The 115343-nt window shown below is 63.0% G+C and carries 99 protein-coding genes, 2 tRNA genes and 2 pseudogenes (1 of these 103 only partly in view); 44 read left to right on the forward strand and 59 right to left on the reverse strand.

Features of this window, described 5'->3' with window-relative positions; all coding sequences use genetic code 11:
* The 10 genes from rsmB to BX591_RS18655 all read left to right on the forward strand — a co-directional run.
* On the forward strand, nucleotides 1–314 hold the 3' portion of the coding sequence (gene rsmB, locus BX591_RS18610; protein WP_111932840.1) for a 16S rRNA (cytosine(967)-C(5))-methyltransferase RsmB. 1126 nt of this gene lie to the left of the window's left edge; only the last 314 of its 1440 coding nucleotides appear in the window; its start codon lies off the left edge, out of view; its stop codon occupies nucleotides 312–314.
* Nucleotides 311–910 (forward strand): DUF4390 domain-containing protein, encoded by a 600-nt coding sequence (locus BX591_RS18615; RefSeq protein ID WP_111932841.1) that lies wholly within the window; start codon nucleotides 311–313, stop codon nucleotides 908–910. The genes rsmB and BX591_RS18615 overlap by 4 nt, the downstream gene beginning before the upstream one ends.
* Complete coding sequence (locus BX591_RS18620) at nucleotides 900–3314, forward strand: sensor histidine kinase (RefSeq protein WP_111932842.1); 2415 nt, start codon at nucleotides 900–902, stop codon at nucleotides 3312–3314. The genes BX591_RS18615 and BX591_RS18620 overlap by 11 nt, the downstream gene beginning before the upstream one ends.
* Entirely contained in the window at nucleotides 3315–4004 is a 690-nt protein-coding gene (gene esaR, locus BX591_RS18625; protein WP_111932843.1) for a response regulator transcription factor EsaR, read from the forward strand.
* A gap of 96 nt (nucleotides 4005–4100) precedes the next feature.
* Nucleotides 4101–4176: transfer RNA gene (locus BX591_RS18630), tRNA-Phe, on the forward strand.
* Nucleotides 4177–4569: 393 nt separating this feature from the next.
* Entirely contained in the window at nucleotides 4570–5304 is a 735-nt protein-coding gene (gene queC / locus BX591_RS18635; RefSeq protein WP_111932844.1) for a 7-cyano-7-deazaguanine synthase QueC, read from the forward strand.
* Between the two features lie 122 nt (nucleotides 5305–5426).
* Entirely contained in the window at nucleotides 5427–6059 is a 633-nt protein-coding gene (gene queE, locus BX591_RS18640; RefSeq protein ID WP_111932845.1) for a 7-carboxy-7-deazaguanine synthase, read from the forward strand.
* Nucleotides 6060–6068: 9 nt separating this feature from the next.
* Nucleotides 6069–6512 carry a 6-carboxytetrahydropterin synthase QueD gene (gene queD / locus BX591_RS18645; RefSeq protein WP_111932928.1) on the forward strand — a complete coding sequence of 148 codons (444 nt, stop codon included), beginning with the start codon at nucleotides 6069–6071 and terminating at the stop codon, nucleotides 6510–6512.
* Nucleotides 6513–6766: 254 nt separating this feature from the next.
* Nucleotides 6767–7549, forward strand: a complete 783-nt coding sequence (locus tag BX591_RS18650) for an HpcH/HpaI aldolase family protein (protein ID WP_111932846.1) — start codon at nucleotides 6767–6769, stop codon at nucleotides 7547–7549.
* A complete protein-coding gene (locus tag BX591_RS18655) occupies nucleotides 7546–8259 on the forward strand; it encodes a tetratricopeptide repeat protein (protein ID WP_111932847.1) in 714 nt (237 codons plus the stop codon). Before BX591_RS18650 ends, BX591_RS18655 begins: the two co-directional genes overlap by 4 nt.
* A gap of 69 nt (nucleotides 8260–8328) precedes the next feature.
* Here BX591_RS18655 and rodA read toward each other — a convergent pair whose 3' ends face one another.
* From rodA to BX591_RS36535, 6 genes are all read right to left on the reverse strand, one after another.
* Nucleotides 8329–9477, reverse strand: a complete 1149-nt coding sequence (rodA, locus tag BX591_RS18660; RefSeq protein WP_111932848.1) for a rod shape-determining protein RodA — start codon at nucleotides 9475–9477, stop codon at nucleotides 8329–8331.
* Nucleotides 9478–9487: 10 nt separating this feature from the next.
* Entirely contained in the window at nucleotides 9488–11815 is a 2328-nt protein-coding gene (gene mrdA / locus BX591_RS18665) for a penicillin-binding protein 2 (RefSeq protein WP_111932849.1), read from the reverse strand.
* A 144-nt stretch (nucleotides 11816–11959) separates the two neighbouring features.
* Nucleotides 11960–12472: a rod shape-determining protein MreD gene (gene mreD, locus BX591_RS18670; protein WP_111932850.1), complete on the reverse strand. Its 513-nt coding sequence runs from the start codon at nucleotides 12470–12472 to the stop codon at nucleotides 11960–11962.
* The gene (gene mreC / locus BX591_RS18675) at nucleotides 12469–13584 is read right to left on the reverse strand and encodes a rod shape-determining protein MreC (RefSeq protein ID WP_111932851.1); all 1116 of its coding nucleotides are present in this window, start codon (nucleotides 13582–13584) and stop codon (nucleotides 12469–12471) included. The genes mreD and mreC overlap by 4 nt, the downstream gene beginning before the upstream one ends.
* 153 nt (nucleotides 13585–13737) lie before the next feature.
* Nucleotides 13738–14781, reverse strand: coding sequence for a rod shape-determining protein (locus tag BX591_RS18680; protein ID WP_004189550.1), 1044 nt, complete (start codon nucleotides 14779–14781; stop codon nucleotides 13738–13740).
* A gap of 230 nt (nucleotides 14782–15011) precedes the next feature.
* Complete coding sequence (locus BX591_RS36535) at nucleotides 15012–15161, reverse strand: hypothetical protein (protein WP_167444582.1); 150 nt, start codon at nucleotides 15159–15161, stop codon at nucleotides 15012–15014.
* Here BX591_RS36535 and gatC point away from each other — a divergent pair.
* The 5 genes from gatC (at nucleotide 15160) to BX591_RS18705 (ending at nucleotide 20343) form a co-directional block, all read left to right on the forward strand.
* On the forward strand, nucleotides 15160–15459 hold the full coding sequence (gatC, locus tag BX591_RS18685; protein ID WP_105511670.1) for an Asp-tRNA(Asn)/Glu-tRNA(Gln) amidotransferase subunit GatC: 300 nt from the start codon (nucleotides 15160–15162) through the stop codon (nucleotides 15457–15459). The two genes, BX591_RS36535 and gatC, sit on opposite strands and share 2 nt — an antisense overlap.
* Nucleotides 15460–15531: 72 nt before the next feature.
* Nucleotides 15532–17019, forward strand: a complete 1488-nt coding sequence (gene gatA / locus BX591_RS18690; protein WP_111932852.1) for an Asp-tRNA(Asn)/Glu-tRNA(Gln) amidotransferase subunit GatA — start codon at nucleotides 15532–15534, stop codon at nucleotides 17017–17019.
* 5 nt (nucleotides 17020–17024) lie between these two features.
* Complete coding sequence (gene gatB, locus BX591_RS18695; RefSeq protein ID WP_111932853.1) at nucleotides 17025–18500, forward strand: Asp-tRNA(Asn)/Glu-tRNA(Gln) amidotransferase subunit GatB; 1476 nt, start codon at nucleotides 17025–17027, stop codon at nucleotides 18498–18500.
* Nucleotides 18501–18648: 148 nt separating this feature from the next.
* Nucleotides 18649–19488 carry a PPK2 family polyphosphate kinase gene (locus BX591_RS18700; protein ID WP_111932854.1) on the forward strand — a complete coding sequence of 280 codons (840 nt, stop codon included), beginning with the start codon at nucleotides 18649–18651 and terminating at the stop codon, nucleotides 19486–19488.
* A gap of 75 nt (nucleotides 19489–19563) precedes the next feature.
* Entirely contained in the window at nucleotides 19564–20343 is a 780-nt protein-coding gene (locus BX591_RS18705) for an exodeoxyribonuclease III (RefSeq protein ID WP_111932855.1), read from the forward strand.
* Nucleotides 20344–20370: 27 nt separating this feature from the next.
* Here the strand turns inward: BX591_RS18705 and BX591_RS36540 are convergent, their stop codons facing one another.
* From BX591_RS36540 to argB, 7 genes are all read right to left on the reverse strand, one after another.
* Nucleotides 20371–21690 (reverse strand): M48 family metallopeptidase, encoded by a 1320-nt coding sequence (locus BX591_RS36540; protein ID WP_167444583.1) that lies wholly within the window; start codon nucleotides 21688–21690, stop codon nucleotides 20371–20373.
* The gene (locus tag BX591_RS18720; RefSeq protein WP_111932857.1) at nucleotides 21672–23066 is read right to left on the reverse strand and encodes an AmpG family muropeptide MFS transporter; all 1395 of its coding nucleotides are present in this window, start codon (nucleotides 23064–23066) and stop codon (nucleotides 21672–21674) included. The genes BX591_RS36540 and BX591_RS18720 overlap by 19 nt, the downstream gene beginning before the upstream one ends.
* 15 nt (nucleotides 23067–23081) lie before the next feature.
* The gene (gene metW / locus BX591_RS18725; RefSeq protein WP_105511663.1) at nucleotides 23082–23690 is read right to left on the reverse strand and encodes a methionine biosynthesis protein MetW; all 609 of its coding nucleotides are present in this window, start codon (nucleotides 23688–23690) and stop codon (nucleotides 23082–23084) included.
* A complete protein-coding gene (gene metX, locus BX591_RS18730) occupies nucleotides 23687–24832 on the reverse strand; it encodes a homoserine O-succinyltransferase MetX (RefSeq protein WP_111932858.1) in 1146 nt (381 codons plus the stop codon). Before metX ends, metW begins: the two co-directional genes overlap by 4 nt.
* A gap of 319 nt (nucleotides 24833–25151) precedes the next feature.
* On the reverse strand, nucleotides 25152–25886 hold the full coding sequence (gene slmA / locus BX591_RS18735; RefSeq protein WP_111932859.1) for a nucleoid occlusion factor SlmA: 735 nt from the start codon (nucleotides 25884–25886) through the stop codon (nucleotides 25152–25154).
* On the reverse strand, nucleotides 25853–26656 hold the full coding sequence (locus BX591_RS18740; protein ID WP_111932860.1) for an HAD-IA family hydrolase: 804 nt from the start codon (nucleotides 26654–26656) through the stop codon (nucleotides 25853–25855). The genes slmA and BX591_RS18740 overlap by 34 nt, the downstream gene beginning before the upstream one ends.
* 259 nt (nucleotides 26657–26915) lie before the next feature.
* Entirely contained in the window at nucleotides 26916–27815 is a 900-nt protein-coding gene (gene argB, locus BX591_RS18745) for an acetylglutamate kinase (RefSeq protein ID WP_035554096.1), read from the reverse strand.
* Between the two features lie 270 nt (nucleotides 27816–28085).
* On the opposite strand from argB, the gene BX591_RS18750 reads away from it, so the two are divergent.
* Nucleotides 28086–28313, forward strand: coding sequence for a cysteine-rich CWC family protein (locus BX591_RS18750; RefSeq protein ID WP_111932861.1), 228 nt, complete (start codon nucleotides 28086–28088; stop codon nucleotides 28311–28313).
* A 102-nt stretch (nucleotides 28314–28415) separates the two neighbouring features.
* Here the strand turns inward: BX591_RS18750 and BX591_RS18755 are convergent, their stop codons facing one another.
* Nucleotides 28416–30053 carry a tetratricopeptide repeat protein gene (locus tag BX591_RS18755; protein ID WP_111932862.1) on the reverse strand — a complete coding sequence of 546 codons (1638 nt, stop codon included), beginning with the start codon at nucleotides 30051–30053 and terminating at the stop codon, nucleotides 28416–28418.
* Between the two features lie 128 nt (nucleotides 30054–30181).
* Here BX591_RS18755 and BX591_RS18760 point away from each other — a divergent pair, with 128 nt between their 5' ends.
* Nucleotides 30182–31492, forward strand: coding sequence for an ATP-binding protein (locus BX591_RS18760; protein WP_111932863.1), 1311 nt, complete (start codon nucleotides 30182–30184; stop codon nucleotides 31490–31492).
* Entirely contained in the window at nucleotides 31489–32031 is a 543-nt protein-coding gene (locus BX591_RS18765) for a response regulator transcription factor (protein WP_007179684.1), read from the forward strand. Before BX591_RS18760 ends, BX591_RS18765 begins: the two co-directional genes overlap by 4 nt.
* Before the next feature lie 155 nt (nucleotides 32032–32186).
* Here the strand turns inward: BX591_RS18765 and hslU are convergent, their stop codons facing one another.
* The 9 genes from hslU to BX591_RS18810 all read right to left on the reverse strand — a co-directional run bounded on the left by hslU (nucleotide 32187) and on the right by BX591_RS18810 (nucleotide 41762).
* A complete protein-coding gene (gene hslU / locus BX591_RS18770; protein ID WP_111932864.1) occupies nucleotides 32187–33533 on the reverse strand; it encodes an ATP-dependent protease ATPase subunit HslU in 1347 nt (448 codons plus the stop codon).
* Between the two features lie 9 nt (nucleotides 33534–33542).
* On the reverse strand, nucleotides 33543–34079 hold the full coding sequence (hslV, locus tag BX591_RS18775; protein WP_105511655.1) for an ATP-dependent protease subunit HslV: 537 nt from the start codon (nucleotides 34077–34079) through the stop codon (nucleotides 33543–33545).
* Between the two features lie 323 nt (nucleotides 34080–34402).
* Entirely contained in the window at nucleotides 34403–34822 is a 420-nt protein-coding gene (gene dksA / locus BX591_RS18780) for an RNA polymerase-binding protein DksA (protein WP_012431412.1), read from the reverse strand.
* Between the two features lie 695 nt (nucleotides 34823–35517).
* Nucleotides 35518–36618 (reverse strand): CobW family GTP-binding protein, encoded by a 1101-nt coding sequence (locus BX591_RS18785; RefSeq protein ID WP_111932865.1) that lies wholly within the window; start codon nucleotides 36616–36618, stop codon nucleotides 35518–35520.
* 225 nt (nucleotides 36619–36843) lie between these two features.
* Nucleotides 36844–38046, reverse strand: a complete 1203-nt coding sequence (locus BX591_RS18790; RefSeq protein ID WP_111932866.1) for a class I SAM-dependent rRNA methyltransferase — start codon at nucleotides 38044–38046, stop codon at nucleotides 36844–36846.
* Nucleotides 38047–38137: 91 nt separating this feature from the next.
* Nucleotides 38138–39061 (reverse strand): tyrosine recombinase XerC, encoded by a 924-nt coding sequence (xerC, locus tag BX591_RS18795; protein ID WP_111932867.1) that lies wholly within the window; start codon nucleotides 39059–39061, stop codon nucleotides 38138–38140.
* 94 nt (nucleotides 39062–39155) lie between these two features.
* Entirely contained in the window at nucleotides 39156–39887 is a 732-nt protein-coding gene (locus tag BX591_RS18800) for a DUF484 family protein (RefSeq protein WP_111932868.1), read from the reverse strand.
* 59 nt (nucleotides 39888–39946) lie between these two features.
* Nucleotides 39947–40843 carry a diaminopimelate epimerase gene (dapF, locus tag BX591_RS18805; RefSeq protein ID WP_111932869.1) on the reverse strand — a complete coding sequence of 299 codons (897 nt, stop codon included), beginning with the start codon at nucleotides 40841–40843 and terminating at the stop codon, nucleotides 39947–39949.
* A 34-nt stretch (nucleotides 40844–40877) separates the two neighbouring features.
* Nucleotides 40878–41762, reverse strand: coding sequence for a lipid A biosynthesis lauroyl acyltransferase (locus tag BX591_RS18810; protein ID WP_111932870.1), 885 nt, complete (start codon nucleotides 41760–41762; stop codon nucleotides 40878–40880).
* 277 nt (nucleotides 41763–42039) lie between these two features.
* Here BX591_RS18810 and metK point away from each other — a divergent pair, with 277 nt between their 5' ends.
* Entirely contained in the window at nucleotides 42040–43230 is a 1191-nt protein-coding gene (gene metK / locus BX591_RS18815) for a methionine adenosyltransferase (protein ID WP_111932871.1), read from the forward strand.
* A gap of 114 nt (nucleotides 43231–43344) precedes the next feature.
* Here the strand turns inward: metK and BX591_RS18820 are convergent, their stop codons facing one another.
* Complete coding sequence (locus BX591_RS18820; protein ID WP_111932872.1) at nucleotides 43345–43713, reverse strand: hypothetical protein; 369 nt, start codon at nucleotides 43711–43713, stop codon at nucleotides 43345–43347.
* A 655-nt stretch (nucleotides 43714–44368) separates the two neighbouring features.
* Between BX591_RS18820 and BX591_RS18825 the strand changes: the two genes are divergently transcribed.
* A complete protein-coding gene (locus BX591_RS18825) occupies nucleotides 44369–45130 on the forward strand; it encodes a phytanoyl-CoA dioxygenase family protein (RefSeq protein ID WP_111932873.1) in 762 nt (253 codons plus the stop codon).
* A gap of 2 nt (nucleotides 45131–45132) precedes the next feature.
* On the opposite strand, the gene BX591_RS18830 is transcribed toward BX591_RS18825, so the two are convergent.
* Nucleotides 45133–45339 (reverse strand): DUF3185 family protein, encoded by a 207-nt coding sequence (locus BX591_RS18830; RefSeq protein ID WP_111932874.1) that lies wholly within the window; start codon nucleotides 45337–45339, stop codon nucleotides 45133–45135.
* A gap of 235 nt (nucleotides 45340–45574) precedes the next feature.
* Here BX591_RS18830 and mgrA point away from each other — a divergent pair, with 235 nt between their 5' ends.
* Nucleotides 45575–46618: an L-glyceraldehyde 3-phosphate reductase gene (gene mgrA, locus BX591_RS18835; protein WP_111932875.1), complete on the forward strand. Its 1044-nt coding sequence runs from the start codon at nucleotides 45575–45577 to the stop codon at nucleotides 46616–46618.
* Nucleotides 46619–46693: 75 nt separating this feature from the next.
* Here the strand turns inward: mgrA and BX591_RS18840 are convergent, their stop codons facing one another.
* The 5 genes from BX591_RS18840 to BX591_RS18860 form a co-directional block, all read right to left on the reverse strand.
* Nucleotides 46694–46879 carry a hypothetical protein gene (locus tag BX591_RS18840; protein ID WP_073430315.1) on the reverse strand — a complete coding sequence of 62 codons (186 nt, stop codon included), beginning with the start codon at nucleotides 46877–46879 and terminating at the stop codon, nucleotides 46694–46696.
* A 276-nt stretch (nucleotides 46880–47155) separates the two neighbouring features.
* Nucleotides 47156–48451, reverse strand: coding sequence for an MFS transporter (locus tag BX591_RS18845; protein WP_111932876.1), 1296 nt, complete (start codon nucleotides 48449–48451; stop codon nucleotides 47156–47158).
* Nucleotides 48452–48555: 104 nt separating this feature from the next.
* Nucleotides 48556–50058, reverse strand: coding sequence for an efflux transporter outer membrane subunit (locus tag BX591_RS18850; protein ID WP_244147055.1), 1503 nt, complete (start codon nucleotides 50056–50058; stop codon nucleotides 48556–48558).
* A gap of 32 nt (nucleotides 50059–50090) precedes the next feature.
* Complete coding sequence (locus BX591_RS18855; RefSeq protein ID WP_111932878.1) at nucleotides 50091–51407, reverse strand: efflux RND transporter periplasmic adaptor subunit; 1317 nt, start codon at nucleotides 51405–51407, stop codon at nucleotides 50091–50093.
* An 82-nt stretch (nucleotides 51408–51489) separates the two neighbouring features.
* Nucleotides 51490–54672, reverse strand: coding sequence for an efflux RND transporter permease subunit (locus tag BX591_RS18860; RefSeq protein ID WP_111932879.1), 3183 nt, complete (start codon nucleotides 54670–54672; stop codon nucleotides 51490–51492).
* 433 nt (nucleotides 54673–55105) lie between these two features.
* Here BX591_RS18860 and BX591_RS18865 point away from each other — a divergent pair, with 433 nt between their 5' ends.
* Both BX591_RS18865 and BX591_RS18870 read left to right on the forward strand, forming a co-directional pair.
* Nucleotides 55106–55318, forward strand: coding sequence for a hypothetical protein (locus BX591_RS18865; protein ID WP_074762717.1), 213 nt, complete (start codon nucleotides 55106–55108; stop codon nucleotides 55316–55318).
* 153 nt (nucleotides 55319–55471) lie between these two features.
* Entirely contained in the window at nucleotides 55472–56500 is a 1029-nt protein-coding gene (locus BX591_RS18870) for a serine/threonine protein kinase (RefSeq protein ID WP_111932880.1), read from the forward strand.
* Nucleotides 56501–56533: 33 nt separating this feature from the next.
* Here BX591_RS18870 and BX591_RS18875 read toward each other — a convergent pair whose 3' ends face one another.
* Complete coding sequence (locus BX591_RS18875; RefSeq protein ID WP_111932881.1) at nucleotides 56534–58441, reverse strand: DUF3857 domain-containing transglutaminase family protein; 1908 nt, start codon at nucleotides 58439–58441, stop codon at nucleotides 56534–56536.
* A 339-nt stretch (nucleotides 58442–58780) separates the two neighbouring features.
* Between BX591_RS18875 and BX591_RS18880 the strand changes: the two genes are divergently transcribed.
* On the forward strand, nucleotides 58781–59521 hold the full coding sequence (locus BX591_RS18880) for a PepSY-associated TM helix domain-containing protein (RefSeq protein ID WP_111932882.1): 741 nt from the start codon (nucleotides 58781–58783) through the stop codon (nucleotides 59519–59521).
* A 110-nt stretch (nucleotides 59522–59631) separates the two neighbouring features.
* On the opposite strand, the gene BX591_RS18885 is transcribed toward BX591_RS18880, so the two are convergent.
* The 16 genes from BX591_RS18885 to BX591_RS18965 all read right to left on the reverse strand — a co-directional run bounded on the left by BX591_RS18885 (nucleotide 59632) and on the right by BX591_RS18965 (nucleotide 78879).
* Complete coding sequence (locus BX591_RS18885; protein WP_111932883.1) at nucleotides 59632–60654, reverse strand: XdhC family protein; 1023 nt, start codon at nucleotides 60652–60654, stop codon at nucleotides 59632–59634.
* Nucleotides 60627–61247, reverse strand: a complete 621-nt coding sequence (locus BX591_RS18890; RefSeq protein WP_111932884.1) for an SRPBCC family protein — start codon at nucleotides 61245–61247, stop codon at nucleotides 60627–60629. Before BX591_RS18890 ends, BX591_RS18885 begins: the two co-directional genes overlap by 28 nt.
* Complete coding sequence (locus tag BX591_RS18895) at nucleotides 61238–62470, reverse strand: vWA domain-containing protein (RefSeq protein WP_111932885.1); 1233 nt, start codon at nucleotides 62468–62470, stop codon at nucleotides 61238–61240. Before BX591_RS18895 ends, BX591_RS18890 begins: the two co-directional genes overlap by 10 nt.
* Nucleotides 62471–62475: 5 nt before the next feature.
* Entirely contained in the window at nucleotides 62476–63363 is an 888-nt protein-coding gene (locus BX591_RS18900) for an AAA family ATPase (RefSeq protein ID WP_111932886.1), read from the reverse strand.
* Nucleotides 63364–63450: 87 nt separating this feature from the next.
* A complete protein-coding gene (locus BX591_RS18905) occupies nucleotides 63451–64248 on the reverse strand; it encodes an FAD binding domain-containing protein (RefSeq protein WP_111932887.1) in 798 nt (265 codons plus the stop codon).
* Nucleotides 64249–64262: 14 nt separating this feature from the next.
* Nucleotides 64263–66665, reverse strand: coding sequence for a xanthine dehydrogenase family protein molybdopterin-binding subunit (locus BX591_RS18910; protein WP_111932888.1), 2403 nt, complete (start codon nucleotides 66663–66665; stop codon nucleotides 64263–64265).
* A gap of 10 nt (nucleotides 66666–66675) precedes the next feature.
* A complete protein-coding gene (locus BX591_RS18915; protein WP_111932889.1) occupies nucleotides 66676–67200 on the reverse strand; it encodes a (2Fe-2S)-binding protein in 525 nt (174 codons plus the stop codon).
* A gap of 487 nt (nucleotides 67201–67687) precedes the next feature.
* Nucleotides 67688–69079, reverse strand: a complete 1392-nt coding sequence (locus BX591_RS18920) for a branched-chain amino acid transporter BcaP (RefSeq protein ID WP_111932890.1) — start codon at nucleotides 69077–69079, stop codon at nucleotides 67688–67690.
* Between the two features lie 310 nt (nucleotides 69080–69389).
* Nucleotides 69390–70046 carry a response regulator transcription factor RqpR gene (gene rqpR / locus BX591_RS18925; RefSeq protein WP_111932891.1) on the reverse strand — a complete coding sequence of 219 codons (657 nt, stop codon included), beginning with the start codon at nucleotides 70044–70046 and terminating at the stop codon, nucleotides 69390–69392.
* A gap of 10 nt (nucleotides 70047–70056) precedes the next feature.
* The gene (locus BX591_RS18930; RefSeq protein ID WP_111932892.1) at nucleotides 70057–70938 is read right to left on the reverse strand and encodes a sensor histidine kinase; all 882 of its coding nucleotides are present in this window, start codon (nucleotides 70936–70938) and stop codon (nucleotides 70057–70059) included.
* A gap of 458 nt (nucleotides 70939–71396) precedes the next feature.
* A complete protein-coding gene (locus BX591_RS18935) occupies nucleotides 71397–72167 on the reverse strand; it encodes a ferredoxin--NADP reductase (RefSeq protein WP_111932893.1) in 771 nt (256 codons plus the stop codon).
* 573 nt (nucleotides 72168–72740) lie between these two features.
* Nucleotides 72741–73709: an ABC transporter permease gene (locus BX591_RS18945; protein ID WP_111932894.1), complete on the reverse strand. Its 969-nt coding sequence runs from the start codon at nucleotides 73707–73709 to the stop codon at nucleotides 72741–72743.
* Nucleotides 73710–73748: 39 nt separating this feature from the next.
* A complete protein-coding gene (locus BX591_RS18950; protein WP_373565327.1) occupies nucleotides 73749–74660 on the reverse strand; it encodes an ABC transporter permease in 912 nt (303 codons plus the stop codon).
* Between the two features lie 115 nt (nucleotides 74661–74775).
* Nucleotides 74776–76350 (reverse strand): sugar ABC transporter ATP-binding protein, encoded by a 1575-nt coding sequence (locus tag BX591_RS18955; protein WP_167444584.1) that lies wholly within the window; start codon nucleotides 76348–76350, stop codon nucleotides 74776–74778.
* A 339-nt stretch (nucleotides 76351–76689) separates the two neighbouring features.
* Nucleotides 76690–77709 carry an ABC transporter substrate-binding protein gene (locus BX591_RS18960; protein WP_035553996.1) on the reverse strand — a complete coding sequence of 340 codons (1020 nt, stop codon included), beginning with the start codon at nucleotides 77707–77709 and terminating at the stop codon, nucleotides 76690–76692.
* A 117-nt stretch (nucleotides 77710–77826) separates the two neighbouring features.
* The gene (locus BX591_RS18965) at nucleotides 77827–78879 is read right to left on the reverse strand and encodes a LacI family DNA-binding transcriptional regulator (protein WP_111932896.1); all 1053 of its coding nucleotides are present in this window, start codon (nucleotides 78877–78879) and stop codon (nucleotides 77827–77829) included.
* 339 nt (nucleotides 78880–79218) lie between these two features.
* Here BX591_RS18965 and BX591_RS18970 point away from each other — a divergent pair, with 339 nt between their 5' ends.
* On the forward strand, nucleotides 79219–80214 hold the full coding sequence (locus BX591_RS18970; protein ID WP_111932897.1) for an aldose 1-epimerase: 996 nt from the start codon (nucleotides 79219–79221) through the stop codon (nucleotides 80212–80214).
* A gap of 7 nt (nucleotides 80215–80221) precedes the next feature.
* Here BX591_RS18970 and BX591_RS18975 read toward each other — a convergent pair whose 3' ends face one another.
* Nucleotides 80222–81019 carry an endonuclease/exonuclease/phosphatase family protein gene (locus tag BX591_RS18975; RefSeq protein WP_035553991.1) on the reverse strand — a complete coding sequence of 266 codons (798 nt, stop codon included), beginning with the start codon at nucleotides 81017–81019 and terminating at the stop codon, nucleotides 80222–80224.
* Between the two features lie 136 nt (nucleotides 81020–81155).
* The gene (locus BX591_RS18980; RefSeq protein WP_035553987.1) at nucleotides 81156–81659 is read right to left on the reverse strand and encodes a hypothetical protein; all 504 of its coding nucleotides are present in this window, start codon (nucleotides 81657–81659) and stop codon (nucleotides 81156–81158) included.
* Between the two features lie 268 nt (nucleotides 81660–81927).
* Here BX591_RS18980 and BX591_RS18985 point away from each other — a divergent pair, with 268 nt between their 5' ends.
* The 5 genes and pseudogenes from BX591_RS18985 to BX591_RS19005 form a co-directional block, all read left to right on the forward strand.
* On the forward strand, nucleotides 81928–82905 hold the full coding sequence (locus tag BX591_RS18985; protein WP_111932898.1) for an AAA family ATPase: 978 nt from the start codon (nucleotides 81928–81930) through the stop codon (nucleotides 82903–82905).
* Nucleotides 82906–83162: 257 nt separating this feature from the next.
* Nucleotides 83163–83588 carry a DUF4148 domain-containing protein gene (locus BX591_RS18990; protein WP_244147056.1) on the forward strand — a complete coding sequence of 142 codons (426 nt, stop codon included), beginning with the start codon at nucleotides 83163–83165 and terminating at the stop codon, nucleotides 83586–83588.
* A 351-nt stretch (nucleotides 83589–83939) separates the two neighbouring features.
* Nucleotides 83940–85046, forward strand: a complete 1107-nt coding sequence (locus tag BX591_RS18995; protein WP_111932899.1) for an NAD(P)/FAD-dependent oxidoreductase — start codon at nucleotides 83940–83942, stop codon at nucleotides 85044–85046.
* Nucleotides 85047–85288: 242 nt separating this feature from the next.
* Nucleotides 85289–85600, forward strand: a complete 312-nt coding sequence (locus BX591_RS19000) for a high-potential iron-sulfur protein (protein WP_035553981.1) — start codon at nucleotides 85289–85291, stop codon at nucleotides 85598–85600.
* Nucleotides 85601–85728: 128 nt separating this feature from the next.
* A pseudogene (locus BX591_RS19005) lies at nucleotides 85729–86079 on the forward strand (MFS transporter); the annotation flags it as partial.
* A gap of 54 nt (nucleotides 86080–86133) precedes the next feature.
* On the opposite strand, the gene BX591_RS19010 reads toward BX591_RS19005, so the two are convergent.
* On the reverse strand, nucleotides 86134–87651 hold the full coding sequence (locus BX591_RS19010) for an amidase (protein WP_111932900.1): 1518 nt from the start codon (nucleotides 87649–87651) through the stop codon (nucleotides 86134–86136).
* 239 nt (nucleotides 87652–87890) lie between these two features.
* The gene (locus BX591_RS19015; RefSeq protein ID WP_111932901.1) at nucleotides 87891–88589 is read right to left on the reverse strand and encodes a dienelactone hydrolase family protein; all 699 of its coding nucleotides are present in this window, start codon (nucleotides 88587–88589) and stop codon (nucleotides 87891–87893) included.
* Here BX591_RS19015 and BX591_RS36145 point away from each other — a divergent pair.
* The 4 genes from BX591_RS36145 to BX591_RS19030 all read left to right on the forward strand — a co-directional run bounded on the left by BX591_RS36145 (nucleotide 88588) and on the right by BX591_RS19030 (nucleotide 92700).
* The gene (locus tag BX591_RS36145; protein ID WP_146749786.1) at nucleotides 88588–88779 is read left to right on the forward strand and encodes a hypothetical protein; all 192 of its coding nucleotides are present in this window, start codon (nucleotides 88588–88590) and stop codon (nucleotides 88777–88779) included. The two genes, BX591_RS19015 and BX591_RS36145, sit on opposite strands and share 2 nt — an antisense overlap.
* 118 nt (nucleotides 88780–88897) lie before the next feature.
* Complete coding sequence (locus BX591_RS19020; RefSeq protein WP_111932902.1) at nucleotides 88898–90001, forward strand: NAD(P)H-dependent flavin oxidoreductase; 1104 nt, start codon at nucleotides 88898–88900, stop codon at nucleotides 89999–90001.
* A 434-nt stretch (nucleotides 90002–90435) separates the two neighbouring features.
* On the forward strand, nucleotides 90436–91581 hold the full coding sequence (locus BX591_RS19025) for a branched-chain amino acid ABC transporter substrate-binding protein (RefSeq protein ID WP_111932903.1): 1146 nt from the start codon (nucleotides 90436–90438) through the stop codon (nucleotides 91579–91581).
* Nucleotides 91582–91683: 102 nt separating this feature from the next.
* Nucleotides 91684–92700, forward strand: a complete 1017-nt coding sequence (locus BX591_RS19030; protein WP_244147057.1) for a cupin-like domain-containing protein — start codon at nucleotides 91684–91686, stop codon at nucleotides 92698–92700.
* A 174-nt stretch (nucleotides 92701–92874) separates the two neighbouring features.
* Here BX591_RS19030 and BX591_RS19035 read toward each other — a convergent pair.
* Both BX591_RS19035 and BX591_RS19040 read right to left on the reverse strand, forming a co-directional pair.
* Nucleotides 92875–94152: pseudogene (locus BX591_RS19035) on the reverse strand (collagen-like triple helix repeat-containing protein); the annotation flags it as partial.
* Nucleotides 94153–94841: 689 nt separating this feature from the next.
* Nucleotides 94842–96053, reverse strand: a complete 1212-nt coding sequence (locus tag BX591_RS19040; RefSeq protein ID WP_111932933.1) for an MFS transporter — start codon at nucleotides 96051–96053, stop codon at nucleotides 94842–94844.
* A 233-nt stretch (nucleotides 96054–96286) separates the two neighbouring features.
* On the opposite strand from BX591_RS19040, the gene BX591_RS19045 reads away from it, so the two are divergent.
* The 3 genes from BX591_RS19045 (at nucleotide 96287) to BX591_RS19055 (ending at nucleotide 99164) form a co-directional block, all read left to right on the forward strand.
* Nucleotides 96287–96949 (forward strand): HugZ family pyridoxamine 5'-phosphate oxidase, encoded by a 663-nt coding sequence (locus BX591_RS19045; RefSeq protein WP_111932905.1) that lies wholly within the window; start codon nucleotides 96287–96289, stop codon nucleotides 96947–96949.
* A 395-nt stretch (nucleotides 96950–97344) separates the two neighbouring features.
* On the forward strand, nucleotides 97345–97647 hold the full coding sequence (locus BX591_RS19050) for an H-NS histone family protein (RefSeq protein WP_035553963.1): 303 nt from the start codon (nucleotides 97345–97347) through the stop codon (nucleotides 97645–97647).
* A 299-nt stretch (nucleotides 97648–97946) separates the two neighbouring features.
* Nucleotides 97947–99164 (forward strand): cation diffusion facilitator family transporter, encoded by a 1218-nt coding sequence (locus tag BX591_RS19055; protein WP_111932906.1) that lies wholly within the window; start codon nucleotides 97947–97949, stop codon nucleotides 99162–99164.
* A gap of 47 nt (nucleotides 99165–99211) precedes the next feature.
* Here the strand turns inward: BX591_RS19055 and BX591_RS19060 are convergent, their stop codons facing one another.
* From BX591_RS19060 to BX591_RS19070, 3 genes are all read right to left on the reverse strand, one after another.
* Nucleotides 99212–99670, reverse strand: a complete 459-nt coding sequence (locus BX591_RS19060) for an Lrp/AsnC family transcriptional regulator (RefSeq protein ID WP_012431468.1) — start codon at nucleotides 99668–99670, stop codon at nucleotides 99212–99214.
* A gap of 89 nt (nucleotides 99671–99759) precedes the next feature.
* A complete protein-coding gene (locus BX591_RS19065; protein WP_111932907.1) occupies nucleotides 99760–100389 on the reverse strand; it encodes a 3'-5' exonuclease family protein in 630 nt (209 codons plus the stop codon).
* On the reverse strand, nucleotides 100386–101030 hold the full coding sequence (locus BX591_RS19070; RefSeq protein WP_111932908.1) for an MBL fold metallo-hydrolase: 645 nt from the start codon (nucleotides 101028–101030) through the stop codon (nucleotides 100386–100388). The genes BX591_RS19065 and BX591_RS19070 overlap by 4 nt, the downstream gene beginning before the upstream one ends.
* 636 nt (nucleotides 101031–101666) lie before the next feature.
* Between BX591_RS19070 and BX591_RS19080 the strand changes: the two genes are divergently transcribed.
* Nucleotides 101667–102269 (forward strand): septal ring lytic transglycosylase RlpA family protein, encoded by a 603-nt coding sequence (locus tag BX591_RS19080; protein WP_420849395.1) that lies wholly within the window; start codon nucleotides 101667–101669, stop codon nucleotides 102267–102269.
* A gap of 131 nt (nucleotides 102270–102400) precedes the next feature.
* On the opposite strand, the gene rsmI is transcribed toward BX591_RS19080, so the two are convergent.
* On the reverse strand, nucleotides 102401–103306 hold the full coding sequence (gene rsmI, locus BX591_RS19085) for a 16S rRNA (cytidine(1402)-2'-O)-methyltransferase (RefSeq protein ID WP_111932910.1): 906 nt from the start codon (nucleotides 103304–103306) through the stop codon (nucleotides 102401–102403).
* On the opposite strand from rsmI, the gene BX591_RS19090 reads away from it, so the two are divergent.
* From BX591_RS19090 to BX591_RS19115, 6 genes are all read left to right on the forward strand, one after another.
* Nucleotides 103305–103808, forward strand: a complete 504-nt coding sequence (locus BX591_RS19090) for a YraN family protein (protein WP_111932911.1) — start codon at nucleotides 103305–103307, stop codon at nucleotides 103806–103808. The genes rsmI and BX591_RS19090 overlap by 2 nt on opposite strands.
* Before the next feature lie 216 nt (nucleotides 103809–104024).
* The gene (locus BX591_RS19095) at nucleotides 104025–104612 is read left to right on the forward strand and encodes a phosphoheptose isomerase (protein WP_111932912.1); all 588 of its coding nucleotides are present in this window, start codon (nucleotides 104025–104027) and stop codon (nucleotides 104610–104612) included.
* Nucleotides 104613–104638: 26 nt separating this feature from the next.
* The gene (locus BX591_RS19100) at nucleotides 104639–105436 is read left to right on the forward strand and encodes a BON domain-containing protein (RefSeq protein ID WP_111932913.1); all 798 of its coding nucleotides are present in this window, start codon (nucleotides 104639–104641) and stop codon (nucleotides 105434–105436) included.
* Nucleotides 105433–105780 carry a c-type cytochrome gene (locus BX591_RS19105; protein WP_035553943.1) on the forward strand — a complete coding sequence of 116 codons (348 nt, stop codon included), beginning with the start codon at nucleotides 105433–105435 and terminating at the stop codon, nucleotides 105778–105780. The genes BX591_RS19100 and BX591_RS19105 overlap by 4 nt, the downstream gene beginning before the upstream one ends.
* 64 nt (nucleotides 105781–105844) lie before the next feature.
* Nucleotides 105845–105920: transfer RNA gene (locus tag BX591_RS19110), tRNA-Ala, on the forward strand.
* 334 nt (nucleotides 105921–106254) lie between these two features.
* Nucleotides 106255–111225, forward strand: a complete 4971-nt coding sequence (locus tag BX591_RS19115) for a DEAD/DEAH box helicase (RefSeq protein WP_111932914.1) — start codon at nucleotides 106255–106257, stop codon at nucleotides 111223–111225.
* A 174-nt stretch (nucleotides 111226–111399) separates the two neighbouring features.
* Here BX591_RS19115 and BX591_RS19120 read toward each other — a convergent pair whose 3' ends face one another.
* Together BX591_RS19120 and BX591_RS19125 are read right to left on the reverse strand one after the other, a co-directional pair.
* Complete coding sequence (locus BX591_RS19120; RefSeq protein ID WP_111932915.1) at nucleotides 111400–112113, reverse strand: hypothetical protein; 714 nt, start codon at nucleotides 112111–112113, stop codon at nucleotides 111400–111402.
* Nucleotides 112110–113039 carry a hypothetical protein gene (locus tag BX591_RS19125; RefSeq protein WP_111932916.1) on the reverse strand — a complete coding sequence of 310 codons (930 nt, stop codon included), beginning with the start codon at nucleotides 113037–113039 and terminating at the stop codon, nucleotides 112110–112112. Before BX591_RS19125 ends, BX591_RS19120 begins: the two co-directional genes overlap by 4 nt.
* Between the last annotated feature and the right edge of the window lie 2304 nt (nucleotides 113040–115343).

Genomic DNA, 115343 nt, shown 5'->3' on the forward strand with positions numbered 1-115343 from the left:
CGGATATTCCCGCGCTGGTCGCCGAACAACGTCGTATTCTCGACGCGTTGTGGCCGCTCGTGAAAGCTGGCGGCGAGTTGCTCTACGTTACGTGTTCGATCTTCCCCGAAGAAGGCGAGTTACAGGCGCAGTGGTTTGGAGACAAGTACCAGGATGCGGTACGATTGGACGCGCCGGGGCAACTGCTGCCTTCAGTCGCCCGCGCGCCCGCCGACACCTCGGCCGGTTCCCTTGCCGGACAACTCGTTGAAGAGCGCGCCGGTGCGAACTCAGACCACGACGGATTTTTCTACGCGCGCTTTCAGAAACGGTGACCATCAAACGCTTCTTCCCGCTTCGGCTCGCTGCCGTGTTCTGGATCGCGCTGGCCGTCTGGCTCGCCGCACCGGGCATGGTGCACGCCGACCCGATCGCGGTGCAGCGCGCATCGCTGCAATCGGACAATACCGGCTGGAATCTCGACGCGCGTTTCGACTTCGACCTGAACAGCAACCTCGAAGACGCGATCAATAAAGGCATTCCGCTTTACTTCACGACGGATTTCGAATTGAGCCGGCCGCGCTGGTACTGGTTCGACGAGCAACCGGTCAGCGTGTCGCAAAGCATTCGCCTGTCGTTCCAGCCGCTCACGCGCGAATACCGGGTGTCGAGCGTGTCGTCCGGCGGCCTGCAACTCGGCTTCCAGACGTTGAAAGACGCGCTTGCGGTGATCAAACACGTCACGTCGTGGCATGTGATCGACCGTAACGACGTGCATGCCGGCGAGACGTACAACGCGTCGGTGCGCATGCAGCTCGACATCGCGCTGATGCCCAAGCCGTTCCAGATCGACGCGGTGAATAACCGCGACTGGAGCCTGTCGTCCGAGTGGAAGCGTTTTACCTTCACGGTGACCGAACGTGCTAAATAAAGTGCGCCAAACCACCAGTGTCAGCAGCATCGTCGTGCGCGTGCTGGTGTCGACGGTCGCCGTCACGGCCGTGCTGCTGCTCGTGCTGCTCGCGGCCGCCAGCGCGAATACCGAATTCTTCGACCGCTATTACCAGTGGTTGTACGCGGCCAACCTCGTGGTCGCGATGATCTTTCTGCTGGTGGTGACGACGCTCGTCATCATCATCATCGCGCGGCTCAGAAAGGGTAAGTTCGGCACCCGGCTGCTGGCCAAACTCGCGTTCTTCATGGCGCTGGTCGGCGTGGTGCCGGGCGGGATCATTTACGTCGTCTCGTATCAATTCGTGTCGCGCAGTATCGAATCGTGGTTCGACGTGAATGTCGAAACCGCGCTCACGTCGGGCCTGAATCTCGGGCGCGGCATGCTCGACGCGTCGCTGTCCGATCTGCAGACCAAGGGTCGGCTAATGTCCGAGCAGATCGCGAGCGCGGATGCCGCCGGCACCACGCTGACGCTGCTGCGCCTGCGCGATCAGTTCGGCGTGCAGGACGCGACGATCGTCGAGCCCACGCGCAGCATGTCGGGCGCGACGCCGGACATGCACGTCGTCGCGCAAGCCTCGAGCAACTACGCGACGCTGGTGCCGAACGATCTGCCCACGCCGCTGATGATCGATCAGGCGCGCGGCCGCGGTTATGCGGCGATCGAAGGCGAAGTCGACGGCGATCCGAATGAACATGGCAGCAAGGGTGCTTTGCGGCTGCGCATCGTGCAGCGCATTCCCGATTCGAGTGCCGCGCTGCTGCAACCTACCGAACGTTTCCTGCAACTCACGCAGCCAGTGTCGCCTTCGCTCGCGCGTAATGCGGATGCGGTGCAGCGCGCCTATCGCGAATATCAGGAGAAGGCGCTGGGCCGCACCGGTCTGCGCAAGATGTATATCGGCACGCTGACACTCGCACTGTTCCTCGCCACCTTCATCGCGATGATGCTGGCGCTGGCGCTCGGCAACCAGTTGGCGCGGCCGTTGTTCCTGCTCGCGCAGGGCACCAAGGAAGTGACCGAGGGCGACTACACGCCGAAGCGCGAAATCAAATCGCGCGACGAACTGGGCTTCCTCACGCAGTCGTTCAACGCGATGACGCGGCAGTTGTCGGAAGCGCGCGCGGCGGTCGAGAACAATCGCATCGCGCTCGAACATTCCAAGGCGTATCTGGAGAGCATTCTTGCGAACCTGACCGCCGGCGTGTTCGTGTTCGACCGGCAGTTCAGGCTCACCACCGCGAATCGCGGCGCCGAGCGGATTTTCCGTCAGCCGTTCCAGCCCACCATGGGTTCCGCGCTCGATCAGATCGGCGTGTTGAGCGAATTCGGCGGCATGGTACGCAAGGCGTTCGCCGATCGGGAAGCGGCCAGCGGCGACGGTCACGACGACCGCGGCCATTGGCAGCAGCAGTTCTCGATTCAGGTGCCGGGCGAAACCGAACCGTTGACTTTGCTGGTGCGCGGCGCGCGTCTCGTCTCCGCCACCGACCGCGATGCCGAAGACATGCAGACCTCCGGCTACGTGGTCGTGTTCGACGATATTTCCGACGTGATCTCCGCCCAGCGTTCGATCGCATGGGGCGAAGTCGCGCGGCGCCTCGCGCACGAGATCAAGAATCCGCTCACGCCGATCCAGCTCTCCGCCGAGCGCTTGCAAATGAAGCTCGCGGACAAGCTGTCGCCGTCGGATGCGGATGTGTTGAAGCGCGGCGCGACCACGATCGTCAATCAGGTCGCCGCGATGAAGCAGATGGTCGACAATTTCCGTGACTATGCGCGCACGCCCCCGGCGGTGCTTGCGCATTTGCAGTTGAACGAACTGGTCAGCGAAGTGCTGACGCTGTACGGTATCGAAGAAGGCAAGGGCGCGATTCAGGTGGAATTGGCCGCGTTGCCGGCCATCCGCGGCGACGCGACGCAATTGCGCCAGGTGATTCACAACCTGCTGCAGAACGCGCAGGATGCGGTAGCCGAGCTCGAGCATCCGCGTGTCCTGCTCGAAACGAGGACAGTAGAATACGGAGACCCCGACGCGGAAGGCAAGGTCCATGTCGCGGTGCGTCTGACCGTGTCGGATAACGGACCGGGCTTCTCCGCGCGTATCCTCACACGGGCATTCGAACCTTACGTGACGACCAAGGCCAAAGGTACGGGTCTGGGTCTTGCGATGGTCAAGAAGATCGTCGACGAACACGGCGCGCGCATCGACATTCGCAATCGCATGAAAGCGGGCGACGTGATCGAAGGCGCGCAGATATCGATTCTCTTCCTTCAGTTGGCAGACGATGCCGCGGCGCCCGGAGCCGGGCCGCGTCCGGCGCACGGTGGTGCGTCGCAGGGAAAGACAAAAGCAACAGTGCAGACAAGGGCAGCGTAAATGGCAACCATCCTGGTGGTAGATGATGAAATGGGCATCCGGGAATTGCTCTCGGAGATCCTGAGCGACGAAGGGCATGTCGTGGAGGCCGCGGAAAACGCGCAGGAAGCGCGCGAATTCCGTTTGCGTCAGGCGCCGGATCTGGTGCTGCTCGACATCTGGATGCCCGACACCGACGGCGTGACCTTGCTCAAGGAATGGGCCGCGCAAGGTCAGTTGACCATGCCGGTGATCATGATGTCCGGCCACGCCACGATCGATACCGCAGTCGAAGCGACCAAGATCGGCGCACTCAATTTTCTCGAGAAGCCGATCGCGTTGCAGAAGCTGCTCAAGGCGGTCGAGCAGGGCCTCGCGCGCGGCAATGCGGCGGGTGCGCCGGGCGGCGCGGCGGCCAAGCCGGCGCTGCCGGTGAGTACGTCGGCGGTGGCCTCGGCGGCCGCGTTGCCGATGCTCTCCACCGACGGCATGGGCAGCGGCGCGCTGGCTGCGCAAACCGCCTCGATCTCGTTCGACATTCCGCTGCGCGACGCACGCGACGCGTTCGAGCGCGCGTACTTCGAGTATCACCTCGCGCGCGAGAACGGCAGCATGACGCGCGTCGCGGAGAAGACCGGGCTCGAGCGTACGCACCTGTATCGCAAGCTCAAGCAGCTCGGCGTCGATCTCGGCAAGAACAAAGGCGAGTGAATCTCGTGCGCGGCGCGATGAATGCGATTCGCGTAGATTTTTTCGAGAAGGGGCTTGCCCTGCTGCTGACCCTTTGATATTATTTCGTTCTTCGTTGGCCCGGTAGCTCAGTTGGTAGAGCAGCGGATTGAAAATCCGCGTGTCGATGGTTCGATTCCGTCCCAGGCCACCAGGATTCAGCCCCAGGAAATCGCAAGATTCCTGGGGCTTTTCCTTTTCTGACGGGCACTCGTTGCTTCGGCTTGCCGCTCCGATGCACCGGCAGGTGCGCGGCGAGGTTTGGCATCGCGTGATAAAATCGCGCCAGTTCAAGGACTTGCACGATCATTGTGTCGCGTGTACCGCGGCCTGACTGCCACGCGGCCGAGCCGCCAACGCAAGGCCGACACCCGCCGAATCCTTCGCCCGACGATTAACGGTATAAGCGCCCAGCGACGCTGCATGCGGAAGGCGCCGCCTATACTGCTTTGGGCCGGCAGCAGTGCCGGCACGCGTCGCGCCGCGTTGCTTGCATGGCGCACCTCGCGCAGCGCGACGTGGCACTCATCATTCACGGAGTTTCACGGTGATCCGCAAAGACGCTAAACGTAGCGCTCTGGTGCTGTTTTCCGGCGGCCAGGATTCCGCCACGTGCCTCGCCTGGGCACTCGAACGCTACGACACGGTCGAGACGCTTGGCTTCGATTATGGCCAGCGGCATCGCGTCGAGCTCGAATGCCGGGAAGGATTTCGCGGCGCTGTCACACGCGCATTTCCGGCATGGGCCGACCGCCTCGGCGACGATCACATGATCGACCTGTCGGTGCTCGGTTCGATCAGCGATACCGCCATGACGCGCGAGATCGAGATCGAAGCCACGGCCAACGGTTTGCCGAACACGTTCGTGCCGGGCCGCAATCTGATGTTCATGACGATCGCCGCGGCCATTGCTTATCGGCGCGGTTTGCAGGTGCTGGTGGGCGGTATGTGCGAGACGGATTTCTCGGGCTACCCCGATTGCCGCGACGACACGATGAAGGCCTTGCAGGTCGCGTTGAACCTCGGCATGGACACGCGCTTCCTGCTCGAAACGCCGTTGATGTGGCTCGACAAGGCCGACACCTGGCGCCTTGCGCATGAGCTGGGCGGCGACGAACTGGTCGAGCTGGTACGCGTCGAAACGCATACTTGCTACGTCGGCGAACGCTCCGAATTGCATGCGTGGGGATTCGGCTGTGGCGAGTGTCCGGCGTGCCGTCTGCGCAAGCGCGGGTATGAAGCGTATCTGTCCGGCGAGAAGGTCACCGAGCCGCCGGTTTGATACGTCGATGTCGATGGTTCAATGGTTGGGGCGTCGGCGGCACGGCGCGCCAACGCAGCACCCAGCATCGCAGTAACGCAATTCAGGCAACTATTTTCAGGAACACAAAGGCAGAAAGCAGCATGACGTACGCGGTCAAGGAAATCTTCTACACGTTGCAAGGCGAGGGCGCGAATGCCGGGCGTCCGGCCGTGTTCTGCCGGTTCGCCGGTTGCAATCTGTGGTCGGGCCGCGAAGAAGATCGCGCTGACGCGGTGTGCCGCTTCTGCGATACGGATTTCGTCGGCACCGATGGCGAGAACGGCGGCAAGTACCGCACGCCTGAAGAGCTCGTGCAGATGATCGCGTCGCAATGGCCGGAAGGTGAGGGCGAACGTTTCGTGGTGTGCACGGGCGGCGAGCCGATGCTGCAGATCGATTCGCCGCTGGTCGACGCGCTGCATGCCGCCGGCTTCGAAATTGCCATCGAAACCAACGGCTCGCTGCCGGTGCTCGAGACGATCGACTGGATCTGCGTGAGCCCGAAGGCCGACGCGCCGCTCGTCGTGACCAAAGGCAACGAACTGAAGGTCGTGATTCCGCAGGACAACCAGCGCTTGTCCGAGTATGCGAAGCTCGACTTCGAGTATTTCCTCGTCCAGCCGATGGACGGTCCGTCGCGCGATCTCAACACGAAGCTCGCGATCGACTGGTGTAAACGCCATCCGCAATGGCGCCTGTCGATGCAGACCCACAAGTATCTGAACATTCCCTGATTTGCCGTGCTGACGATTACACGAAAACTCGAATTCGACGCGGGTCACCGCATCCCCGATCACCGCAGCCAGTGCCGTAATCTGCACGGCCATCGCTATGTGCTCGAAATCACGCTGCAAGGCGATCTGGTCGACACCGAAGGCGCGCCCGATCGCGGCATGGTGATGGACTTCGCCGACGTGAAGTCGCTTGCCAACGAGCATCTGGTCGACAAATGGGATCACGCTTTTCTGGTCTTCGAAGGCGATACGCAAGTGCGCGGCTTTCTGGAAACCATGGCCGGTCATAAGACGGTGGTGCTCGACCGCATTCCCACGGTGGAAAATCTGGCCGCCGTCGCGTTCGATATCCTTGCGAACGTCTACGATGCGCACTACGGCGTGAACCTGCGCCTGCACAAGCTGCGGCTGTACGAGACGCCGAATTGCTGGGCCGACGTGGTCCGCGACTGATCGCGCCGGGCGCGTGCGGCGCCGTAGCCTGGCTGCCGGAGACACGCGCCAACCCTCCCGTTATTGTCACGGTATGATCGCTCCGATAACCACACGGAGCGAGACATGCCGGTCACCGCATTGCGTCGCAACAGGCTCGCAGGCCATCCGCGCCTGAACGCAAACCCTGGTCTTTCTCTGGCCCACACGGCCAGCATGCCGTCCCGCGTTTCAGGCGAGGTGTCTGGTCACCGCCATCGCCATGGAGCATGGCGATGAGCACCTTCACCAATCCTCTCAAGCAACGTCTGAAGGAAACCGATCCGCTGTTCGGTCTATGGCTGTCGCTCGGTAGCGACGCTGCGGCCGAAGCGCTCGCGCACGCCGGTTACGACTGGCTCCTGATCGACATGGAGCATTCGCCGAACGACAGTGGCGACGTCGCGTCGCAATTGCGCGCGATCGCCGCCGCGCATCTGCCGAGCGAGCCGGTGGTGCGGGTGCCCGCCAGCGAGGCGTGGCTCGTCAAACGCGTGCTGGATGCCGGCGCGCGCACGCTGATGTTCCCGAATATCGAATCTGCCGAAGAGGCCGCGCACGCCGTGCGTCTCACCCAATATCCGACCGCCGACGCGCTCGACGGCCAGCGCGGCGTCGCCGGCGTGGTGCGCGCGGCGGGCTACGGCATGCGGCGCGATTACGTGCAGACGGCCAACGCTCAGATCGCGACCATCGTGCAGATCGAATCGGCGCGCGGCCTGGCGGAAGTGGAAAAGATCGCGGCAACGCCGGGCGTCGATTGCCTGTTCGTCGGGCCGGCCGATCTGGCCGCGAGCCTCGGACATCTCGGCGATTCGAAGCACGCCGACGTGCAGGCGGCGATGGCGCGCATCGTCAGCGCCGCCGACAAAGCCGGCATTGCGACCGGTATTTTCTCCATGGACGTCGCGAGTGCGAAGCAGCATCGCGATGCGGGTTTTCGATTTATCGCTCTGGCCGCCGACGTCATCTGGATGTTGCGCGCGACTCGCCAGGCGCTGCAGGAGGTGAGGTTATGAAGGGGAAGGTGCAGGGCGTCGTCGTGAAATGGGCAGTAAGCGCGGCGTTGATCATGAGTGGCGCGGTGAGCGTGACGGCCCATGCGGCGGACGGGGCCGTGAAGTCGAGCGATCCGGAGACGCAGACTGCGGTTGCCGACTACAACGCCGGCAATCTGGGCGCGGCGCTGACCGAGTTCCGCAAGGCGGCGGAGCGCGGCAGCCGGCTCGCCGAGTTCAACTACGCCATGATGCTGCTCAACGGCGAAGGCACCACGGCCAATGTCGATGAAGGCAAGAAATGGCTGCGCAAAGCCGCCGACGCCAACATGTCGCATGCGCAATACGTGTACGGCAAAATGTACGACGATGGCGAGTTCGTCGGACGCGATCCGGTCGAAGCGCACCGCTGGTTTCTGAAAGCGGCGCAGCAGGGACATGTGCAGGCGGAGTTGGCGCTGGCTAACCAGTTCCTCGACGGTCGCGGCACCGAGCGCGACAACAGACAGGCGTTCGTCTGGTACAAGAAGGCGGCGCAAGGCGGCGACATGACTGCGCAATACGTGGCCGGCTCGTTCTACGAGCGTGGCGGCGACGGTGTGGAGAAGAATCTGAACGTGGCGCGCGCGTATTACGCAGCGGCGGCGGCGCAGGGCGATCCGGCGGCGCGGCTCAAGTATCAGCAGCTCAGCGCGCAGTTGCGGGATCAGAAGGAAGTGAAGCCGCAGTAAAACTGCGGGCGTTAAAAACAGAAGGGGCGCACCGATGATGCGCCCCTTCTGTTTTCTCGATCCGAGTCGCTAACTCTGCATCAGGCGTTTTTGCCGCGCGATGCTCATGATGAGGCCGATCGCGACCCCCAGCGTAGTCAACGCGGTGCCGCCGTAACTCATGAACGGCAACGGCACGCCGACCACCGGCAAGATACCGCTCACCATACCGATATTGACGAACGCATAGGTGAAGAACGCCATGGTCAACGAGCCTGCGAGCAAGCGCCCGAACAGCGTCGCGCCATTGGCCGCGATATACAGCCCGCGTGCGATCAGCAGCATGTAAAGCGTGAGCAGTACGACGCCGCCCGCCAAGCCAAACTCCTCCGAAAATACCGCGAAGATAAAGTCGGTGTGCTTCTCGGGGATGAACTCCAGATGCGCTTGCGTACCCTTCAACCAGCCTTTGCCGAGCGGCCCGCCGGAGCCGATCGCGATCACGGCCTGGATCGTGTGGAAGCCCTTGCCGAGTGGATCGGACGTCGGATCGAGCAGCGTACAGATGCGGTGTTTCTGATAATCGTGCATCAGCGGCCATTGCACTTCGGGCTGACAGATCTTGTCCTGGAACGTCGCGATCGCGGCGACCGCGATCACGCCCGCCACCAGCACCGGCACGATCAGCTTGAAACTCAGGCCCGCGAAGTAAATCACGAAGAAACCGGCCGCGAACACCAGCACGGCGGTGCCGAGGTCGGGCTGCTTGGCGATCAGACCGACCGGCACCAGCAGGATCACGAAGCCGACCAGGTAGTCGTACCAGCGCATCACGCCTTCGCGGCGTTGGTAGTACCAGGCGAGCATGAGCGGTGTCGCGATCTTGAGGATTTCCGATGGCTGGATGACCACGCCGACGTTGATCCAGCGCTTCGCGCCCTTGCGCGTGAGACCGAACATCGCGACTGCAACGAGTAACGCGATCCCGAACGTATAGAGCGGAACCGCGAAGCGCAGCAGCGTGGTGGGTGGCACATTGGCGAGCCCCCACATCAGCACGAACGTCAGCAGGATGTTGCGCAACTGGTCTTCCACGCGACCGGGGACGTCCAGGCTCGCGCTGTACAGCGTCACGATGCCGACGCACAGCAGCAGGAACACGATCAGCGCGAGCGGGCGGTCGAAGCCCGCGAACATCCGCTTGATGCGGTCGAGCCAGGCGCGCTTGTCGAATTGCATGCCTTTCTCCTTACTCGTCGATGCCGCCGGCAACCGGCTGGCGTGGCGACGTGGCTTCAATGCCGTCATCCCGCGACGGCGCGGCGGCGGTCGGCGCCGGCTCGCTGGCGGGGCGGGGCTTATGCGGGGCGCCAGGCTTGCGCGGCGCCGGATTTTTTGTGGCGGTGGAGGTGGACGTAGAGGTTGAAGCCCCCTTCGCGGCCGCAGCCGCAGCCGAAGCACCAACGGCCGGCGCCGACGCCGACGCCGCAGCGGACGCCGCCTCTGCCGCGGAAGCCGCAGCCGCCGCGGAAGCCGCACCGGGAATCGGCAGCGCCGTAAACCCAGCGGCGATCTTGACCGGCTGCACGGCGGTTTCGTCCGAAGCCGGTGCGCCGCCCACTACCGGTGCGGACGCGTCCTGGGTCGCCGACGCCGCCGCGGCGATCGCCGCCGCCTGAGCGCCCGGCTTGTTCTTGCCGACGAGGTAGTAATCGAGCACCTTGCGCGCGATCGGACCGGCCGATTCCGCGCCCCAGCCACCGTTTTCGACGATCAGCGCGAGCGCGATCTTGGGGTTGTCGACCGGCGCGAAAGCGATGAACAGTGCGTGATCGCGCAGATGCTCGGCGATCGCGTGACCCTTGTAGTTCGCGCCTTGCAGCGAGTACACCTGGGCCGTACCGGTCTTGCCGGCCGCTTGATACGGAGCGCCGATAAACAGTTTCGACGCCGTCCCGTTGGTGACCACCTCGGCCATGGCGTGCTTAATGAAGTCGATGTCCGCCTGCTTGACGGCGATCTTGTCGCTCGGATCGCGCACCACCGGGCGGGTCTCTTTGGTGATCGGATTCTCGATGTCGCGCACGAGGTGCGGCTTCATCACGACGCCGTTGTTCGCGAGCGTCGCCGTGGCATGCGCGAGTTGCAGAATGGTGAACGAGTTGTAGCCTTGGCCGATGCCGAGACTGATCGTTTCGCCTTCATACCAACGCTGTTGTTCGGGCTTGCGGTACGCCTTGCGCTTCCAGTCCGTGGAAGGCAGGATGCCGCGCGCTTCGCCGGAAATGTCGATGCCGGTGATTTGACCGAAGCCCCACGGCTTCATGAAGTTGGCGATGTTGTTGACGCCGAGGTCATGCGCGAGCATGTAGAAATACGTGTCGTTCGACACGACGATCGCGCGGTTCATGTCGACCCAGCCCTGGCCCGAGCGCACGTCGTTGCGGAACGTATGGCCGCCGAACGTGTATGAACCCGGATCCTGGAAGCCCCAGCCCGTCGTGCGCTTATGCAGCGTCAGCGCCGCGAGCGCCATGAACGGTTTATACGTCGATCCCGGCGGATAGGTGCCGTGCAGCGGACGGTTCAGCAACGGGTGATCCGGCGAGTTGTTCAGGTCGTCCCAGGTCTGCTGGTCGATACCGTCGACGAACGAATTGGGATCGAAGCTCGGCGCCGAGACGAACGCGAGCACGTCGCCGGTAGCCGGTTCGATTGCGACCAGCGCGCCACGGCGACCCGCGAAGGCCTGTTCGGCAACCTGCTGCAAGCCGATATCCAGCGACAGTTCGAGGTTGTTGCCGGGCGTGGCCTGGGTGCGCGACAAGGTGCGCACCGGCCGGCCGCCGGCGGTCACTTCCACTTCTTCGAAACCGGTCTGACCGTGCAGTTCGGTTTCATAGCTCTGCTCGACGCCGATCTTGCCGATGTAGTCGGTGCCCTTGTAGTTGTTCGCGTCGAGACGCGGATCGTAGTGGTCCGGATCGCTGTCGTTCTGGTCGCTGGCGTCGTCGATACGATCCTGGTCGCGCTGCGAAATCCGCCCAATGTAGCCGATCACGTGTGCCGCGGTCGGCCCGAGCGGATATTGGCGGAACAGCCGCGCGCGCACTTCCACGCCTGGGAAGCGGAAACGCTGTGCGGTGAAGCGCGCGACTTCGTCGTCGGTCAGGCGGGTGCGGATCGGCAGGCTCTCGAAGTTTTTCGAGTCTTCCTGAAGCTTCTTGAAGCGGCGACGGTCGCGCGCGTCGATCGAGACGACCGTCGCCAGGCTGTCGATCACGTTTTCGATCGAGTCGTTGAGTTTCGACGGCGTCAGTTCAAGCGTGTAGGCGGAGTAGTTCTTGGCCAGCACCACGCCGTTACGGTCGGTGATGATGCCGCGGTTCGGCACGATAGGCGCGACGGAAATGCGGTTCTCATCGGCCTGCAGCGAGTATTTGCTGTAGTGCCAGACCTGCAGGAACAGGAAGCGGAAGCCGATCAGCCCGAAGCAGACGAACACGAACAGACCCGCCGCCGCGACGCGCAGGCGGAACTTCGAGAGCTGTTGCTGAGTGTCCTTGAATTCGGTCATGCGATTCTGCAAAAGGCCGGCTGACGGCCATCATGAGTGTGCGCCTATCCGGCCGGAACCGGGAGGCATGAACAGCGATGCGCGTCGAGCGGGCCGGCAGCGAGGGTCCATTCCCGTGGAACCGCCGGCAGGCTCGAAGCAGGGTCAAATTGGCCGGGTATCGTCCGGATCGGCCGGGCGACGCTGCGGCATCAGCAGCAGCATGCTGGCGATCGGCCACAGCGCGGCTTCGACGAAACCGTCGATCAGATAACCCCAGCCCGGAAACGCCGCGCCCGTCAGCAGACGGATCACGAACGGCACCAGTTGCGCGACCACCAGCAGTGGCATGACCGCGAAGGTCTGCACGCCGAGCGACATCCACAGCACGCGGCGGTGGATGGTAATCGCGCCATACGACAACAAGGTATACGCCAGCGCGTGCTCGCCGAGCAGGCTGGCGTTATGCACGTCCATCAGCAAACCGAGGAAAAACGCGATGCCCATGCCGACCTTGCGCGGCTGGTGCACGTTCCAGAACAGCAGCACGAGCGCGACGAAATCCGGCACGCCGACGAGGCGCCCCCACGGCATCAGGTTCAGCAGGAACGCCGCGGCGAGGCTGAAGGAGATGAAGTACGGATTGACCGGCTGCAGAATGTATTGCGGACGGTTCATGGCTGCGCCCCCGGAGTGGCTTGCGGCTTCGCGTTCCTGTCAGCGGCCGGCTTCTTTTCGGTGGCGGATTTTTTCTCCGCGGCGGTGGGCTTGGCCGGCGTTTTCTCGGACGACCTGGCCGGAGCGGGTTTGTCGGCGGCAGGCTTTTCGCCGGGTTTCGCCGCTGCCGCCGATTTATCCGCGGCGGCCTTGCTGTCCGCCGGTTTGTTGCCCTTCTTCGCCTTCGCGTCTTTGGCGACGGTGGCCGCATCGGGTTCTTCAGCCGGACGCGGCGGCACGTTGTTCAGGTAGTGCAGCACCAGCAGTTGCCGTGCGCCACGCACCGGCGCGATCGGCAGGCAGATCACGCGGGCGAACGCCGTATCGGCCTGCTTGTCGACGCGGACCACCTTGGCAACCGGTAGACCCGGCGGATACGTGCCGTCGAGTCCGCTGGTGACGAGTTCGTCGCCGGTTTGCACGTCGGCGCTGATCGGCACGAAGCGCAGGTCGAGCGTGTCGCCCTTCGGCGTACCGTAGATCACGCTACGCAAACCCGTGCGCACGATCTGCACGGGCACGGCCTGATCCTTGTCGGTGAGCAGCGTCACTTCGGCTTGCAGCGGGAAGACGCGTGTCACCTGACCGATCACGCCGTCTTCATTGACGACCGGCGAGCCGTTCTGAATGCCTTGCTGCGCGCCACGGCCGATCACCACTTTCTGCGTGAACGGGTCGCGCGTGTCGTACTGGATTTCGGCGGGCAACGATTCGGTGGCCGAGCGCTGCGACAGCTGCAGCAGCGCGCGCAAATGGGCGTTTTCGGCAGCCAGTTCGGCCGCCGTGTTGGCTTGTTGCGAGAGTTGCAGGTCTTTGGTGCGCAGCTTGTCGTTCTCGCTGCGCAATGTGGCGCTGGTCACGGCCAGGTCGGCGGCGCCCATGAAGACGTCGCGCGGCACGAGCGCCGCGCGTTGCAACGGATAAAGACCCGCGCCGAGCACGCCGCGAACGATTTCGAGCGTTTTGAAGCGTGCGTCGGAGATCAGCAGGGCCAGCGCCAGCACGACGAAAAACACCAGTCGGGCGAGGGCGGAGGGGCCTTGCTTGAACAGGGGCGGCGGACTGTATTCCATGGTCGGCGCCGGGGGCGTGAGCGGTTGGGTGAGACGGCGGCGCGCGAGGAACGCGCGTTCAGCGCGCGGAGGCTGGGTGGCCCAGCCGATGGCAAACCGGCCCGCAAGGGGCCGTGTGCCAGATCCGCGCTACTGACATGGAGACGGGCTCGCTTACTCGTACGAGAAGATGCTGCCCAGCTTGTCCATGCGTTCGAGCGCCATGCCCGAGCCGCGCACAACGCAGGTCAGCGGGTCTTCGGCGACGAGCACCGGCAGGCCGGTTTCTTCGGCGAGCAGGCGGTCCAGGTCGCGCAACAGTGCGCCGCCGCCCGTGAGCATCATGCCGCGTTCGGCGATGTCCGCGCCCAGTTCCGGCGGCGTTTGTTCCAGCGCGATCTTGACCGACGACACGATCTGGTTCAGCGGATCGGTGAGGGCTTCGAGAATTTCGTTACTGGAGATGGTGAAGCTGCGCGGAATGCCTTCCGACAGATTGCGGCCCTTCACTTCCATTTCCTTGACTTCGGAACCCGGGAAGGCCGAGCCGATTTCCTTCTTGATCGCTTCAGCGGTTTGCTCGCCGATCAGCATGCCGTAGTTGCGGCGGATGTAGTTGACGATCGCCTCGTCGAACTTGTCGCCACCGACGCGCACCGAGCCTTTGTACACGATGCCGCCCAGCGAGATCACGCCGACTTCGGTCGTGCCGCCGCCAATGTCGACGACCATCGAGCCGGTCGCTTCCGACACCGGCAGTCCGGCGCCGATCGCGGCAGCCATGGGTTCTTCGATCAGATAAACCTGCGAAGCGCCCGCACCGTGCGCCGCTTCTTTAATCGCGCGACGCTCGACCTGGGTCGAACCGCACGGCACGCAAATGATGATGCGCGGCGACGGCGAGAACATACGCGATTCGTGAGCGGTCTTGATGAACTGCTTGATCATCTGCTCGGTGACCGTGAAATCGGCGATCACGCCGTCTTTCATGGGGCGGATTGCCTCGATGTTGCCCGGCACCTTGCCAAGCATCTGCTTGGCTTCCTTGCCGACTGCCTGAATGGTTTTCTTACCGTTGGGACCGCCTTCCTGGCGGATCGAAACCACCGACGGTTCGTCGAGAACGATACCCTTGCCACGCATGTAGATGAGCGTGTTGGCAGTGCCAAGGTCAATCGCCAGATCGTTGGAGAAGTAGCTGCGCAGAAAACCGAACATTCAAAATCCTGTCTCGCTTGGGGCCGGGCCTCGCAACGTATGCGTAGGGCGGCAGCGGAAAAAATAACAGCTTCAACCGGGCGGAAGCGGCGCCACAGGAACTTGAAGCTGCGAGGGAGTCTACCGGAGGCCGTTGCAAAGCCAGGTTGGAAATCCGAACGATCTTGTGGGAATTGTTCGAAAGGCCTTGGTAAGTCGGTCCGGGTTTGGGTCGAACGCGTAATGATACCTTATAATTTTGGATGTTTTGAAGGAAACGGACGGCACTTTTTGCCGCCGCTGACCCCTTTTTCGAGGTCTTCCTCCAGCGTCGTAACCCGCTGTCGCAGCATTGTTTTTTCCTTGCGGCGGCGTTCCACCACATTTTCCGGTGACTGCATGGCTCTGACCCTGACCGATGTTAAACGCATCGCGCACCTCGCGCGGCTCGAACTGGCTGATGCCGACGCCGAGCACACGCTCGTCCAGCTCAATGATTTTTTCGGCCTCGTCGAGCAGATGCAGGCGGTCGATACCACCGGCATCGCGCCGCTGGCCCATCCGATCGAGCAGATCGAAGACGTCGCGCTGCGTCTGCGCAACGACGCGGTGACCGAAACGGTCGAGCGCGAAGCTTTTCAGCGCCCGGCGCCGGCGGTGCAAGACGGCTTGTACCTCGTGCCGAAGGTGATCGAGTAAGACCCGCGTAGCGGGCTCGAATGCCTACACGGCAGCGTGACCTGCGCTGCCGCGCTCTCCAGGATAAACGCAATGCATGAAAAAAGTCTGACCGAACTGCGCGCCGCACTGGCGGCCAGGGAATGCTCCGCAGTCGAACTGGCGCAGCTGTATCTGAAGCGGATCGACGCGGCCACTAGCCTGAACGCGTTCATCCAGGTCGATCCCGATCTGACGCTCGCGCAGGCGAAAGCCGCCGACGCGCTGCTGCACTCCGGCCACGCCGGCCCGCTGGTCGGCCTGCCGATCGCGCATAAAGACGTGTTCGTGACCAAGGGCTGGCGCTCCACGGCCGGCTCGAAAATGCTGTCGAACTACGAAAGCCCGTTCGACGCCACCGTGGTCGCGCGTCTGCAGAACGCCGGCATGGTGTGCGTGGGCAAGACCAACATGGACGAGTTCGCGATGGGCTCGTCCAACGAGAATTCGTACTTTGGTCCCGTGCAGAATCCGTGGGATGTCAAGGCCGTGCCCGGCGGTTCGTCGGGCGGTTCGGCGGCGGCCGTAGCCGCGCGTCTCGCGCCCGCCGCAACCGGCACGGACACAGGCGGCTCGATCCGTCAGCCGGCGTCGTTCTCCGGCATTACCGGCATCAAGCCGACGTACGGCCGCGTGTCGCGCTACGGCATGATCGCGTTCGCCTCGTCGCTGGATCAGGGCGGCCCGATGGCGCGTAGCGCCGCGGATTGCGCGACGCTGCTCAACGCCATGGCTGGCTTCGACGAACGCGATTCGACCAGCCTCGTGCGCGACGACGAAGACTACACGCGCTACCTCGGCCAGCCGTGGCAAGAAGACGGCGCGGCCAAGCCGCTCGCCGGCTTGCGCATCGGCCTGCCGAAGGAATACTTCGGCGCCGGTCTGGCCGACGACGTCCGTGCCTCGATCGACGCCGCGTTGAAGCAATACGAAGCGCTCGGCGCCACGCTGGTGGAAGTGTCGCTGCCGAAAACCGAGCTGTCGATCCCGGTCTACTACGTGATCGCGCCGGCGGAAGCCTCGTCGAATCTGTCGCGTTTCGACGGTGTGCGCTTCGGCCATCGCGCCGCGGAGTATCGCGATCTGCTCGACATGTACAAGAAGTCGCGTGCCGAAGGGTTTGGCCCGGAAGTGAAGCGTCGCATTCTGGTCGGCGCGTACGTGCTGTCGCACGGTTACTACGACGCGTACTACCTGCAGGCGCAAAAGATTCGCCGCATCATCGCGCAAGACTTCGAGGAAGCGTTCAGGCAATGCGACGTGATCATGGGACCGGTCGCGCCGTCGGTGGCATGGGACCTTGGCGCGAAGGGCGACGATCCGGTGCAGATGTATCTGGCCGACATCTACACGTTGTCGGTGAGCCTCGCCGGTTTGCCGGGCATGAGCGTGCCGTGCGGTTTCGGCGCGGGCGCGAATGCGCAGCGTCCGGTGGGTCTGCAGATCATCGGCAACTATTTCAATGAAGCCCGGATGCTGCAGGTGGCCGACGCGTTCCAACGCGCGACCGACTGGCATCGTCAAGCACCGGCAGGAGTGTGAGCACCATGACCAAGCAATGGGAAGTCGTGATCGGTCTGGAGACCCACACGCAACTGTCGACGCAATCGAAGATTTTCTCGGGCTCGCCCACGCAGTTCGGCGCCGAGCCGAACACGCAAGCCAGCCCCGTCGATCTGGCGTTGCCGGGCACCTTGCCGGTGATGAACCGCGGCGCGGTGGAGCGCGCAATTCAATTCGGCCTCGCGATCGGCGCGACGGTCGCGCCGCGCAGCATCTTCGCGCGTAAGAATTATTTCTACCCCGATCTGCCGAAGGGCTATCAGATCAGCCAGTACGAAATCCCCGTCGTCCAGGGCGGCCAGGTGACGATTCAGGTGCCGGCCAATGAAAAGACCGGCAAGGAAGCGTACGAGAAGGTCGTCAACCTGACGCGCGCTCACCTCGAGGAAGACGCGGGCAAGTCGCTGCACGAAGATTTCGCGGGCATGACCGGCATCGACCTGAATCGCGCGGGCACGCCGCTGCTCGAAATCGTCACCGAGCCGGAAATGCGCAGCGCGGCTGAAGCGGTTGCGTACGCCAAGACGCTGCACACGCTCGTCACGTGGCTCGGTATCTGCGACGGCAACATGCAGGAAGGCTCGTTCCGCTGCGACGCGAACGTGTCGGTGCGCCCGGTCGGCCAGGCGGAATTCGGCACGCGTGCCGAGATCAAGAATCTGAACTCGTTCCGCTTCCTCGAAGAAGCGATCCAGTACGAAGTGCGCCGTCAGATCGAACTGATCGAAGACGGCGGCACGGTGGTGCAGGAAACGCGTCTGTACGATCCGGACAAGCGCGAAACGCGCTCCATGCGCAGCAAGGAAGACGCGCACGATTACCGCTATTTCCCCGATCCCGATCTGATGCCGCTCGTGATCGACGCCGCATGGATCGAGCGCGTGAAGAGCGAGATGACCGAGCTGCCGGAGGCGATTCAGCAGCGCTTCGTGTCGCAATACGGTCTGACGCCGTACGACGCGAACGTGCTGACGTCGAGCAAGGCAATGGCCGCGTATTACGAGGCGGTGGTCGTCAAGGTCGGCCCGGCGCACGCGAAGGTCGCGGCGAACTGGCTGATGGGCGAAGTGTCGTCGCAACTGAATCGCGAAGGCCTGGACATCGCGTCGAGCCCGGTGTCGGCCGCGCAACTCGCGCTGCTGTTGCAACGCATTGCCGACGGCACGATCTCGAACAAGATCGCCAAGGAAATTTTCGTCGCGATCTGGGACGAGAAGGCGACCGACGAAGCCGCCGCCGACCGCATCATCGAGTCGAAAGGCCTGAAGCAGATTTCGGACACCGGCGCGCTGGAAGCGATCCTCGACGACGTGCTCGCCGCGAATCCGAAGTCGGTCGAAGAATTCCGCGCCGGCAAGGAAAAGGCCTTCAACGCGTTGATCGGCCAGGCGATGAAAGCGACCAAGGGCAAGGCCAATCCGGCGCAGGTGAATGAACTGCTGAAGAAGAAGCTGTCCTGAGTTGAATTTTAGTTGACCAGAACCGGCTCGGGCTTCGCGCTCGGGCCACCGCGGGCTGTTGCCGGAAACGAAAGTAAGGCAGCGGCCCGTTTTATTTTGCGGGCTCTGGTTTTGCCTGCCCGTTGAACGCAGATCACGGAGTGTGTGGATGGCGAAGCAACCCGAACTCGACGATTTCCGCGTGCCGTTTTTCGAAGACGGCAAAAAAAACAGCAAGTTCTCGCTCGACGCTTTCGACCCGGCGTCCAAGCCATTTTCGACCGGATCGAAAGACGCCGACAAGGCACGTTTGTCGGAGATCGGTGAGAAGCTCGATCAGCAACAGGAGCGCCTGCATTCGCAGCAGAAGCGCCGCGTGCTGCTGGTGTTGCAAGGCATGGACACGAGCGGCAAGGACGGCACGATCCGCGCGGTGTTTCACGAAGTCGATCCGCTCGGGCTGCGCATCGTGCCGTTCAAGGCGCCCACGCCTGTCGAACTCGCGCACGACTTTCTGTGGCGCGTGCACTCGCAAGCACCTGCCGCCGGCGAGCTGACCATCTTCAACCGCAGCCACTACGAAGACCTGCTGGTGCCGACCGTGCTCGGCACGCTGGACGCGAAAGCGTTCGAGGCGCGTTGTCGTCACATTCGCCAGTTCGAAGCGTTGCTGGCCGATAGCGGCACGACGATCATCAAGTGCATGCTGCACATTTCGAAAGACGAGCAGCGCGCGCGGCTGCAGGCGCGTATCGACGATCCGAGCAAGCACTGGAAGTTCGACGTGTCCGATCTGGAAGCGCGCAAGCAGTGGGACGCCTATCAATCCGCGTATCGCGACGCGCTGGCGGCGACCTCGACGGATTACGCGCCGTGGTACGTGATTCCGGCCGACTCGAAGACGCATCGCAACGTGATGGTCGCGGAGTTGCTGCTGCGCACCTTCGAAACGTTGCAGCTCGACTATCCGCCGGCCAAGGAATCGCTGAAGGGCGTCAAGGTCGAGTGACCCTGCGCTTTTACGCCTGAAGCGCCTTAAACGCCTGAAGGCACCTCAAACGAATCGAACACAAAAAGGAACGACATGTTGCGTGTGATTACCGCCAACCTGAACGGCATCCGCTCAGCGGCGAAGAAGGGTTTTTTCGACTGGTTCGGCGAACAGAAAGCCGACGTGCTGTGCGTGCAGGAAATCAAATGCTCGCAAGACGACATGACGCCGGAATTCATGGCTCCGCACAACTTCACCGGCTATTTCCAGCATGCGGTGAAAAAGGGCTACAGCGGCGCGGGCGTGTACACCCGGCATGAACCGGATGAGGTGATCATCGGTTTCGGTAGCAAGGAATTCGATCCGGAAGGGCGCTATGTCGAACTGCGTTTCGGCAAGCTCTCGGTGATTTCGGTCTACGTGCCGTCCGGTTCGAGCGGTGAGGAGCGCCAGCAGGCCAAGTTCCGCTTCATGGACGAGTTCATGCCGCATCTCGCGGAACTGGCCAGGGAGCGCGAGGTGATCGTGTGCGGCGACGTGAATATCGTCCACAAGGAAATCGACATCAAGAACTGGAAGAGCAACCAGAAGAACTCGGGTTGCCTGCCAGAAGAGCGCGCGTGGCTCGACACGCTGTTCGATGAATTGGGTTACGTCGACGTGTTCCGTACGCTCGATCAGCGGCCGGAACAGTACACGTGGTGGAGCAATCGCGGTCAGGCGTACGCGAAGAACGTGGGGTGGCGGATCGACTATCAGATCGCGACGCCGGGCATTGCGAGCAAGGCGAAGCGTACCGACGTGTTCCGCGATATCAAGTTCAGCGACCACGCGCCGCTGACCGTCGACTACGACCATAAGGTCAAGAAGTAACGCAGCGAGTGGCTCGCTCGGGTTAATTCAGTCGCGCGGTACTTTGCGCCGCGGACGACCCATGCCGGCGTAGTCCGGCAGCGCATCGACACTCTTGCCGATGGCTTTCGCATACAGCGGTAGCATATCCGGCAAGCGCTTGATGATGTCCTGGCGGCGCGCCGGCGTGTACGGATGCACGTAGATAAAGCCTTGATTGCGGTTGCTTTGCGTCGCCGCCGCCAGCTTGTCCCACAGCGTGACGGCCGCGCGCGGATCGTAACCGGCGCGCGAGGCGATATCGCTGCCGATCACGTCGGCTTCGGTTTCGTCGGTGTTCGCGTACTTCATTTCCAGCAGGCGCGAGCCGATGCCGAGCGGCGCGGCGCCGAGATCGGCAAGGCCGAATAGCTGCGGAATCGTGCCCGACGAATCGAGCTGGCTGGCCTGTAACTGGCCGAGACGCTCGCGGGCATGTTCGCGCAACGCATGCGCGATCTCATGGCCGATCAGCATGCCGAGTTCGTTGTCGTTCAGGCGAGCGCGGTCGAGCAGGCCGCCGTACACGACGATCTTGCCGCCCGGCAGACAGTACATGCGGATATCGGGCGAACGCACCACCGCCACTTCCCATTTCCAGTTCTTCGCCCGCTCGTTCCATTTGAGCGAGTAGGGAATCAATTTGTCGACGATCGAGCGCACGCGCGTGACGTGCGCGTCGGTGTCGCCGTACAGGCGGTTCGCGTGCTCCGCGCCGTAGGCGATCTGGCTGAACTCTTCGGCGGCTTGCGCCTCGAGTACCGGCGACGGGATCAGGTTGCGGAACACCATGTAGCCGCCGTACCGCAACTGCGGACTCGAACTGTACGAGCCGGCGGCGTTGGTGGCCGGCATCGTGTTGACAGCGGGCGCTTTTGCGGCGGCTGCGGCGGCTGCCGGGGTCGAGGTGGCGGCGGGTGTGCGCGCGGTGACCGGCGGCGCGGATTGTGCCGATGACTGCGTCGACGAGTTCGGTGCGGCGGTGGCGGGTGCGCTGCCGGCGGTGGCAGCGCTAGTCGCGCCTGGCGCTGCGGATGTCACGCTCTCGGGACTGGTCGCACCGGCGGCGGACTTGCCCGCCGGCGCGGCAGCGGTGGCGGCTGTGGCCGGCGTTGGCGACGTTGCCGTTGCGCCGGGCGCGCTGTTGGCGACCGCCGGCATGGCTGTCGCGTAGGCACTTAGCGGCGTCGCCGCTGTCGCCAGGCTGGCACAGATGAACGTCAACGATGCGCGCAACGCTGTGCTGCGGGTTTTGCGGGAAGAAGCGCGAGCGCTCGCGCTATCGGCCGCCTGCGTGGAAAAACGCGCCCTCACGACCGGGTTCTCCACGGCGCGATGCGCAACAGCAGCACCATGCCGGGCAGTGCGAGCGCGGTGCAGACGAGGAAATAATCGAACCATCCGATTTTCGCGACCACATAACCGCTCGCTGCCGACGCCAGCGTGCGCGGCACCGAAGCGAGACTCGTGAACAGCGCGAACTGCGTGGCGGTGTAGCGCGGGTCGGTGGTGCTGGCGATATAGGCGGTGAAGGCTGCCATGGTCAGCCCGGTGGCGAAGGTTTCGAGGCCGTAGACGAGCGCCAGCGCGACCGAGCGCGGTTCGAGCTGCACGGTCCAGTCGATGCCCACCAGCGCCAGCAGCTTCGTCGTCCCTTGGCTCACCCACACGGCGATGTCGTAAATCGCGGCGAGGCCGGGCGAAGCCGGCCCGAGATGCGCAAGCCATGCAAAGCCGAGCGTCGACACCATCTGCAGAATGCCGAAGATCCACAGGCCGCGGCCAATGCCGATCTTCATCAGCCAGATGCCGCCGACGATCCCACCCGCGAGACTCGCGCCGAACGCAGTGGTCTTCGCGACCACGCCGATCTGCGTGCGCGAAAAGCCGATATCGAGAAAGAACGACGTGGACAGCGTGGTCGCCATCGTGTCGCCGAGCTTGTACAGAAAGATGAAGCCGAGCACGAACAGCGCGCCGCGCCAGCCGTCGCGCTGAATAAATTCACGAAACGGCTGCACGATCGCCTCGCGCAGATTCCTGGGTGGCGTGCCGTGCACTTCAGGCTCGCGCACCACCAGCGTCATGACCATGCCCGGCAGCATGAACGCCGCGGTCACCATGAACACGGTGGTCCACGGCAGATGGTCCGACAGGATCAGCGCTAGCGAACCCGGCACCAGCGCCGCGATCTTGTACGCGTTCACATGCACCGCGTTGCCGAGACCTTGTTGCGTATCGCTTAGCAATTCACGCCGGTAGGCGTCGATCACGATGTCCTGGCTCGCGCCGAAAAACGCGACCAGCGCCGTCAGTGCAGCCACCGTCCAGATCGAATCGCGCGGCGACACGAACCCCAGACACGCGATCGCGCCGGCGACCAGAATCTGCGTGACCAGCATCCAGCCGCGCCGTCTGCCTGGCTGCCAGCCGGGAAAACGCGGCACGTAGCGGTCCATCAGCGGCGCCCAGACGAATTTCCAGGTGTAGGGGAACTGGATCAGCGCGAACAGGCCGATTTCCTTCAGATTGACGCCTTCGGAGCGTAGCCACGCCTGCACCAGATAGACGAGCGTGAACAGCGGCAATCCCGACGTAAAGCCGAGAAAGACGCAGATCAGCATGCGGGTATTCAGAAACGCGCGCCAGCCGGGATGTTCTTCGTGAGCGGTAAGTGCAGGCGCCTCGTGCGGCGGGTTCGACATGTGGATAACTTGGTGTTAGCTTTTCTTGACGCGATAGACCGCAAGACTACCACGCCAGTTCACGCCCCAACGCACCACCTGGCCGTCGTGCAGCACGACCCGATCCAGAATCTCGATGCCCACTTCCGGCGCCAGCGCCTCGAAGTCCTCGATGGTCAGCACCCGCACGTTCGGCGTGTTGTGCCACTGATAAGGCAGCGACTTCGACACCGGCATACGCCCCTTCAACACCGACAACCGGTGCGCCCAGTAACCGAAATTCGGAAACGACACGATGCATTCCTTGCCGACCCGCACGGTCTCGCGCAGGATCGCCGCGGTCTGATGGATGGTCTGCAGCGTCTGCGACAGAATCGCGAAATCGAAGCTGCGGTCTTCGAACAGGCGCAGGCCGTCTTCCAGATTCTGCTGGATCACGTTGACGCCGTTTTGCGTCGACGCCAGCACGCCGGCGTCGTTGATCTCGATGCCGTAGCCCTGCACGTCCAGTTCCTCGGTCAGCAGCGACAGCAGCGAGCCGTCGCCGCAGCCGAGGTCCAGCACCGTGGCACGCGGCTCGACCCAGCGGGCGATCGCGCGGAAGTCCGGGCGCAACGCCAGATAATCTAGTGCTCGCTGGTTCATGCGTTCACCTCGTTCGCGATACGTTCGTAATAGGCGCGCATCACGTTGTGATAGCGCGCGTCGTCGAGCAGGAAGGCGTCGTGGCCGTGCGGTGCGTCGATTTCCGCGTAGGTGACGGTGCGCTTGTGGTCGAGCAGCGCCTTCACCAGTTCGCGCGAGCGAGCCGGCGCGAAACGCCAGTCGGTCTTGAAACTGGCAATCAGGTATTTGGCGGTGGTGTGTGCGACCGCCTTCGTCAGATCGCCGTCGAAGGCCTTGGCCGGATCGAAATAGTCGAGCGCGCGCGTGATCAGCAGATACGTGTTGGCGTCGAAATAGTCGGCGAATTTGTCGCCCTGATAGCGCAGGTACGACTCCACTTCGAACTCCACGTCGAAGTTGAAGTTGTACGCATCCACCGCGCCTTCCGCACGACGCAACGAGCGGCCGAATTTTTCGGCCATGTCGTCGTCGGAGAGATACGTGATGTGGCCGATCATGCGCGCGACGCGCAAGCCGCGCTTCGGCTTCACGTTGTGCGCGTAGTAGTTGCCGCCGTGGAAGTCGGGGTCCGACAGGATCGCCGAGCGCGCCACCTCGTTGAACGCGATGTTCTGCGCCGACAGCTTCGGCGTGGACGCAACCACGATGCAATGTGCCACGCGCTCCGGATACATCACGCTCCACGCCAGTGCCTGCATGCCGCCGAGGCTGCCGCCCATGACCGCGGCGAAACGCGTAATGCCGAACTGATCGGCGACGCGCGCCTGGGCGTTGACCCAGTCTTCCACCGTCACGACCGGGAATGCCGCGCCGTACGGATGCCCGGTGGAGGGATCGATGCTCATCGGTCCGGTCGAGCCGAAGCACGACCCGAGATTATTCACGCCGATCACGAAGAACCTGTCGGTGTCGAGCGGTTTGCCCGGGCCGACCATGTTGTCCCACCAGCCGACGTCTTTCGGATTGTCCTCGTACACGCCTGCCACGTGGTGCGACGCGTTGAGCGCGTGACACACGAGCACAGCATTGCTGCGCGCGGCGTTGAGCGTGCCGTAGGTCTCGACCATCAGGTCGTAATCGGCCAGCGACGTGCCGTTCTGCAACTGCAGAGGCTCGCTGAAATGCATTTTTTGGGGAGCGACGATACCGATCGATTCCATTCATTCCGCCGTTTAACAGATACAGGGCGGCTAGATGGCGTCGGCGAGGCACGGAGGAGACGGCTGTGTGCGCGGCTGACGACCTCTTTAGCCGCATTTATAGTGAACCGTGGGAGAAACTCCCGGCAGTTCGCGCGCCCGCAATCGAGTCAGCAAATCGGCGCGTGATAGGTATTCAAGGTGTTCAGGGTGCTGCGGAAAGCGGCTTGGGAGGCGCCTGAAAGGCATCCGGCGGCCGCAGTCAGGCGCAAAGTATAGCGGAAAATCCGGAGCGACAGCGTCGCCGGCGCGGCCCGCTCAACGCCACGCGCCGCGTGGACTACTGAAGAATCAGCAGGATTTGCGCATCGGCGTGTTCGGCGGGCAGGCGCACAAAACCGCTGCGCACATACCGATGCCAGCGTCCGATGATGTAGCTCAGCAGCAGGCTCGCGCGAATCGTGGGATCGTAGCCGGCGGGTAGCGCGGCGGAGGTGTGTGCCGGCGCTTGCGGGTGGTTTTCGGCCGCGTCTATGACTGCAGTTGCGCTCTCGTTGCCGGTCGCCTCCATTTGGGCGAGCCGCAGACATTGTTTCAGCGACGCCTCCACCCGCTCCAGCATCTGGTTGACGCGCTCGGTCAGCCGTTCATGCTCGCCGACCAGCGCCTCGCAGGTGAGCACGCGTGTCATGCCGGGATTCTTCGCGGGAAAATTGAGCAGCATCAACGCGATCGCGCGGGCCTGCAGCACGCCATTGCTTTCCTTGCCGACGATCTGGTTGATCAGCCCAAAGACAGTCTGTTCGATGAACTCGATCAGCCCTTCGAACATTTGCGCCTTGCTGGCGAAATGACGATACAACGCGGCTTCGGATACGCCCAGCCGGGCGGCGAGCGCCGCCGTGGTGATTTTTTCGCTTTTCGGCGCTTCCAGCATGGCGGCGAGCGTCTGCAGGATATGCACGCGGCGCTCGCCCGGCTTCAGGCGCTGCGCGCGCGAAGCGGCCGCCGCCACGGGTTCGTGCTCCGGTTCGTGTTCGGCTAAGGCTTCGTCAGGCTTGTCGATCGGCTGCATGGCTGTCGTCCCGTCTGCTGTCCCTTCAATCGAACCGAGCGGGTGCCCAGTCGTAGCGATTTTAACGAACGAATGGACTGATCGACATAGTGCGGCCGACCCGTGCCCGGCAGACGCGTCGGCACGCCGTCCACATGCGGCTTGCGCGGCAGATGGCCGGTGATCCACACGGTGCGAATGCCCAGACGCCGGTAGTGCTTCAGATGCGAGCGCGTGTCTTCCACGAGTATTACGTCTTTCAAGGCAACGTGGGCGTCGCGCATGGTCTTGCGCAGCATGGCGTGGTCGGGCTTGGCGCGCCAGCGGCGGCGATCGGCCATGTGCTCGATCGCGATCACCTGTTCGAACAGGCGCTCGATGCGCAGTTCCGCCAGCACCGCGCGCGCATACGCTTCGGGCGCGTTGGTCAGCACGATCTTGCGGCCCGGCAGCGCCGCGACCAGACGCGCCACGCCGCGTTCGTAGCGGATCATCGAGCCGAGATCCGGGAACGTGTGCACGAACTTCAGGAAATCGTGCGGATCGAGTGGATGGTGCCGCGTGAGGCCGAGCAGTGCCGCGCCGTAGCGCTGCGTATAGACGCGGCGCATGCGGTTCGCTTCGTCGACATCCACGTTCAGCGTGTCGATGATGTACCGATTCATGCCCTGATTGATCGCCGGAAAGATGGCGTGCGAGGCGTGGTGCAGGGTGTTGTCGAGATCGAACAACCAGACCGGTTTGCCACCGGCGATATGCGGACGGCGGCGCCGCGAAGTGGGAGTGCGCATGAGGTGCGGCGCCGTTCAGGCGCGAAGTGTCGCGTCAGGCAGCGAACGTTTGCGGTTCGCGCCACTGGCGGCGAGATGAGAGGGGGATGTGCTGGAGCGTCTTGCTGGCGCGTTGCGAGCCGCCGTGACGTAGGGTCGTGAAGCGCGGCCTTGAGCTGTTTTGAGTTCTGCTCTGAACCTCGCGGTCGCGGAACACAACTGCACGGCACATAGTGCACGCCGTTACGACATGCGCTATGTACCGGGATTGAGGCAGGATTCAATGCGAGCGGATCATCGTGCCGAACGGCTGTTCGGTGAGAATTTCCAGCAGCACCGAGTGCTCGATGCGACCGTCGATGATGTGTACCGAGCGCACGCCGCTCTTGGCCGCGTCCAGCGCCGACGAAATTTTCGGCAACATGCCGCCTGAGATCGTGCCGTCGGCGAACAGACCGTCGATTTCGCGCGCGGACAGGTCGGTCAGCAAATTGCCTTCTTTGTCCATCACGCCCGGAATGTTGGTCATCATCACGAGCTTTTCGGCGTTCAGTACAACCGCCAGTTTGCCCGCGACCAGATCCGCGTTGATGTTGTACGACAGGCCGTCTTCGCCGAAGCCGATCGGCGAGATGACGGGAATGAACGCGTCGTCTTGCAGCGCTTTCACCACCGCCGGGTTGATCGCCTCGACCTCGCCGACCTGGCCGATGTCGACGTACTGGCCCGGGTTGTCGCGGTCCGGCATCAGCATCTTGCGCGCGTGGATCAGGCCGCCGTCTTTGCCGGTGAGACCGACCGCGTGGCCGCCGAAATGGTTGATCAGCGTGACGATGTCTTGTTGCACCTCGCCGCCGAGCACCCATTCGACGACTTCCATGGTCTCTTCGTCGGTGACGCGCATGCCCTGGATGAACGTGCCCTGTTTGCCGATCTTCTTCAGCGCCGTGTCGATCTGCGGGCCGCCGCCGTGGACGATGACCGGATTGATGCCGACCAGCTTCAGCAGAATCACGTCGCGCGCGAAGCCCTGCTTGAGACGCTCCTCGGTCATGGCGTTGCCGCCGTATTTGATCACCACGGTCTTACCGTGATATTGACGAATGTAAGGCAGCGCCTCGGCCAGGATTTCAGCCTTCAGGGTGGGCGCGATCTGCGAAAGGTCGGGAAGCTCGGACATGGCGGCAGGCTCAGGCACGGACAGTTAAAACACGGCGAATTGTACAGGACTGGCGCGCTGCAACAGGGTTTTCGACAGCGGCGCCGGTGGCGGGCGGCGCGGCTTTTTGCGCACCGCGCCATGACGGCCCGCGAATGCCGGCCGACCATCAAGCCTAACGCGGTTCGAAGGCGTTTGTGTATTAGCCGAATGGACGACTAACGGCGCTTCGCCGGTAGTGGCATCATCTGCGGATCGATGCCTGATTCAGCGCGTTTATCCGGGCCTGCCATGAAACTTTCCGCCTCCCGCCACGAAAGCAGCGCGCGCTGTCCGCGCTGCGGTAACGCGTTCGATTGCTCGATGCATGCGCAGCCGTTCGACTGCTGGTGCCGAGAAATGCCGTCGTTGCCGGCGGAGCGGCTGGATCCGGCCGGCGGATGCTTGTGTCCGGAGTGCCTCGCGGCAGAGATTGCGCGAGCGACTCATGGGCGGCCCTCCGGCGGTGCTTTGCCGTGAGGTTGCAGGACGGCGACGGGCTGACGGCGGCGCCCAGGACTTGCGGACGATCCGTCGGTAGCCGACTGACGAGTCGCCCGTAGCCCGCCCGTAGTAACGTGCTTACGACGCAGAATGCCCGGCCGCGAGCGCGCTCAGGTCACGGGCCACGGCTTCCAGTGGCGGTTCCCACTGGCCGAACCGCGGTTGCCGGTACAACGTGGCGCTCGGATACCACGGGCTGTCGCGGCGATCGAGCAGCCAGACCCAGTGCGGATTGACGTCGAGCAGCACCCAGGTGCGCTGCCCGAGCGCACCGCTTAAATGCGCCGCCGACGTGCATGCCGTGATAACGAGGTCGAGCGCGCTCACGAAGGCGGCGGTGTTGTCGAAGGTGGCGAATTCTGCCGTGTAGTCCGTCATGGCCAAACCGGCGTTTCGAGCTGCCGCCACGTCGGCCTCAGCACCCGGCTGCAGCGAATAGAACGCCACGTTTTGCATTCCGCCGAAATGCGCCGCGTAGCGCTCCCAGCCGACTCGCCGGAATGGATTGCGCTGATGGCCGAGGCTGCCGGTCCACGTCAGTCCGACTTTCAGCCGTGTTTCGCCGGCTAGCCTCCGACGCCACGATTGACTGGCCGTGTCGTCAGCATGCAGATAGGGCGCGCCGGCGGGAATCGTGGCAATGCGCGTGCCGAAGATCAACGGCAGGCTGAGTAGTGGAATCTCATAGTCGAACGGCCGCAGCGATTCCAGATCGACGCCGGTCGAGTAACCGTCCACGTACTGACCGAGACTACGCACGAGCAGGGCGCCCATCTGCGGAAACGAATTCCAGATCACGCGGCCGCCCTCGCGATGCACGCGGTCGGCCAGCATCGGGATATAGCGGCTGAACTGTAGCACGTCGCCCATGCCTTGTTCGCCCCAGACCAGCAGCGTTTTGCCGGCGAGCGGTTCGCCGTGCCACGTCGGTGCGGGTATCGCGGGCCGGTTGCCGCCGAGTTCCGACGAACCGTCCCAGCGTGCCTCGTGTGACTGCCAGCCGTTTGGGCAATCGCCGCGCATCAATTGCAGCATGGCGAGATTCGAGCGCATCGTCGCATTTGAAGGCGCGATCGCGCAGGCGGTTTGGGTGGCCTGTTCGGCCTCTGCCCAGCGTTGCGCTTCGCGTAGCGCCAGCGCATAGTTGTTGTGCGCCAGTGGGCTGAGCGGCGCACATTGCACGGCTTTCGCGCCGGCTTCGAGCGCACGCGGCAGGTCCATGCCGGTGCGACACGCATGCGTGAGATTGGTCCATGCATCGCCCTCGCCGGGTTCGTCCCGCACCGCGCTTTCCAGCAGCGCGAGCTGTTCGCTCGGGTCGCCACCGGTCAGCATTAATGCCCCGGCGAGATTGCTGCGCAGCCGTGGCAAAGTCGGTTCGATGGCAAGTGCGCGGCGGTAAGCGGCAATGGCCTCGCCATGCCGGTTTGCCATTTGCAGAACGTAGCCGAGACGGAAATGCGTCAAAGCGCGACGTGAATCGAGTTGGGCAATAATGGCGGCGAGTTCGATCGCCTCGCCGTGGCGAGCCTGCTCAAGCAACGTGGCGCAGAGCGTTTCAAGCGACCCGTCGTCGAGCGGATGCAACTGGCCTGCGGCGTCGAGCCATCGGGCTTCGGTGTTGGCCGTGTTGTCGTGGCGGGCTGCGGCGGCATGCCGCAGAAAAGTCAGGAAAGCTGATGAGACATCAGCCTCGCAGTCGGAGGTAGGTAGCATGGAAGAGTGGTGCGCCGTTAGAGCCGATGCCGAAGGATTGGCCCGGGCGTCGCTATCGCAAAAAATCCATGGTACCGACGCGAGGCTGCGCAGTAAGTCGGACTAGTCTGAACAGGTACACTCAAGTCATGCATCGAATAACCAACACCGGTCGCGTCAATCTGGGTCATCTGTTCTGGCTGCGTAGTCTGGCCATCATCGGGCAACTGGTGACCATCGCGGTCGTGCAGATCTTTATCGGCGTGCATCTGCCGTTGCCCGCCATGCTGCTCGTGATCGCGCTCGAAGTGATCTTCAACGGACTCACGTGGTGGCGCGTCTCGCAGCAGCGGCCCGAATCCAACATGGAGCTGTTTGGCCAGATCTGGGTCGATCTGGGTGCGTTGTCCGCGCTGCTGTTCCTCTCGGGGGGCACCACCAATCCGTTCGTCTCGCTCTATCTGCCTTCGCTGGCCATTGCCGCAGCCGTGTTGCCATGGCATCTGATGGCGTGGCTCGCGGCGTTCGCCGTGGCCTGCTACGCGGTGCTCGGTTTCGATTCCGTGCCGCTCAATCTCGACAACCCTGCCAACCTGTTCGACTACTATCGCGCCGGCATGTGGGTGAACTTCATGGTCAGCGTGGGACTGATCGCGTGGTTCGTTGCACGTATGTCGCGCGCGCTGCGACTACGTGACGCAGCACTCGGAGATGCGCAGCAGCGCTTGCTTCACGACGAGCGCGCGGTCGCATTGGGTGTGCAGGCGGCCACCGTCGCGCACGAAATCGGCACGCCACTGTCTACAATTGCAATGTTGTCCGAAGAATTGCGCGACGCGGCACGCACCGACAAAGGGCTCGCAGCCTACAGCGCCGATATCGAACTGCTCGAGCAGCAGATGTCGCTGTGCACGTCGGCGCTGGCCAGATTGCGCAGCCGTGCCTCGACGACCACGAGTCGACAGCCCGTCGGCGAATGGCTCGAATCGTTCGGCGAGCAGTGGCGCTTGCGTCATCCGCATGTGAAATTCGAGCGGATCGGTGTGCCGCCGCCCGAGGTCAGTCTTGACGATACCGTGGCCGTCAGTCAGATTCTCACGATTCTGCTCGACAACGCCGCGCGAGCTAGCCGCGATCACGTGACGCTGGCCTGCACGCTGGCGGCGCGAGGCGACCAGATCGTTTTCGAAGTCTGCGACGCGGGGCCCGGCATTCCCGCGACGCTGCGTGGCTCGCTCGGCGCGATGCCGGTGGAGAGCACGCAAGGCGGACATGGCGTGGGTCTCTATCTGGCCTTTTCGGCGGCGGCGCGTTTGAGAGGGTCGATCGATCTGACCGACGTCAGCCCGATCAAGCCGCGTGGCACGCGAGCGCTCCTGAAGCTGCCGCTCGCCGGGCGCAAATTATCAGGCGTGGGCCGTCAAGGCAGCGCGCCATCCAACACGGAGAAACAGGCATGAGCGAAATGAATTTTCTGGTGATCGACGACGATGAGGTGTTCTCCGGCATTCTCGCTCGCGGTCTGACGCGGCGCGGCTATACGGTGAGCGAAGCGCACAACGCGGACGAGGCGATCAAGCTGGCGAATCAGCAGAAATTCAGCCAGATCACGGTAGATCTGCATCTCGGCAACGACTCCGGTCTGACGCTCGTCGCGCCGTTGCGCGATCTGCAACCCGACGCGCGCATGCTGGTGCTGACCGGCTACGCCAGTATCGCCACGGCGGTGCAGGCGGTGAAAGACGGCGCGGACAACTACCTGGCGAAGCCCGCCAACGTCGAGACGATACTGTCGGCGCTGCAAAGCGAGGCGAGCGCGCTGCAGGCGGAAGAGGCGATCGAGCATCCCACGCCGCTGTCGGTGGCGCGTCTGGAGTGGGAGCACATTCAGCGCGTGCTGGCCGAGCACGGCGGCAATATTTCGGCAACGGCGCGCGCGTTGAACATGCATCGCCGGACGTTGCAGCGCAAGCTGGCCAAGCGGCCGGTCAAACAATAAGCAGTAGCGGTAGGCGGGAACAGCTTCGCTCCCGTTTCGACGGGGCAAAAAAGAACGGGCTGCCTGATTAAGGGCAGCCCATTTTTTTGCGATTCACGCCTGATCTACATCAAGCAATCAGCGCGCGAATTGGCCATGCGATATCGGCACAAGTATCACAGCACGTAACGCGACAGATCTTCGTCTTCCGCCACTTCGTTCAGCGCGCGATCCACATACGCCGCGTCGATCTGCACCGTCTTGCCCGAGTGGTTGCCGGCCGCGAACGAGACCTCTTCCAGCAGTTTTTCGATCACCGTGTACAAGCGGCGTGCGCCGATGTTCTCGGTCTTCTCGTTCACCGAGTACGCGATTTCGGCGAGACGGCGAATGCCGTCGTCGGCGAATTCGAGGTGCACGTCTTCCGTGGCGAGCAGCGCCTGGTATTGCTTGACGAGGCTCGCGTCCGTGGACACCAGGATCGATTCGAAGTCGTTCACCGACAGCGAGTCCAGTTCGACGCGGATCGGGAAACGGCCCTGCAGTTCCGGAATCAGATCGCTCGGCTTGGCCAGATGAAACGCACCGTTCGCGATGAACAGAATGTGGTCGGTCTTCACCATGCCGTACTTGGTGTTGATCGTGGTGCCTTCCACCAGCGGCAGCAGATCGCGCTGCACGCCCTGACGCGACACCTCACCGCCGCCGGCTTCGGCGCGCGACGCGATCTTGTCGATCTCGTCGAGGAACACAATGCCGTTCTGCTCGACGTTCTGCACCGCCTTGGTTTTCACCTCTTCGTCGTTCAGCATCTTGCCGGCTTCTTCGTCCGTGAGGACCTTCAGCGCTTCCTTCACCTTCAGCTTGCGACGCGTTTTCTTGCCGCCGCCAATGTTCGCGAACATGGAACGGATCTGCTCGGTCATGTCTTCCATGCCCGGCGGCCCCATGATGTCCATGGCACCTTGCGGCTGTTCGACGTCGAGCTCGATTTCCTTGTCGTCGAGCAGGCCTTCGCGCAGGCGCTTGCGGAAGGTGTGGCGCGTGGTGCTGCCTTCGTCCGCGGTGTCGACGGCGCTCGAACTCGCGCCGAAGCCCACCGGGCGCGCGCTCGGCAAGAGAATATCGAGGATGCGGTCTTCGGCCTGATCTTCGGCCTTGGTGCGCACTTTGCGCATTTCCGTTTCGCGCGTTTGCTTGACGGAGATTTCGATCAGATCGCGCACGATGCTGTCGACGTCGCGGCCCACGTAACCGACTTCGGTGAACTTGGTCGCTTCGATCTTGATGAACGGCGCGTCGGCCAGCTTCGCCAGACGCCGCGCGATTTCGGTTTTGCCGACGCCGGTCGGTCCGATCATCAGAATGTTTTTGGGCGTGATTTCCTGGCGCAGCGGTTCTTCAACCTGCTGACGCCGCCAGCGATTACGCAGCGCCACGGCCACCGCTTTTTTCGCGCGGCCTTGACCGATGATGTGTTTGTCGAGTTCCGAGACGATCTCGGCAGGGGTCATGGTGCTCATCGTAGGTCCTTACTCGATCGTCTCGATGACGCGGTTATGGTTCGTGTAGATGCACATGTCGCCGGCAATTTCCAACGACTTCTCCACGATTTCGCGGGGTGACATCTCGGTGTTCTGAGCCAGCGCGATCGCGGCGGCTTGTGCGTACGAGCCGCCCGAACCGATCGCGCAGATGCCGCCTTCCGGATCGAGCACGTCGCCGTTACCGGTGATGACGAGCGTGGTGGTTGCGTCCGCAGTAATCAGCATGGCTTCGAGCCGGCGCAGCATGCGGTCGGTGCGCCAGTCTTTCGCGAGTTCGACGGCCGCGCGGGTGAGATTGCCCTGATGTTTTTCCAGCTTCGCTTCGAAGCGGTCGAGCAGCGAGAACGCGTCTGCCGTGCCGCCGGCGAAGCCGACCAGCACCTTGCCGTTGTAGATGCGCCGGACCTTCTTCGCACCGCCTTTCATGACGATGTTGCCCAGTGTCACCTGGCCGTCGCCGCCGAGCGCGACCTTGTCGCCGCGCCGCACGGAGACGATCGTCGTGCCGTGAAATTGCTCCATATGCGTTCCTCTTTGCAAAACGGGTAGGACGCGGCAGCACGATGCACCACCGCATGAATCCTGAAAGCGGACGGCGCGCGGCGCTCGGATCAACCGGCCTGGCGCGCGCTCGTGCAGCGCATGTTTAGTTTATTTTAGGGCGTACGCGGTCATATCAAGAGCCGGCAAAAGGCATAGGACAAAAAACGGTGTGTCGGCGCAAGGCCGGGCTGACAGTGAACGCATGAAAGCGTCGCACAAAAGAAAAAAGGCGCACGGATCACCGTGCGCCTCTCGACGAAGCAGCGTTTGAGGGCGCGGAGCCGAAGCCGCGCCGCAGGCGTTCAGTCGCCGAACAGCTTCTGGCGCAGTTCGCGGCGTTCCTGCGCTTCGAGCGACAGGGTGGCCGTGGGCCGTGCGAGCAGACGCGGAATGCCGATCGGCTCGCCGGTTTCTTCGCACCAGCCGTAGTCGCCCGAATCGATACGCGCGATCGATTGCTGCACCTTCTTCAGCAGCTTGCGTTCGCGGTCGCGCGTGCGCAGTTCGAGCGCATGCTCTTCCTCGATCGTGGCGCGGTCGGCCGGGTCCGGCACGATTACCGTTTCGCGCAGGTTCTCGGTCGTCTGGCCGGCATTGCGGAGAATGTCCGCTTGCAACTGTTCGAGCTTGTTCTTGAAGAAAGCGAGCTGATCCTCGTTCATGTAATCCTTGTCGCTCATCTTCAGGATTTCGGCTTCGGTCAAGAGTCGTTTCGTCGTCATCTGGCTTACTTCTTCAATGTGAGGCAAAACTCTTACATAGTGCCCGCACTTTCGTATTGCCCGCAAAGGCGCCTTGAAGACGCTGAGCGCAGGGCAGGCACGGACGATGGACTGTCGTGACGCCGAAGCGCCTGGCGCCCACACGCCGGGCGTCGCAGCGCCTATGCGGGGCCGAACTCCTCTGGAAACCGATTCTCAAATGCTCCTGAGGTATTGCTTGCCGGCAGCGCGCCTGTTCAGGCGCTGCCAGCCGGCATTGTCGGCGTGATTCCGGACAAGATTTTCCGGCGCCGTTTCAGGCCCGGCGCGGGATACGCGCTGACCGGGCAATTCGTTGTCATTCTCCAGTGGGCACGTATTGTAACTGAATCACAATCCGGCACCGCATCTCGCGAAAATCCCCGGCGGCGCGCCGATATCCCGAAAATATAACGCGCGCCAGACCAAAAAGCGATGGTCGTGCACGCTTTAATACAGCAGGGTTTTCACGCGCTTTTCACACGCGCGACATTTCAGCGGGCTTTCGGTCGCCATCTGCTCGTATTCAGCAGAGGATTGCCGCGCCGGGCGTCATGCAGCACGCGTATTTAGGAGCCCAATAGCACGGCGCGTGCCGCGTCCACGGTGTCGTGCGCGCCATAGCGCACCGCAGCGTCGCCGAGGCGCGGGCGTTACCCGGTGCCCTCGGCAGGGCGTTACACGAGGCAGGCGTCCAGTCCGTCGGTGATCAGGTCTTGCGGCAGTTCGATGCCGATAAACACCATCTTGTTGGTCTTTTTCTCGATCGGCTGCCATTTCGCGGCCAGATCGCTGCCCATCATCTGATGCACGCCCTGGAACACGACTTTACGGTCGACGCCCTTCATATACAGCACGCCCTTGTAGCGCAGCAGGCGTTCGCCATAGATCTGCAGGATGCCGCCGAGGAAGTCTTCCAGCTTGTTCGGATCGAACGGGCGATCGTTGCGGTAGACGAACGACTTGATCTTGTCGTCGTGGTGCGCATGGTGGTGATGCGCGTGATCGTGGCCTTCGTGATCGCACTTGCCGTGGTCGTGATCGCAGTCGGCATGATCGTGATCGTCGTGGGCGTGCGTGTGACCGTGCTCGTCGTGCGCGTGAGCGTGGCTGTGCGCGTGTTCGTCTTCGGCGAGGAAGTCCGGGTCGATTTCGAGCTTCGAATTCAGGTTGAAGCCGCGCAGGTCGAAGATTTCCTTGATGTCCGCTTCGCCGAAATTGACGACCTTGATGGCTGCTTTCGGGTTCATGTGCAGCAGACGGTGGCGCAGCGCGTCCACGTGCTGTTCGTCGACGAGGTCGGCCTTGGTGATGAACAGGCGATCGGCGAAACCGACCTGGCGCTGCACCACTTCGTGCTCGTCCAGCTGGTGGTTCGCGTGCTTGGCGTCGACCAGCGTGATGATCGCGTCGAGCAGGAATTCGTCGGCGATCTGGTTGTCCATGAAGAAGGTTTGCGCGACCGGGCCCGGATTCGCGAGACCGGTGGTTTCAATCACCACGCGGTCGAAGTCGAACTCGCCCGCCTGCTTCTTCGCGGCCAGATCGCCCAGCACGCGCGCGAGGTCGCCGCGGATCGTGCAGCAGATGCAGCCGTTGCTCATCTGGATGATCTGCTCGGTCGTGTCCTGCACGAGAATTTCGTTGTCGATGTTCTCTTCGCCGAACTCGTTCTCGATCACGGCGATCTTCATGCCGTGCTTTTCGTTCAGGATGCGCTTGAGCAGGGTGGTTTTGCCGCTGCCGAGAAAGCCGGTGAGGATAGTGACTGGGATCATGAGGGTCGCCTGTATCTGGTTGTGCGTGAAACTTGCGGAATCTGAGCGTGGGCCGGGAACTGTGGTCCGTGAACTATGAAGCGGGGCGCGCAAGCCGGTGGCGCGCAGCCCTGCCTGACCGGTTATTGAAACATATCTGTCAAGCCGGCGCAGGCAGGCGCTTTCGGGCTCGTTCCTCGAACGCCGCGCTGCCGACGCGCGAAATAACCCTGAAGCTATGGGCGATCAGGCGATTTGCAACAGCAGGCCCTTCAGGTATTCACCTTCCGGGAACGCGGTGAGCAGCGGATGATCCACGCCGGCGCCGAGCCGCTTGAGAATCCGTGCGTCGACCCGCGCGTCGGCGGCCGCACTGGAGACGATCTTCTGGAACAGCTCCGAGTCGATCGCGCCGGAGCACGAGTAGGTGAACAGCAGGCCGCCCGGCCGCAGCAGTTTCAAGCCGGTCAGATTGATGTCCTTGTAAGCGCGCGACGCGCGGTCCACGTGTTCTTTCGACGGCGCGAACTTCGGCGGATCGAGCACGACCAGGTCGAAGCGCTCGCCTTCGTCGTACAGACGACGCAGCGTCTTGAAGGCGTCGGCGTCGAGCCACGTTGCGCGTTCGGCGTCGAAGCCGTTGGCCGCGACGTTCTGCTGCGCGATCGCCAGCGCGTCGCCGGACGAATCGATCGACACCACTCGTTTGGCGCCGCCCTTCAGCGCCGCCAGCGAGAAACCGCCGGTGTAGCAGAAGCAGTTCAGCACCTCGCGATCCTGCGCGAGGTGCTGCACCAGCAGGCGATTGTCGCGCTGATCGACATAGAAGCCGGTCTTGTGGCCGTTGCGCACGTCGACGTGATAGCGCACGCCGTTTTCGCTCGCGATCAACGCGTCCGACGGTGCTTCGCCCGCCAGCACGCCGGTGATCTGTTCGAGTCCTTCTTTCTGGCGGATCGACACGTCCGAGCGTTCGTAGACGTTCGGGCAGCCGGTCGCCTCAGCCAGCGCGGCGACGATCGCGTCCTTCCACGCCTCGACGCCCGCGGCCATGAACTGGCAGACCAACTGGCTGCGCTGGCCTTCGTCCTCGGCGACGTAGTGGTCGACGATCAGGCCGGGCAGGCCGTCCGCTTCGCCGAAAATCAGCCGCACCGCGCCGGTGTCGTGCACCATGGTTTGCCGATGCGCGAGCGCGCGCTGCACGCGGCGCTTGAAGAACGCGTGATCGATCGGCTCGCTTTCGTCGAAGCTCCACACCCGCGCGCGGATCTGCGAATGCGGGCTGTAGGCGGCGCGTGCGAGGAAGCGGCCGTCGTGCGCGCGCACCAGCACGGTGACGCCGGGCGCGGGATTGCCGTCGACGCGATCGATCGCGTTGGCATAAACCCACGGATGGCGGCGCAGCAGCGACTTTTCTTTCGACGGTTTGAGCGTAACGATATTCATCAGGGTGTCAGCAGTGCATTAAGCCGCGCGGCAAAACGCACGCGGCGAGTGAAGCGAAACCGGAGACTGTCAACCGCTACGGCGAGCGGAATCAGTCGCGTTTTTTGGCGCGCGGATGCGCCTTGTCGTAGACGTGCGCGAGATGCTGGAAATCGAGCGCGGTATAGACCTGTGTGGCGGTGATGCTGGCATGGCCGAGCAGTTCCTGCACCGCGCGCAGATCGCCGCTCGACTGCAACACATGCGTGGCGAACGAATGCCGCAACACGTGCGGATGCACGTTGGCGGGAATGCCGGCGGCGAGCGCCGCGCGTTTCACGCGCTCGCGCGTCACGTTCGGCGACAGCCGGTTGCCGCGCGCCGACAGAAACAGCGGATGCGGGTCGTGCTTCACCATCTGGTCGCGCACGGCTAGCCACGCGTTCAACGCCGCCAGCGCCTTGCTGCCGACCGGCACGATGCGGCGCCGGTTGCCCTTGCCGAGCACTTCGACTTCGGCGGCATCCAGCTTGAGCCAGCCGGCGGAGCGGTAACCGTCGGCATCGGCGAAGCGGGCGTCGAGGCCCACCAGTTCCGACAGCCGCAGACCCGACGAGTAGAACAGTTCGAGCATCGCATGATCGCGCAAGCCTTCGAGCGAGGCGGGCGGCGGGCTTTCCATCAGGCGCGTGGCGTCGTCGACGGATAGCGCTTTGGGCAGCGTTTTTGGCTGCTTCGGCGCACGCACGGTCGCGACCGGGTTGGCCGGCAGATCGACGCGGCCGGCGAGCCAGCGGTAAAACGCACGCCATGCCGACAGGCGGTGACTGATCGAGCGCGCCGTCAGGCCGCCCGCATGGGCGCGGGAAACGGCGCCGCGAATATCCACCGCGGTCAGGCTTTGCAGCGGCCGGCCCTTGGCCAGCGACCGGAGTTCGTCGAGTTCGTGGGTGTAGCCGCGCAGTGTGTGCGCCGACAGCCGCCGCTCATGTTCGAGATTCGACAGATAGGCGGCGATCGGGTCGGCTTCGGTCACGATAGGTTTTTAGTGGCGTTTAGCGACGTTTAGCGGCGTCTAGCGGCTGGGACGGCGGCTGGGACGGCGGCTGCGGAGGTTGCACGATCGGCGCTCAGCGCGGCAGCAGACGGCTCAGCGCGGCGCTGGCCAGCGCGCCGATCTGCGTCAGGAAATCGGTCGCCATGCCGTCGTGGAAGCGGCGCGCGTCGGCGGAGCCCATCACCAGCAGGCCGAAGGTCGGTGCTCCTTCCTTGCCTTCGGGGTCGCGCAACGCGAGCAGCGCGATCGATTCGGTGACGTGCGCGGCTTCGGACGGCGCTGCGCCGGCAGCGCTTTCGTCTGGCGCGGCAGGCGACGAATTCGCGGACGGCACCAGCCACTGCGCCGCCTCGAAGCCGGTGTTCGCGCCGCAATACGGCGTGGTCAGACTATTGGCGAAAATTCGCACTTCTTCACCGACGTGGCGCGCGAAGTCGGCTTGCGCATAAGGCTCGGCCACGTCCCACACGCGCAGCGCGGCTTGTGGCACGTCGAAGATATCGCGCAAACCGCTGGCGATCGTGCGCGGCAACGCGTACGGATCACGTTCAGCCATCACGCGGATGGTCCAGCGGTTGAATTTCGACGCGATGCTGTCGTTCTCGTGGCCGTAGCGCAGCAGCTCGGCGAGGCGGCGTTCGAGATGCTTGTTCTTGTCGCGCAGCATTTCCATCTGCCGTTCCTGCAGCGATACCGCGGCTTTGCCGTGCGGGTTCGCGAGCCGGATGGTCGCGAGTGTCTCCGCGTGGTCGGCGAAGAATTCGGGGTTGGCGAGCAGATATTCGGCGACTTCGCGATCGTTCATGGTTTCGGCTAAAGGACTACGGGGCGACGCCTTGAGGCGGCGCATCGTTCAATATGGGTTCAGGCGGCCGCAGTATTGACCGAATCTGCCAACGAATCGGTCAATTCAATCTCGCCTTCGAAGACGGTCGTCGCGGGGCCAGCCATCAGCAACGGTTCATCGGCTTTCGCACTGTCCCAGGTGATGGTCAGCTTGCCGCCATGCGTATGCACGAGCACCGGCGCCTGGAGCAAACCGCGCCGGATCCCGGCCGCGACCGCCGCGCACGCGCCCGTGCCGCAGGCCAGCGTTTCGCCGGCGCCGCGCTCGAACACTCGCAGCTTGATCTCGCTACGGCCGACGATCTGCATGAAGCCCGCATTCACGCGCTGCGGAAAGCGCGCATGACGCTCGATCACCGGGCCTTCGACCCGCACCGGAAACGCTTCGACGTCGTCGACCACTTGCACCGCGTGCGGATTGCCCATGGAGACCACCGAAATCCAGCGCGTCGTGCCGTTCACGTCGAGCGGCCAGAGCGTGTCGGCGCCTTCGCGGCGACCTTCGAGCCCCTTGGTGGCAAACGGCACGCGTTCCGGTTCGAACACCGGCATGCCCATGTCGACCAGCACCTCACCGTTTTCCTGCATGGTCAGTGTGAGGGTGCCGTTCTGCACCTGGACGCGCACGGTGCGTTGGTCGGTCAGGCCAGTGTCGCGCACGAACTTCACGAAACAGCGTGAGCCGTTGCCGCAATGTTCGACTTCGCCGCCGTCGCAATTGAAGATGCGATATCTGAAATCGACGCCCGCCACGGTGGGCTTTTCCACCACCAGCAACTGGTCGGCACCGACGCCAAAATGCCGGTCCGCGAGCGCGCGCACCTGCGCCGGCGTCAGGTTGACCGGTTGGGTGTAGCCGTCGAGCACGACGAAGTCGTTGCCCGCGCCGTGCATTTTGGTGAATTTCAGTTTCATCACGCTATTGTAAGTGACTCGCCCGCAACTGCGATTAATACACGCTGGGTTCGCCCGGCGGCCGGGTCTTGAAGCGCTTGTGCACCCAGTAGTATTGCTCGGGCATCAGCGGAATCTGTTCTTCCAGGAAGGCGTTCATGCGACGGGCGTCCGCTTCGTCGTCGCCGGTGGGGTAGTTGTCCCACGGTTTGAAAACCTTCAGCCGGTAACCCTTGTAGTTCGGCAGCACCTCGCCGATGAACGGCACGACCTGCGCATGCCCGACTTCCGCCAGACGGCCCACGGCGGTAAGCGTGCAGGTCGGAACGCCGAAGAACGGCACGAAGGTGGAGTTGCGCGTGCCGTAGTCCATATCGGCGCCCAGCATGACCGGCTTGCGGTCGCGCAGCCAGCGCAACACGATGCGGGCGCTGTCGGCGCGGCTTGCCATGTCCGCGCCGAAACGGCCGCGAGCCGCCTTCGCCACGTCGTCGAGCACTTTGTTGGACATGGGCTGGTAGAGCGCGCCGCACTGCCGGTGCAGCGAATAATTGATGAACACGGAGCCAGCCTCGATGCCGACGAAATGCGCGCCCAGCAACAGCGTGGGCGGCATATCCGGATCCAGCAGGTCGACCTCGCTGTCCACCTGAACGAGTTTCTTCAACTTCTCCGCCGAGCCGAACCACTGGACACTGCGTTCCATGTAACTGCGGATCGCGTGGCGAAAGTGCTTCTGCGCGATGTCCTCGCGATGCTCCGCGCTCCACTCCGGGAAACACAGGCTCAGGTTGACGTGAACGACGCGTTTGCGCTTGCTGGGAATCTGATAGAGCAGCCAGCCAAGTCCGTCGCCCAGTCTTGCCACGAAACCGTAGGGCAGCAGCGCCAGAAATTTGAGCAGGCCGATTGCCAGATGGGCGCCAAGACGACTCAGCATGCCGGCCCTCCGCTCAGGGCGTCGGGCGACGGTTGACTCAAGAAATTCTGGATCGGGTCGAAATGCAACACGGGTGGACACTCTGTGACAAACAAAGGAAGCCGCTATAATAAGGGCTTCGCCGAGTTAATAGACAACTTGCGGGGCGAAGCTGGCGGGTCCGATCCACGTGATAGGCCCCAACCAGTAAGGTATTCCGCTAAAGCGTCGCCGCTTCAAGGCTCCCGAAGCTGGCTACGTGAAACTCAACCGTAACCACACAACTGGAGTCTGCAACGTGGCAAACGACTATCTCTTCACCTCCGAATCCGTCTCCGAAGGCCATCCCGACAAAGTCGCGGATCAGATCTCGGACGCGATCCTCGACGCTATCCTGACGCAAGACAAGTACTCGCGTGTCGCGGCGGAAACGCTGTGCAACACGGGTCTGGTCGTGCTGGCCGGTGAAATCACCACCACCGCGAACGTCGATTACATCCAGGTCGCGCGCAATACGATCAAGCGCATCGGCTACGACAACACCGAATACGGCATCGACTACCGCGGCTGCGCGGTGCTCGTCGCGTACGACAAGCAATCGCCGGACATCGCGCAAGGCGTGGACCGCGCACACGACAATAACCTCGATCAAGGCGCCGGCGACCAGGGTCTGATGTTCGGTTACGCGTGTGAAGAAACGCCGGAACTGATGCCGTTGCCGATTCACCTGTCGCACCGCCTGGTGGAACGTCAGGCGAATCTGCGCCGCGACGGCCGTCTGCCGTGGCTGCGTCCGGATGCGAAGTCGCAGGTTACCGTGCGCTACGTCGACGGCAAGCCGCATTCGATCGACACCGTCGTGCTGTCCACGCAACATTCGCCGGATATCGACCTGGCCACGCTGCGCGAAGCCGTGATCGAAGAAGTCATCAAGCCGACGTTGCCGGCCGACCTGATCAAGGGCGACATCAAGTTCCTCGTGAACCCGACCGGCCGGTTCGTGATTGGCGGTCCGCAAGGCGATTGCGGCCTGACGGGCCGCAAGATCATCGTCGACACGTACGGCGGCGCGGCGCCGCACGGCGGCGGCGCGTTCTCGGGCAAGGACCCGTCGAAGGTCGACCGCTCGGCGGCCTACGCCGGCCGTTATGTCGCGAAGAACATCGTGGCCGCGGGCCTCGCGTCGCGCTGCCTGATTCAGGTGTCGTACGCGATCGGCGTCGCTCAGCCGACTTCGGTGATGGTCAACACGTTCGGCACGGGCCGCGTGTCGGATGCGACGATCACGCGCCTCGTGCAGGAGCATTTCGACCTGCGTCCGAAGGGCATCATCCAGATGCTCGACCTGCTGCGCCCGATCTACGAGAAGAGCGCGGCTTACGGTCATTTCGGCCGCGAAGAGCCGGAATTCACGTGGGAATCCATGGATAAGGCTTTGGCGCTCGCCGAAGCTGCCGGTACGGAACCAGTCGCTGCGCTGGCTGAATAAGCGCGGGCTGTCCGCTGACGAAAGAACCCCGCCGGGCGCGAGCCTGGCGGGGTTTTTTTTATTGCTTGTGCGCCGGTTGGGGCGAGCCGCAATGCAGCGCGCTTAACGACTTGCTTAGCGGCTCGCAAACGCGAACGCGAACCAGCCGGTGCTGCCGTTCGTCGACATGCGGCGCGGACGGCGGCTCGGGTTTTGCGGCGCGGCAGCCGGCGCGCGTGGCGGGGCTGCGAGGCGCAGCGGCGTCGGCTTGCGCAGCAGCGTGCGCAGCGAAAAACGCCGCGAACTGCCGTGCAGACGCAGCGCGGAGAAAAACGTGTGAAACCAGGTGCGAATGCCGTCGACCGCTTTGGCATCGCGCCAGTGTTCGCCCATCGCGCGGGTGCGCGTGGCATGGTGGCGCAGCGCGCGCACGACATGGCGGCGCGCCGGACGTGCCGCTTTCAGTGCGGCGCGGGTAAGGCGGGTATTCAGAAGAGTATGCATGGCTTCACAGGTGGGCAACGCGTCGCGTGTCGGAAGGTGCGTCAGTCAGAGCAGCAAATGTGCCAATGACAACGTCGCAAGAAACGGCGCGAATGCCCGGGATTCGATCGGAAAAGGCACGGAGGCCGGTGTTATTGGCCTTGGCGGCCAGTATGCGGCGCGCTGGTGCGGGAATGGCGTTAAACATGTATGCAGGCTACACGTGATTCATGACGTCAGAAAGTCGGTTTTTACCCTGCGGATCGGGGTTTTTACGGAGTGAAGCGATGGTGCGCGTCGACGGGGTCGCGCCCTTTGCGACCGATTATCGTGCGTGTTTGCCCATTTGACGTGCGGTCATTTTGACGCGTCGCGGGTGACGCGGTGCGCATTTAAGACTGGTTACCAGAAAAACGCGGATTCTTAATCCATTCGCGTTGAAAATGCGAGTTGAATGCGAGTTGAACGATTAATCCTCAGGCATTTTCCGATTGATTCGGAAATCCCCGATCATGGTTCATTACGTCGGTGAAGTAATTCGACTTCACGCTGACCTCGCGACGAACCGGCTATTCACCGATTTGCGCTACGTCTTCCCGCACGGCGAAACTGCGCACCGTCCGATCGCGCCCGCTTTACAATCGAGGGATCAGCTAGTCGACGGTAACGGAACACCATGTCACTTCATTCGAAGAAAGAGCAGATTCAGACGTTGCGGGAGCAGGGTTTTGTCGTGGTGCCCGGATTGGTGTCGCCCGAGCGCTGCGATGAGTTGAAGCAGATTGCATTGCGGCAATTGCACGAAGCGGCGGCGCCGATCGAGTTCGAAGCGGATCTGAAATACCCCGGCGCGCCGGATTCCAGACATGCGCCGGGCGGCCAGACGGTGCGGCGCCTGCTGGACGCGTACGGCCGCGCGCCGGCCTTTGCACAATGGGCCACCGCGCCGGAAATTCGCGGCTGGATGGAGTTGTATTTCGGCGAGGAACCGCGCCTGTCGCGGGCGCATCACAACTGCGTGATGACCAAGCATCCGGCCTACGGCAGTTTGACCGGCTGGCATCGCGACGTGCGGTACTGGTCGTTCGAGCGCGACGACCTGGTGTCGGTGTGGGTGGCGCTCGGCTCGGAAACGGTCGACAACGGCGCGCTGTGGCTGGTGCCCAAGTCGCACACTGCAGCCTTCACCTCCGAACGCTTCGACGAGGCCAAGTTTTTCCGCTCCGATCTGCCGGACAACGAGGCATGGATTCGCACCGCAGTGTCGCTCGAGCTCAAGGCCGGTGACGTGGTGTTCTTCCACTGCAATACGCTGCATTCGGCGGGCAAGAACCTCAGCGACCAGGTGAAGTTTTCACTGGTGTACACCTATCACGGCGCGAGCAATGTGCCGCTGCCGGGCAGCCGCTCGGCCGCCAAGCCCGAGGTGGCGTTCTGAGCTTAGCGTTTGCGCCCCGACAACGCGACGCCGGTCAGCCCGGCGATCGTGGCCGCCACGCCGGCGACGATCAGCATGATCGCCTTGTTGGTCGGCGAACCCGTAAAGACGCGCGATACCTCGCTGCTCACCGAGTTGAACGCCTGTCCGCCGAAATACAGCAGCACGATACCGCCGACAATCAGCGCGATTGAAATCGCTTTCGCCATCCAAGTCTCCCATCAGTTCGGTCCGCGCAAAGTGTAGGGGACGGGCAGGCAATCGTCCATCCCGCATACTGGGCCTCAGCAGGGTTCACGTCGATTGGCTACCATAACGGTCCAGCCGTCTATAACAACACGTCGACAACACGTCGAACGACACATCGCGCAGTACGCCTCCCGCAGCATGCGATTGCCTCACGCCCGCACTGGTTGGGCAACCTCAACTTCAAGGACACAAGCAATGGCTTACGAAGCAGCTTCAGAACGCTATTCGGACACGCAGTACCGCGTCTGCGGCAAGTCGGGTCTCAAACTGCCGGCGCTGTCGATCGGTCTGTGGCACAACTTCGGCGACACCACGCCGATTTCCACGCAGCGCGACATTCTGCGCACGGCCTTCGACCTCGGCATCACGCACTTCGACCTCGCGAACAATTACGGCCCGCCGTACGGCAGCGCCGAAACCAACTTCGGCCGCCTGTTCAAGGACGACTTCAAGCCGTATCGCGACGAGTTGCTGATTTCGTCGAAGGCTGGTTGGGACATGTGGCCGGGCCCGTACGGCCAGGGCGGCGGCTCGCGCAAGTACGTGCTCGCGAGTCTCGACCAGAGCCTGCAGCGCATGGGTCTCGACTACGTCGACATTTTCTATTCGCATCGTTTCGATGCCGATACGCCGCTCGAAGAAACCGCCGGTGCGTTGGCGACTGCGGTGCAGCAAGGCAAGGCGTTGTACGTCGGGATTTCGTCGTACTCGGCCAGCAAGACGCTCGAAATGGCGAAGCTGCTCGCCGAATACAAAGTGCCGCTGCTGATCCATCAGCCCGCGTACAACATGCTCAACCGCTGGATCGAGCACGAGTTGCTGGACACGCTCGAGCAGGTCGGCGCGGGTTCGATCGCGTTCACGCCGCTCGCGCAAGGTCTGCTGACCGGCAAGTATCTGAACGGCGTGCCGCAAGACGCGCGCGTCAATAAGCCGGGCGGCGGTTCGTTGAAGCAGGAGCATTTGAGCGAGCAGAACATCGAGCACGTGCGCAAGCTCAATGACATCGCGCAGCGTCGCGGCCAGAGCCTCGCGCAGATGGCGCTCGCCTGGGCGTTGCGCGACCCGCGCGTGACCTCGGTGCTGATCGGCGCGAGCCGGGCGGAGCAGGTGCGTGAGAACGTCGGCGCGTTGAAGAACCTCGCGTTCTCGAAGGAGGAGCTCGCGGAGATCGACCGCTACGCGACGGAAGGCGGCATCAACCTGTGGGAAAAGCCGTCGACGGATCAGGCGATCTGATCCCCGGCGCTTGCATGCGTAAGTTGCAGCAACAGAAAAAGCCGCCCGCGAGGCGGCTTTTTTGCGCCGGTTTCGCTAGACCAGCGCTGGCAGACCTTCGACCAGCACGACCGCGAACACGACGCCGAGCAGTGCGCCGAGCACCCGCAGCACGTTGTGCCGGAACTCCGTCTTGCAGGGCAGCGCGCCGACAAACAGGGCGCCGGCCAGCGCCATCGGAATCACCAGGATGAAATCGCCGATCGTGAAGTAGGTCGTCATAGTCGTCTCCATAACCTGATACTGGCTTGGGCAGCGGCGCCATGTTGGCGTCATGCAACTGCCTCGCCCGACGGTTCGAGTATAGGAGACGGTTTGACCGTCGTAACGACGTCTTGCGGCGCTGCAGCGCTTATTCGCAAGGCGCTGAACCCGGCGCGTCAAGGCTTGCCGCGATTGGCGCGGCGCAGCAAATAGGGCAAACACGGTGAAGCGTTTGCTTACGCCGGCCTTTCTCCTGGCGGCTATTTCATGCGGAGCGGATCGAAGCGTCCGCCGTCAAGCGGTGGAGCGTTCGCGGCCACGCAAACGAAGCGCCGCCAGCATGCCGATCAGGAGCAGCAGCCCGACGAGTCCCGCGACACCGTTCCATCCATAGTCGGCCCAGATGTGGCCGCCATAAGAACCGACCACGCTCGAACCGATGTAATACGCGAGCAGGTACAGTGCGGCGGCCTGCCCCTTGGCCTCTTTCGCGAGGCGTCCGACCCAGCCGCTCGCCACCGAGTGGCCGGCGAAGAAACCGAATGTCACGCAGGCAATGCCGAGCGCGATTGCCGCGAGCGGGTGCAACAGCGTGAGCGCGAGACCGAGCGCCATCAACAGCAGGCTCGCCGTCAGCACGCGTGCGCGGCCGAAGGTATCGGCCATGCGGCCCGACCACGGCGACGCGACCACGCCCGTCAGATAGACGACGAAGATCGCCCCGATCTCCGTCTGATTCAACCGGTAAGGCGGCGCGAGCAGCCGGTAGCCGATGTAGTTGTACAGCGTCACGAAGCTGCCCATCAGCACGAAGCCGAGCAGAAACAGCAACGGCAGCCCGGGCCGCGTGAACTGCTGCAACAATGCATGGCGGTGATGGCCGAAACCGAGTCCGCGACGCGGCACGAAATGGCGCGACGGCGGCAGCAGCGCGCGAAAGGCGAGCATGGACAGAATGCCGAGCACGCCGATCGTGCCGATCGCCACCCGCCACGAAAACAGATCCGCGACGACGCCGGTAATCACGCGCCCCGCCATCCCGCCGATCGCCGTGCCGCCGACGTACAGGCCCATGGCGAGCCCGAGTCCGTCGGGGTGGACTTCCTCGGCGAGATAGGCCATCGCGACGGCCGGCACGCCGCCGAGCGCGAGCCCTTCAAGCGCGCGCAATACCAGCAACTGATGCCACTGCGGCGCGATCGACACGCCGATGGTCAGCAGCGCCGACACGGTGAGCGACATTGTCATCAGCTTGTGACGGCTCCAGCCCTCCGATACGAAACCGGCGACGAAGATGGCGAGCGCCAGCGCCGCCGTGGTCACCGACAGCGACAGACTGCTTTGCGCGGGCGTCACGTTGAACGCCGTGGAAAAGGACGGCAGCAACGGCTGCACGCAGTACATCAGCGAGAACGTGGCGTAGCCGGCGAACAGCAGCGCGATGCTGGCGCGCCAGTAGGCGCGTGTGCCGCGTTCGAGGTAGGCGAGGCTGGCGATGTCGGGCGCGTCGGACAGGGACGCGCTCGACGATTCAGGCGAAGAGGGAACAGCCGAAGTAGCAGTCCGGTGGGATTCCGGCGACGCGGTCACGAAACAGTCTCCTTGGTGAGCGCGGGCGAGCGCGGGTGAGTCCAAGCTGTTAAGGATACGCTGAAAAAGCCGCCTGGATCGGCCAGCCGGGCACTAGCGGCGCGCTAACCGTGCGCCGCCGCCTCGCTCGCCGCCGCTGCCGGATGCACGATCTGCTCGCCGGTGGGCAGCGCGGACGCGTCCCAGCCGCCGCCCAACGCCTTGATCAACGCGACGCTCGCGGCCATCCGGCGGCGCGCGATCGACACTGCGTTGCGTTCACTGGTCAGCGCGGTGGTCTGCGCGACCACGACGTCGAGATAGGTGATCGCGCCGTTCCTGTAGCGGTTCGAGACGACCGCCAGCGAACGCTGCGCGGCGGCCACGGCATCGTCCTGCGCGGCGGCTTCCTGTTCGAGCACGCGCAACGCCGCCAGGTTGTCCTCGACTTCACCGAAGGCGCTCAGCACGGTCTGCCGGTATTGCGCGACGCTCTCGTCGTAGTGCGCGCGAGCTTGCTCTTTCACGGCGGCGCGTCCGCCGAAGTCGAGCAGCGTGCCGGTAAGCGCCGGTCCGAGCGACCATAGGCGGCTCGGCGCTACCAGCCATTGGCTGTAGTTGGTCGCTTCGAGCCCACCCGTCACCGACAGAATCAGGCTGGGGAAAAACGCCGCCGTCGCCACGCCGATCTGCGCATTCATGTCGGCGACATGACGCTCCGCCGCCGCGATGTCGGGGCGCCGTTCGAGCAGCGCCGACGGCACACCCGCAGCGGCCACGACCGGCACCGCGACGAGCGGCGCCACCGCCAGTGAAAACGTCGAAGGCGGCTGGCCGGTCAGGATCGCGATCGCGTGTTCGAGTTGGGCGCGTTGCACGCCGAGATCGAGTGCTTGCGCCTGAGTGGTCTTCAGTTGCGTTTGCGCCTGAGCGACGTCGGCGTCGGTTGCGATGCCGCCGGCGTAGCGGTGCTGCGTCAGATCGAGCGCTTCCGTGTAGGCCTTGAGGGTATCGTCGAGAAGCTGGCGTTCCCGATCGAGCCCGCGCAATTCGAAGTAGTCCGTCGCCAGTTCGGCCTGCATGGACAGCAGCGCGGCGTCGACGTCGGCGGCACCTGCTTGCGCTTCGGCCTTCGCGCCTTCGACGCTGCGCGACACGCGGCCCCACAAGTCAGGCTCCCACGAGGCGTCGGCCTGCACGAGGTAGTCGTTCAGCGTGAGACCGGCGGTCGACTTGTGTAGCACGTTGCTCGACCCTCGTGCGCGCGAATAGTCGCCGTTCGCGCTGACCACCGGGAAGTAAGTCGAACGATATTGCGCGACCGTTGCGCGCGCGGCGCGAAAGCGCGCTTCGGCGGCCTGCACGGTCTGGTTCGCGGTGGCGACCTGCTGTTCGAGCGCGTCGAGCGATGGGTCTGCGTAGACGTTCCACCAGGCGCCGCGCGTGAGCGTGTCGGCGGGTTGCGCGGGCATCCAGCCGGTGCCGTCGAGCTCCTTGTAGGTGGCGGCGGTCGCGGCGGGCGGTTTGACGTAATCGGGGCCGACGGTGCAAGCGGTGAACAGGCAGGCCGACGCTGAAGCGAGCGCCAGCGCCGGCATGCGCAAGGTGAGACGCTTGAGTCGAGGCATGCGAGCGCCGCGCGAGGGTGGCGTGGGCGAGTTCATGACGATGCGCTCGCGGATGGACTCGCGATAGGGCGAGCGCCCGGTGCGTTTGCCGCCGCACGGGAACCGCCGGACGTGTCGGACGTGCCGGCCGCACCTTCGCCGTTCGCCGCAGCACCCGCAGCACCCGCCGCCGCCTGGCGCGGCACGATCCGCACCGGTGCCCCGTCCACGATCGAATCCTGCGGATTCAGAATCACCTGCTCGTTGCCTTGCAAACCCGACGCGACCGCCACACGTGTACCGAAGTCGGTCCCTAGCGACACCGCGACCAGCTTCACCTTGTGCTGCGCGTCCACGGTCGCGACTTTCACGCCATCTGGGCGGAATAGAAACGCATTGCCCGGCAGCGTAAACGGCGCCGCGCCCGTACCCAACGCGAAGTGCACCTGCGCATACGCGCCGGGCAGCAGATCGCCGTTTCGATTGTCGACGTCCACTTCGACCAGCATGGTGCGCTGTTGCGGATCGACGGCGCCCGCGGTGCGCGCCACCGTCCCCGGATAGTGTTTCGACGGCGTCTCGGTCAGCGTCAGAAACGCGGTTTGTTGCGCGCGCACCTGTTGCGCGTAAGCCTGCGGCACGTTCACATACACCCGCAAGCGGTCGGCCTGCGCAACATGGAACAATTCCTTGGCCGGTCCGCCTGAACTGCCCGCGTCGATCAGTGCGCCCACATCCACGTTGCGCGCCGTGACGATGCCGTCGAACGGCGCATAGACCTTCTGGAACGATTGCGTCTTCTCCAGACGCGCAACGTTAAAGCGCGCCGCATCCAGCGTGCCTTTCTTCGCGAGCATGTCGCCGACTTTCTCGTCGGTTTCCTGCTTCGATACCGACTTGCTTTTCAGCATGTCGGTCCAGCGGTCGGCGGTGCTTTTCGCGAGCGCGTAGTTGGCGTCGGCATTCGCGAGATCGGCGCGCGCGGCGCGCAGTTGATCGTCCACTTCCGGCGTGTCGATTTCGGCGAGCAGCTGGCCGCTTTTCACGTGAGCGCCGATGTCCGCGTACCACTTCTTCAGATAGCCGTTGGTGCGCGCGTAGATCGGCGTATCGAGAAAGGCCTGCACATTGCCCGGCAGCACGAGATCGAGCCCGGCCGTCGACTTCTGCGGCCGCACGACTTCCACGCTGGTCTGGCTCGCGTGGTCGGCATCGCGTTCGAGCGCTGCGTGCGCGTCGTGGCGCGACCAGATGCCTTGCGCGGCGAGAACGATTACCACCACGGCCACCGCCACGGTGATCAATCGCATGCGTTTGGTTTTCGCCGCTTCGTGCGAGGTGCCGGAACCGTCCGGACGATGTGCTTCCATCAAACTTCCCCTGTGAAAATGCGTGGGCAGTCAGCGCTGCCTCTCGTCATGTTTGCCGTTGCGCTTGCCGCTGCGATGCACGTCATGGCTTCTGCACCACATGTTCCGCCGCGCGCAAACGCCGCGCCGCGAGTCGACGGTAAATCATCGAGAACACCACCGGCACGAAGATCAGCGTGGCCAGCGTGCCGATCGTCAAGCCGCCGATCACCGCGCGCCCCAGCGGCGCATTCTGCTCGCCGCCTTCGCCGAGACCGATCGCCATCGGTACCATGCCGATCACCATCGCGAGCGCCGTCATCAGCACCGGGCGGAAACGCGTGAAGCCCGCTTCGATCGCCGCGCGCGTCGCGTCGCCGTGTTCGAGCAGGCGTTCGCGCGCGAAGCTGATCACCAGAATCGAGTTCGCGGTCGCGATGCCGATACACATGATCGCGCCGGTGAGCGCCGGAATCGACAGCGTGGTGTGCGTGAGGAACAGCATCCAGACAATGCCCGCGAGCGCACCCGGCAACGCCGTGATGATGATGAACGGATCGAGCCATGACTGGAAATTCACCACGATCAGCAGATACACCAGCAGGATTGCGAACACGAGACCGGCGAACAGACCCGAGAATGAATCGTTCATGGTCTGCACCTGGCCGCGCACTTCGATGCTCGACGTTTTGGGCAATTCGGCCTTGGCCTCGTCGATGATCTTGCGGATATCGTCGGACACACCGCCGAGATCGCGGCCGTCCGCGGTGCCGTAAATGTCGATGGTGGTCTGCGCGTTGTAGTGGTTCAGCGTCGCGTTGCCGGCCTCGCGTTTCATGGTGGCGAGCGAGCCGAGAATATTGCCGCGGCCGTTCGCATTCAGCGGGATGTTGGCGAGCGATTGCAGCGAATCGATCGTGTATTGCGGCGCTTCCGTGATCACGTTGTAGCTGACGCCATTGCGCGGATTGAGCCAGAACGTCGGCGTGGTCTGCTGGCTGCCGGACAAGGTGATCAGCAGATTGCTCGCGATATCGCGCTGTGTGAAACCGGCTTGCTGCGCGCGCGTGCGATCCACGTCGATGAAAATGCGCGGCAAATCGGCGGGTTGCTGGATGCGCGCATCGGCGAGACCGGGCACTTTGCGCAGACGGTTCAGCAGGTTGGCCGCGAACACGCGATTGCCCGCCACATCGCGCCCCACGATCTGAATATCGATCGGCGATGGCATCCCGAAGTTGAGCGTCTGGCTGACGATATCCGCGGGCAGAAAGGCGAACTGCACGCCGGGGAATTCGTCGGTGAGCGTGCGGCGTAACGTGCGTACGTAGTCGGCGCTCGGGTGATGCTCGGGATTGAGCGTGATCAGCACGTCGGCGTCCGAGGTGCCGATCGTGCCGGTGTTGCTGTACGAGAGGTTGATACCCGAGACCGGCAGACCGATGTTGTCGATGATCGAATGCAGCTCTTCTTTCGGAATCAACTGGCGAATGCGCGTATCGACGCGATCCGTGACCACGGCGGTTTCTTCGACCCGCATACCGGTTTTGGCGCGCAGATGCAGCGCGATGGTGCCCGCATCGACGGCGGGGAAGAAGTCGCGGCCGAGGAACGGCATGAGGAACATCGACACGCCGCAGCACGCCAGAAACAGTGTCACGAACAGACCCGGCCGCGCCACCCGCGCTTCGAGAAACACGCGATAACGCTCGCGCAAACGCGCGAAGCCGCCTTCGAACGCGTAGTGCATGCGCATGAACGGATTGCGCGTTTGCGCCGGCGCGTGATGCGCGTCCGCCGGTTTATGGTGATGACGCAGCAGATATTTCGCGAGCGTCGGCACGAGCGTTCGCGAGAAGAAATACGAGGCCAGCATGGCGAACACCACCGCTTCGGCAAGCGGAATGAACAGGTAATGCGCGACGCCCGTCAGCAAGAACATCGGCACGAATACGATGCAGATCGACAAGGTCGACACCAGCGTCGGAATTGCGATCTGATGCGCGCCGTCGAGAATCGCCTGTTCGAGCGTCTTGCCCTGCTCGAGTTGATGGCTGATGTTTTCGATCGCGACCGTGGCATCGTCCACCAGAATCCCGACCGCGAGCGCGAGGCCGCCGAGCGTCATGATGTTGATGGTTTCGCCGAGCAGGGATAGCGCGATGATCGAGGTGATCATCGACAGCGGAATCGACACGGCGATGATCAACGTCGCGCGCCAGTTGCCGAGGAACAGCAGAATCATCAGGCCGGTGAGGCAGGCCGCGATCAGCGCCTCGCGCAGCACACCTTGCACCGAGGCGCGCACGAACAGCGATTGATCGGCCACGGGATCGATATTCAGCGAAGCGGGCACGAGATTGCGCAACGTCGGCATCATCGTCTTGATACGGTCGACGATTTCAAGCGTGGAGGTATTGCCGCTTTTGTTGATGGTCAGCAAGGCGGCGCGCTGGCCGTTCACCCGCACGATATTGGTCTGCGGCTGGAAACCGTCGCGCACGTGCGCGACGTCGCGGATATAGACGGTGCCGTTGGCCGTGGACCTGATCGGAATATCGTTGAGGCCGGCGAGCGAATCGGGGCTGCCGTTCATCTCCACCGAGTATTCGGTCGAGCCGATTTTCGCGGTGCCCGAGGGCAGGATCAGGTTCTGCGCGGTGACGGCGTTGACCACGTCAAGCGGCGACAGGTTGCGCTCCTGCAGCTTGCGCGAATCGATATCGACCATGATCTGCCGCTGCTTGCCGCCGTACGGCAACGGTGCCGACGCGCCCGGCACCGTGGCGAGCTGCGTCTTCAGGAAGTTGTTGCCGAAGTCGAATAGCTCCTGCTCGGTGAGCGAGGCCGACGACAGCGCGAGCCGCAGAATCGGCACCGTCGAGGCGTTGTAACGCAAGATGTTCGGCGGCGTGATGCCGGGCGGCAGCGAGCGCAATTGCGTCTGTGACAGCGCGGTGACTTCGGCGAGCGCTTCATCGATATTCGCGTGCGGCTGGAAAAAAATCTTGATGACCGCAATGCCGTTCAGCGAGGTCGATTCCGTGTGCTCGATATCGTTGACCGCCACCGACAAACCGCGCTCGTAATTCAGCACGATCCGTTTTTCCATCTCGTCCGCGGGCAGGCCGTTATATGACCAGATCACCGAGAGCACCGGAATGTCGATGTTGGGGAAGATATCGGTGGGCGTGCGCAGGATCGTCAGCGGCCCGACGATCAGCAGAAGCAGGGCCAGCACGACAAACGTATAAGGGCGCCGCAGCGCGAGGCGAACAATCCACATGGCTAGTCGCGCCGGTCGAAGCCGACAAGCGCGATACCCTTCACGCCGCCGTCACGCTGGACCCGCAGCGGACCCGGATAACGGCCGCAAGGCGACCCGGCGGCCCCGCCGGGCCGATTCAGCGGATCATTGTGTCGATGCACGTTTTTGATATATCCCCCCAGCTGGGTTTATGATGGGCTCGTTACGACGCGTTACGCCAAGCATCATCGGTCCGGCGCGGCGTAATGGGAATAGGGCGAAACGACGGGTCAAATGCCCCGAGTTCGCGCTTTTCATGGCCCCGCAAAACGGGAACAATGACTCGAACCTCTCACGCATCAGACGCGCGAAAGATTGGGTGCGTACGCAACGTTATCGGCGTGGCGGCGTTTTTATTTACCTTGACCGGCGCGAAATCACAAAGCCGGCTATGGGAGAACGGGGAAACATCATGCAAATCGGTTCTATTGTCCGATCGGTGCATATCGCCGTGCCGCAGGGCGCGCGCGGAATCGTCATGCGCATTCTCGGCGACATGGCCATGGTGGCGTGGTATGCCGGCGAGCCCGGCACGTCGCAGCACCTGAATACCGAACCCTTTTTCCTTGAAGACCTGATCGATACGGGCGAGCAGGTGCGTCCGTCGAGTGCGCAGATTCATTGACGCCGGTTTGAGTTCGACGCGGTGGTCCGATTGCGTGTTTGCTGTCTGTAAGCCGCGCGCCCATCGCGCGGCGCACCCTACGCTCCGGCGCTCTTTACCGCATCGTGAGCCGTTGCCCTCGTCTTTGACGGCGGCGCGGCGCACAATGCGGGCATGAACGACGACACTTCCGATACCCAGGCCAGCGCGACCAGCGCTGCGCCCTTCGCCCGGCTCCAGCCGGAAATCGTGCTCGACGCGCTCGACAGCGTGCTCGCCACCGTCGGCGTACGCACCGACGGCCGCATGCTGCCGCTCAACAGTTACGAGAACCGCGTGTACCAGGTGGGCGTGGAAGACGGCCCGCCGGTGGTCGCGAAGTTCTACCGTCCCGAGCGTTGGAGCGACGCGGCCATTCTCGAAGAACACGCGTTTGTCGCCGATCTCGCCGCGCGCGAGATTCCGGCGGTGCCCGCGCGTGCATTCGAAGGCCGCACGCTGCATGGCTTCGAGGGTTTCCGCTTTTCGATCTTCGAGCGCCGCGGCGGCCGCGCGCCCGATCTCGACCGGCGCGACACGCTCGAATGGCTGGGGCGTTTCATCGGCCGTATTCACGCGGTGGGGCAGACGCAAAACTACACCGAGCGTCCCACGCTCGACATCCACACCTTCGGTTACGAGCCGCGCGATTTCCTGCTGGCTCAGCGCTTCGTGCCGGACGACGTGCGCACCGCGTGGGAAACCGTGGTGAATCTCGCGCTCGAAGGTGTGGAGCGTGCGTTCGAGCGTGCCGGTGAGATTCGTCTGCTGCGCATGCACGGCGATTGTCATCCGAGCAACGTGCTGTGGACCGACGCGGGCCCGCATTTCGTCGACTTCGACGATAGCCGCATGGGGCCGGCGATTCAGGATTTGTGGCTGCTGCTGCCGGGCGAACGCGCCGAGGCGTCGCGGGCGCTGGCGGATCTGCTCGCCGGTTACGAAGATTTCTGCGACTTCGAGCCGCGCGAACTATATCTGGTCGAAGCACTGCGCACGTTGCGCCTGATTCATTATCAGGCGTGGCTCGCGCGCCGCTGGGACGATCCGGCGTTTCCGGCGGCGTTTCCGTGGTTCAACACGCAGCGCTATTGGGAAGACCGTATTCTCGAATTGCGCGAGCAGATCGGCGCGATGCAGGAAGGGCCGCTCTGGCCGGTTTGAGCGCGTGCATCGATACATGAGACCGCAGGCGCTTCACGGCGCCTGCGACGCCACGCTCGACGATTCCACCAGCGTCGATTTGACAATCACCTCGGCGCGCACGTCGCGGCCGATCGCTTCCATCGCGGGACGCATCTGGGCGAAGTCGTCCGGCGTGCAGACGTCGCTGTCGAAATGCGTGGCGCCTTCGCGCGTCATCGTGACGACGTTGCTGAGCGGATCGAAAGTGTACTGCGACTGAAAATCGACGAAGCGGTCTTGCGTGCGTTTCGCCTCCGGCATGTCGAGCACCCGGAAATTCGCGGGCAGCTCGATACGCGCGTGTTCGTGCAACGTGAGGTTGTGGCAGACGAACGGTTGCGTGCGCTGCCGTTCGCCCAGCCAATAGCGCGTGTCCGCTTCGAAGCCACCGGCCAGACTCGTCAGCGCCGGAATCGATGCCGCCGCGCCCGGCACCACGAGACTTTCCAGCGTGCCTTTCATCGTGATCGTCAGCGGACCGTCTACCGCGTTGAGGTCGCTGGTGGTCAGCGTGGCCGTACCGCGCAGATTCACGCTACGCAACTCGGCCTGAATCGATTCCTCGCGTTGCGCGGGCGTCTGCACGCGCAACATCGCGCGGGCCTGTTCGGCGGACGCGCCGGCCGCTTCCAGCCGGTAGCTGAAGCTCGCCGAACCATCCGGTTCGACCTTCATCGAAAGGTCGCTGCTACGCGTCATCAGCGCGGTGGCGGGTGTGCTGGCCAGCACACCCTGGCCCACCAGCACGGTCGGCCGGTTCATATCCGACGAAGGCAGAAAGCCGAACTCGACATTCGACGCGGTCGAATCGGCGTATTGCTGCAATTCCGGCAGCCACGTGATGATGTGATTGATGACGCCGTAGCCCGGCACGCTCGGCAGCGTGTAGATCGAGCCGCTGCTGATCAGCGCCGGCTCGTTACGCACGCCGGCCGCGTCGAGCAACGCGCCGTATAACGCGACATGGTCCTTGCAGTCGCCGTAGCGGTTCGCGAGGATCGCGCTGGCGCTATGCGGCACCACCGCGCCGCGGCCGACGTTGATCGCCACATAGCGCACGTTGCGGCGAACCCAGTCGTACAGCGTTTTGGCTTTGTCGCGCGGTGTGTGGTCGTGAGCGGTGAGCTGTTGCGCGAGACGCGTGACGGCGGCGTCTCGCGCGCTGGGGTCCGCGGCGGACTCGCGGTAGGTCGCGGCGAACGCGGCGTAGTCGGCGAAAGTCGAGACCATCAGCCGGTCGCCATACGACACGTACGCCACCGATCCGCGCTCCAACCGGCTGAAGTGCGCCTTGTCGTAGCGATACTCGTAGCGCGTGCGACCGTCGCGCGTGACCGGCTGCAAGGCGGTGAAGCCGCGTGCGTCGGCGTAGAGCGGTTTGTCGGCGGGCAGATCGTAGATCAGACGGAAGTTGTGGGTCGGCGCGAGATCGGGCGGCGTGAAGTCGCTGAACTGGCCCGGCACGATGGGCTGCTTCTGCGTCTTGCGATAGGTGAGATGCACGCGCGCGCCCGGCTCGACCGCGGGGAACACGATCACCTTTTCCTGAATGTCCTGGAACATTGGCGCGTCGAACGAACGGGCTTCCTGCACGTCGCGGATCTGCTCGGGCTGCACGTCGTGCCGCACACCGTCGGCGGTCGTCGTGTAGGCCTCGAGAATCTGCACGTCCGCCATGTTGCGATTGAACCAGACGTATTGCTGCGCCACGCGCGCCACGCCGGCTTCGTTGTTGACGCGCAGCGTCATCGCGTCGAGCTTGGAGAAGGAGCCGTCGGCGTTCACGGTGAAGGTCTGCGTCTCGCCTTCGTTCGTATAGGGATCGTCCAGTTTCGCTGGAACGCTCGCGCTCGCCGAAGGAAAACCGGCCAGGCAGCCGGATAACGCCAAGGCGAAACAGACCACGGAAGAAGGGCGCATGGCGGGTAAGGTTCCGGCGGCAAGGTTGACGGGTTCGCCAGCTAGAGTCGGTTTGCGCCGCGTGGATGTCAAGCGGTAGCCACCCGCTGCGATTGAGGAAATGCCCTGTTTATGTAATGATAGCCATTCTCAATTGAAAGGCATCGCCAGCGTACCGTCACATTTCTCCTCCTCTGTGACTGCCAGCCAGCCAGCTTTTCAGCCGGACGCCCTGGACCGCAAGCCGGGGCGTCCGGCACCTCCTCTCGATACTCGTACTTCATCCCCTTTACTGCTGCCCTGAGCGCGCGATGTCGCCGCGCCCGGTGGCGATCAATTTGCCGTTGCTGGAGACTGGATGTGAACGCGCCCGATTCGATCGATATGAAACCTGCTGCTGCCGGCGGATCGCACTACACCGCGCGCACGCCGCAGCGAAATCATCATCTGATGGACGACGCCGAGCAGGCTGCACGGCGCCAGCGTTCGCGGCGCGCGAACTTCATCAAGTGGCTGCGCAAGGTGCACGGCTGGGTCGGTTTGTGGGGCGCGGTGCTGGGCCTGATGTTCGGCGCGACCGGCTTCCTGCTGAATCACCGAGGCGGGCCGCTGAAGGTGTCGTCGGGGGAGCCGCAGGTCGAGGAAATGCAGATTCCCGTGCCGTCAAAGCCGCTGCGCTCGCCGATGGACATGGCGAAGTGGCTGCAAGGCGAATTGAAGATCGACGGCAAGCCGGGCAAGGCCAGGCGTGAGCCGGCGCATCCGGTGGCGTGGGGCGATCGCAGCACGATGCAGCCGGAGTACTGGCAGGTCGGCATCTTCGGCACCGCGCAGAACGTGCAAGCCGAGTACTGGGTCGGCAACGGTTTCGTCGCGGTGAAACGCACCCACAATTCGTTTCTCACGACGATGAACAACCTGCATCGCGGCGTGGGTCTGAGCGTCGGTTGGGTGTTGTTGATCGATACGATTGCCGGCGGGATGATTCTGTTGTCGCTGACCGGCGTATTGCTGTGGACCGAGTTGAACAAACGCCGCATGGTGGGCGTGCTGCTGGTGGGTGGCTCGGTGATCGCCGCCGTGGTTTGCGGATTGCTGTAGTCAGGGCTTTCAGCCGGTATCGCGCAGCGGCGGCAAGACCGCCTCGCGCAACCTACGAGGCAATCGAGCGCTCAAGCTAGCAAAAGCTCAAGCTAGCACGCCATCAAACGCTACACGCTGCATGTCGCGTCGCCGGACGCCGCAATTTCCCGCGCGGCCTTCGCGCCTTCCACCTTCAGCAGCGTCGGCAAAGAGACGCCGTTCTTGGCCGCCGTCACCTCGGCAAGAATCGAGACCGCGATCTCGGGCGGCGTGCGGCTGCCGATATAAATGCCCACCGGCCCATGCAAACGGGCCAGTTCGGTATCGTTCAGATCGAATTCCTTCAGCCGTTCGCGCCGCGCCTGGTTATTGCGCCGCGAGCCCAATGCGCCGACGTAAAACGCCGGTGTCTTCAACGCTTCCATCAACGCGAGGTCGTCGAGCTTCGGGTCGTGCGTGAGCGCGATCACCGCGCAGCGCTCGTCGAGCTTCATGTCGGTCACGGTATCGTCCGGCATGGTGCGCACGATCTTCGTGCCGGGGATATCCCATTCCTCGGTGTACTCTTCGCGCGGATCGCACACCGTCACCTGATAGTCGAGCCCCACCGCGATCTGACACAGGTAGCGCGACAACTGCCCCGCGCCGATCACCAGCATCCGGTAACGCGGGCCGTGGATCGTCAGCAGACGTTCGCCGTCGAACAGCACGCCGTCCGTGGCTTGCGCCGTGCCGAGTTGCACCGCGCCGCTCGCCATGTCGAGTTCGCGCGCGACGAGCCGGCCGTCTTCCACTGCGTCGCACAGTTCGGCGATGCCGCTTTGCGGCGCCAGCGGTTCGAGCACGAGCTGGATCGTGCCGCCGCAGGGCAGGCCGAAACGATGCGCTTCTTCCGCCGTGATGCCGTATTTCACCGCTTCCGGGCGCGTCTGCTCGATACCCTTTTGCCGTACCCGATCGATCAGATCGTCTTCGATGCAGCCGCCCGAGACCGAGCCGACCACCAGCCCGTCGTCGCGCACCGCGAGCATCGCGCCCTCGGGGCGAGGCGACGAGCCCCACGTCTTCACCACCGTCACCAGTAGCGCGCGATGTCCCTCTGCCAGCCAACGTGCGCTGGATTTCAGGACTTCGAGATCCACGCTGTCCATGATTTCTTCCTTTTCGTTGCGTCGCCGGCGGACTCGCCGTCCGCGGGCTCATTCAATGCCGTATTGTCCCGCGCCGTGGGATCGGACGCGGGCTCGGCGCCTTCCGGAGACGCCGCGTCAATGCCGTCAGCGCTGTCGCCACTCTCGCCACTCACCAACGCGCCGAAGCGCTTGAAGAATTCGCCCGCGATTTTACGCGCCGCGCCATCCACCAGTCTGGAACCGATCTGCGCGAGCTTGCCGCCCACTTGCGCGCTCGCCGTGTAGGACAACCGCGTTGCGTCGGCTGCGTCGTCGTCGGCTTCGAGCGTGACGCGCGCATTGCCCTTGGCGAAACCCGCGGCGCCGCCCTGGCCTTCGAACACGATGCTGTAGCCGTTCGGCGCGTCGATGTCGGTCAGTTGCATGCGCCCCTTGAAACGCGCCTTGACGGGGCCGACTGCCGCGCTCAGCGCGACCAGATAGGCATTCTCGCCGTCCGGATCGATGCTTTCGCAGCCTGGAATGCAGGCGCGCAAAATTTCCGTGTCGTTCAACGCGTCCCACGTTCGTTGCTGCGAAACCGGTAGCGTGTGGGTGTCGGTCAGTTCCATGACGTCGCTCCTGCGGTGGTCCTGGCGGCGACGGCGGGACGCGGCGCGCGCGTGAGCTGCGCGAGGTCGTGGCCGAACGCGGTCAGGCTGTCGAGATTATGAACCGGACGATGCGCGTCGACATACGGCAGGATCGCCTGCACGCCGCGCGCTTTCGGGGCAAAGCCGCTGAAACGCAGCAGCGGATTGAGCCAGACGATCCGGTGCGCGAAGCGGTGCAGGCGCGCCATCTCGGCGTCGAGCACGTCGATCGCTTCGTGATCGAGCCCGTCCGTCACGAGCAGCACCGTGGCCCGGCCGGTCAGCACGCGCCGCGCCCAACGGCGGTTGAATTCCGCGAGCGCCGCGCCGATCCGCGTGCCGCCCGACCAGTCGACCACCTGATCGGTGAGCGCGGCGATCGCGACGTCGGGGTCGCGCTCGCGCAATGCGCGCGTCGCGTTGGTGAGTCGTGTGCCGAACAGAAACACTTGCAGCCGTTCGCGCGACTGCAACAGCGCGTGGCAGAAATACAGCACCGCGCGCGAATAGCTGCTCATCGAACCGGAGATGTCGAGCAGCAACACGAGCGGCGGTTTGCGCTCGACCACCGCGCGATACTTCCACACGGTCCAGTCGCCGCCGGCGCGCACGGCGTGTCGCGCGCTCGCGCGCAAGTCCGCCTGCGTACCGTGCGAAGCGGCCTTCAGGCGGCGCGTCGGCTCGGTGGCGAGCGGCAGGCGCTGGCTGCGGATCAGGTGACGCAAGGTGCGCCATTCATCGGCGGTGAGGGTGTCGAAATCGCGGTGACGCAGCCGTTCTTCCGCGCTGAAGGTCGCGTGCGCGCGCAGTTCGTGCTGCTCGGTTTCCTGCGGGGTCTTGCGATGCGGCGAGGGCGGCGCGCGTACGGCGAGTGCGTCGGCGAGACGGTTATTGCGCTTCGGTGGCGGCAGGCCGTCGCGTACCTTCGGCAGCAGCAGCGCGCGCAGTTTTCCTTCCCAGTCGGGATCGCGCCAGAACAGGTCGAAGGCGGCGTTGAACAGCTCGCGCTCGTCCGGCGCGGAGACCAGCGACGCGGCCAGCGCGGCGCGCACGTCGTCGCGGCGGCCGAGATCGATCCAGTGCAGCGCGGCGAGCGCGTCGACGGCGTGCGCCGGCGACATCGGCAAGCCCGCGCCGCGCAACACGCGCACGAAATGGACGACGTTGCGGGCGAGGATGGGCGTATCGACGGGCGTCGTCATGCTGACTATCCCGGCGCGGCGAGACACTGGGCGATTTGCGCGGCATCGATGCGCGCCAGATCGTCCTGATACTTCAGCAGCACGCCCAAGGTGTTCTGCACCGACTGCGGATCGAGTTCCGTCACCGACAGCGCTTCCAACGCGCGGCACCAGTCGATCGTCTCGGCAATCCCCGGCGCCTTGAACAGATCCATACCGCGCAGCCGATGCACGAAATCGACCGCGCGCCGCTGCAATTCCGCCGAGGTTTGCGGCGCCCGCGCGGCGACGATCTCCAGCTCGCGATCGCGCTCCGGGTAGCCGATCCACTGGTACAGGCAACGCCGCTTCAGCGCGTCGTGCACTTCGCGCGTGCGGTTCGAGGTCATCACCACCAGCGGCGGCTGCGCCGCGCGCACCGTGCCGTATTCGGGAATCGATACCTGAAAATCCGACAGCAGTTCCAGCAGGAACGCCTCGAACGGTTCGTCGGCGCGATCGATCTCGTCGATCAGCAGCACCCGCCGCGCGCCCGGATGATGCTCGTCGGGCATCAGCGCTTGCAGCAGCGGACGCTTCAGCAGGAATTCGCCGCGATACAGCGTGTCGTTGTCGGGTCGTTCGCCGGCGGCTTCGGCCAGACGCAGGGCCATGATCTGACGCGGGTAGTCCCACTCGTATAGCGCGCTTGCCGTGTCGAGCCCTTCATAGCATTGCAGCCGCAGCATCGTCGTACCGAGTATGCCGGCAGCGGCTTTGGCGAGTTCGGTCTTGCCGACGCCCGGCTCGCCTTCGACGAACAACGGCCGCTCCATCCGCAGCGCAAGGTACAACGCGGTCGCGAGTTCGCGGCTGGCGAAATAGCGTTGGCTCGCGAGTTGCGCGAGGGTGTCGTCGATTGAAGCGGGCTGCATGGTGGTCCTGAATTGAGCGAACGGATGGGCGGCCGACGTTGGTGTGCAGGAGCACGCTGTTGCGTCAGCCGCCCACGGCGATGGTCGCTAACCGATCGCCTTCGTCACCGCGCGCGCGGCCAGCACCGGAATCAGATGCGCGCGGTAGTCGGCGCTCGCGTGCATGTCGGTGTTCAGATCGGCGGCCGACACCGTCACCGCGCGAGCCGCCTCGGGCGTGAAATTGGCAGACAACGCGCTTTCCAGCTCCGGCACGCGAAACACCGACGCCGCTGCACCCGTCACCGCGACCCGCACGCCGCTCGCGAACTTCGCGACGAACACGCCGACCAGCGCGAAGTGCGACGCCGGATTGCGGAATTTCTCGTAGGCGGCGCACTCGGGGACCGGAAACTCGACGGCGACGATCAGCTCGTCCGGCGCGAGCGCGGTCTCATACATGCCGACGAAAAAATCGCGCGCGGCGATGCGCCGCCGCTCGGTGACGATAGTCGCGTCCAAGGCCATCGCGGCGGCCGGGTAGCACGCGGCGGGGTCGTTGTTCGCGAGCGATCCGCCGAGCGTGCCGAGCGCGCGCACCTGCCGGTCGCCGATATGCGCGGCAAGCTCCGCGAGTCCCGGCGATACGCGCCGTAGCTCCGGGTGATCCGCGACGTCGGCGTGACAGACGGCTGCGCCGATCGTGACCTTTTGCGCGTCGACGCTGATCGATTTCAGCGCGGGAATGCGCGTCACGTCGATCAATTGCGACGGCTGCGCGAGACGCAGGCGCATGGTGGGCAACAGGCTCTGACCGCCGGCCAGGAACTTCGCGTTGCCGTCGGCGGCGAGGGCGGCGACGGCCGCGTTGGGATCCGTCGCGCGTTGATACTCGAATGAATACATGTCGAATGCTCCGCTCAGGATTTCAATGGGGTGGCCTGGCTGCGTGAACCCGCTGCGTGAATCGCGGACCACACGCGATGCGGTGTCGCCGGCATTTGCAGGTCGGTCACACCAAGCGGCGCGAGCGCGTCGAGAATCGCGTTGATCACGGCCGGCGGCGAGCCGATCGCGCCCGCTTCACCGCAACCTTTGACGCCGAGCGGATTGTGCGTACACGGCGTGCCCTTGGCGGTTTCGACGGTGAAGTCCGGCAGATCGGACGCATGCGGCATGGCGTAATCCATGTACGAGCCGGACAGCAACTGGCCGCTCTCGTTGTCGTACACGCAGCGCTCCAGCATCGCCTGGCCGATGCCTTGCGCGAGCCCGCCATGCACCTGGCCCGTGACGATCATCGGATTGATCACGTTGCCGAAATCGTCCACGGCGGTGAATTGCTGAATCCGGCACACGCCCGTGTCCGGATCGACCTCGATCTCGCAGATGTACGCGCCGGCCGGATAGGTGAAGTTGGTCGGATCGTAGAACGCGCTCTCTTCGAGGCCGGGTTCGAGCACGTCGAGCGGATAGTTGTGCGGCACATAGGCCGCCAGCGAAATCTCGGCGAAGGCCTTGGTGCGATCGGTGCCCGCGACGCGGAACACGCCGTCCTTGAACTCGATGTCTTCCACCGCCGCTTCGAGCAGATGCGCGGCGATTTTCTTCGCCTTGCTCTCGACCTTGTCGAGTGCCTTCATGATCGCCGAGCCGCCCACCGCGATCGAGCGCGAGCCATACGTGCCCATGCCGAACGGAATCCGGCCGGTGTCGCCGTGAACGATCTCGACGCTTTCCAGCGCAATGCCGAGCCGGTCCGCGACGACTTGCGCGAAGGTCGTTTCGTGCCCCTGGCCGTGACTATGCGAGCCGGTGAAGACGGTGACCGAACCAGTCGGATGCACGCGAATCTGCCCGACTTCGAACAGACCTGCCCGCGCGCCCAAAGCGCCCGCGATGTTCGACGGCGCGAGACCGCAGGCCTCGATGTAGCACGAGTAGCCGAGACCGCGCAGCTTGCCGTTCTGCTCGGATTGCTGCTTGCGAGCGGCGAAACCTTTGACGTCCGCGAGTTCGAGCGCGCGCGCGAGCAGGGTGTCGTAGTCGCCGGTGTCGTAGGTGAGGCCGACCGGCGTGGCGTACGGAAACTGACGGATGAAGTTGCGGCGACGGATTTCCGCCGGGTCGAGCTTCATGTCGCGCGCGGCGGTTTCGACCAGACGCTCCACCACGTAGGTCGCCTCGGGCCGGCCGGCGCCGCGATAGGCATCCACCGGAACCGTATTGGTGAAGACCGCTTTGACCTCCGCGTAGATCGCGGGCGTCGCGTACTGGCCGGCGAGTAGCGTCGCGTACAGGATGGTCGGCACGCTCGACGCGAACGTCGACAGATACGCGCCCATGTTGGCGGTCGTGTGGATGCGCATGGCGAGGAACCTGCCGTCGGCGTCCATCGCGAGTTCGGCGTGGGTGACGTGGTCGCGGCCATGCGCGTCGGAGACGAACGCTTCCGAGCGCTCGGCGGTCCACTTCACCGGACGGCGGATTTTCTTCGATGCCCACGTCAGCGCGACGTCTTCGGCGTACAGGAAAATCTTCGAGCCGAAGCCGCCGCCCACGTCCGGCGCGATCACGCGCAGTTTCGATTCCGGCAGCGACAGGACGAACGCCGCCATCAGCAAACGCTCCACGTGCGGGTTCTGATTCGCGACGTACAGCGTATAGCTGTCGTCCTGCACGGAATAGCTTGCGTTGACCGCGCGCGGTTCGATCGCGTTCGGGATCAGGCGGTTATTGACGATGTCGAGGGTGGTGACGTGCGTGGCTTTGGCGAACGCGGCGTCGGTCGCGGCTTTGTCGCCGTGGCCCCAGTTGTAGCAGACGTTGTCAGGCACCTCGTCGTGGACGGCGGGCTGGCCCGGGTCGGATGCGTGCGCGGTGTCGACCACGGCGGGCAGCACGTCGTAATCGACTTCGATCAGTTCGGCGGCGTCTTTCGCGGCCTTGATCGAGTCGGCAATCACCAGCGCGACCTGATCGCCGACGTGCCGCACTTTCGTATGCGCGATGATCGGATGCGGCGGCTCGTTCATCGGCTTGCCGTCGGTGCTGTGGATCAGCCAGCCGCACGGCAGGCCGCCGACGTTGTCCGCCGCCATGTCCGCGCCGGTGAAGATCGCGATCACGCCGGGCGATTGCCGGGCCGCGGTGGTGTCGATGTGGTTGAGCTTGGCGTGTGCGTGCGGCGAGCGCAGGAACACGGCGTAGGTTTGCTGCGGCAGGACGATGTCGTCGGTGTACTGACCGTTGCCGGTGAGGAAACGGTAGTCTTCCTTACGTTCGACCGATGCGCCGATCAGATGGGTGTCGGGTGCGTTCATCGTCGGCTCCTCAGGCGGTGGCCGGCGCGGTGGCCGCTGAGTTGGCGGCTGCGTTCGCCGAGCCGGCGGACTTCATGCCCGCGGCGCCTTCGAGCACCGCTTTGACGATGTTGTGATACCCCGTACAGCGGCACAGATTACCGTCGAGCTGGGCGCGGACGTCGTCGCCGGTAAGTTCGGGCTGGCGTTCGACCAGCGACACCGCGCTCATCACCATGCCGGGAGTACAGAAGCCGCACTGCAGGCCGTGGCAGTGTTTGAAGGCGGCTTGCATCGGGTGCAGGGCGCCGTTCTGGGCGAGCCCTTCGATAGTCGTGACGGTCGCGCCGTCGGCCTGTACCGCGAGAATGTTGCAGGATTTGATCGCGTGGCCGTTCAGGTGAACTGTGCAGGCGCCGCATTGGGCGGTGTCGCAGCCGACGTGGGTGCCGGTCAGGCGCATTTGTTCGCGCAGGAACTGGACAAGCAGGGTGCCGGGGTCGATTGAGGCGCTAATTGCGGCGCCGTTCACTGTCAGACTGATGCTGATCGTCATGAATTTGTCTCCTGATGGGGTGAGAGACCGGACCGTTTTCTTGCGTGTGTCGATGTCTTCCTGCTGTCGTGCTGGAGGTCCGCGTGGCTACTGTTTTTATTGGGATGCCGAAAAGTAAAGCACAAATCAGACGGGGGCGCTATGAGGGGAAATTTTGTGCAGGGCACGAAAGAGCGAAATGCCCATGCCCCGGCGGCAGGCCACGAAACCGGCCAACGATTCAAAGAGCGACCGCAACGGCGCGCGAAGCGCCGCCGGAAGCATGACTGCTGTGTCACTGAGGCGGAATGTGCGAGAACACCGATTCCAGATGCGCCACTAACGTGGCTGTGCGAGGCGCCCGCTTGTGGGCTGGCGGTGTGAAGCGGCTTTCTCTGCTTTCTTTGCGGCCGCAAAGAGAGTAAGTGCCTGCCCCGCACAGGGGCGACGCTAATAGACCGCTAACAACACAAGGAAAGGCCAACAACCAGAACGACTAAAAAAACCGCTATTTAGCCAGCTTGGAATGCCGCCGGGAGTACCCCAAATAAACAGCCATCCCAATCAAAAGCCAAACAACAAAAGCGATCCAGGTAACAGCCTGAAGATTGACCATAAGAAAAAGACAAGAGGCCACAGCCAGCACAGGCACAACAGGCACACCCGGACACCGAAACGCCCGCGGCAGTTCAGGATGCGTTTTCCGCAAAACCAGAACCGCAATCGACACCATCGAAAACGCGGCCAACGTGCCGATATTGATCAGCTCAGCCAACACATTCAGCGGCACCAACGCCCCGATCAACCCAAAGAAAATCCCCACGAGCCATGTCGTGAAAAACGGCGTGGCAAAGCGCGGATGCACTTTGGACAAACGCGCCGGCAACAGTCCGTCCCGCGACATCGCGAAAATCACCCGCGTCTGCCCATAAGCCATCACCAGAATCACGGTCAGCATGCCGAGCACGGCGCCGAGGTCGATAAACCCAGCCACCCACTTTTGCCCAGCCACCTGCAACGCATACGACACCGGGTGCGAAATATTCGCGAACTGCGCCGACGGCACGATCCCCGTCACGACCGCTGCTACTGCCACGTACAACACCGCGCAGACGCCCAGCGAAGCAATAATCCCGACCGGCAGATCGCGCGCCGGATTCTTCACCTCTTCCGCCGCGGACGACACCGAATCGAACCCGATAAACGCAAAGAACATCACCGCAGCCGCACCGAACACCCCGTTCCAGCCGTTCGGCATGAACGGATGCCAGTTAGCCGGCGTCACGTGGAACACGCCCACGCCGATCACCAGCAACACCACGGTGACCTTGATCGCAACCATGACGTTATTGATCCGCGCGGATTCGCGAATGCCGACCGACAACAGCGCGGTGATCACCATCATGACGAGAAACGCGGGCAGATTGAACAGCGTGTCATGCCCCGGCAATGCGCCCGGCGCGGCCGTCAGGGCCGTGGGCAACGACACGCCGAAGCCCGCCAGCAGCGACTGCAGATACCCCGACCAGCCCACCGACACAGCCGACGTTGCCAGCCCATATTCCAGCATCAAATCCCAGCCGATGATCCACGCGGCCAACTCGCCGAGCGTTGCATACGAATACGAGTAGATGGATCCCGCCACCGGAATCGTGGACGCGAACTCGGCATAGGCGAGCGCGGCGAAACCGCAGGCAACTGCCGCGATCAGGAACGAGACCATCAGCGCCGGGCCGGCCTGAACGGCGCCCGTGCCGGTCAGCACGAAAATGCCGGTGCCGATAATGGCGCCGACACCGAGGAAAGTCAGATCGAGCGCGCCGAGCGCTTTCTTAAGGCCGGCGTTCTGAGCGCTTGCAGCGATCATCTGCTCGACGCTCTTCTTGCGGAACAAGGACATTGGCGGGGGTCTCCAGTAGTGCACGCGTTGCTGCGCGCCGAATGTCGGGGAAACCCTCGATTTTAGCGGAAGCACGCCGCTGCACCATTTTGGAACGTGGTTTTTAGGGCACGGCGAGCAGGCGAAAAATCCCCTTCGCATACCATTTACGCGACACGTCCATTCGTCATGCGATCTATCGCGGAAAAGGCTTTCGCACAATGCCGGGCAAGTGGGAGGGAATCGCTCTCATACCGGCTCGCCACGCCGAACGGCACGCTATTCAGCGTGCGCAGAGCCGGGCGGGAAAAGGCGGGGAGAAAAAGGCGCTTCAGCCGGCCATCGCCGGATTGAGATCGACGAGCCGGTTGCTCATCACGTAGAAGGTCAGCTCGGCGTTATTGCGCAGCTTCATTTTCTCGAGCAGGCGCGTGCGGTACACGCTGACCGTCTTCACCGACAGCGACAGCGCGGCGGCGATATCGGTTAGCCGTTTGCCCGAGGCGAGCATGCACAGCGTCTGGTATTCGCGATCCGAGAGCTTTTCGTGCGGCAATTGTTCGCCGTCGAAGGAGACGTAGTCGGCCAGCGCTTCGGCCATCGCCGGGCTCACGTATTTGCGGCCGGCGGCGACCTGCTGGATCGCGCCGATCATCTGCGCGGCATCGACGGTTTTCGACAGATAACCTGCCGCACCGGCTTTCAGCGCGCGCACGGCGTACTGGTCCTCGCGGTACATCGAGAACATCAGCACGGCCACGCGCGGCACCTTGCGTTTCAGGCGCTTGAGCACTTCGACGCCGTTCATGTCGGGCAGCGAGATGTCGAGCAGCACCACGTCGTAACTGTGCTGGACGACGGCGTCGAGCGCTTCGGCGCCGGTTTGCGCCTCGGTAACCTCGCGCGCCACGCCGCGGTCGAGCAGCAATTGACGCACGCCCTGGCGGACCACGGCGTGGTCGTCGGCGAGCAGGATGCGCAGACTCATGTCGGCAGGCTCACGATTGCAAGGCGCGCCGCTCGGCGCACGGTGCGTCGGCCAGCATCGCGTCCCACGCGAAGCGCGCCCGCAGCAGCGTGCCGCGCGACGCGTCGGCGGCGTCGCCACGCTTCGCGGCAATCCGCCTGGCGCTCACGCGCAGCGTGCCGTCGAACGCGGCGCAGCGCGCCTGCATGCCGCTCAGGCCGAAATGGCCGCGACGGCTGCGGGCTTTGCGCGTCAAGCCGATACCGTCGTCGGCGACGATCAGCGTGAGATGACGCCGGCTGGTTTCGATCCGCACGTCCGCCGATTCGGCACGGGCGTGCTTGGCAATGTTGTTCAGCGCTTCCTGTGCGACGCGGAACACGGCCAGCGCGGCGTCGGCCGGCAGGCGGGTGAGGCGCACGTCGGCGGCGCAGACGAAGCTCGTGCGCAATTGCGTGCGCGCGGCGAAGTCGCCTGTCCAATGGGCCAGTGCGCCGACAATGCCGCTTTCCAACGACGGCGCATGTAACTCCGCGACGGCCTGGCGGCTGGCGGCGCACACGGCGTCGAGCGAACGATTCGCGACGGCGAGCGCGGCCGCGCATTGCGGCGGCGCATCGGCGGGCAGCCAGGTTTCGACGCCCGCGAGCGCAAAGCGCGTCGCGGTCAGCTCGGCGCCCACGCCGTCGTGCAACTCGCGCGCCACGTGCCGGCAGGCCGCCTCCTGCGCCTGCACGAGTTCCGCCGACAGTTCGCGGACCCTGGCCCGCAGTTGGGCGAGCTCACGTTCGGCAGCAGACGCCAGCGCAACGCTGTCAATGGCAACGGCGGCCTTACCGGACGTGTCGAAGCCGTCGCGAGCGGGCGACAAGGGAAGATGCGCGGTAAAAGGGACGACAGTCGACGTATCCATGACTTTCCCTCTCAGGAAGCGGTGTGGACAGCGAAGCGGATGCGCATCCAGGGCGCGAAGACGAAAGAACGCATGCGGGTCTCTAGCCTCCAGGGATGAACCGTGACGCGCAGCGCGCGACGGACAATTTGCTACGGTGCGACGTAACGAAATTTACATTCAGTAACATGAACTGCGGATTTCGGAAGGAGTTAGCTATTCGTCTGATCACGCGCGGCGATCATATCTCAAAAGTAGAAAAAATGCAGTCCCACCAAGGGTTAGCGCCTACATTTCACGCAATGGTTGATGTATTGCAACATGACAAAGCGGCCAATTTTGTAGGAATAATACCGACGCCAAATGTCAAAACGGCGGCGTCATTTTGTAACCGGCAACAAAAAAGGAGCCCGGAGGCTCCTTTTTTGCTCGATCGCGCGGCGTTGCGCCGCATGATCGGGGCGTGCGAGACGCGCCGTTTAACCGACGAACGCCTTTTCGACCACGTAGTGACCCGGCGCGTTGTTGCTGCCCTCCTCGAAACCGAGGTCGTCCAGCAGCTTGCGCGTGTCGCGCAGCATGTGCGGGCTGCCGCACAGCATGACGCGGTCGTTTTCGAGCGAGAAGCCCGGTACGCCGAGGTCGGCGAACAGCTTTTCGGTTTCGATCAATTCGGTGATGCGGCCGCGGTTCTGGAACGCCTCGCGCGTGACCGTGGGGTAATACAGCAGCTTTTCCTGCACCAGCTCGCCGAGGTGTTCATGCGCCGGCAGGTGGTCGGTGATGTATTCCTTGTACGCCAGTTCGTCGACGAAGCGGCAGGTGTGCGTCAGCACGACGCGCTCGTAGCGGTCGTAAATGTCCGGATCCTTGATGATCGACATGAACGGCGCGAGGCCCGTGCCGGTGGATAGCAGCCACAGCGTCTTGCCCGGCAGCAGGTTGTCGGCCATCAGCGTGCCGACTGGTTTCTTGCCGATCAGGACTTCGTCGCCAACCTTCAGATGCTGCAGACGCGACGTGAGCGGGCCGTCCTGCACCTTGATGCTCAGGAATTCGAGGTGCTCTTCGTAGTTCGCGCTCGCCAGGCTGTAGGCGCGAATCAGCGGCTTGCCGTCGACTTCGAGGCCCACCATCGTGAACTGGCCGTTCTCGAAGCGGAACGAAGGATCGCGCGTGCAGGTGAAGCTGAAAAGCGTATCGGTCCAGTGATGGACGCTCAGGACGGTCTGTGTGTTCAGGTTGCTCATGGCTTCTTGGATAGTGCGAAAAAGGCGGCCAGTCGTTGGAGCCGGCCGGCACGGCAAGGGCGATGCTGCGTTCACCCGGAGTCGGGAATCACGCGCAATCCGCTATTTTACCGCGCCGGATGCCCGAGGGCGGCGACGCGGCGGTTGAGCGTGGTGAAGCGGGTACCGGACCAGGAAGCGGCGGCGCCGGCCGTTGATACAGTCGGGCGCCGCGAAGTACGTTGGCGTGGCTGCCGCCGCGCTTCAGCAAGGGAACGGCGATGGGCGAACGCCGCGCAGGGCGGCTGCCATCGGCTGTCCGGCATGCGCCGGATAGGCGCGCCGCGCGGGCAACTTGTTCGCGATGATACCGAAAGCCGCCGGGCGCTGCAGCATTGACCCTGCTGATAAAACTGGCAAAAGCGCGGACGCGTCCGGGCGCGACGGATAGCCGCGACAGGGTTGGCGCGAGCGCGGAGGTCTTTCGTTAATAAGATCGAGACCGGGTCTTATTGGTACACAGGCCTAGCCTGAAAACCGTATTGGACGGTCAGAAGCCAAGCTTGATAGCGCTAAGCGCGTTTCAGCGATTGATCACGCCGGCGCCGTCACGCGCTTCTTTCCGCGCTGCTTCAACACCCGCGCCTGCAGCACGATCACCAGCAGCAGAAACACGCCGCGAATCACCGACTGCCAGTACGCCGACAAGCTGATGAACCCCAGCCCGTTCTCGAAGTTCAGCAGATTGAACACGAGACCGAGCAGCAGCACGCCGGCAATCGTCATCGCGATCGAGCCTTCGCCGCCGCTCAGCAAGGTGCCGCCGAGCACGACTGCCGAAATCGCGAACAGCTCCCAGCCGACGCCTTCGTTCGGCTGTCCCGCGCCGAACTGCGCGGCGAGGATCACGCCGGCCATACCGGCCAGCAAGCCGCTCACCGCATAGGCCATCACCAGCGTGCGGTCGACGTTCAGGCCCATCAGCCGCGCCGCTTCCTCGCTGCCGCCGACGGCGAGCGAATGCCGTCCGAAGCGCGTGCTGCGCAGCGCCAGCCAGCCCGCCAGCGCGGCCGCCGCCGCGACGAGCCCCGGAATCGGCAGCCCGAACAGGTCGCCCTGACCGAAGTTGCCGAAGTTGCCGAAGTTCGAATCGGCGGCGATCGACACTGCGTCGTTCTTGCCGAGCAGCAGCGCGACGCCGTGGGCGCCGAGACTGGTCGCGAGCGTGACGATAAACGGCAGGATTTTCAGGCGCGTGATGATCAGACCGTTCAGCACGCCGACCACGAGTCCGGCGGCGCATCCCGCCAGCACGGCGACCCAACTGCCGTACACGCTGGTGAGCGCGGCAACCACGCTCGCCAGCGCCGCCACCGTGCCGACCGACAGATCGATGCCGCCAGTGATGATGACGAACGCCATGCCGACCGAGATCAGCGCGAACATCGAGTTGTAGCGCCAGAAAGACGTGATGTTGTACGCCGAGCCGAAATGGTCGTAGCGCACCAGGCCGAATACGACGAGCGCGGCCAGCGCGAGCAGGATAGGGAGATTCTTTTTCATCGCATCGAGTCCGGGAGTGTCCTTGCCTTGTCCTGCGATTCAGCGCGAACGCCGCTGCACATACACCGCCGCGACGATGATGCCGGCCTTCACCACCAGCGCCGCCGCATCGGGAATGCCATGCGCGAGCAGCGTGTAGCGCAGCAACTGGATGATCAGCGCGCCGATCAGCGTGCCGCCGATATACGCCTTGCCGCCCGTCAATGCCGTACCGCCGACGGCCACCGCCGCGATCGCATCGAGTTCGACCCCGAGCCCGACCACGTTCGCATCGGAAGACGAATTCACCGAGATCGAGATCAGCCCTGCCAGACCGGCGAGCGCCGCGCACAGCGTGTAGGCGATCAGCTTGACCGTGGCAGTCGGCACGCCGCACAGATACGCGGCCTTTTCGTTGCCGCCGGTGATCAGCAGATACTGGCCGAACAGCGTTTTACGCACGACCCACACGAACACGGCGACCAGCGCCAGCATCAGCAGCACCTGGAACGGCACACCGGCCACCTTGCCGAGCGCGATCCACTGGAATGCGGGGGTGTTGAACGCTTGCAGGCTGCCGTCCGTGACGACCTGCGCGATGCCGCGTCCGGCGATGAACAGCACCAGCGTCGCGACAATCGGCTGCACCGCGAGCCGCGTCACCAGCCAGCCGTTGAACACGCCGCACAACGCCGCGGCCAGCACCGGCAGCACGAACGCGAGCGCGATGCCGGCGGGTCCCGCGATGTTCAGGAACAGCATCGGCGCGAGCGCGCCGGAAATCGCCATCGACGCGCCCACCGACAGGTCGATGCCGCCCGTCGCCACCACCAGCGTCATGCCGATGCCGACAATCACGATCGTCACGACCTGGGTCATGTTGACGTTGAAGGTTTGCAGCGACCAGAAGTGCGGCGTGAAGATCAGATTGAACAGCACCATGGCGAGCAGCACGATCACTTCGCGCTGCATCGCGAGGCGGCGCCATTTCTGCACGGTGCTGGCCGATTTGACGCGCGGTGCCGCGCTGATTTGCGCGGCGCTTTCGCCGTGGCGCGGTTCGGTTTGCAACGATTCGGTATGCAGCTTAAGCGCCATGACGGTCGCCCTCCAACGCGTCTTCGATATGGGCGGCGTTTGCCGTTTGCGCGGCGTCGGCCAGTGGCGAATGGCCTTCGCTGCCGTAGGCGATGGCGTCCATGATCGCGGTCTCGCTCATGGCGGCGCCGTTCAGTTCGGCGACGGTGCGGCCGTCCCGGATCACCACCGCGCGATCGGCGACGGCGGTCAGTTCCTCCAGTTCCGAGGCCGACAGCAGCACGCCGAGTCCCGCGTCGCGCAACTCGCGCACGATCTTGGCGACATCGGCTTTGGCGCCGACGTCGATGCCGCGCGTCGGTTCGTCGAGCAGCAGGAGCGACGGCTCGGCGGCGAGCCAGCGCGCGAGCAGTACCTTCTGCTGATTGCCGCCGGACAGTTCGCGGATCGGCTGATCGGCGGAGCGCAGTTTGATGCCGAGCGACGCGATGAACCGGTCGACGATCGCCTGCTGCTTTTTCACGTCGACGATGCCGTTTTTTGTCAGCGTGCGCAGGCAGACCAGCGTGAGGTTGTCGCGCACCGACAGTTCAGGGACGATGCCTTCGGCCTTACGGTCTTCGGTGAGATACGCGAGCCCGCGTGCGATCGCGTCTTGTGGCGACTTCAGCGCGACGGTTTCGCCGTCGAGCGACAGCGAGCCTTGCTCCAGCGGATCGGCGCCGAACATCAGCCGCATGGTTTCGGTGCGGCCCGAGCCGAGCAGGCCGGCGAGGCCGACCGCTTCGCCCGCATGCACTTCCAGCGAGACGTCGCTGACTTTCGGCGGCGCGCCCAGATTGATGGCGGCCAGCGCCTGTTTGCCGCGGCGTGCGAGGTTCGCTTCGCGGGCGGAGGTGTCGTCCTGCACGACGGCGGCGAGCGTGCGGCCGAGCATCGTCGTGACGAGTTGCAGTTTGTCCATCTCGGCCATCGTGCTTTGCGCCACGGTCTGGCCGTCGCGCATCACGGTGACACGGTCGCACAGCGCATACAGCTCGTCGAGCCGGTGCGAGACGAAAATCACCGCGCGGCCGTCGTCGCGCAGTTTGCGCACCACCGTGAACAGCAGTTCCACTTCGCGTTCGTCGAGCGACGAGGTGGACTCGTCCATGATGACCATTCTGGCGTCTGCCGAGACCGCGCGCGCCAGCGCCACCATCTGCTGGATCGCGGTCGAATAGCTGGCCACCGGTTTCTTCACGTCGATCTGCAAGCCGAACGATTCGAGCAGCGCGGCGGCGCGTTGCTGCACCGCGCGCCAATCGATCAGACCGAAACGGCACGGCTCGCGGCCGAGAAAAATGTTTTCCGCCACCGAGCGGAACGGCACCAGATTGATCTCCTGATAGATCGTGCTGATGCCCGCCTCGCGTGCCAGTTTCGGCGTGCGGAAATCGACCTCGCGGCCGTCGAAGCGCACGCTGCCCGAGCCGCGCCGATAGGCGCCGGTCAGGATCTTGATCATGGTCGATTTGCCGGCGCCGTTCTGGCCGATCAGCGCGTGCACTTCACCGGCGGCGACGCTCAGATTGGCGCCGCGCAATGCGGCCACGCCGCCGAAGCTGATGCCGATGTCCTGCATCTCGAGCAGCGGCGATACGTTGAGGGGAGAGTCTGGCGTCTGCGTGGCGGATGGCGTCACGGGTGTCCTCCTGATGCATGTGCTGCGAGTGCGGCACGATCTGCGACGATCCAAGCGGACTGCACGGCAGTCGCTGCGCGCTGCAGGCAGAAGCGCTTTGCAGCGACCTCGCCGAATCATGGTACGCCGCATAAAAGCGAAGCGACGGTCCGTGCGGGCACGGCTGCGTCGCTTCGAAACCTTCTCGTCATCCGTCTGCCGCGCCAGGATCTTGCATGGGACCGGAGACGGTTTTCAAAGGCGGATGACGTCCTGCTGCAACGCTGCTTCGAAGCAAGCTCAATAGCCGTACTGCATGTTCTGCTGCACGTTGCTCTTGTCGTAGAAACGGTCGGAAACCTTCACCCACGTCGGCACCTTTTCACCCTTCGCGTAACGCTGTGCCACATCGCAGGCGAGCGGGCCGAAGAACGGGCTCGACTGCACGCTCGCGCCGAGTTCGCCAGCCGCGATCGCATCCATGCCGCCCTTGGTGCCGTCGATCGTGACGATCTGGATATCCTTGCCCGGTTGCTTGCCGGCCGCCTTGATCGCGGCGATCGCGCCGAGCGCCATTTCGTCGTTATGCGCGTAGACGGCGGTGACGTCCGGATGCGCCTGCAACAGCGTTTCCATCACCTGGCGACCCTTGTCGCGCGCGAAGTCGCCGCTTTGCGACGCGATGATCGTCATGCCCGGATTCTTCGCGATGACTTCGTCGAAACCCTTCTTGCGATCGTTCGCGGCCGACGCGCCGGTGGTGCCTTCGAGCTCGATGATCTTCGCCTTGCCGCCGGTCGCCTTGACCAGCCAGTCAGCGGCGCGATGACCCTGATCGATAAAGTCCGAACCGATGAACGTGATGTAGTCGCGGCCCGCTTTAGCAACCGACTGGTCGACGTCGCGGTCGACCAGAATCACGGGAATGCCGGCCTTTTTAGCCTGCAGCACGATCGGTGCGAGCGGCTTTTCCTCGCGCGGCGGGAACACCAGCAGATCGACGTGCTGCGCGATCATGCTTTGAATGTCGGAGACCTGTTTGGAGTTGGAGCCGTTGGCGTCGGTCATGACCATCTGCCAGCCGCACTTTGCCGCGATGTCCTTGAAGCTCTTGGTTTCCGCGAGACGCCACGGATTGTTGCTTTCGGTCTGCGCGAAGCCGACCTTCAGCGGAGTCTTGGTGGGCAACTTCGGCAACGCGTCGTCGGCGTGCGCGGTGGCGACGCCGAAACCGATTGCCAGAGCCAGCAGCGAACCCGCCAGCGGACGAATCTGCTGCTTGCGCACGTGAGCGCGCGACTGCGTGTTGAGCGACGCCATGTCTTCCTCCAGTACCTGGTGAGGTAGGTTGTATTTGCTTTTTGTGTTTCTCCTGCCGGCCGACGCTGTTCCATCACAACCGGACGTGCCGATTATTCCACTCGGAATTATTATCGGTCAATCACTAATAATATTAATTGCGGGCTTTTTTGCCTCGGTAATTACCCTGACCGAGGCGCGTTCGACGAGCGGTCCGTCGAGCTTCACCATGCGATGCCGCACCGGTGCGCCGGCCGCGCGGTTCTGTTCTTCCTGCAGCAGGGTTTCGACCGCCCAGCGGCCCAACTCGTAGTTCGGCAGCACCACCGTGGAGAGCGGCGGATGCGTGTGGCGGGCGATTTCCTGGTCGTCGTAACCGAGCACCGAGACGTCTTCGGGCACGCGCAAACCGAGCTGCTTCAAGGCTTCGATCGCGCCGAGCGCGGTCAGATCGTTGGCGCAGAAAATCGCGGTGGGCGGGTTGGCTTCGCGCATCAGCGAGAGCGTGAGTTCAAAGCCGAGGCCCGAGCTCCAGTCGCCGTCGCGCACCAGTTCGGGGGCGTACGGCAGGTCGGCGGTGGCGAGCGCGGTGCGATAGCCTTTAAGGCGATCTTTCGACGCGTCTTGCCACGGCTCGCCGTTGATATAACCGATGCGCCGGTGCCCGGACTGCAGCAGATAATCGGTCGCCAGATGGCCGCCGGCGACTTCGGCCGGCACCACCGAAGAAACGCCGCCCTCGCTCGTGTAGCAGTTCAGCAGCACGGTCGGCACCTGCGACAGCGCGGCCGGCAGCGTCACCTTGCGGGTGTAGACGGTCGCGTAGATCACGCCGAACACATGCGGGTTGGACAGCGTCGTATCGAGCACCTGCTTTTCGATATCGGCGTTGCCGTGGGTCGAATAGACCGCCAGCATTTTGCCGGCCGCGTAGGCCGCGTCGCGCGCGCCGTCGACGTTGACGACCGGGTGCGGGCTGGTGGAAATCTCGTCGGCGAGATAGACGATCAGATTGCGCTCGTCGGCCGAGGCTGGTACTGCCTCGCGCAGCGACAGGCGGTAGCCGAGGTCGTGCGCGGCCTTCAGCACTTTCGCGCGGGTGGCCTCGGAAAACTTCGCGCCGGTGGCGTTGTTGAGCACCAGCGAGACAGTGGATTGCGACACGCCGGTCAGCTTGGCGATGTCGGTCATGGTGGGACGGCGTTGAGTCGATTTTTTCATTGTGCGAGCCGCGCTGCGGCGGCGCTAAGGCGGGAATATGCCGAGGCATCGTGGTGCTGACGGTACCACTAATAATATGTGCGCGGCAACGCGCGCTAACCCGCCATTTGGGAATGTGCGATACGCGTATGAGCGCGGTGTTTTGGTTAATTTATTACTAATAATATTGACCGATGCACTTTGGCGTGCGATTCTCGGTCGCGCGGACTTCGAATGGTCCGCCGGCCGCGCGCAGTGCGCGGCACGCTACAGGAGACAAACGATGCGCGTTGCTGCCGGCCTCCGTCCGAGGCCCCGCCTTTTTTAATCATGCGCGACGTTTCCCTGAACCCGATCCGGCCGCTCGCGGCAGCGGCGGCGCCTGACGAGCTGGTGTGGCTCGACGATCCCGCCATTGCGTCCACGCTGGTTACGTTGCATGCCGGCGCGCTGCGCGCGGTGCTCGCGCCCGCGGTGGGCGGCGCGCTCGCCGCGTTCTACGAAGTCACGCCCAAGGGCCCCCTGCATTGGCTGCGGCCGGCAACGTCGGCGGCATTCACCGAGCGCGATCCGCTGCGAATGGCGAGCTTTCCGCTGTTCCCCTATTGCAACCGGATTCGCGATGCACGCTTCGAGTTCGATGGCGTCACGATCGACCTCGCCGGCAACGACACGCGGTTCGCGCATGCGCTGCACGGGAATGCGTGGCGGCGTCCGTGGCGGATCGGCGCGCGCACCGAAAGCTCGGTGGACTTGCATTTCGAACACGAACCGGATACGCGGATTCCCAGCGACTGGCCGTTTCGCTATCGCGCGCAGCAGCGCATCGCGCTGAGCGGCGGGGCGCTGGTCATCACGTTGTCCGCGCGGAATCTGGACGAGCGGCCGATGCCGTTCGGCATGGGACATCACCCGTACTATCCGCGCACGGCGTCGACGCGCGTGCAGGCCGACGTGCAGGCCATGTGGCACGCCGACGCCGACGTACTGCCGACCCATCTCGGCCCGCATCCCGCGGTGGATGCCTTGCGTGAAGGCATGTCGCCGGATGCCTTCGATCTCGACAATAACTTCGCGAACTGGTCGCGCGAGGCGACGATTGCGTGGCCCGACGAACAGCGTCGACTGACCATGACCGCGGACGCGCCGTTCGACCACATGGTGGTGTATGCACCGGCCAACGATCCGCAGTTGTGCGTGGAACCCGTCACCAATACCACGGACTGTTTCAACGCGGCCGGCCCGCGTGAGCAGGTGGGCGGCTGTGTCTTGCAGGCGGGCGAGGAGTTGGCCGCAACGGTGAAGTGGACGCCGCAGCGCGGCTAGCTGCGCCTCACTCCACCCGCAAGCGCGCCATATACGGCAGATGATCCGACAGCCACGCAGTCTCCTGCGTCGGCTGAATCCATTCGATCGGTTTCATGCCGCGCACGAACATCTTGTCCAACGCGAGCGCCGGCGAAAATGCCGGGAACGTGCGCCCCGATTCCCCGAGCAGCGTGGCCACTTCCTGCAAACCGTGCTCGCCGAACAGCGGCACCGAGTCGTTGCGCCAATCGTTGAAATCGCCGGCCAGCACCAGCGGGCCCTCCGGCGCTTCCTTTGCGATCCAGTGCGCGATCCAGTTCATCTGCCGCAAACGCGCCGAACGCGTCAGCGCGAGATGCGCACACAACAGCGTGACCGAATGACCGCCGAAGGTGGCGCGCGCCACCAGCAAACCCCGTTTTTCGAAGCGATGCGCGGAGATGTCCCAGCGTCCGCCGAGATCGAGCGGATGCGGCGACAGAATCGCATTGCCGTGTCGCCACGACGGCTTGAACACGTTCGGCCCAAGAGCGATTTCAAGCTCCAGCGCGCGCGCGATTTCGGTGGCCTGGCAATGCCACACATCGTTCAGCGGATCGGCGACCGGCGCGCCGAAACTGCTCGCCAGCACCGGCGACGGCATGCGCCGCGCCATCGCTTCCTGTAAAAAATACGCGTCCGCGTGAGTGGATTGCACCCAGCGCTGCATGGCCTGCCATGCCTGAAAGCCGAGCGGTGTGCGGCCCTTGTGCAGGTTCCAGCTCACCGCAATGAAATCCTTCGGCGCAATGCTTTCGCGGATCAATTCTTCGGGGTTTCGCATGCCGCGTTATCCACGTGTTCTGTTTGAGGGCTTCGGCGATGAGGCCCGTGTCGCCAGCGGGTTGCACGCGCGTGGCTCGTATCGATGGGGTCGGGTGGGCGCGTAGTGGTTTGCACACTCATTCGCAGCGGCCTGGCTAGTTCGCACTGGTCGCCGTATTCGCGAGACTGGCCTTCACGCGATAGACCAGGTTGGGATTCTTGTCGACGATCGTCCAGCTCGCCCACTGACCCGCCGCCACCTTCAGACCCGGATGGCTCGCGCTCACCTGACGCGGTTGCGGCGGCAGCTTGCAGCCGGTGTCGGTCTGTTGCGCGCCGTCTTCCTCGAAGGTTTCCTGCGCTTCGATCGACAGCGTGACCTCGTTCGCGTCCGCCTGCAGCGGCGACACGGTTAGCGTGCGCGTCAGATCGAGACTGCCGCCGGGCTGATCTTTACAGCCGACGTTATGTTGCACCACCTTGTGATGCGTATCCGTGCGCGCCTGGCCGACCGTGGTGGTGCCGTCGAACGAATCGATCTGCTGGCCGTCGCGCATGACCTGCAACTGCCACTGCACGACCTGTTGCGCCGGACGTTGCTGCGCGTTCGCCAGCAACGAAGTGCCGAGCAGCACGGCCAGGATACTGGTTTTCCACATAAAAGAATTCTCCGGTCACTGCACCTGCCCGCGTGGACAGACGGTCATCTTACGCCTGATGGGCGGAACGTTTTTCTGACACGCCAATCGGGGCCGGGTTCAGCAACACTGCATTTCAGTTGATGACCTGAGTCCCTGAAAACAATCGCTTGTTAGCAGCAGAGACGCACGACTGCTGGCTTGCACACGAATATGTCGTCGTTACACTGAACTTGAAACGGCGCCAGTCAGGGGCCGCTGCAGCAAGACCAGCCAGACGGGGTGAGCGATGACAACAGCAATGGTCAAACAGGAAATCGCCGTGGCGTCTTTCAGTCAGGTGTACGACCTCGATCAGGTCGAGACCGCGCTGAACGATCTCGGCGAAGGCGCGAACGAGGCACTGCGCGCCACATACGAAAAGATGCTGAAAACCGGCAATCTGCGCTTCTGCGTCAAGCCGAACCGGATGCCGTCGATCGACGATCTGATCGGCGCGCTACCCAACTTTTCAGCGCCGCTCGACGACATCCGCAAGCAGGTCGCGTTGTGCCTCGAGACCGAAGACCGGCTCGAACTGATGCCGATCCTGCTGCTCGGCGACCCCGGCATCGGCAAGACCCACTTTGCCAAGCAGTTGGCGCGCCTGCTCGGCACCGCCTATCAATACGTGGCGATGAGTTCGTTGACGGCGGGCTGGATTCTGTCGGGCGCTTCGTCGCAATGGAAGAACGCGAAGCCGGGCAAGGTGTTCGATGCGCTCGTGAACGGCAGCTACGCGAACCCCGTGATTGCCGTCGACGAAATCGACAAGGCCACCGGCGATTCGCAATACGATCCGCTCGGCGCGTTGTACGCGCTGCTGGAGCACGATACGGCGCAGACTTTCATCGACGAATTCGCCGAGATTCCCATCAACGCGGGGCACGTCATCTGGATCGCGACCGCGAACGACGAACGCTCGATCCCCGAGCCGATCCTGAACCGCATGAACGTGTATGAGATTCCGCCGCCGGATCACGCGGGCGCGCGCCGCATCGCCCAATCGATCTACGACGAGATCCGCTCCGCGCATAACTGGGGACTGCGCTTTCCCGAGCAGATCGGCGACGGCGCGCTCGATGCGTTGAAGCCGGCCTCGCCGCGCGAAATGCGTCGGGCGATTCTCAACGGCTTCGGCTCGGCGCGTATCGACGGACGGGATCGGATTGAAGCTGGTGACATTCGGCTCGACCACGGAAATCGGCGAAAACCCATCGGTTTTTGAGGTTTTTCGCCAATTTTTTGTAGAAAAGCCGCCTGCGAGCGGCTTTTTTAACGGCCAAAACCGGCAATCCCTGCCGCAAATGCGGAGATTGCCGCAGCAATTGTTGCTGATTATGAGACGTTAAGTTGCTTTCAATCGGTCCAATTTTTCGATAGCTAGGGAATACACTGAGCTTCATCGACATGACGTCTACGCCTCACCGGCAGATGTCACGCGCCAGGCACAGAACCCGAATTCAACGACTATTGGAAACCATCATGAGAACCGCTTCCTTCGCTCTGCTTTTTTCCGTTGCTGTCGCGGCCCCTGCTTTCGCGAGCGGCTACGGTCCGGCAACCTCGTATCGTCCGGAAGTCGCGACGTACACGCAGCCGAGCGGCGTGACCCGCGCGCAAGTGAAAGCCGACGTGGTGCAGGCGCGCGCCGACGGCGAACTGAATCAGAATCCGTACGCGCCGGTTTCCGCCGACAGCGTGCGCGCCACGCCGGATAACGGCCCGAAGACGCGCGCCCAGGTGAAGGCCGAACTGGCCGACGCCCGCGCCAACGGTGAACTGAATCTGAACCCGAATGCGCCCGCCTATCAGCAGCAACTCGCGCTGGGTGGCTACACGCCGCCGCGCGCGCAAGCGACGAGCTCGGTGGTCGAAGCCTCGCGCCGTACGGTGAGCACGCAGAACTAAACGTTTGCGCGGTTTGCTGTTTCCACGTTGTCTCTGCGTTGGCGCGCGGCATGCGCCGCGCAGGCTGCCGCGAGACCCCGCGAAGAAGTGAGCGCCGCACGCTTCGACGGCGTACACTGATCCGTCTGGCCGCTACGTTTGACCCGCTGAAGACCGAATTCGAATGCCCGCCGTCGTTTCCGACGGCGGGCATTTGCGTCTGTGCGGCGTCGTACAATTTTGCGTAGCGTTTGCAGAAACGGCAGGAACGTTCGACAGCGAGCGGTGCGCGGCACTCGATAGCCGCATCCTGTCTTCATCACTATCGGGTGAACGAGGCAGCGCGCGGTGATGTCAGCCGCGTCAAGGGACATGGACCAAATCGAATGTGTGGTGATCGGCGCGGGTGTGGTCGGTCTGGCAGTGGCGCGCGCGCTGGCCGCGCGCGGTCGTGAGGTGATCGTGCTGGAGGCTGCCGAGGCGATCGGCGTGGGCACCAGCTCGCGCAACAGCGAAGTGATTCACGCGGGCATCTACTATCCACGCGGCTCGCAGAAAGCGGCGCTCTGCGTACGCGGCCGCGAGATGCTTTACGACTTCTGCGCCGAACACAACGTGCCGCATTCGCGCTGCGGCAAACTGCTGGTCGCCACCTCGCGCAACCAGATTCCCCAGCTCGAAAGCATCATGGCCAAGGGCCGCGAGAACGGCGTGCTCGACCTGCTGCGGATGAACGGCGATCAGGCGCAAGCGCTCGAACCGGCGCTCGAATGTGTCGAGGCGGTGTTCTCGCCGCAGACGGGTATCGTCGATAGTCACCAACTGATGCTGGCGATTCAGGGCGACGCCGAACGCGACGGCGCGATGTGCGCGTTTCACGCACCGGTCGAGGCGATCGAAGCAAGCAACGGCCGCTTCATCATCAAGGTCGGCGGCAGCGCGCCGACCACGATCAGCGCCGCGTGCGTGGTCAACAGCGCGGGTCTGCAAGCGAATGCGCTGGCGCGGCAGATTCGTGGACTCGACGCGCGTCACGTGCCGCCGCTCTATCTGGCGCGCGGTAACTACTTCAGCATTTCGGGGCGCGCGCCATTCAGCCGTCTGATCTATCCGATGCCGAACGAAGCCGGCCTCGGCGTGCATCTGACCATCGATCTCGGCGGCCAGACGCGTTTCGGTCCCGACGTCGAATGGGTCGACGCCATCAATTACGACGTCGATCCTCATCGTGCGGAATCGTTCTACGCGGCGATTCGCGCGTACTGGCCCGCGCTACCCGACGACGCGCTCCAACCCGCTTATGCGGGCATTCGTCCGAAGCTTTCGGGTCCGGGCGAACCGGCCGCGGACTTTCTGATTCAAGGTCCGGCCGCGCATGGTGTGCGTGGGCTCGTCAATCTGTTCGGGATCGAGTCGCCGGGATTGACGGCGTCGCTGGCGATCGCGCAACGGGTCTGCGAGTTGAGCGGGCGCGCGTAGTTCGAGCGGGTTTCGTCGCTCGCTTTAATGCGCCGCAAAGAGACCGCAAGCCGTTTTCTTTGCGAGTGATTCTCATCGCGCGCGATCCCTGCTCGAGCAGCTGCGCGACATTCTGGCGCAGGGGCGTACCGATTCGGTTATCTCTATCATTTGGACCGTCACGCGCGACGGCTTCGTTGCTATCCTTGGGGACCGCTGTCACTAGAACGGCGATCAGTTCTATATAAATGGAGTGAGTCCCCATGAAATCTTCCCGTCGTACGTTTTTGATCACCAGCATTGGTGTGGCGTCCACGTTCGCGCTGTCGCGCTCGGCGTTCGCCGATGCACCGAAAGTTGCCGAAACCGATCCGACCGCGCAAGCACTCGGCTACAAGGCCGACGCCAGCAAAGTCGACAAAGCCAAGTTCGCGAAGTACGCAGCGGGCCAGGATTGCGGCAACTGCAGCTTCTATCAAGCCAAGCCGACCGACGCCTGGGGCGGTTGCCCGATGTTCGCGGGCAAGCAGGTCGCCAGCAAGGGTTGGTGCAGCGCATATAACAAGAAGGCCTGATTACGTTTGAACCGCACGCACGGTCAGTGACGTGCGAAGTGCGCCGCAGCATCGCGGTGCGAGATCGAGCTTCGATCATCGAGGCGTCTGCCGCTCCCTGCGACAGACGCCTTTTTGCTATCCGCCGCTATCCGCTGTTCGCCTGGCTCGCGGCAGAGCCGAGCGTGTCGAAACTGATTCTCGTGCAGGCGCTTCTGTCGATCACGCTGTCGGGCTATTACGAGCCGTTCGGCGCGCTGATCGCCGCGCTGTTTCCGGCGAACGTGCGCTCGATCGGTTTATCGCTCGCGTATAACGTCGCGGTGATGGTGTTCGGCGGTTTCGGGCCGCTTCTCGTGACGTGGCTGATCGAGTCGACCGGCTCGCCGCTCGCGCCGACTTACTACGTGATGAGCGGCCTGACGTTGTCGATCGTTGCGGTGGCATGCATACCCGGCAAGCGTCACGCGGATCTCGACGCGCGGCGAAAACCGGCGTGACGTGTGGTGCGATTCTGATCGCGCGTTGAGGCGTGATCTGCGCCATCCGACTATCTAACTCCGGGCCTGCATCAACGGCGGTCGCTTGTCGAACCACGGCCGCGCCGTTTCGAGTTGCGCGGCCAGACGCAGCAGCGTCGCTTCGCCGCCTTCGCGCGCAGCGAATTGCACGCCGACCGGCAACCCGCGCGCATTCCAGTACAACGGCACCGACATCGCCGGTTGTCCCGTCAGATTGAACAGTTCCGTGCAGCCGGCCCACGAGAATGCTTTGTTCGACGCCTCGGTCAGCAGCTTTCTCATCAGCGCCTCGATCGGCAACGCGCTGACCGCGCGCATCTGAATTCGCTCGGCCGCAGTGGGATGCATCTCGCCGATCTTGATCGGCGGCGCGGCCAACGTCGCGCACAACACCGCGTCGTAGCGGTTCAGCAGATCGGTGAGGCGTGCGGTAATGCGGCGTTGTTCGTCGAGCGCGGAAGGCAAGCCGCGCTCGCCGAGCTTGCGGCCCATGTGCGCCATGGCCCATGTCGAAATTTCGAATTCGCCGCGGGACGGTTTGCGGCCCGTAATGCGGTCGGCATTCAGGACCAGCTCTTCCGCCGTCACCGACCAGAGCATGAGAAACGCGTGACGAACCGTCGCGAAGTCGATGCCGAGCGAAACGGGTTCGATGTTGTGGCCGAGCGAGATGGCGAGCTGCGCGGCGTCGTCGAGTGCGGCGCGCGAGTCGGAGGACAGCGCGGGCGCCAGCATCGGCTCGGTGACGTACGCGATGTTCAGCGGCTTGCACGGCTCGCGGCTCGCGCCGAGAAAAGTGCCGGGCGCGCCGAGCGGCCGCTGCGCATTGCCCGCCAGCAGATCGAGCAGCAATGCGCTGTCGCGCACGCTGCGCGAAACCGCGTGGTCGACGCCGAGATCGCCGGCGCCCGGCGGCGCCACGCGCGGCACGCGAGCCCGCGAAGGCTTGAGGCCGAACAGTCCGCAGCACGAAGCCGGAATGCGGATCGAGCCGCCGCCGTCCGACGCATGCGCGAGCGGCACGATGCCGGCGGCCACCGCCGCTGCGGCGCCGCCGCTGGAGCCGCCCGGCGTGTGGTCGAGATTCCACGGATTGCGGCACGCGCCGAACAGTTCTGGCTCCGTATAAGGCATCTGGCCGAGTTCGGAGGTGCTGGTCTTGGCGAAGATGTTGAGGCCGGCCGCTTTCGAGAGCGTGACGACCGGCGCGTCTTCGGTGGGAATGAAGTGGCGATAGTGGCGGCTGCCCATCGCCATGCGCAAGCCGGCAACCGGCGCGCCCAGGTCTTTGATCAGGTACGGCACGCCGGCCAGTGCCGTTTGCGCGCTCGTGCTATCGGCAGGGTCCGCGCCGTTGGCCCGGCTCGCGTCGTCACGCGATGCACGGTGACGGGCAGCGTCGTAGTCTTTCAGGACGATGGCGTTGATCGCGGGATTGACGGCTTCGGTGCGCGAGATGGCAATGTCGAGCAGCTCGCGAGCGCTCGCCTGGCGGGTTCTCACGAGTTCGGCAAGGCCGAGGGCGTCATGGGCGAGATAGTCTGATAGCACGACGGTGAGGTCCTCGCTTTCGAATGTTGAGCCAGGCGGTGGTTCATGCGCGCGATCGACCCGTGCGAGTGGACGTTGCGCCGCTCCGGTCTCGCGGCTAATCGACGCACATGAAAAAAGACGGCGAATCGCAGACGCGCCGTCTTCAGGAGATTAACCGAGTTAATGGACAATCAAGCGCTAATTCAGCGCCTTTGAAGCGCCGTTGAAACGCGACTCAGGCAATCGTCAACCGCACATCAAAGCCGTTCGCCGAGAAACGTCAGCGTGCGCCCATGCGCGAGCGCCGACGCACGCTGGTTATACGACGCGCGCTCCGAGCAGTTGAAGCCGTGATCCGCATTCGGATAGATATGAAACTCGGCGTCGGTGCGGCCGGCGAAGCGCTCCTGAATCTGGCCGACTGCCGACAATGGAATATGCGCGTCGAGTTCGCCGTAGTGGAATTGCATCGGCACCTTGATCTTCGCGGCTTCGTCGAGCTGATTCTGGATGCCGCCGCCGTAGTAAGCGACCGCGCCGTCGAGCGTGCCTTGCGCCGCCGCCAGATAAGCCAGCCGTCCGCCGAAGCAGTAACCGATTGCTGCAAGCTTGCCGGTCACTTCGGGCATCGCGCGCAAGGCGGCCGCCGCCGCGCCGATGTCGGAGACGGCTTCGTCGACGTTGAGCTTCTGCATCAGTTCCACGCCTTTCGTGCGGTCCGCGCCTTCGTATGTCAATTCGACACGCGGCTGCACCCGCCAGAACACGTCGGGCGCGAGCGCCACGTAGCCGTCTTGCGCGTACTGATCCGCGACCGAGCGGATATGTCCGTTCACGCCGAAGATTTCCTGAATGATGATGACGGCCGGTCCTTTCCCCCCCTGGGGCAACGCCAGGTATCCGCCGAAACTATCGTTGCCGGCGGGGATGTCGATCCATCGGGACGTGATGCTCATGGTGCTCTCCATAGACCCGCGTGCGTTTTCGCACGAGGTCGGTCTGAATGAATGCCGGAGGCCGGATTGCCTGAAGCGGGCGGTCAGTTTGCCAAAAAAAGAAAACCGCTGCAGCGAGCCCCAATGTGCGCTGATAAAGCGCGCCGACAAGCAGGCCGACAAGCACGTCAACAAAGCGCGCACGGCATGAATCTCGTAAGACGATTGAAACGTTCTCGATTATTCATTTTCCGGCCGCAGTCCCTCTCTATACAGTCGAAGCTATCGGCTCGCGGTTGCCGCGAGCGCATGACCCAAAGGAACCGATCATGAGTGAAGTCCGTTTTGTGACACCGTTTGCTGAACGTTTCGCGTTGCGGGTGCCGGTCGTGCAGGCGCCCATGGCCGGCGGCGCGACCACGCCTGCGCTGGTCGCGGCCGTTTCGAACGCCGGCGGCCTCGGTTTTCTGGCGGGCGCCGCGTTGCAGCCGGAGAAGATCGCGAGCGAAGTCGCGGCGATTCGCGCGCTGACGGATCGACCGTTCGGCGTGAACCTGTTCGTGCTCGATCCGGCCGCACCGGACGACGCCACCGTGCGGCGCGCACTCGAAGCCATCGACCCGCTGCGCGCCGAGTTCGACTTACCGCCCGGCCAGCCGCTCGCACGCTATGCACCGGATTTCCGCGCGCAACTGGAGATGCTGATCGAATTGCGCGTGCCCGTGGCGAGCTTCACCTTCGGCTTGCTGCCGGCGCAGGAGGTCGCGCGTCTGCATGACGCCGGTCTATATGTAATAGGCACGGCAACCCATACCGCCGAAGGCGTCGCCTGGCGCGATGCGGGCGCCGATGCGATCGCTGCGCAAGGCGCGGAGGCGGGCGCGCATCGCGGCACGTTCATCGGCGCGTTCGAAGACGCGCTGGTCGGCACCCTCGCGCTCGTGCCGCAACTGGTCGACGCGACCGGGCTGCCGGTGCTCGCGGCGGGCGGCATCATGGACGGCCGTGGCATCGTCGCCGCGCTCGCGCTGGGCGCGCAAGCTGCGGCGATGGGTACCGCGTTTCTCACCTGTCGCGAGAGTGCGATTGCGCAGGTGTGGAAGACACGTGTGCGCGAAATGTCGGACACGTCGACCACGGTGACGCGCGCGATCACCGGTCGGCATGCGCGCGGCATACGCAATCCGTTGATCCAGCGTTTGAGCGAAACAGCGCAAAAGGTCGCGCCGTACCCGGTGCAAAACGCCTTGACGCAGGAACTGCGGCAGAGCGCGGCCCGTGCGCAGAATGCCGATTATCTGTCGCTCTGGTCGGGACAGGGGGCACCGCTTGGTCGCGCGCGGCCGGAGGGGATTGGCGCCGCCGAACTGATGGCGCAACTCGAGCAGGAATGGCATGCGGCGACGTCGCGGATCGCCGCGCAACAACGCTGATTCGGCATAGCTCAGGCGCGCTCCGCAATGCGCGGCCGCGCGCCTTATTTTTAAGCACAAAGCCTATTTGAACCATTAACGGTTTAAGTCGCGAAAAGCTTTAGGCCGTGCTGTTGGACGCAAGTCCGACGTAGCGGAAACCCGCATGGGCTGGTGCTCTCCAGCGAGTCTCTCCAGACGGAATCGGCGCCTGTTGGATAAACGCTATTAGTGTTGATCCCACTTCCTCAAAAAAGTCCCACAATTTAATTTGATAGCCTACACTTGCGCGCAAGTACGGTTTGCCGCCTGCCACAAACAGGTTGGCGGGCGTGCTGGCCAAGTGCATGAACGATGCAACCGGCGTGGTCGTCCACGGGACTGAGCGACACGTGTAGGGGAAGCGGGGGCACAGGGCGATTACGTTGTTTTTGGGACCGAAACTGGAGACTTACATGAACATCAAGATTCAAAAGCTGTTGCCGATCAGCGCTGCGGCGATGCTGTTCGCGACGTTGGCAACAACGGCCGCAGCCGACACGGTCGTCAAGATCGGTCACGTTGCACCGTTGACCGGCGGTATCGCTCACCTAGGTAAAGACAACGAAAACGGCGCGCGCCTGGCAGTTGAAGAAATTAACGCCAAGGGCCTCACGATCGGTGGTCAGAAAATCACGCTGCAACTCGACGCACAAGACGATGCAGCCGACCCGCGTACTGCTACGCAAGTCGCGCAGAAGCTGGTCGACGATAAGGTCGTCGCAGTGGTCGGTCACTTGAACTCGGGTACGTCGATTCCGGCTTCGAAGATCTATAGCGATGCAGGCATCGTTCAGATCTCGCCGTCGGCAACGAACCCGGCTTACACGCAACAAGGTTTCAAGACGACGTACCGCGTCGTCGCGACCGATGCGCAACAAGGTCCGGCACTGGCTAACTACGCAGCCAAGGGCCTGAAAGTGAAGAGCGTCGCGATCGTCGACGACTCGACCGCTTACGGCCAGGGTCTCGCCAACGAATTCGAAAAGACCGCCAAGTCGCTGGGCCTGAACGTGATGTCGCATGACGCGACGAACGACAAGGCTGTCGACTTCCGCGCGATTCTGACGAAGATCAAGGGCGAAAACCCGGACGCGATCATGTACGGCGGTATGGACGCAACCGGCGGCCCGTTCGCGAAGCAAGCCAAGCAGCTCGGCCTGCGTGCGAAGGTGCTGGCTGGCGACGGCGTGTGTACCGACAAGCTGGCTGACCTGGCTGGTGACGCAACCGACAACATCGTCTGCTCGGAAGCCGGTATGGCGCTCGAGAAGATGGCTGGCGGCTCGGCGTTCCTCGCCAAGTATCAGAAGCGTTTCGGTCAGCCGATCCAGATCTACGCACCGTTCACGTATGACGCTGTGTACATCATCGTCGACGCTATGAAGCGTGCTAACTCGACCGATCCGGCGAAGATCCTGGCAGCGATGCCGGCAACGGATTACAAGGGTGTGATCGGCGAAACTACGTTCGACTCGAAGGGTGACCTTCAACACGGCGTGATCTCGCTGTACAACTACAAGGCAGGCAAGAAGACGCTGCTCGACGTAGTGAAGATGTAAATTCGCGTGACCGGAGACGGCTCTGTGCCTGTCTTCGATCCGCTGATTAAAAGGCACGCGCGCCGCAAGGTTCGCGTGCCTTTTCTTTTGAGGGAGAGCGCCGTGACGACCGTGACCCGTTCATTCGACGACGATTGGCGCCGCTGGATCGCCGAGAATCTGATGCTCGACGCCCCGCCGGACGCCTTGCAGGGCGCGCTGCTCGAACATGGTTTCGACGCGGCGGAGTCGGCGCGGGAAATCGATGCGGTACTCGCGAGTCCTTATTTTCACGGGGCCGCGCGTTTGCGCAATCGTTTGCGTAAGCGCGACTGGATTTTGTCGGTGTATGGCACGCTCGATCGCATGCGTGCGGGTGGCGGCGAAATCGAGCGGTGCGAGCGTTTGTCGCGCGATGCGTTCTTCGAGCAGTACTACTGTCAGAACCGGCCGGTGATCATCACCGGTGCGTTCGAATTCTGGCCCGCGCGCACGCAATGGCGGTTCGATTATTTCCGCGAGCGTTGCGGCGATTGCGAAGTGGAAGTGCAGTTCGGCCGCGAGTCGGATGCGAATTACGAAATCAATCAGCCGAAGCTCAAGCGCATGATGCGGTTCGCCGATTACGTCGATCTGGTCGAGCGCAGCGGCCCGACCAACGATTTCTACATGACCGCGAATAACACCTCGCATAATCGCGCGGCGCTCGCGGCCTTATGGTCCGATGTGCCGGCGATTGACGAGTATCTCGATCCTGCGTCCGCCGATACCGGCTTCTTCTGGATGGGACCGGCCGGGACGCGCACGCCGTTTCATCATGACCTGACCAATAACTTCATGGCGCAAGTGATCGGCCGTAAGCGGATCAGGTTGGCGCCGTTGTTCGATACGCCGCATATGGCGAATCATCTGCACTGTTATTCGCAGGTGGACGGCGCCGCGATCGACTACGAACGTTTCCCGTCGATGCAAAACGCGCAGTTACTCGACTGCACGCTCGCGCCCGGCGAACTGCTGTTTTTGCCGATCGGCTGGTGGCATTACGTCGAAGGACTCGATGCGTCGGTGACGATGACGTTCACCAATTTTCTGCGAGGCAACGATTTTTCCCGGCATTACGATACGTATCACGAGTTGTGATGTGACCCGGCGCTCAGGGTGCCGAAGCGCGTAATGGGTTCTTAAGCCGCGTGACGTGACCACTCGCGTTGGCGCGCGCCGATAAAAAAACGGCGAACCGGTTGCCCGGTTCGCCGTCCCCCCTTCGACGCTGTTTTTTTACGCGTCGTTATTTGCTGCCTTTATTCGTCTTCGTTATTTTTTGGTTCCGAGGCCGCCGAGCAAGCCACCGCCCGTAGCGCCGCCGGCGGAGGTCGCCGCGCCGCTCAAGGTGCCGGTGACGCTGTTCAGCAGGCCGGTGACCGGCGCGAGCGGGTTGCTGCCGCCGCCACTGCCACCGCTGCCGCTACTACCGGCCGAGCCCGCCGCCGAGCCGAGCGCGCCAGTCAGCGACGACACCGCCGACGTCACCGGCGCAAGCAGATTGCCGCCGCCGCCCGCCGCGCCACTCAATGCGCTGGTTACCGAACTCACCACGCCGGTCAGCGGCGCAAGCGGGCTACCGCTGCCTGCCGCGCCACCCAAGGCGCCGGTTACCGAACTGACGACGCCGGTCAGTGGTGCAAGCGGACTACCGCTGCCTGCCGCGCCGCTCAACGCGCCGGTTACCGAACTCACGACGCCGTTCAACGGCGCAAGCGGACTGCCCGTCCCGCCGGCGCTGCCGGTCAAGGTGCTGATCACGTTGGTCAGCGGCGCGAGCGGGCCGCTACCGGCGCCGCCCGTCAGGCCGCCGCTCAGCGTGCCGGGTAAGGCGGTGAGGATGCTGGTCAAGGGCGCGAGCGGCGTGCCGCTCAGCGGATTGCCCGAGCCGCCGCTGCCGGGGTTCAGGATGCCGGTGAGGCCGCCCAGCGGATTGCCGCTACCGGTGCCGCCGTCCGTCAGCAGACCACCCGCCGACGTTACCGTGTCGCCGAGTTTGGTCACGACGTTGCCGAGATTCTGGCCGATCGGATTGCTGGTCGCACTGCTGATCTGACCACCGGCACTGTCGAGGCCGTGACCAATGGTCGACAGCAGGCCGTTTAGCGGCGCGCCGAGGCCGCTCGTATCGCCGACGGTTTGCGTGGTCTGCGCGAGCGTGCTCGTGATCGGCGTGATCGTCGTGCTGAGGGTCTGCGTGACTTGCTGGATCGGGCCGTTCGTCAGTTGCGAACCGAGTTGCGTGCCGAGGCCGCTGACCGCGTTGCCGACCGTCGAGACCGTGCTGCCGAGCGGCGTGGTCAGCGGACTGAGTGGCGCGGTCGGGCCGCTGCCGAGACTCGTCACGAGTTGGCCGGCGCTGTTGACGGCTTGGCCGGTATCGACCACCAGATTGCCGCTGCTCGCGAGCGTGGTGCCGAGCGGATCGGTCGAATTACCGAGTTGGCCGAGACCGTTCGCCGCGCCCGTGCCGACCGCGGTGACGCCATTGCCGAGATTCGACACGACATTGCCGAGCGCGGTGGTGGTGGCCGGGTTCGCGCCGGGGATCGGTGTGAGGCCGATCTGGCTGCCGACCGCGGCGACGGTCTGGCCGGTGGCGGTGATCACATTGCCGGTGTTCTGGACGACGACGCCGATGGGATTGGCGCTGGTGGGAGTTGGTGTTGGTGTGGGCGTCGGAGTCGGCGTGGGAGTCGGCGTGGGCGTGGGTGTCGGAGTCGGAGTCGGAGTAGGTGTCGGAGTAGGTGTCGGAGTCGGAGTCGGAGTCGGAGTAGGTGTCGGCGTGGGCGTCGGTGTGCCGCCACCCGATCCGCCTCCAGCGCCCCCGCCAGTTCCAGCACCCGCACCAGCGCCACCGCCAGCCGCCCCTGCGCCGCCGGTCATCCCCGCGCCGGTCAACGTGCTGCCGCATCCCGTCAGGATGATCATCGACGATACGCACATAGCGATCGCGGACAGTTTGAAATTGCGATTCATGATTTGCTCCCCCGTAGTTTGAAGACTGTTGGGGGGAGCTAACTGCAAGGCCTATGCCATTTTCATTTCTACCGTCATTTGGCAGAATAAGTTCATATAAATCAATGCCGTAGAGCGGCGACGCCAGGCCGCGGAGCAGCCCGATACACGCGATGTGTCGCGGAACACCTCAAGCCGCCAGTGCTGCGTAACGTAACGTAAGCCGGCGTGTTTTCGCCCGCCGTTCACACGCGCCGACCTCTGCAAGGCGCGTCCGCGTCTCAGATCTTCAACCGCCGCAGCACCTTCGGCCCGGCAATTGCGATCAACGCGGAACACACCGCCACCACCGACAACCCGATCGGCAAACTGGTCGCCTGCGTCACCGCGCCGATAATCACCGGCCCGAGCATCAGCCCGAAGTACGCCAGGCCCGCGACGTGTGCGAGCCCTTCCGCCGCGTGGATGCCTTTGACGCTCGCCGCCGCCGCGAACAGCACCGGCATCATGTTCGCGAGGCCGAGCCCCATCAGCGTAAAGCCGATCAGTGCCGTCACCGAATTGGGCAGCAGCAGCGCGCCGACCATGCCGGCGCAGGCGAGCGTCGCGCTCGCCATTACCAGTTGCGGCGCGCCGAAGCGGGCGCGGACCACGTCGCCGGCAAAACGCGCGGCCGCCATGCCGCCGGAAAACGCCGCGTAGGCCGCGCTGGCGAGTGCCGGCGTGGCCAGCACGACGTCGCGCATGTAGACGGTCGCCCAGTCGTACATGGCGCCCTCGGCGATCAACGCGACCAGCGCCATCGCGCCGAGCGCCCACAGCGCCGGCGAGCGCCAGCGGTTGGCGCGCGGCGTCGCGGAGTCGGGATGATCCTCGTGCGGCACGTGCGGCAACACCGACGGGCAGGCGGCGAGCAGCACCAGCGCGCTGACCGTCGCGGCCAGCCCGAGATGCAGCGCGGGCGCCATGCCGCGCGCCAGCAAGGCGCCGCCGACGGCCGCGCCGACCATCCCACCGACACTGAACATGCCGTGCAGCGACGACATGATCGGCTTGCCGAGCGCTTTTTCGACGGCGCTGGCTTCGGCGTTCATGGCGACGTCGAGCGTGGCCATGCCCGCGCCGAAAATCGCCAGCACGATCAGCAACATCCAGTAGGCCGGCACGACCAGAATCAGCGCCGCACACACCGCCATCACCAGCCCGCCGGTCAGGCACGCGCGCCGTGTGCCGACCCGCGCGATCCACGAAGCATTGGCCGCCATCGCGCCGATCGACCCGCCCGCCACGGCCAGCAGCGCGAACGACAACAGCGCCGCGTTCAGATGGAAGCGGTCGCGCACCGTCGGCACATGCACCCCCCACGACGCGTACATCATGCCGGCGATGAAGAACACCGCCATCGTGGCGAAGCGCGCGCGTTGGCGAGCGGTGTCGGTGAGCTCGCGGTGAGCGGCGGGGAGGGCGGCGAATTCAGCGGAACGGTCGGACACGGACATCTCTTGAACGGTTGAGGCGGGAGAAAGCGCTTTGAAAGCGAATCTTCGATTCTAACGAAGCGTGCTGTCTTATGCTTGGAACCGGAAGATTGCACACTAACGACGGTTTGGATTGATGCGCTTCGGATTTGCGCAATTCGACTCCGCCTCGAACCGTCTCGACCACGACATTAAAAGAGCGGTCGACCTTACCGTCGTCCGCCGTTTATCTCTCGAGGAACGCGCACTTGAATATCCCCGCTCACGCTCCGCTGCATCTCCTGCACACGGCCCCTGTCGGCACGCTAGCCACTCACGCGCGCCAGCCGGAAGGTTTCCCTTATCCGTCGGTATTGCCGTTCGCGCCGGACTTGCAGCATCGGCCGACGATTCTGGTGAGCCGGCTCGCCGAGCATACCCACAACCTGCACGCCGACCCACGCGCCGGTTTTCTGGCGGTCGACGCACCCGACGGCGACGTACTGAGCGGCCAGCGCGTGACGCTGCTAGGCACTTTCGAGCCGATCGACTCGACTCCGGAGATCGTGCGCCGCTACCTGCGCTATCACCCTGACGCGGAACGCTACCTGGTGCTCGGCGATTTTTCATTTTGGGCAATGCGGCTCGAGCGTTTGCGTTATATCGGCGGTTTCGGCGCGATGGGCTGGCTGAGCGGTGCCGAGCTCGATCCGCTGCCGCCGCTCGCGTTCGATGAAGAGAACGCGCTAATTGAACACGTCGCGCCGCATGCGGAACAGGTCGACGGATTGGAATTGCTCGGCGTCGATCGATATGGCGCCGATCTGAAACGAGATGGCGTGCGCAGCCGGTTCGTCTTCGACGATGCCAAACTGAATACTGAAACCTTGCATGGGGCGCTAGAAGATTGCATCCGGCGCTACGCGAATTAGGTTTTATTGCGGTTCGGGGAAAACACTCATGCCGCAATAACAGCGCGGCTCGTCGGTCGCAATATGTTCCGGCAATTCATGTTGAAGCTCTCATATCATGAAATGTTTATGCCAAATCGTCTTGATAATTTTCATTTTTTGCTAATTAATCCCATAATTGCAGACGCTGACTAGGAATTTTTAGCCGAATACAGAATTAGTGAATTGAAAGGGAACTCGTAACGCCGCGACGAGTTGGAAATTTTTTGAAACGTTTCTGGATTAATTTTACGCAGACGCTTTTGTAGTCTTTCTATTTTGTGTTAATCTCGCCATCAAATTCCGAGGCATGATCACCTTCTAAGGGCAAGCTGGCTTAAGACTGGCAGTCATTTATCCATACCACAAGGGAACCTATGTCTTCCTACAAGGAACTACTCGCGCAGCGCGAGAAGCTTGAAAAGCAGATCGAAGAAGCGAAGTCGCGTGAATACGCGGAAGTGTTGAATGAGATCAAGCAAAAAATGGCCGACTACGGCATTTCGCTGACTGAACTCGGCGGTGGCCGTGCCGCGAAGGGCGCTAAAGCAGGCCGTCCGCGCGCAGGCGTGGCACCGAAGTATCGCGACCCGGATAGCGGCAGCACGTGGTCCGGCCGTGGCAAGCCGCCGCGTTGGATCGCAGGTCTGGATCGTGAGAAGTTTCTGATCCAGAAGTAATATCGCGGGCTGGCCGGTAATTCCGCCGCCCTATAGGTATTACGAATAACGTCAATCGGTTTGCGCCAATAGCGCGCAACGGAGACGAACCAGAAAACCGCGCACCGGTCAGGGCGCGGTTTTTTATTGCCGCTGAAAACGTCGCTGCTGGCTTGTCGCCAACGCTGCAGGAAACCGGAACACGAATGCTTTTCATTTTTATAAGCGGCTGATTTAAAAGGATTTTTTAAGGTCATTCCAATGCTTCGCGAGATGCGCCGGGTAGAATACGCAGATCGAGTTCTTGCTACGGCTCCTTCATGCCATCCCTCGCCGCCGACCAGTCTGCTGAAAAACATCGCGTTGCGCGCAATAGTACTTTTGTCAGTATTGCGCTCAATACGGCGTTGGTGGCGTTGCAAATCGTTGTCGGAACGGTTGCGCATTCGCAGGCGCTGGTGGCCGACGGGTTTCATTCGCTTGCCGATCTGATTTCCGATTTTGTCGTGTTGATTGCCAATCGGCATAGCGGCGCGAAGCCCGACGCGGATCACAATTACGGGCATAGTCGCTATGAAACGGTGGCGTCATTATTTCTGGGCGCATTGCTGATTGCGGTCGGCGTCGGTATGTTGTGGCGTGCCGGCACGCGTCTGGCCGATTTGCAGAGTATCCCCGCCGTGCAGATGAGTGCGCTCGTCGTCGCGGCGCTCGTCCTGATTTTGAAAGAAGGCCTGTTTCGCTACATGTTGCGTGAAGCGCAGCGCGTGCGTTCTGCCATGTTGATTGCCAATGCGTGGCATGCGCGTTCCGACGCCGCTTCGTCGCTAGTGGTCGCGATCGGCATTATCGGCAGTCTTGCCGGTGTGCGCCTGCTCGATCCGATCGCCGCGGCGATCGTCGGATTTATGGTGGCACGCATGGGTTGGACGTTCGGTTGGGACGCGCTGCAGGATCTATCCGACCGCGCGCTCGACGAAGCCGCCACCGCCGACATGCGGGTGCTACTGCTGTCCACGCCGGGCGTACGCGACGTGCATGAACTGCGCACTCGCAAGATGGGCGATTTCGCGCTGATCGACGCGCATATCCTGGTCGATCCGCTGATCTCGGTGTCGGAGGGGCATTACATTGCCGAGTCGGCGCGCGTGCGTGTGCTGAGCGACAGCCGCGTGCTCGACGCGCTGATCCATGTCGATCCGGAGAACGATGCTCTGGCGCGTCCGCCGGTCGATCTGCCCACCCGCGAGAAAGTGACGACGGAGATCGACGCGGCGCTGGCCGCGGCCGGCGTGAAGGCGAGCGCAGTCGACATTCATTACCTGAGCACGGGGCTCGACGTCGATCTGGTGCTGCCTTCGCGCACGTTTAACGGTGGCGCCCCCGATCTCACGAGCGTCGACCTGGCTGCGCTGAAAAGCCGTTTGGGCGTCCGCAAGCTGAACGTGCTGCGGGAATGGGATGTGACGCTGGATGAAAGCGGCCCGGCGAAAGCGGCTGGCGCCGATCCGTCAGGCGATCTCGTCAAGATCCGTTAAGAAGCGTGTCGGTCCGGGTCACGCGCTGCTCGACCGGCGCTCACCGCTCAAAGCGGCAATTGCGTGTCGAACTTGATCTCGCGCAGCACAACGCTCGTGCGCACCTGCGCCACCGCGGGAATCTTAAAGATGCGTTCGTGCAGGAAGCTGTCGTACGCCTTGATGTCCGGCGCGACGATCTTGAGGATGTAATCGGATTCGCCGGTCGTGCTGTAGCACTCGGTGACTTCCGGACAAGTGGCGATTTCCCGCTCGAACTGCTCGACGCCGCCCTCGGTGTGGCGCGTCAGGTGAATATGCGCCAACGCGCACACATGCAGTCCCAGCTTCTCCCGATCGAGCAGCGCCGTGTAGCGCTGGATCACCCCCGACTGCTCCATGTCCTTGATCCGCCGCCAGCAAGGCGTGCTCGACAGGCCGACCTGGTCGGAAATTTCTTGCACGGAGCGGCGTGCGTCCAGCTGCAGCAGGCGCAGGATTTTTTGTGAGAACGTATCGAGTGTCAACTGCGCCTCCGTTAGCGTCGCCTATCAACGCATGGTAGAGGGCTCGAAAACGAAACGCAATGTAAAACGGCCTGGTCGAGGGAGATTACCTAATTTGCCGGTTCCTCAGCGGCATTTCGCCCTGAGCCGTCCCCATCTTTAGCAGCGGCGAGCAGGGCCGCCTGGCTCGCGCGCAGGTCCTTCAGCATGTTGCAGAAGAGCGCGCCCTGTTCGATCGCGTCGTCCAGCGCGACGTGCGTGTGCGGATGCTCGTCGAACCAGTGTTTCGGAAAGCGCGGCTTGATGTTCTTGCGATACGGCAGGCCGGTCATCGCAAACGCGAGCGTTTTGATGTCGAGCGCCGACCAGGAAAACGGGCAACGGCCGACAAATCGCATCATGTACCAGAACATATAGGTGAAGTCGAAGCCGGCCGGCATCGCGACGAACACCGGCTTGCCCGGCAGCGCTTCGACCCAATCCACGTAGGCGGTCAGCGCGGCGGCCGGATCTTGCAGGTCCTTACGACAGGCGGCCCATGCTTCGGGCTGGGTTTTCCACCAGGCTTCCTGCACAGGATGCGGTTTCGCGCCGTCGAGCACGTGGAGATTCGCCGAGAAGGTGGCGATCAGCTGCTTGTCTTCGGTATAGGCGGCCGAGGCGAAACTCAGCATCGAATGGGGACCGGGAATCGGACCGTCCGCTTCGACGTCGGTGCTGACATAAATTTCGCTGCTCATGCTTCGACTCCGTCGGCGACGTAGGGATTGCTGCGGCGCTCGGCGCCGAATGTCGACGTGGGTCCGTGGCCCGGCACGAAGGTGACGTCGTCGCCGAGCGGCCAGAGTTTTTCGCGGATCGAGCGCACCAGGTCCGCATGATTGCCGCGCGGAAAATCCGTGCGGCCGATCGAGCCGGCGAACAGCACGTCGCCGACCAGCGCAAGCCGGTGCGCGCGGCTGAAGAACACCACGTGACCGGGCGTGTGCCCTGGGCAGTGATAGACCTCGAGGGTTTCGTCGCCGAATTGCACGGTTTCGCCGTTCTGCAACCAACGGTCCGGTTCGAACGCCTCGGCCGCCGGAAAGCCAAAACGGGTGCTTTGGTCAGGCAGCTTGTCCAGCCAGAAACTTTCGTCGGGATGCGGACCTTCGATCGGTACGCCGTAATGCGTGGCCAGTGTCTTCGCACCCGCGCAGTGGTCGATGTGGCCGTGCGTCAGGAACACTTTTTCGACCGTTACGTTCTGGCGCGCGATTTCACCCTGGATGACGTCGAGATCACCCCCCGGATCGACGACGGCCGCGCGTCCGGTTGCCTCGCAAACGAGCAGCGAGCTGTTCTGCTGAAACGGCGTGACGGGGATCAAGGTGACTTTCATGGATGACGGCGCCGCTGGAAAAAAGTTGATTGTACCGGCCTGCGCGCCACGTCCGCCGAGGACCCGGAAGGCCCGCCCCAGCGGGCTTCGGCGCGCCTATTTTTGCAGCAAGCGTGAAAATTCATCAAGGTTTTCAAGCGCTTGTCATCTCGAAAATTTCTTTTGGGTATAATGCACCCCATGCCTAGGGAACTGGGCATGCCACAAGGCGATGCGTCCCCATCAAAAATGGGCACGTGGATCGCCACTCAAGTTTGGGCTGTCGCACTGCTGGACAGCCATCAAGTATCGAGCTTTCGATGCACACGTCTTGCCCAGCCAGGTGCCACGCGCCTGCTACGGACTTAACTGCCGTGACGCTGGGTGGGGCCTACGCCGCCGTTCCTGTGCGCTGAGTTCCGCGCGCAAGAACGTGTTTGCCACGTTCGATGGCGGCATGTGGGGTCTGGTCAGGCTGCCGGGGACAGGTTGCGCCAGACGTGAAAATTAACCGTGCGGTAGCGGCCGATTGGGCCGCATCCGGGCTTTGACGTTCTGCGCAGACTTGCGCGGCGCGTTGTCGTCCATTGCCGCCGGAGTCGCAGGCAACACGCTCAACTTCGCGTGATGCGGCTCGACATTGTGATTGCACGTCTTATGAAAACTCGGTTATCCCGTGGTCTGGGGACTCTTTTTGCCTTTTTTGTGCTGGCCGGTTGCGCCACGCCTCCGGGCACCGCGAACACGTCCGCCAACGACGCGCCGCTCAGCACCAAAGCGGCGCAGGCAGCGAGCTTCGGGCCGCAAGCCTTCGGTAGCGCGCCGGCCTCCGGCGCAAGCGCCGCGGGCTCGTCGCTGGCCGACGCCAAGCCTTTAACGGACGATGGTTCGGACATTTCGGACTTTCATCAAACCGGTCGTGCGTCGTGGTACGGCCGTGGCTTTCATGGCCGTCGCACGGCCAACGGCGAACGCTACGACATGCACGCGCTGACCGCCGCGCATCGCACGTTGCCGCTCGGCTCGTATGTGCGCGTGACCAACCCGGCCACGTCGCGCTCGGTCGTCGTGCGGATCAACGATCGTGGCCCGTATGCGCGCGGCCGTGTGATCGATCTGTCGATGGCCGCCGCGAGCGTCCTCGATATGCGTCATGCCGGCACGGCGCGCGTCAAGATCGAAGGTCTGACGCAGCAGGAAGCACGCGCCGAGATGAACGAAACGCTGGCGTCGAACTCGGGTTCGAGCAGCGATAAGTGATCGAAAATCGATTGTGAGGCTACGGGTGGGTGCGTGATGGGCGCGCGCGTAGCATGACGGCGGTGGCAGTCGATGCCATCTCCGTCAAAAAGGGAAAGGGCCGCGAGGCCCTTTTCTCTTTGTCCGACTGCTTATTCTTCTTCGGGGTCGTCTTCGGCTTCGTCGTCTTCTTTCTTCAATGCCAACGCGCGGGTGTACAGCGCGTTGCGCGACGCCCCGGTGATCGACGCCGCGACCTTCGCCGCGCTGCTTACCGTCAACTCTTCCAGCAGGAGGCCCAGCAACGCGTCGTGATCGTGTTCGCCGGTGGCTTCCGGCTGCGCGCCTTCCACCACCAGCACGAACTCGCCGCGCTGGCGGTTCGGATCGGCGGCGAGCCACGTTGGCCCTTCGGCCAGGGTGCCTTGGTGCAGCGCTTCGTGTAACTTTGTCAGCTCTCGCGCGATCAGCAACCTGCGTGCGCCGCCGAACGCGTCAGCCAGCGCCTGCACCGTTTCGACGATGCGGTGCGGGGCTTCGTAGAACACCATCGCGTGCGGATGGCGCGCGAGTTCCTGCAACGCGGCGGCGCGCGCTTTCGGCTTGGGCGGCAGAAAGCCGAGGAACGAAAACGTCGCGACCCAATCGCCGGCCGCGCTCAACGCCGTGGCGAGGGCGCTCGCGCCGGGCAGCGGAATCACCGGGTAGCCGGCTTCGCGCACGGCATCGACCAGTTTCGCACCGGGGTCCGAGATGCCGGGCGTGCCGGCGTCGGACACGTAGGCCACGCGCTCGCCCGCTTGCAGATGTTCGATCAGGCGCTGCGCCGCGGCCCGCTCGTTGTGCTGATGCACCGCGACGAGCGTCTTCGAGATGCCGTAGCGCGCGAGCAGTTGGCCGGTGTTGCGGGTGTCTTCGGCAGCGATGCGGTCCACGAGTCCGAGCACATGCAACGCGCGCAGCGTGACGTCGGCAATGTTGCCGATCGGCGTGGCCACCACATACAGCGCGGCGGCGGGGTACTGCTGCCCTTGCGCGAGTTCGGAGAGAGGAGTCATGAGGCAGAAGACACAAACAGACGGAAAGAGGCCGCCATTGTGCCACGCAGCGTCGGGGGTTCTGGACGCTGCGGACGGTGGGCGCGGGGCCGTGGCATCACCATCCTCCACCACTGCGCACAACTTTTCGAGACCGGTCGGGTCCAAATCCGTCGGCGCGGCTTTCGAGCTGCGTGCGCAGGAGTTCTTGCAGCGCCAGCGCTTGCGGTTCGTCGCGCGCAACGTGTCGTGCCGGGGCGGCGAGATCGATCTGGTGATGCGCGACCGTGACGGTGCGCTGGTGTTCGTCGAAGTCCGCGCGCGGGCGCATGGTCATCACGGCGGCGCGGCAGCGAGCATCGACTGGCGCAAGCGGCAGCGCATCGTGCGCGCGGCGCAGCATTATCTGGCCGCGCGCGAGCGCTATTCGAGCGATCAACCCGCGTGCCGTTTCGACGTGATCGCGTTCGAAGCCGGACGGCTCGTGTGGTTGCGTGACGCGTTTCGCGCCGACGAAGTCTGATGCCGCGCGCGGAGAACCCGCGTGAGTACGATAAACTTGCGCTCGCGTCCGGGCCACGGGGCGACGCGGATTACGCGAAACGCCTGGTACGTTGCGATGCATCGACACTGCCGCACCGCATTACCGGTCAGCTTCACCGGCGCAGCACAACTCGCAATACGACTTCACAACACGGCCGCGCAGTGCGGCTCATTCGCGGTAGAAGATAGAGACTCGATGTCAGTCGAACGCATTCAACAACACTTCCGCGACAGCGCGGCAGTCAAACTCGAAGCCCTCGAAACCCTGTCGATGCCGATTGCCGCGGCGATCGACACGCTGTTCGGCGCGCTCGCCAACGGCAACCGTATTCTGGCGTGCGGCAACGGCGGCTCGGCTGCCGACGCGCAGCACTTCGCCGCCGAGCTGATCGGCCGCTTCGAACGTGAACGGCCGGGTTTGCCGGCGATCGCGCTGAGCACGGATACGTCCGTGCTGACCGCCATCGCCAACGACTATTCGTTCGAGCAGATTTTTTCGAAGCAGGTATGGGCGCTCGGCCAGCCGGGCGACGTGCTGCTGGCCATCACCACGTCCGGTAATTCCGCCAACGTACTGGCCGCGATCGAAGCCGCGCACGAGCGCGAAATGATCGTGGTCGCGCTGACCGGCAAGGGCGGCGGCCGCATGCAGGACGTATTGAGCGACACCGACATCCACGTTTGCGTGCCGTCGGATCGCACCGCGCGTATTCAGGAAGTGCATCTGCTGACCATCCATTGTCTGTGCGACGGCATCGATGCCATGTTGCTGGGCGAAGACTGAGACTGATTCCGAAGGAGAGCTAGTTGATGAGCGTATTCCGCGTCAAGAAGACACTGGTGAGAACCGTGCTGGTGGTTGGGTTCGCGGCGGGGCTGTCCGCGACGTTGCAAGGTTGCTTTCTCGCCGTCGCCGGCGCGGCGAGCGGCGGCGCGCTGGTGGCGACCGACCGGCGCACGCTCGGCGCGCAGACCGAAGATCGCGAGTTGCAGGTGAAGGCGCTCTCGCAGATCAGCCAGAATCTGCCGGACAACGCGCACGTCAACGTCGCGGTATTCAATCGTCGCGTGCTGCTGACCGGCGAAGTCGCGGGTGACGTGTCGAAGCAGCGTGCCGAGACGATCGTGCGCGGTTTGAACAACGTCAACACGATCGTCAACGAACTGGCGATCATGCCGGCTAGCTCGTTCTCGTCGCGCACCAACGACACCTATCTGGAAACGCGCGTGAAGACCGCGCTGATCGCCGAGAAGAATATTTCGGCGAACAACTTCAAGGTGGTGGCCGAGCGTGGCTCGGTGTACCTGATGGGTCTCGTCACGATGGACGAAGGCAATCGCGGCGCCGACGTCGCGAGCCGGGTGCCGGGCGTGGTGCAGGTCGTGAAGCTGTTCCAGTACATTCAGCCGCAGGAAGCCGCGGCGGCGGCTGCTGCTGCAGCGACTGCACCGGCGCCGGCCGCGTCGCAGCCGGACGCGAATGCGCCGACGGTCGGCGCGATTCCGGATTCGTCGGTGAGCTCGCGGCCGCTCGATCAGCAGGCGCCGGCGCCGGTCACCAATTCGAACGCGGTGCATCCGGGTAATCCGAAGGCGACTGCGCCATGAAGCGCGGTGTGATCGTTGTCGGGTCGGTGCTGGTTGGGGCGGTAGTGGGACTGTTTGTATCCAGCGCGCATGCTGCCGATGCGCCGGGTGGGCAGAGCATCGCTAACTCGAATGCCTGCATGGGATGTCATGCGGTGGACCGTAAACTGGTCGGCCCGTCGTTCCAGCAGATCGCCGCGAAGTACAAGGGTGATGCGCAGGCGCCGGCTAAGCTGGCGAGTAAGGTGAAGAATGGCGGGTCCGGCGTGTGGGGCATGATTCCGATGCCCGCGCATCAGTCGATGAGCGATGCGGATATCCGGACGGTGGTGGATTGGGTGCTGAAAGGGGCGCCGTCGAAGTGATGGTTTGGTGGGATTCGGGGCTAGGCAAAAGGGAAAATGCCTGTGCTAGAATTGTTCGCACGTTGGGGGGGTAGCTCAGCTGGGAGAGCGTCGCGTTCGCAATGCGAAGGTCGGGAGTTCGATCCTCCTCTCCTCCACCAAGTTTTCCCTTTAAAACCGGCCACTTAGGCCGGTTTTTCATTTGCGCTCTATTCCCGTCGTCGTCTGGATTGACACCCCGCAGGGTGACATCAGGGTGACAAGACAGTTGTCTGTGTCGTAGGTGAGGATGACATACGCTCTAAGGCAGGGTCAACCCATCTTACGGACGCACAGTCGCCATTGCGGCACATCTCATCCCTCGGACCTCGGTCGTCGCCAGCAGAACAAAGGCGCATCGAGTCAATCCTTTGTATCGTTTTCGCCTGTGGTTAACGATGAGTTCGGCGGGCATAATACGCCAGTCCCACTCGCCAAACGCCGAAAACAAACGATATGACCGACCTCGAAAAGCTGCTAGATACCTTCCGCCACGCCGCCGTCACGGAACGGGAGAAGGGAACCTACTTCGAAGAGTTAATCGGTTGTTATTTGCGGAACGAAGCCACGTACCGTGATCTGTATAGCGATGTGTGGACCTATGCGGAATGGGCCAACTTGCAGGGGCTGGACAAACGGGACACCGGCATCGACCTTGTGGCGAAGACGCAGGGGACCGGCGAAATTCACGCGATCCAGTGCAAGATGTATTCGCCCGACTATGTTGTGAAAAAGGCTGACATCGACAGCTTTTTCACTGCGTCAGGCAAGAAACCTTTCGCACGCCGGGTCATAGTCGCAACGACGAACGTCCCTTGGAGCGAACACGCCGAAGCTGCCTTGTTCGATCAACAGACGCCGGTTAGCAAGATCGATATGTTCGATCTCGAAAACAGTCAGATCGATTGGAGCAAGTACCAGCCGAAGACTGCACCGGTCATCAAGGCGAAGAAGCAACTGCGCCCCCACCAGTCCAGTGCCCTGAACGCAGTCGTGCATGGTCTGGCTGATGCCGACCGTGGCAAGTTGATAATGGCGTGCGGGACCGGAAAGACGTTCACTAGCTTGAAAATCGCGGAGACGTTGGCCGGTGCGGGCAAGCGGGTGCTGTTCCTTGTTCCAAGCCTGTCGCTACTCTCTCAGACCTTGACGGAATGGACGCAAGAAAGCGAGACGCCGCTTCATAGCTTCGCTGTCTGCTCAGATAGTGACGTGGGTAAGAAGCGCAAGAAAGAGGACGACATGGTTCAGACCTTCGTCCACGAACTGCGCTATCCAGCAACGACGGATTCGGCCCGACTGGCGGCAGAGATGACGAAGCGGCACGACGCGTCGCACATGAGTGTCGTTTTCAGCACCTACCACTCCATCGACGTAATCAGCCGCGCCCAGAAGGAGTTCGGACTGCCCGAATTCGATCTTATCGTCTGCGACGAAGCCCACCGCACAACCGGTGCAACGTTTGAAGACGACGATAAAGAAAGCACGTTTGTCCGAGTTCACGACGCCGATTACATACTCGCTGCCAAGCGCATGTACATGACGGCGACGCCGCGTATCTATGGTGATTCCGCCAAGGCAACGGCTGAACGTGACAACGTGGCGCTTTGTTCGATGGACGACAAGGCGCTTTACGGCGATGAACTGTTCGTCATCACTTTCTCGGAAGCCGTCAAGCGTGGCTTGCTGGTCGATTACAAGGTGATAGTACTGGCAGTTGAGGAAACGCACGTCAATCGACGTCTGCAAGACCTGCTACGGGATGAAAATAACCAGTTGAAGGTGGACGACGCTGCGAAGATTGTTGGCTGCTGGAAGGCCCTTTCAAAGCAAGGGTTGACCGAAGACCTAGTTGGAGACAGCGACGCCATGAAGCGTGCAGTGGCCTTCTGTCAAGTAATCGAGGTTTCGAAAGGGGCCAAGACGCACAAGGTCAGTTCGGTGAAGATCGCAGATATGTTCCAGGCCGTCGTAGAGGCTTATCAGGAACATGAGGAATTTGAACAGGCGGTCCGACTCACTTGCAAAGCGAAGCACGTGGACGGCGGCATGAACGCCAGTCAGAAGGAAGAAAAACTCGCGTGGTTGAAGGCAGAACCACCCGTGAATACCTGCCACATCCTCAGCAACGTCCGATGTCTGTCCGAAGGCGTGGATGTTCCGGCGCTGGATGCGGTGTTGTTCCTCACGCCGCGCAACTCGCAGGTTGACGTGGTGCAGTCGGTCGGTCGTGTCATGCGCATTGCGCCGGGTAAGAAGCGTGGTTATGTGGTCTTGCCGGTGGTGATCCCGGCTGGCGTTGAACCGCATGAAGCCTTGAACGACAACAAGACCTATGCCGTCGTCTGGCAGGTCCTGCAAGCCCTGCGTTCGCACGATGACCGCTTTGATGCGATGGTGAACAAGCTGGACCTGATCGGCAACGACACCAGCAAGATGGAAGTCATCGCTATCACCGACAAAATCGAGAAAAAGCAGCAGAAGGCCAAAGGTTCGAAGAACAAGAATGCCGGTAAGGGCGGCTTCACCATCGGTGAAGCTGTCAGGAAGCGGACCACGCAGGAACAGCACGAAATGGAATTCGAGATCGGCGAGATCGAGAAGGCCATCTACGCCAAGCTGGTCAATAAGGTCGGCAATCGCCATCATTGGGAAGATTGGGCGAACGACATTGCCAAGATCGCCCGTACCCACATCGACCGCATAACCGGCATCATCGAGAACCAGGCCAGCGTGAAGGAGCGGGAAGCGTTCCACGCCTTCGCCGATGAATTGCGCGACGACTTGAACGGCAGCATCACGGACGGCGAAATCATTGAGATGCTGGCGCAGCATCTCATCACCAAGCCGGTCTTCGATGCCCTGTTCGCCGACTACAGCTTCGCGAAGCACAACCCGATGTCGCTGGCGATGCAGCACGTGTTGGACGTGCTGGACGAACATCGGCTGGACAAGGAAGCCGACACGCTTGAACGGTTTTACGAGAGCGTGAAACTGCGGGCTGAAGGCATCGACAATGCGGCGGGCAAGCAGAAGATCGTCGTCGATTTGTACGATAAATTCTTCCGCAATGCCTTCCCGAAGATGACCGAACGGTTGGGAATCGTTTACACACCTGTCGAAGTCGTGGACTTTATCATTCATAGCGTTGGGCACGTGTTGCAGACCGAATTCGGCCAGACGCTGGGTAGCAAGGGTGTTCACATCATCGACCCGTTCGTCGGCACTGGCACGTTTGTGACCCGTTTGCTGCAAAGCGGCCATATCAAGCCGGAAGAACTGCCGCACAAGTACAAGCACGAAATCCATGCGAACGAAATCGTGCTGCTGGCCTACTACATCGCTGCGATCAACATCGAAGCGGTCTACCACGGCATTGTCGGCGGCGCGTACCAGCCATTCGAAGGCATCTGTCTCGCAGATACCTTCCAGCTTTACGAAAAAGAAGATTTGGTTGATGCGGTTCAGGCAAGCAACAGTGCCCGCCGTAAGCGCCAGAAGAAGCTGGACATTCGGGTCATCATCGGGAACCCGCCGTATTCGACCGGGCAGGACAGCGCGAATGACAACAACCAGAATGTTGAATATCCGCATCTTGATGGCCGAATTCGGTCAACCTATGCGGCCAAGTCGCGCATCACGATGGTAAGGTCACTCTACGATAGTTACATTCGCGCCATTCGCTGGGCTTCCGATCGTATCGGCGACAGTGGGGTGATTGGCTTTGTGACTAACGCTGGCTTTCTGGACGCTAATTCTGCCGATGGAATGCGTCGGTGTCTGGTGGACGAGTTCAGCAGCATCTATGTGTTTCATCTGCGGGGAAATGCACGCACGTCTGGGGAACTTCGCCGCAGAGAGAAAGACAATGTGTTCGGTATCGGAAGTCGCGCCCCGGTTGCCATCTCGATTTTGGTGAAGAACCCGAATGCCGCGCAGCACGGTCAAATTTTCTTCCATGACATCGGCGACTACTTGGGCCGCGAAGATAAGTTGGAACGGATCAGCGCCTTTTCCAGTTTGGCAGGTATCGCGGATGCTGACGGTTGGCAGTCGATTATTCCTGATGCGCACGCGGACTGGCTAAAGCAGCGTGACAACAGCTTCGGGCAGTTCATCGTTCTGGGCGACAAAAAGGGCCAATCGCCGAAGGTTTTTGAAAGTTACTCGCAGGGTGTAAAAACAAACCGAGATGCTTGGACTTTCAACTTTTCGAACGAATCGTTGTTGAGCAACGTTAAGCGCATGGCTGAGTTCTATAACGACCACGTCAAGCGATTCGAATTAGCATCACCGGACGCAAAGATCGCGAATATTGACAAATTCATTACGGTGGATCGAACAAAGATTAGCTGGGCCGATGATCTGAAGAATTCTCTGCAACGGGGCCAGATTCTCAATGTCGATTCGAAGCTGATCGCCAGCAGTCTATACAGACCTTTCACGAAGAACTGGCTGTATAACGACAAGACCTTCCTTTGGAGCCGCTATCAAATGCCCAGCATCTTCCCAGATGCGAGGGCTGAGAACCGAGTTATCTGCGTTTCTGGTAGGGGTGACAAAGTTGCATTCAGTACGTTGATGGCGGACACGGTGCCAAGCCTGCACATGGTCGATATTGACGGTTCGCAATGCTTCCCGTTGTATCTCTACGAAGGCGTCGAAGAATCCGGCGATGCGAATGGATCGCAAGTCGGCTTGTTTGACGCGGCGGCATCGGCAAAGGGCGGTCATACTCGCCGCGACGCGATTACGGATGAAGGTTTAGCGCACTTTCAGTCCGCCTATCCCGGCGAACAGATCAGCAAGGAAGACGTGTTCTACTACGTCTATGGCTTGCTGCATTCGCCGGACTATCGCGAACGCTATGCGGACAATCTGTCCAAGGAGTTGCCGCGCATCCCATGCGTGAAGACTGTCGCTGACTTCTGGTCGTTCTCGAAAGCTGGTCGCGATCTGGCAGACCTTCACGTCAACTACGAGGCGGTCGAGATGTACCCGTTGCAGATCGAAGGTGGCGGACTGCTGCTGACCGATGCCGACTACCGCGTCGAGAAGATGAAGTATGGCAAGAACGGAAAGGACAAGGACCTGACCACGTTGATCTACAACGACAAGATCATGATGAAGGGCATCCCGTTGGAAGCCTATGAATATGTAGTCAACGGCAAACCAGCGTTGGATTGGGTGGTTGAACGGCAGTGCGTCAAGACAGACAAGGACAGCGGTATAGTGAACGACGCGAACGATTACGCCATCGAGACGATGAACAACTCCCGCTACCCGCTTGAATTGTTTCAGCGCGTGGTGACGGTCAGTCTGGAAACGATGAAGATTGTCAGGTCGCTGCCGCGTCTCGGCGTTCAGCAGCCGGTCGGGATGGCTGCGACTTCGCATCAATCGATAGGTGCGGCGCTGCCAGTTTAGATTTCAAAAAGAGAGGTCGCACCGCCAAAGAGCGATTCGGCCTTTAAAACTTTCAAATGCATGTGGGCAATATTCGCCGTACGTTGGCCGCTAGCGGCCCGACGTGTGAGGCCATCTAAAAAGCAAGAAAGCCCGCTTTTTGGCGGGCTTTCTTCAATGCACATCTTCTAACTACTAGGCCGTGACAGGATGTTCAGCATATTTGCCACGTCGCTCTTTGACGATTGCAGGCATATGCCGGTTCTTTTCTTGCTCCCCACCAAAGCCTAGGCGTTCGTAAACCGAACCGCCAATACCGGGCAGCACATTCTCGCCGTTCTTTTCATCGTCCGTCGCGAACCATACGTACTGGAATTGTTTAGCTACGTCAGACGGAAACTCAGCGGCAAGCCGTTTTTCTGCGTCTTTCAGCATGACCGGTGCGGCGACAAAAATTGCACTCGGATCGCCAGATGAAAGCGCACGCGTGAGATTCGTCTTGACCACGCAGGCACCAGAAATGATCGACTTTACGACGATGAATACAGTGCCGGACGGATTGAATTCCTCCTTGTACTGCCGGAGCACTGGGGAGATAGATATGCCATCTTCCCTGACTTTACCGTTCCACAGGCATATAAGTCGAGTGCGATCTCCCAAGCCATGCTGTTCAAGCGACTGAATTAGGCCTCTGGCAAGGAAATCGGCATCTTCGACAGTACAGACGACGCAAATATCGTGACGAGTGTCAGCAGGGAGTGCCTCTAGCACTCCTTCCCCCAGATGCAGTCCAAGCTGGCGCATCTGTTCTCGGTATTGACCAACGCTTACATCCGGCAAGGCAACCGAGTCCACCAGCGCCTTTGCCTCTGCGTCTCGATCCGCGAATTTTGTGTACGTTCTGCTCATGGCAACAGTTCCCAGAAGTCGTCAAGATTGCTTGGCTTCGCCCGAATCACTCGTTGCTGGAAACGCGCGAACTCTTCACTTCCGCATTCGCAAGTAAATGTCTCCGAAAACCCTTCAGCAGTCCAACTGAAGAATCCTCTCTTGACACTGTAACGGAGATCGGTTACCCCCGCAAGAGCGTCAATGAACTGAGGCAACAAGTGTTGTTCGCCATCCGTCAAAGGAAACGTCCTCAGCAATTGAGGCGATTGTTGTCGGGCCGCCTGCGCAATTGCTTCCACCGAAGACTCGCCGACTACTTTTATCCAAGCCAAGAGGAGCGCGCTAAACGCACCCTCTAGGTCGTCGAGGTCCGGTTTCTCCTTCCTCGTAAGCGCAAGCAGATGCTCGCGCAAGGGAGCATGCGTCAGGACCAAGCGGTTCAAACTCCCAAAATATGGGAAGTGGACCACGGACGCACACGCCACTATGTCAGGAGGAATCTTGTCAGCTAGATTCTCGGCAGTCTGGGCCTCGGCTACGACAAGTTCAACTAGCGGATTAGGCTTCTGAAGCGCCGTCGCCAAGTCGATCTGGCACTTAAAATCATCGCCGATAGGGTGATCGCCGCCCGACCAAGAAACGGACGCTGAATTTTTGCACTGAAAATATTTAGTCGCAGACGAATCCGCCACTACCAGATCATCCACAAAACCGAGGGCCTGTTCCTCGATGACCGGCAATTGCCTGCCGTGTCGAACGTGGTCTGCCAAGGCTTCTGCAATCTTGAACGCCGCAAACTGGTCCTCGTAGCGAGTGCCTTTTTTGCCGCTCGTCCCACCGGTATGCTTGTTCCGAAGATATTTGAGCCCGGATTGACCGAACATTCGCTCGATCAGAGCGTCGTCAAGCACCGGTAAGGTACTGCTAGTCGTTGGCGCGATCATGGTTTTGAGAGTCGGGACTTAACCTGAGAGTATCTGATTTTCCTAGGAATTATGCAACTGCAAAATGGTGGCGGCTGATGACTGGCAAACAGCAGGAGCGTTCTACTTGGACTGGTGAAGCAGATGGTCGCGTTGCTATTGCGAGGTCCGGTTCACCTGTTGTCGGCGGACCGAACGGTCCCGTTGACGAATAAACGCGCGCCTTCCGACCATACGTCACGCCGGTCCATTGTTTTCAATGGTGCTGGACGTTCGACCAATGGACTGTGGGCCAGCGTGCAAACCATACAAGCCGCGGCCTCACCGATTGATAATCGGCACGTCAACGGCAGTTACTGGTGCTGAATCTGGCGGCCAACAGTACCGCACCACCGTTGCAGTGGCAGACCGATTGTCGTTCGACCGGTCCGCAGTACTTTATACCGGTGAGGACTACCAGGTGGTGCGAGACTGTCATTAATCGGTGCGGCACTTCGGTTGTAGGGCCGATTGATACGCTGGCGATCAATGGTAGCGACGGAGTGCCCAATAGACCCTGGTCACGCCGTGCGGCACTGTACCAACGGTGCTGACACGGCAGGGTGTTCTGTTACATAGTGCCGTTTCACTGCTGGTGACTGTCAGTGTCCGTGGCGTATGTCAGTGATCGTCGCTGTTGGTACTGTAGCTGCCTGTTGCAAGCGGCAGCAACACACTATATCCATGGTACGCGTACTTGTGTCTCTCTGTTGCAGTGTCGCGCGGCACCACCAATAGCGGACTGACCGTCGGTACACGGTATGTCAATGGTAGGCATTGGTGCTGGTTCTGGCGGCCAACGGTGCCGCATCACTGTTGCAATGGTCAGCAGACCGCCTTTCGACCGGCCCGCAGCACATCACACTGGTGAGGATTGCCAGGTGATGGGAGGCTGTCACTGATTGGTTCGGTACTTGACTTTAAGAACCGTTGATACACTGGCGGTCAATGGCAGCGACTGTATGTCAACGGACTGCGGATCACTGTGTGGCACTGTAGCGATGGTACGGGCACTGCACGGCGATCTTTTGCACAGTCAGGTTTCACTGGTAGCAGGCTGACTGAATGGTGCGGCTGACCAGTGATTGCGGTGGTAGGGCGGAAGTAGCCGTTGGTACGCTACTGACAACCGGGTTCGGCGATGGCCTACCGGACTGTGTACCAGTATCAGCACAGTGTGCTGCATCCATCACACTGTGGTTCGATGGTAAAACCGACCCGGTCAGTGGAAAGCAATAGTGCAGACTGTTGCGCACCGCGACTGTTGGCAACGGTGCCTACTGGACCAACAGTCGCAACGGTCCGTCTATTGGTTCGGGGCAACAGTGAGCGGACCTGAACCACTGGTAGCAACAGTCGATCAACCGTTGTGTCACGGTGCGCTTGCAGACAGCGACCGTTGCAGTGGTTCGTGGCACTCGTGCTGTTGTCGCCGTCGCGACTGTTGCACTGTTGCTGCCACTGATGGCGGCGCTGCAATGGTGATGCGACTGTGTAGCGCACACTGGCTGGCGAAGGACCGGGGACTGGACCGATGGTCGCGACTGCAACACTGTAGTGTCAACATAGTTCACGCTGTCGCGATTGGTTGTGCGGGCAACGGTCGCGATGGTGATACTGTCGCAGTCGCCGACTTCGACGGTGCGCGCACCAGTGCCGCGTCGGCAGTCGTTCACGGCTACTGCGCGGACACTGTGGCGACCATCGCGATGGAAACACGACGGAGTAAGCGTTGTCATTGTCGAGTGACAACCATGTTGCCTACACTGTTACCACTGGCCGTGACGGTACTGCACATGCCGACACGGTGATATGCACGCTGTCGGCGACCACTGTTACCCGAAAGCTGGTAACCGCGCCATTGCGGCGATACTGTCCCGCCGCACCATTGACACTGGATCGGACCGTGCAACAGGTCGGAATGGTGTTGCACGATGGAATGGTGGTGTCAGACACTGTGCAGACAGTGTCCTCACAACGCACTACGCAGATATCGTCGCCCTTCACGGCTTCCAATGGTAGTTTCAGCGAGGGGGTGACAGCGGGTACAGTCAACAAGTGGTAGGTAGGGGCGTCGGATGCGATTTCTGCCAAAAGCAAGCTGATCCGCTGCCCCGTAACGAGACTGTTGGCGCGTACCCACAAAACTTGCGAAGCGTCAAGTTGTATTGACAACAGGGGTCGTTTACGGCATAATGGCGTTTCTAGTCGTGATGGCAGCAAACCGCTGACAACACCGTCGCAGCTAGTATCAATGAAGGGAATCCGGCGCTGTGCCAGTTACCC

Source organism: Paraburkholderia bryophila (assembly GCF_003269035.1).
Classification (GTDB): Bacteria; Pseudomonadota; Gammaproteobacteria; order Burkholderiales; family Burkholderiaceae; genus Paraburkholderia; species Paraburkholderia bryophila.

Bases quoted from the DNA above. Each gene is read 5' to 3' on its own strand.
- mreD (WP_111932850.1), bottom strand. From the start codon at position 12,472: ATGAACCGTCCGCAATACATTCTGCAGCCGGTCAATCCGTACTTCATC.
- BX591_RS19065 (WP_111932907.1), bottom strand. From the start codon at position 100,389: ATGAGCAGCGAAATTTATGTCAGCACCGACGTCGAAGCGGACGGTCCG.
- BX591_RS18840 (WP_073430315.1), bottom strand. From the start codon at position 46,879: ATGACGACCTACTTCACGATCGGCGATTTCATCCTGGTGATTCCGATG.
- BX591_RS19050 (WP_035553963.1), top strand. From the start codon at position 97,345: ATGTCTTCCTACAAGGAACTACTCGCGCAGCGCGAGAAGCTTGAAAAG.
- BX591_RS18960 (WP_035553996.1), bottom strand. From the start codon at position 77,709: ATGGCGTCGCTCAACACGCAGTCGCGCGCTCACGTGCGCAAGCAGCAG.
- mreC (WP_111932851.1), bottom strand. From the start codon at position 13,584: ATGGAATACAGTCCGCCGCCCCTGTTCAAGCAAGGCCCCTCCGCCCTC.
- BX591_RS19125 (WP_111932916.1), bottom strand. From the start codon at position 113,039: ATGATCGCGCCAACGACTAGCAGTACCTTACCGGTGCTTGACGACGCT.
- BX591_RS18955 (WP_167444584.1), bottom strand. From the start codon at position 76,350: ATGCAGGACATCGGCATCAGCTTCGGCGGCGTGGCCGCATTGCGCGGC.
- BX591_RS18970 (WP_111932897.1), top strand. From the start codon at position 79,219: ATGCGCGACGTTTCCCTGAACCCGATCCGGCCGCTCGCGGCAGCGGCG.
- BX591_RS19120 (WP_111932915.1), bottom strand. From the start codon at position 112,113: ATGAGCAGAACGTACACAAAATTCGCGGATCGAGACGCAGAGGCAAAG.
- BX591_RS18790 (WP_111932866.1), bottom strand. From the start codon at position 38,046: ATGAATATCGTTACGCTCAAACCGTCGAAAGAAAAGTCGCTGCTGCGC.
- BX591_RS19015 (WP_111932901.1), bottom strand. From the start codon at position 88,589: ATGAGCATCACGTCCCGATGGATCGACATCCCCGCCGGCAACGATAGT.
- BX591_RS18950 (WP_373565327.1), bottom strand. From the start codon at position 74,660: ATGCAGCGCGAAGTGATCGTGCTGCTCGCCATGGTGCTGTTCAATCTG.
- BX591_RS18755 (WP_111932862.1), bottom strand. From the start codon at position 30,053: ATGCTACCTACCTCCGACTGCGAGGCTGATGTCTCATCAGCTTTCCTG.
- metX (WP_111932858.1), bottom strand. From the start codon at position 24,832: ATGGAATCGATCGGTATCGTCGCTCCCCAAAAAATGCATTTCAGCGAG.
- BX591_RS19105 (WP_035553943.1), top strand. From the start codon at position 105,433: ATGAAGCGCGGTGTGATCGTTGTCGGGTCGGTGCTGGTTGGGGCGGTA.
- hslV (WP_105511655.1), bottom strand. From the start codon at position 34,079: ATGGAGCAATTTCACGGCACGACGATCGTCTCCGTGCGGCGCGGCGAC.
- gatA (WP_111932852.1), top strand. From the start codon at position 15,532: ATGCATGAAAAAAGTCTGACCGAACTGCGCGCCGCACTGGCGGCCAGG.
- slmA (WP_111932859.1), bottom strand. From the start codon at position 25,886: ATGCAGCCGATCGACAAGCCTGACGAAGCCTTAGCCGAACACGAACCG.
- BX591_RS18830 (WP_111932874.1), bottom strand. From the start codon at position 45,339: ATGGCGAAAGCGATTTCAATCGCGCTGATTGTCGGCGGTATCGTGCTG.
- hslU (WP_111932864.1), bottom strand. From the start codon at position 33,533: ATGAGCACCATGACCCCTGCCGAGATCGTCTCGGAACTCGACAAACAC.
- dksA (WP_012431412.1), bottom strand. From the start codon at position 34,822: ATGACGACGAAACGACTCTTGACCGAAGCCGAAATCCTGAAGATGAGC.
- BX591_RS18995 (WP_111932899.1), top strand. From the start codon at position 83,940: ATGGACCAAATCGAATGTGTGGTGATCGGCGCGGGTGTGGTCGGTCTG.
- BX591_RS18975 (WP_035553991.1), bottom strand. From the start codon at position 81,019: ATGCGAAACCCCGAAGAATTGATCCGCGAAAGCATTGCGCCGAAGGAT.
- BX591_RS18750 (WP_111932861.1), top strand. From the start codon at position 28,086: ATGAAACTTTCCGCCTCCCGCCACGAAAGCAGCGCGCGCTGTCCGCGC.
- BX591_RS19100 (WP_111932913.1), top strand. From the start codon at position 104,639: ATGAGCGTATTCCGCGTCAAGAAGACACTGGTGAGAACCGTGCTGGTG.
- BX591_RS18760 (WP_111932863.1), top strand. From the start codon at position 30,182: ATGCATCGAATAACCAACACCGGTCGCGTCAATCTGGGTCATCTGTTC.
- BX591_RS18980 (WP_035553987.1), bottom strand. From the start codon at position 81,659: ATGTGGAAAACCAGTATCCTGGCCGTGCTGCTCGGCACTTCGTTGCTG.
- BX591_RS18920 (WP_111932890.1), bottom strand. From the start codon at position 69,079: ATGTCCTTGTTCCGCAAGAAGAGCGTCGAGCAGATGATCGCTGCAAGC.
- BX591_RS18800 (WP_111932868.1), bottom strand. From the start codon at position 39,887: ATGAACGATCGCGAAGTCGCCGAATATCTGCTCGCCAACCCCGAATTC.
- BX591_RS18700 (WP_111932854.1), top strand. From the start codon at position 18,649: ATGGCGAAGCAACCCGAACTCGACGATTTCCGCGTGCCGTTTTTCGAA.
- BX591_RS36535 (WP_167444582.1), bottom strand. From the start codon at position 15,161: ATGCAGTCACCGGAAAATGTGGTGGAACGCCGCCGCAAGGAAAAAACA.
- BX591_RS19055 (WP_111932906.1), top strand. From the start codon at position 97,947: ATGCCATCCCTCGCCGCCGACCAGTCTGCTGAAAAACATCGCGTTGCG.
- BX591_RS18915 (WP_111932889.1), bottom strand. From the start codon at position 67,200: ATGACGATCAGCATCAGTCTGACAGTGAACGGCGCCGCAATTAGCGCC.
- BX591_RS18895 (WP_111932885.1), bottom strand. From the start codon at position 62,470: ATGACGACGCCCGTCGATACGCCCATCCTCGCCCGCAACGTCGTCCAT.
- BX591_RS19080 (WP_420849395.1), top strand. From the start codon at position 101,667: ATGAAAACTCGGTTATCCCGTGGTCTGGGGACTCTTTTTGCCTTTTTT.
- BX591_RS18740 (WP_111932860.1), bottom strand. From the start codon at position 26,656: ATGCGCACTCCCACTTCGCGGCGCCGCCGTCCGCATATCGCCGGTGGC.
- BX591_RS18680 (WP_004189550.1), bottom strand. From the start codon at position 14,781: ATGTTCGGTTTTCTGCGCAGCTACTTCTCCAACGATCTGGCGATTGAC.
- BX591_RS18650 (WP_111932846.1), top strand. From the start codon at position 6,767: ATGAGCACCTTCACCAATCCTCTCAAGCAACGTCTGAAGGAAACCGAT.
- BX591_RS36145 (WP_146749786.1), top strand. From the start codon at position 88,588: ATGGTGCTCTCCATAGACCCGCGTGCGTTTTCGCACGAGGTCGGTCTG.
- BX591_RS18900 (WP_111932886.1), bottom strand. From the start codon at position 63,363: ATGCAGCCCGCTTCAATCGACGACACCCTCGCGCAACTCGCGAGCCAA.
- BX591_RS18860 (WP_111932879.1), bottom strand. From the start codon at position 54,672: ATGTGGATTGTTCGCCTCGCGCTGCGGCGCCCTTATACGTTTGTCGTG.
- BX591_RS18765 (WP_007179684.1), top strand. From the start codon at position 31,489: ATGAGCGAAATGAATTTTCTGGTGATCGACGACGATGAGGTGTTCTCC.
- BX591_RS18945 (WP_111932894.1), bottom strand. From the start codon at position 73,709: ATGAAAAAGAATCTCCCTATCCTGCTCGCGCTGGCCGCGCTCGTCGTA.
- BX591_RS18720 (WP_111932857.1), bottom strand. From the start codon at position 23,066: ATGTCGAACCCGCCGCACGAGGCGCCTGCACTTACCGCTCACGAAGAA.
- BX591_RS18705 (WP_111932855.1), top strand. From the start codon at position 19,564: ATGTTGCGTGTGATTACCGCCAACCTGAACGGCATCCGCTCAGCGGCG.
- BX591_RS18930 (WP_111932892.1), bottom strand. From the start codon at position 70,938: ATGGATACGTCGACTGTCGTCCCTTTTACCGCGCATCTTCCCTTGTCG.
- mgrA (WP_111932875.1), top strand. From the start codon at position 45,575: ATGGCTTACGAAGCAGCTTCAGAACGCTATTCGGACACGCAGTACCGC.
- BX591_RS18935 (WP_111932893.1), bottom strand. From the start codon at position 72,167: ATGAGCAACCTGAACACACAGACCGTCCTGAGCGTCCATCACTGGACC.
- BX591_RS18870 (WP_111932880.1), top strand. From the start codon at position 55,472: ATGAACGACGACACTTCCGATACCCAGGCCAGCGCGACCAGCGCTGCG.
- BX591_RS18990 (WP_244147056.1), top strand. From the start codon at position 83,163: ATGAGAACCGCTTCCTTCGCTCTGCTTTTTTCCGTTGCTGTCGCGGCC.
- mrdA (WP_111932849.1), bottom strand. From the start codon at position 11,815: ATGACCGAATTCAAGGACACTCAGCAACAGCTCTCGAAGTTCCGCCTG.
- BX591_RS19090 (WP_111932911.1), top strand. From the start codon at position 103,305: ATGAGGCAGAAGACACAAACAGACGGAAAGAGGCCGCCATTGTGCCAC.
- BX591_RS18865 (WP_074762717.1), top strand. From the start codon at position 55,106: ATGCAAATCGGTTCTATTGTCCGATCGGTGCATATCGCCGTGCCGCAG.
- BX591_RS18855 (WP_111932878.1), bottom strand. From the start codon at position 51,407: ATGGAAGCACATCGTCCGGACGGTTCCGGCACCTCGCACGAAGCGGCG.
- BX591_RS19025 (WP_111932903.1), top strand. From the start codon at position 90,436: ATGAACATCAAGATTCAAAAGCTGTTGCCGATCAGCGCTGCGGCGATG.
- gatB (WP_111932853.1), top strand. From the start codon at position 17,025: ATGACCAAGCAATGGGAAGTCGTGATCGGTCTGGAGACCCACACGCAA.
- gatC (WP_105511670.1), top strand. From the start codon at position 15,160: ATGGCTCTGACCCTGACCGATGTTAAACGCATCGCGCACCTCGCGCGG.
- BX591_RS18885 (WP_111932883.1), bottom strand. From the start codon at position 60,654: ATGGACAGCGTGGATCTCGAAGTCCTGAAATCCAGCGCACGTTGGCTG.
- rsmI (WP_111932910.1), bottom strand. From the start codon at position 103,306: ATGACTCCTCTCTCCGAACTCGCGCAAGGGCAGCAGTACCCCGCCGCC.
- esaR (WP_111932843.1), top strand. From the start codon at position 3,315: ATGGCAACCATCCTGGTGGTAGATGATGAAATGGGCATCCGGGAATTG.
- queE (WP_111932845.1), top strand. From the start codon at position 5,427: ATGACGTACGCGGTCAAGGAAATCTTCTACACGTTGCAAGGCGAGGGC.
- BX591_RS18850 (WP_244147055.1), bottom strand. From the start codon at position 50,058: ATGCCTCGACTCAAGCGTCTCACCTTGCGCATGCCGGCGCTGGCGCTC.
- argB (WP_035554096.1), bottom strand. From the start codon at position 27,815: ATGTCCGAGCTTCCCGACCTTTCGCAGATCGCGCCCACCCTGAAGGCT.
- rodA (WP_111932848.1), bottom strand. From the start codon at position 9,477: ATGCAATTCGACAAGCGCGCCTGGCTCGACCGCATCAAGCGGATGTTC.
- BX591_RS18905 (WP_111932887.1), bottom strand. From the start codon at position 64,248: ATGTATTCATTCGAGTATCAACGCGCGACGGATCCCAACGCGGCCGTC.
- BX591_RS18965 (WP_111932896.1), bottom strand. From the start codon at position 78,879: ATGACCGACATCGCCAAGCTGACCGGCGTGTCGCAATCCACTGTCTCG.
- BX591_RS19095 (WP_111932912.1), top strand. From the start codon at position 104,025: ATGTCAGTCGAACGCATTCAACAACACTTCCGCGACAGCGCGGCAGTC.
- BX591_RS18810 (WP_111932870.1), bottom strand. From the start codon at position 41,762: ATGCTGAGTCGTCTTGGCGCCCATCTGGCAATCGGCCTGCTCAAATTT.
- metW (WP_105511663.1), bottom strand. From the start codon at position 23,690: ATGAACCAGCGAGCACTAGATTATCTGGCGTTGCGCCCGGACTTCCGC.
- BX591_RS18910 (WP_111932888.1), bottom strand. From the start codon at position 66,665: ATGAACGCACCCGACACCCATCTGATCGGCGCATCGGTCGAACGTAAG.
- BX591_RS18655 (WP_111932847.1), top strand. From the start codon at position 7,546: ATGAAGGGGAAGGTGCAGGGCGTCGTCGTGAAATGGGCAGTAAGCGCG.
- BX591_RS18820 (WP_111932872.1), bottom strand. From the start codon at position 43,713: ATGCATACTCTTCTGAATACCCGCCTTACCCGCGCCGCACTGAAAGCG.
- BX591_RS18985 (WP_111932898.1), top strand. From the start codon at position 81,928: ATGACAACAGCAATGGTCAAACAGGAAATCGCCGTGGCGTCTTTCAGT.
- BX591_RS18890 (WP_111932884.1), bottom strand. From the start codon at position 61,247: ATGGAACTGACCGACACCCACACGCTACCGGTTTCGCAGCAACGAACG.
- BX591_RS19070 (WP_111932908.1), bottom strand. From the start codon at position 101,030: ATGAAAGTCACCTTGATCCCCGTCACGCCGTTTCAGCAGAACAGCTCG.
- dapF (WP_111932869.1), bottom strand. From the start codon at position 40,843: ATGAAACTGAAATTCACCAAAATGCACGGCGCGGGCAACGACTTCGTC.
- rqpR (WP_111932891.1), bottom strand. From the start codon at position 70,046: ATGAGTCTGCGCATCCTGCTCGCCGACGACCACGCCGTGGTCCGCCAG.
- BX591_RS19115 (WP_111932914.1), top strand. From the start codon at position 106,255: ATGACCGACCTCGAAAAGCTGCTAGATACCTTCCGCCACGCCGCCGTC.
- BX591_RS19020 (WP_111932902.1), top strand. From the start codon at position 88,898: ATGAGTGAAGTCCGTTTTGTGACACCGTTTGCTGAACGTTTCGCGTTG.
- BX591_RS18785 (WP_111932865.1), bottom strand. From the start codon at position 36,618: ATGATCCCAGTCACTATCCTCACCGGCTTTCTCGGCAGCGGCAAAACC.
- BX591_RS19000 (WP_035553981.1), top strand. From the start codon at position 85,289: ATGAAATCTTCCCGTCGTACGTTTTTGATCACCAGCATTGGTGTGGCG.
- BX591_RS18875 (WP_111932881.1), bottom strand. From the start codon at position 58,441: ATGCGCCCTTCTTCCGTGGTCTGTTTCGCCTTGGCGTTATCCGGCTGC.
- BX591_RS18825 (WP_111932873.1), top strand. From the start codon at position 44,369: ATGTCACTTCATTCGAAGAAAGAGCAGATTCAGACGTTGCGGGAGCAG.